The organism is Paraburkholderia sp. WS6 (assembly GCF_030464835.1).
In the GTDB taxonomy this organism is placed as follows: Bacteria; Pseudomonadota; Gammaproteobacteria; order Burkholderiales; family Burkholderiaceae; genus Paraburkholderia; species Paraburkholderia madseniana.
The window spans coordinates 1-86815 of sequence record NZ_JALQCK010000042.1; the positions used below are offsets into that span (position 1 = coordinate 1).

Here is an 86815-nt window from a genome sequence, read left to right on the forward strand (position 1 = left end):
CCCCAGCAGCATCAGAAACCCCACCCCACAAAGGTGGGGTTTCTGCGTTTACGGCTCTGAATTCAGCGCCAAGACTCTGGCGTCGTAGCGAGCACACGCGCGGACTCTTAACTCTCGTTCCCAACCCGCGGGACAACGCACCTCCATTCCGAGAGGTGCGTCACGAAAACACTGCCGCTATCTGGCAGGCCATAGATGCCGTCACAAATGTCCCGCCACTTCGTTACCTACGTTGCCACCTTCCACAGGCGCGGACAGCTCGTCAGCTAAAAAACTGCGTCAGTGCGCGGCGACATCTCCGCCCCCAATGCCAGCCGTTCTCACAGGCACAGTGCCATCAACTGCATCCATCTGGCCAACTTCCGCAAGTAACGCCTCGTCGCGTGCAATCACCTTCGGTAGATGCGTGCGTAAGAACTCAACCCACGTCCGCGTCTTCGCATCGACGAACTTGCGTGACGGATACAGCGCGTAAACGTTCATCTTCTGCAGCGTATATTCAGGCAGCACGCGGACTAACGTCCCGTCACGCAGCCCGGCAATCGCCGCATAGAGCGGCACCATACCAATGCCCATTCCCTCGCGAATCGCGACGATCAGCGATTCCGCAATATTCACTTGCACGGGTCCATTCACTTCCATCATCTCGCTGCCGTTCGGGCCGTCGAGCACCCATTCGTAGGCCGGAAATGCTGGCGTGTGCAAGATCAGACACTCGTGATGCGCCAGGTCGCTGGGCTGTTGCGGCGCGCCATGAGCACGCACGTAAGCAGGCGATGCGCACAGGATGCTGAACGTTGTACCAAGCGGGAGCGACACGAGGTCGGAATTCGGCAGAGTCGAGGCGCCGATAACAGCGACGTCAGCGCTGCCTTCGAACAGGTCGGGCATGCGCTGCGACAACGTCAACTCGACGGTCACTTCGGGATAAAGCGCGCGATACCGGGAGATGGCCGGCAGCACGTAATGCTGGCCGATACTGGCAAAGCTGTGCATCCGCAAAGCGCCGGCAGGGCGTTCGTGGGCGCAGCTTGCTTCTTCTTCCGCTGTGTCGACATCTGCAAGGATCTGCTGAGAGCGTTTCAAATAACGCTCGCCCGCCGTGGTGAGCGCGAGCCGCCGCGTCGACCGGTTCAGCAAGCGCGTACGCAGATGAGCCTCGAGTTCCGAGACAGCGCGCGACATCGCGCCAGTCGTCGAATTGAGTGACTGCGCGGCGGCGGTAAAACTACCGGCTTCAACCACGCGCACGAACACTCGCATATTTTGTAGCGTATCCATCGATCCTTCTATTTCACGGCAGAAGCCGTATTGTCCGCCTGTCCCGCAAGCCCATTGTTGTTCATTCTGGAAGGGAGGTTCCGCGCCCGTCCTATTAATACGCGCAGCGCATGCTCTTACAATCGGCGCCTTGCCTGCTGGTGTGCGCAGCGTTCACCGGGGCTTCTTTTAGCGACAAACCGAGACGCGTTGCTTTCTGATGATGAGACGCCAACATGCGATCAAGCCCACCGTGGATTCTCGCCGGCAGTGGCGCGTCATGTTGCCGGCGCTGAGTCCCGCCGTTCGCGACTGGGCGAACAGCGACGGTCTGATCTGGCTGCATCTGCTGAAAACGGTCACTGCGGGTTTGCTGGCGCTGGGCATCGCCATGTTGCTGGATCTCCAGCAGCCGCGAATCGCGATGACCACGGTGTTCGTGCTGATGCAGCCGTTCAGCGGCATGGTGCTCGCCAAGAGTTTCTACCGGATTCTTGGCACTGCGGTGGGGACGGTCGCTGCCCTGGTGCTCGGCGCGCTGTTCGCCCAGCAGCCCGAGTTGTACATGCTCGGCATGATCGGTTGGGTGAGCGTCTGTATCGCGGCAGCGGTCCGGTATCGGCATTTCAGATGGTACGGCTTTGTGCTGGCCGGCTATACCGCCGCTTTGATCGGCATCCCGAATGTCACGGCGCCTCACGACCTGTTTCTGGCGGCGCTTACGCGCGCAGCGGAAGTGGCGGTCGGTATCGTGTGTTCGAGCGCAGTCAGCGCGCTCATCGTGCCGCAGCGTTCCAGTCTTGCGCTGCGGCGCGCACTTCATCTTCGATATACAAATTTTACTGCGTTCGCTGCCGAGGTGCTGGGTCGCGGAATCGACCGTTGCCAATTTGAACGGCGCTTTGCGGACCTCGTCGACGAGATCGTCGGCTTTGAAGCGACGCGAACATTTGCTGCCTTCGAGGATCCGGCCATGCGTTCACGCAGCCAGCATCTCGGCCGTCTGAACGGCGAATTTATGGACGCATGTGCGCGGCTGCATGCGCTGCACCAGTTGCTCAAACGTCTGCGTGTCAGCGACCCGATCTGGAGGGTCGACGCCATCACGCCGTACTTCAGCGAGCTGTCAGTACTGCTGGAATCGACCCGGGCTGCGGATGCCGATGCAGCGCACGTAGCCGCTGGTTTGCGGCTCTTTCAGGCGAGCTTGCCAAGGCGCGTGCGCGAAACGAGACGGCCACTGGAAGCCGCGCCCGCTGAATCGCTCGCGGACTTCGATACCGCCTCGGAACTGCTATATCGATTTGTCGATGAATGGATCCGCTACTCCGAGACTTACGCGTCTTTGGCGTGGCGCAAACCGGGAGCTGGGCCGTACACCGCCGGCCGCTACGTGAGCAGGACGAACGGCTTTGTGGTCGCGTTTACCTTTGCCAGGTCGGCGGTGGTGATGGCGATCGCCGGCTGGTTCTGGATCGCCACCGACTGGCCCAGCGGCGGTCTGGCAGTGATCGGCGCGGCGCTGGTTTGTGCGTTGACGTCGACCGCGTCGAACGCATCGAAAATGGCCGTGCAGATGGCAGTCGGTGCGGTGCTGGCGACCATGACCGGCTACCTTTTTACGTGCTACGTATATCCGAACATCGACGGCTTTCCGCTGCTTTGCGCGATGCTCGCTCCGGTGCTCGCACTCGGCGCCTTCATCGCATCGCGCAAGCTCTCGGCAGGGTATGGCATCGGCTTTTCCGTATTCTTCTGCCTGCTCGCCGCGCCGGACAACGTCGTCACGTATGCGCCCGATCTGCTGATCAACAATGGGATAGCGATCACGGCGTCGTTATTGCTTGCAGCAATCGTGTTCTCGGTGGTGTTTCCCGCGGACATGCCGTGGCTCACCGAGAGAATCAAGGGTGATTTGCGCGCGCAAGTCGTGTCTGCGTGCAAGGACGAACTGCCCGGACTCAATCAACGCTTTCAGTCGAGCACTCACGATCTGGCCTCACAGTTGCGCATGCTACTGACGCGGCGCTCCCGACGCCGCCGTGATGCGTTGCGCTGGATGCTCGTCACCCTCGAAGTAGGGCACGCGGTGATCGATCTGCGCAACGAAGCAGCACGTGCGGGCTACGCGCAAACTCTTCATTCGCACTGGAACAGCGGCCTCAAGCGGACTTGCGACGACCTCGCGCGGCTCTTTGCGCGACCGGACGCACATGCTCTCGAGCGCGCGCTCGTATCTGTGCGCTCGGCCACGTGGATCGCGCAGGACCTGCTGGAAACCGTCCATGCCGACCGGGACCAGCGACACGACCTGCAGCGCATCCTGAGTTGCCTGCACTTCATCCGCACGGCGTTGCTCGACAAAGACGCGCCTTTCAATACGCATTGACCCGCGCGTTGGATCGGGCGTGTACCCCGATCCTTCTGCCAGATGGAAAGGTCCCTTCCGTCCAGCCCTGTTTATCCGCGTAGGTGGCGGTCATATAGTTTCTTCACCGCCGCGCAGTCCCCAAAGAGAACTTCCTGCGCGACGGAATCGTAAGAACTGGAGAACGAAATGAATGTGTTGAAGATTGCCCTGATTGCCTGCACTTTGTCCGCTGCTGTCGCTCATGCACAGACGGCGCCTGCCGCCTCGGAACAACAGGTCGCACAGGCGAATGCACCGCGCGCGAAGAGCGTCGATGAGCAACGCCGTGTCGCAGTACCGAAGGCCAAAGCTGAAGAGTGCGTAGGGCCTGTGAGTTTCTGTAATATTTTCTTCGGCAGCTAAGCAGCGCCACGCGCAACACCAGCAGTACCTGTAAGACCTGTCGCGGGAATGTTGCACGCGACGAAACGCCTGGCCGCGACGCCGTCCCGTCGAGACGCCGCGGCTGGTGCGACAAACTGGCTACTGAGCGAAGCACACCGCAGACGTGCGCACCGGTAGACTGGACGGGTGATTATGGAGAGACTCGATTTCATGTACCAGGACCGGATTCGTTGCTCCGCGCTGCGCGGAAAAATCACTTCAGCCGCCGAGGCGGCGCTTCTGATTCAGGACGGCATGCGCGTCGGCGCCAGCGGTTTTACGCGCGCGGGCGACGCCAAGGCTGTCCCGGTCGCACTCGCCGAGCGCGTCCGGCAGGAAGGCAAGCCGCTGCAAATTACGTTGATGACCGGCGCATCGCTAGGTCATGACGTGGATCGCATGCTCACCGAGGCGCATGTGTTGGCGCGTCGCTTGCCGTTTCAGGTCGACAAGACCCTGCGCGATGCGATCAACCGCGGCGAAGTGATGTTCGTCGATCAGCATCTGTCTGAAACTGTCGAGATGCTGCGCGCGAATCAGCTCGGCAAGCTCGATGTCGCCATTATCGAGGCCACCGCGATCACCGAAACTGGCGGCATCGTGCCGACCACTTCAGTCGGCAACTCGGCCAGCTTTGCGATCCTGGCCGACAAGGTCATCGTCGAAATCAATCTTGCCCAGCCGCTCGCACTCGAAGGGCTGCACGACATCTGGATTCCGGGCCGCAGGCCGAATCGCGAGCCGCTGCCGATCATGCATCCGCAAGACCGCGTTGGTACGCATGCCATCGAAATTCCGCCAGAAAAAATCGCGGCGATCGTGATCACCGACAAGGCGGACAGCCCGTCCACGGTGCTGCCCGCGGATGCGGAAACCGAGCTGATTGCACGCCATTTGATTGAGTTTTTCCAGCACGAAGTGTCATGCGGACGCATGCCCCCGCAATTGCCGCCGTTGCAGGCGGGCATCGGCACGATTGCCAACGCGGTGCTGGCCGGTTTTGTCGATTCGCCTTTCGGCGCCTTCGAAATTTACTCAGAAGTACTGCAGGATTCGACCTTCGATCTGATGGACGCCGGCAAGGTGACGTTCGCCTCGGGTGCGTCGATCACGTTGTCGGCAGCGCGTCAGGCGCAAGTGTTCGGCGAACTCGAGCGCTATCGCGATCGCCTGGTGCTGCGTCCGCAGGAGGTCAGCAACCATCCTGAAGTGATTCGCCGGCTCGGTCTGATCGCGTTGAATACCGCATTGGAATTCGACATATACGGCAATGTGAATTCCACGCACGTCGGCGGCACGCACATGATGAACGGCATTGGCGGCTCGGGCGATTTCGCGCGCAATGCGTCATGCGCGATCTTTGCGACGAAGTCGATGGCGAAGGGCGGCCGCATTTCGAGTGTCGTGCCGATGGTGCCGCACTGCGATCACAACGAGCACGATGTGGACGTAGTCGTGACGGAGCAGGGCCTCGCCGATCTGCGCGGATTGGCGCCGCGGGAACGCGCTACGCTGATCATCGAAAACTGCGTGCATCCGCTCTATCGCGATCTGCTTCGCGACTACTATCGGGATGCCTTGCAATGGGGTGGGCAAACGCCGCATCGGTTGGACCAGGCTTTCACCTGGCATACGCGGCTGCGTGACACCGGCTCGATGTTGCCGGCAGTAGCGGCGCGTCTCTAAACGCGAAGTAAAACCGGCGTCAGGTGGCATTCGCTCCCGACGCCGTAAGACATCAGGTGCTACGCTCAGGTGCCGCGCCGCACAAGCCGGATAAGGAACAGCAGAATGACGGCGCCGATCACAGCGGTAATGATCGACCCGATCCAGCCGCCGCCGAGCGAAATGTGCAACACACCGGCAAGCCAGCCGCCGATGAATGCGCCGACAATCCCGACGATGATGTCGACGATCAGACCGAAGCCGCCGCCCTTGACGAGCACGCCAGCCAGCCAGCCGGCGATTGCGCCGATGATGAGCCATGCAATGATGCCGTGTTCCATATTCGAGACTCCATGGTTGAGTGTGAAAAAATCACGGTGACAGAGCTTAGTCGAAGGTTATGGGACAGTCCATATTCAGGACGCGGAATTAACATTGTCTGAATCTATTGCAAGCTAAGTGTAGACGATGCGCACGAATATGGGGAGCTTACGCGAGGTGGCTCACTCAGGCGTCGGCTCCGCATCTTTAGCCGTCCAGCTCACGCTCGATACGCTCTTTTCCATGCTGATGCGGCTGGCCATCTGTTCGAGCTTCGGCTGATCTTTCGGATGCAGCTTCAATGTTGCCGTAACGCGAATGCGTCCCGTATCGTCTTCGACGTCTTCGCTCGTCAGGCTCTGGAACGACAGCGGTGTCGAATACATTGAGTTGGATACCGCGGTCCGAATGTGAATTTCATCGGCCTCCCGGCAAACGATCGTCAGCACATACTCGCGCACGAGGTCGGCGTCCGAAACGGGCGCGGCGTTAATGGCCCGGCTCACTTCACGCAGCACAGTATTGGTCAGCAGCACGACCGCGGTGCCGGCGAGGGCCGGGCCGTAATGCCCCGCACCGCACAATACGCCGACGGCCGCCGAGCACCACAAGGTCGCGGCGGTGTTGATCCCCTGAATGGAGCCCTTGTCGCGCATGATCACGCCGCCGCCGAGAAAGCCGACGCCGGAGACGACATACGCGGCAATCTGGGTGATACCGGCGGTGCCGTTGCCGGTCAGCACGCCGAGCGTGACGAACAGGCACGCGCCGCTGGCGACCAGCGTGATGGTCCGCAGGCCGGCGTTGCGCTGGCGCATCTGCCGTTCGAGGCCGATCGCGACCCCGCAGCTAAAGGCGGCAAAGAGCCGCAAGACGAATTCAATTGTCATCGGTAAGAAAGGTTGAAGCGCGTGTTCGCACAGTGTGAACCTTACGCATGACAGCATCACGTATCCGCAGGTGGAGCGCGAGCGTGGTCAGGCGTGACAAGGCATGCGAGCGGGGGCTCGCGACGCAAAAGGCGTGGAGCATGCGCAGGCCATCGGGCCATGCGGCGCTTCACTTGCAGCAAGAGGGTAAAAGCGACGTGCACCGTCGGGCCCGAGGGCAAGACGGCGACAGGCAAAGGCTGACGCGGAAATCTTGCCGATCAGGCGATCGGGCGAATCGAAGCTCGACTGGTACTACTGCTACTGTCCAAGATCGTGATTCCGGTTAAATGAACTGGGCGAATTCTAGGCAGCTCTGCAAAGTTAAGTCAAGCCGGGATGAGGCAGGGTGGCGGAATGTGTTGTGGGTCGCTTGCAGAATTTTCCCCGGCAAGATCGGAATTTTCCTCGCATAAATACGGACTCCGAATATTGACGAGGTCCATCCCGGAAAACACACTGTTCGCACACTTCGAAACACGTCGTGTGGTTCGGGTGCTCAATCCACGTTTCATTTCCCAGGGTTTCGCCCAGAAATTTTTCGGTTGTCCTTGCGCTGTACCTTGCACATCCGATCCGCACCATGTCGTCTCTTTTCCGCTGTTCACCCAATTGAGGAATATATGAAAGAAAAAGCTCTCGGCGTTATTGCCGGCGCATTGATTGCTGCGGCTCCGCTCGTGTCGTTCGCCGCCGGTTTGCCCGCGCCGTTTGAAGGCAGCAGCACGCTGCAGGCGGATGGTGTCGTGAAGTCGATCGACCAGGCAAAACATTCCGTGACTGTGCTCGACGCACAGGGCGGCGAAGCTTCATTCAACATCACCGATACGAGCAACCTGGCGCAGATCAAGCAGGGTGGCAAGGTCCATATCCGCATGATGCGCAACGCCATGGTCAGCGTGACGCGCGGTGCCGACGGCCACGGCGCGGCTGTTCAACCGGTACAGCAGAACACTGTACAGAACGTGAGCGCCGAAGTTCAGGCGATCGATCATGCCTCCGGCATCATGGCCCTGAAGGGCCCGAATGGCGCGGTGTTTCATATTCAGGGCCGCGAGCCGGCAAAGGTCGCCGGCGTGACGCCGGGTATGCAAGTGTCGGTGGCATACGCACCGCAGGTCAGCGTGGCCGTCGCGCCAGCTCAGTAACGCAAATTGGCTGACGTGGCGCGTCAGCGCCAAAGCGCGGATGTCCTTTGCGGACATCCGCGTTTCTTTTTTGCAGTGCAATCCAGTATGACTTCGATGCGGCGATATGCGGCACTCTAGCCCTGGGCCTTAGTCGGGCTCGCCGGGCACGAGGCGCAATCGCGTGATCTCCGAGGGAGCTCCCAGGCGCTTCGGCGGTCCCCAATAGCCGGTGCCGCGACTCGTGTAGACCCACAGGCCGTTCAGCCGTGCGAGACCAGCCGTGAACGGCTGCTGGAGACGCACAAAGAAATTCCATGGGAAGAACTGCCCGCCGTGTGTGTGGCCGGATAGCTGCAGTGTGAAACCTGCTGCCGCGGCTGCTTCGGCAGAGCGCGGCTGGTGTGCCAGCAGTACTTTGATCAGCACGTCGCCAGGCGCTCCTGCGAGGGCCGCAACCGGGTCGCTGCGATGCAACGGATCATGATGGCCCGCTGAGTAATCGGTCACCCCGGCAATCACGGCGCGCGCGCCGTCGTGTTCCACGATCACATGCTCGTTAAGCAGAACGTTTAACCCCAGGCGCCGGAATTCATCGATCCAGGCGTTCGCACCGGCGTAATACTCGTGGTTGCCGGTCACGAGGAACGCCCCGTGACGCGCGCTGAGCCGTGATAGGGGCTGCGTGTGTCTGGTCAATTGCGGCACGCTGCCGTCCACCACATCGCCCGTGACGGCAATCAGATCCGGCTTCAGACGATTCACCGCGTCGACGATCGCATCCACGTAACGGCCTTTGATGGTCGGGCCGACGTGGATATCGCTGATCTGGACGATCGTGAAGCCGTCGAGCGCCGGCGGCAAATCGTCGATCGGCACCTCGATCGTCACGACCTTGGCGCGGCGCCGTGCGTTGAACAGGCCAACGAGCGTCGAAAGCAGCGCAAGCAGCGGTACCGCGGCCGCCGAGCCGATGCGCCAATGCGCGATTGCTATCGTGTTCGGCCAGATTGCATCGACGGTGAGCAGCGAGGCGAGCGCCAAGTCACGCGCGAACGTCAGAACCAGCAGCGACGAGAAGAAACCCATCGCCAGCAGCCCGACCCACGCGAGGCGGTCGCTGAGCGGCTGCTGTTTGATGGTGCGCGCCAGCATGCCGAGCGGTATCAGAAAGATCGACAGCACCAGCCACAACGCGCACAGCCACCGGCCGGTGATGCTGACGGGCATGTCGGGAATCAGACGAAAACCGACGTAGATATGCAGCAGGATGCCAATCAGGATGAAGCGAACAAGAAACGATGAGCGGCGCATAGAGAGGATAGAGGCGGGAAGGGGCCGGCACGAGCGGAGCAACGGCGGCGGCTCGCCAACTGCAATCATGAAATAACGGGCGAGCCGGATCATTCTACCGAGATGTGCAAACCCTTGCCGAGGGCGCCAGATCTGCTTCCAGGACTGGCCGGACACGTCTGTTTTTGACGAGGCAAGTGGATACCGCAACGCAGCAATTCTCGTTGCCGCATGCCGCCGTCTGAACTGCAGCGACGCTCTAATTAAATGGGCTTTGAATTGTGTTTCGCGTGCACTATTCTCAAATAGAACCGGCTCGTCTCAGGGCCATCGCGGCCCAGCGGCGGTTCGTTTTGTCCTCGGTTGAGGGCGAGGCAGGAGGCGCATCATGAAACTGCTTGGGTCGGGCAATCACGTACGCCACGTACTTCATGGGCATCACGTCGGACGAGAGGGCAGCCACGTCATGCTGCCGCTGGTGGGCATATCGCTGATGGCGCTCGCCTTGTACTTCGGCGTGCGCGACATCGACTTCTCCGAGCTGGGCAAAAACGCGTTATTCGACGTGGTGATGGTATGCGTTGCACTCGGCATCGCAGGGCTGTTCGGCGTCGTCGGCGCGTGGTTGCGTTCCAATGGCGACGACGCTGACGAAGGCTTTTGCTTTATCGGTGCGGTGATCGGCACAGTGGTGTTCTACGTGGCGCTCTTCAGATAAACGCACCGGCGGTCAAAGGCCTGTCAGACGATCTGGGCGGCTTCGTCGAAGGAGAAGCGCGGGCTGCGCGGGAAAAGCTTCGACGGGTCGCCGTAGCCGAGATTGATCAGGAAGTTCGACTTCACGGTCGTGCCGGCGAAGAAGGCCTCGTCGACCTTGGCGGCGTCGAAGCCCGACATCGCACCCGTGTCCAGGCCGAGTGCGCGAGCAGCGAGAATCAGATAGCCGCCTTGCAGCGTCGAATTGCGAAAGGCCGTATCCGCGATCGCCCTGTCGTTGCCGGCGAACCAGCTACGCGCGTCGGCATGCGGAAACAGTTTCGGCAGATGCTCGTAAAACGCTATATCCATCCCGACGATCACCGTGACCGGTGCCGCCATCGTCTTCTCGAGATTGCCCGGCGACAAGGCCGGACGCAGCTTTTCTTTGCCTTCGGGCGTTTTCACGTAGACGAAGCGGCCGGGGCTTGAATTGGCCGAGGTCGGGCCGAGCAGCACGAGTTCGGTGAGCTGCTTGAGCACGGCGTTGTCGACCGGTTTGGCCTGCCAGCCGTTATGGGTGCGCGCTTTGCGAAAGAGCTGGTCGAGAGCCTGATCGGAAAGAATCATGATGGAAACCCGTTGAAGTTGCAGAGTGAAAAAAACGGATGACTGCGCAAGCCACAGGCGTGAGCGTCGTCGTCGTTGCCGCCATAATAGCTAGGTTCTCACTCGCGCACGTGTCGCGCACGCAATCGCATTCGGGCAATCTTATGGCGGACCTTTTCGACGACCTTCCGGCGCCCGACGTGGACTGGTATCCCGAGTGGCTCGCGCCCGAGGCCGCGGCGCGCGCTTTGGCGCAACTCATCGGCGAAGTGGAATGGCGTCAAGACATGATGGGCACGCCCGCCGGCCGTGTGCCGCTGCCGCGGCTGACCGCCTGGCAGGGCGAACCGGACGCGGTCTACGTCTACTCCGGCATTCGCAACGTACCGCAACCGTGGACCGCGACCGTCGCGGAACTGCGAGCCGCCGCGGAGGCAAGCTGCCACGCGCGCTTTAACAGCGTGCTGATCAACCGCTACCGCAGCGGCACCGACAGCATGGGATGGCATGCGGACCGCGAGCCTGAACTCGGCACCCAGCCGGTGATTGCGTCGATCAGCCTGGGCGTCGCGCGCACTTTCGACTTGCGGCACAACAAGACTGGCGTCGTGGAGTCGTTTTCGCTGAAAGGCGGCAGCTTGCTGGTGATGAAGGGCAACACGCAGGCCGACTGGCGGCATCGCGTGCCGAAGGAGCCGCGTGTGGCCGGCGAGCGGATCAATCTGACGTTTCGCTGGGTGACGCCGCGCGGGGCAACTCGCTAGCTTGCGGGCTGACCGTTAGCCGCGCCGCTCCTGGTCCGAAGGCCCAAAAGCCCGGCACCCACTCGCTACCTGGCCCGAAGCCACATCGAGCACTTAAGCGCATAAAAAAGCATCTCCAACGCCACGCTCAATCGCCGCCGATGCTTGAGCGAACTCCGCCGCATTGCCCACGTCCACGGCTACTGCCGATACCGCCCGCTATACCAGAATTGGTATCGCCGACGCGAATCATATGATTGGACGGTTAACGCCCCAGACACTACGCTACATCACGATCCACGCACCGTGAGGGCCGCAAACGCCGGGCGGGTTCGATGGATCGCCGACACAACAACGATCAGGAGACAGTCATGGCGAATACACGACGCGCCGCATGTCGTGCGTTGGGCGCGCTCGCGCTTTGCTCGAGCATCGGCGCACTGGTGCTGACAGCGCCGGGCGCATACGCGCAGGACAAACAGATCACCCTCGGCTTCGCACAGGTCGGCGCGGAAAGCGCATGGCGAACCGCCAACACCGAGTCGGTGAAGTCCGCGGCGGCGGACGCCAAGATCAAGCTCAAATTCTCCGACGCCCAGCAAAAGCAGGAAAACCAGATCAAGGCGATCCGCTCCTACATAGCGCAGAAAGTCGATGTGATCGCGTTCTCTCCGGTCGTCGAATCCGGCTGGGAGCCGGTGCTGCGCGAAGCTAAAGCCGCAAAAATTCCGGTGATCCTGACTGACCGCAACATCGACGTGAAAGACACGTCGCTGTACGTAACGATGATTGGCTCGGACTTCATGGAAGAGGGCCGGCGCGGTGGTCATTGGCTGGCCGATCACTATAAGAATGATCCGGGCCCGATCAACATCGCGGAACTGCAGGGAACGGTCGGCTCGGCGCCGGCCAACGACCGGCATTCAGGCCTGATCGAAGTGATCAAGAGCGATCCCAAATTCAAGATCATTGCGTCGCAAAGCGGCGACTTCACACTTGCCGGTGGCAAGCAGGTGATGGAAGCATTTATAAAAACTTATGGAAATAAAATAAATGTAGTTTATGCGCATAACGACGATATGGCGCTCGGCGCCATCCAGGCGATGGAAGAGGCCGGCATGCATCCGGGCAAGGACATCACCGTCGTCTCGTTCGATGCGACCAAGGGTGGCTTCCAGGCGATGGCCGCGGGCAAGATGAACGTCGATGTGGAATGCAGTCCGCTGCTGGGGCCGCAACTGATGTCGGCGGTCAAGGACGTGGTGGCCGGCAAGCCGCTGCCCAAGCTCATCCTGACGGAAGAGACCGTCTTCCCGATGAGCGTCGCGGCGCAGACTTTGCCGACGCGCAAGTACTGAGGCGGAGTGTGATGGCTGACTGATTAGCTATCCATACGATAGACGCAGAACGCAAGCGAAGTACGGACGGATCACAGGGGTTTCTCCAGTGGTGCCTGACCGCCTGGCTGCTTCGGCAGCGGGCGGTCTCTTTTCCGCAGAATCAGATTGCGCACAACGGGGCCAGCCTGAGCCCACCCGACCAACGCACCGCCGATCGAGCGAGGTCTATGACGCATCCCGCATCGGAACCCAATCCGCCGGCCATGAAGGCCGTCACAGGCGACGCTCGCGACGGCGCCGCCTCGAATGCACTCGAACCCATTCTGGCCACTACCGGCGTCAGCAAGACGTTTCCGGGCGTGAAAGCGCTGCAGCGGGTCGACTTTCGTCTGTTCCCCGGCGAGATTCACACCCTGATGGGACAGAACGGCGCCGGCAAATCCACCCTGATCAACGTGCTGACCGGCGTAGTCGCGCCTGACGCCGGTACGATCCGTCTCGGTAGCGAGACCGTCGCGTTTGCGTCGCCGCAGGAGGCGGAAGCGGCCGGCGTGCGCACGCTGTATCAGGAAGTGAACCTGTGCCCGAACCTGTCGGTGGCGGAGAACATCTTTGCGGGCCGGCAGCCAAAGCGTTTCGGCGCGATCGACTGGCCCGACATCAAGAGGCGCGCACAGGCAGCGCTTGCCCGCCTCGACGTGACGCTCGACGTCACCAGATCGCTCGACGCCTATCCGATCGCCGTGCAGCAGATGGTGGCGATCGCAAGGGCACTGTCAGTCGACGCACGCGTGCTGATCCTTGACGAGCCGACCTCCAGTCTCGACGACGGCGAAGTCGCGCAGCTTTTCAAAATACTTCGGCATCTTAAGCAGTCGGGAATCGCCATTCTGTTTGTCACGCATTTTATCGAGCAAACCTATGCCATTTCCGATCGCATCACGGTGATGCGCAACGGCGAGCGTGAAGGGGAATATCTCGCGCGGGATCTGCCGGCCGATCGACTGGTCGCGAAGATGGTCGGTCATGAGCGCATGAGCGCGCGCTTGCGCGAAGCGGCACATGACGGCCACGCTGTTCATGAAGGGCCAGAGAGCAAGGACGCTGTTCAGCCGTTCGTCGAACTGCGCGGCGTCGGAAGGCGCGGCACGCTGCAGCCGATCGACCTTGACGTGCAGCCGGGCCAGATCCTGGGCCTGGCCGGCCTGCTGGGCTCGGGCCGCACGGAGACCGCCCGGCTGTTGTTCGGGGCCGATCGCGCCGACAGCGGCACTATCCTGATCGAAGGCCGGCCTGTGCGGCTGCGTTCGCCCCGGGACGCGGTGCGCCACGGCATCGGCTATTGCGCGGAGGACCGCAAGAAAGAGGGCATCGTCGCCGAACTGTCGATCCGCGAGAACATTCTGCTGGCGCTGCAGGCGCGGCGCGGCTGGTTGCGCAAGATCAAACGGCATCGCGCGCAAGAAATCGCGGACATGTGGATCGAGCGCCTCGGCATCAAGGCAGCGGACGCCGAACAGCCGATCGGGCTGCTCTCCGGCGGCAACCAGCAGAAAGCGCTGCTCGCGCGCTGGCTCGCTACGAATCCCAAACTCCTGATTCTCGACGAGCCTACCCGCGGCATCGACGTCGCCGCCAAGTTCGACATCATGGACCGCTTGCTGGCGCTGTGCGCGAACGGTCTGAGCATCCTGTTCATTTCGTCGGAGATCAGCGAGGTGCTGCGTGTGAGTCATCGCGTGGCGGTGCTGCGCGACCGCCGCAAGATTGCTGAAGTGGCCGGCAAGGCTTCGAACGAAGACAACATTTATCGACTCATCGCGGGGAGCGGCGAATGAAGCTATCGAACTGGTTCGTGCGCGATGGCGCGGAGCGCCCGTTGATCTGGCCGTGCGTCACGCTGGTGCTCTTGTGCGCCCTGAACCTATTGGTGAATCCGAATTTTCTTTCTTTGAGCATGCTCGACGGCCACCTGTTCGGCGCGCCGATCGACGTGTTGAATCGCGCTGCGCCGTTGGTGCTGGTTGCGACCGGCATGACGCTGGTGATCGCCACACGTGGCATCGATATTTCGGTTGGCGCGGTGGTCGCGATCGCTGGCGCCGCAGCGGCCACGATACTCGCGACGCAAGCCGCGCCGAGCGCCGGATTGATCGCGCAGGCCCTGGTCGCGGCGCTGATCGTCGGTGTGTTGAGCGGCATGTGGAACGGGTTGCTGGTGTCGTTCGTCGGCATGCAGCCGATCATCGCAACGTTGATCCTGATGGTCGCCGGCCGTGGCATTGCGCAATTGTTGACTGCGGGGCAGATCATCCCGATCGGCGCACCGGGTTACCTGTTCGTCGGCGGTGGGTATTGGCTTGGCGTGCCGTGTTCGGTGTGGATCGCAAGCGTTGCCGTGCTGGCCACCGTGGGGCTCGTTGAAGGCACCGCGCTCGGGCTCTTCATTCGCGCGATCGGCGTCAATCCAGTGGCGACGCGTCTCGTCGGCCTGCGCTCGAAAGCGCTGGTATTCGCGGTGTACGGCTTCTCGGGGTTGACCGCCGCGATGGCGGGCATCCTCATCAGCTCGAACGTGCGCAGCGCCGATGGCAATAACGCGGGCCTGCTGCTCGAACTCGATGCGATTCTGGCGGTGACGCTCGGCGGTACATCGCTGCTCGGCGGCCGCTTCAGTCTCGCCGGTACCGTACTGGGTGCGTTGATCATCCAGACGCTCACCTTCACGACTTATTCGATCGGCGTGCCGCCGGAAGCGACGCTCGTCGTCAAGGCGGCCGTGGTGCTGGCGGTGAGTGTGATCCAGTCGCCCTCGGCGCGCTCGCTCGCCATGTCGCTCTTTACGCATCGCGGGGTGGCGCGATGAGACGACTCCTCGAGGCCTGGGCTCATATCGTCGATCCGCGCACGTTACCAATCGCCGTCACTGTCCTGTTGTTTTGCGCCCTGTTCGGTTTCGGCTCGGTGATGTACACCGGCTTTTTCTCGTGGCAAGTGCTGCTCGATCTGCTGGTCGATAACGCCTTCCTGCTGATTGTCGCGATCGGTATGACGTTTGTGATCGTGTCCGGGGGGATCGATCTGTCGGTGGGCTCGGTGGTGGCGCTGACCACCATCGTCGAAGCGGTGTTGTCCGAACACATGCATTGGCCGGTCTGGTTGATCGTGCCGATCGTGTTGCTGATGGGCACGGTGTTCGGCGCGGTACAGGGGGCGCTGATTCACTTTTTCCGCTTGCAGGCGTTCATTGTCACGCTGGCCGGCATGTTCTTCGCGCGTGGCCTGTGCTTTCTGATCACGACGCAGTCGATCACCATCAACGATCCGACGTTCCAGAAAATTTCCGCGTTTCGGCTCAATATCGGTGTCGGTTCGGTGACGGCCAATGTGTTGATCGCCCTCGTCACACTTGCCGCGGCGATCTATGTCGCGCATTTCACGCGTTTTGGCCGCAATGTGTATGCGATTGGTGGCAATCCGCGCTCGGCGTTGCTGATGGGCTTGCCGGTCGCGCACACGCGGATCGGCGTGTATGCGCTGAGCGGCTTCTGTTCAGCACTCGGCGGTGCGGTGTTCACGTTCTATGTGCTGTCGGGTTATGGGCTGCAAGGGCAGGGTATGGAGCTCGACGCGATCGCGGCGACGGTGATTGGCGGAACGTTGCTGACGGGCGGTGTCGGCTATGTGATCGGTTCGCTGTTCGGCGTCGGCATTCTAGGCACGATCCAGGCGCTGATTACCTTCGACGGCACGCTCAGTTCGTGGTGGACCCGCATTGTGATCGGCGCGTTGCTGTGCGCGTTCTGCCTGCTGCAACGGCTGATCGAGCGGCATGCGAAATCGGTGGGGCGGCCGGGTGGCACCGGTGCTGTTGTGACGCCAGGCCGTGAGCATGGTCGCGGCGATGCACCTGCGGCGTCCGATTCCCATGTGATCGGACGCGCGCCGGAGCAGGCGTTATAGCGCGAGTGCGCGGCAGCGCGGCTTAGGTGCTGAGTTCCCGCCCTCGGGTTTCCGGCAACGTCAGCGCGGCGAGGATCACGAGTCCGTATGCCGCGGCGGCAAATACGCCGATCGCGTGACCGAGCGTCATGGTCTGCGAGACGTAGCCGATCAGGAACGGAAATGTCGCGCCGACTGCCCGCCCGAAGTTGTAGCAGAAGCCCTGGCCGGAGCGCCGAATGCGCGTCGGAAACAGCTCGGTGAGAAACGCGCCCATCCCCGAGAAAATGCCGGACGCACAGAAGCCGAGCGGGAAGCCGAGCACGAGCATCGTGAGGTTGTCGAGCGGCAGTTGCGTGTAGATCAGCGCGATCGCACACGAGGCCAGCGCGAACGTGATGAACGCGCGCTTGCGGCCGATCTTGTCGCTGACGTAAGCGCCCGTCAGATAGCCGCAATACGAACCGACAATCACCACGCCCAGATAGCTGCCGGTGCCGATCACGCTCAGATGCCGCTCGGTCTTCAGATACGTCGGCAGCCAGGTGGTCACGGCGTAGTAGCCGCCTTGCACGCCGGTCGCGAGAATGGACGCGCGCAGCGTGGTCCAGACGATATCGCCGCGGAAGATGTCGAGCAACGAGGGACGCGTTTGTGCCGCGGCTTGCGCTTCTTTCTGCTGCCGATGCACTTCCGGCTCTTCAACGAAACGGCGAATCCAGATCACGAACGGCGCCGGTGCAATACCGATCGCGAACAGCACGCGCCACGGATAATCGGCCGGTACCCATGAAAACACGGCCATGAACAGCAGCGTCGACACGCCCCAGCCAATCGCCCAGCCTGCCTGCACGAGCCCCACCGCCTTGCCACGGTCACGCGGACGGATGACTTCGCCGATCAGCACCGCGCCCGCCGTCCATTCGCCGCCAAAGCCGAGCCCCATCAGTCCGCGCGCCCATAGCCGTTGCGAAAAATTCTGCGCCAGCGCGCAAGCCAGCGTGAAAACCGCGAACCAGAGAATCGTGATCTGCAAGGTCTTCACCCGGCCGATGCGATCCGACAGCACACCGGCCGCCCAGCCGCCGAGCGCCGAACTCAGCAGCGTGACCGTGCCGATGAGACCGGCGTCGCCGCGCGTGATGCCCCATGTCCCGATCAGCGTCGGAATCACGAAGCTCAGGAATTGCGTGTCCATTGCGTCGAGGACGTAGCCGATCTTGCAGCTCCAGAACGCACGCTTCTCGCTCGTGGAAATCTGCTGATACCACGCAAACGGGTTTTTGCCTGTGCCGGGCGCACTGTAGCGCTCGGTGTCTGTGGTCAACTGCGCTTCGGTTTTCATACATGGGCTCCGGTCGTAGTCAGTGGCCGCGTCTTGGTGCGCGGCTTGTGGTGAGACAACTCAAATAACGCCGCGGCTAGAGCATCGCCAGCGTGGTGTTGGGAATGTCGGTAACGAGCATGTGTCCCGGTTTGTGCGCGATCGCAAACGGCAAACGTGCGCTTTCTATTGCGGCTTGCGGCGTGACGCCACAGGCCCAGAACACCGGTAGCTCGTCGCTGCGCACCTCGACTGCGTCGCCGAAATCGGGCCGCGTGATGTCGCGAATGCCGATCAGCGAGGGATCGCCGATATGGACCGGCGCGCCATGTACCGCGGGAAAACGGCTGGTGATCTGGATGGCGCGGATCGCGTCCGCGGCTTTCATCGGCCGCATCGAGACCACGCGATTGCCGCCGAACACCCCTGCGGCCACGTTGCGTTCCCGCGTGCGATACATCGGCACGTTGACCTGCTGTTCGATATGGCGCAGCGGGATGCCCTCGCGCCGCAACATTTCTTCGAACGAAAACGAGCAGCCGATCGCGAACACCACCAGATCGTCGCGCCACAGTTCGTCGAGACTACGCACCTCCTCGGCACGTTCGCCGTGGCGGTACACGTAAAACGCGGGGACGTCGTTGCGTATGTCGAGATCAGCGCCGAGCGACGGGACGCGCCATTCGCCGGGTTCGCCGATGCCGAGCAATGGGCAGGCCTTCGGATTGAGCGTGCAGAAGCGCAGGAAGTCGTCGGCGTATTGCCTGGGCAGGATCGCGAGATTGGCCTGCGCATAGTCGCCGCAGTAGCCCGCAGTCGGCCCGGAAAGACGGCGGCTGCGAATCTGCTGACGAAACTCGGATGGCGTGTAGGACATGAACGGCTTGACTCCAGCTAGGTCCGGGTGACTGATGGAAGCCAGATTAGTAACGCCAAAAATATCCTTCCAGCGAGTTATTCTTGCGTTTCGTTAAATTAAACTTAACAGCACCGCCGGTGATTTTGCGGCGATGATCGAGTCTTTCGGGTCGCTGTTGGGAGAGCTAATGCAATGAATACCCGCTTTGTCGAAACGTTTCTGACGCTCGCCCGTCTAGGCAGTTTTCGCGCGACCGCCGCGGCAATGCACGCCACGCCCGCCGCGATTTCGCTACGCATCAAAACGCTTGAGGCCGAGTTGGGCGTCGAGTTGATCGAGCGCGATGCCGCCGAATTCCAGCTCACGGCGCATGGCGAACGGCTGCTCGCGCATGCGCGCTCGGTGGTGCAGGCCACGCGCTCGCTGCAACTGGCCGCACAGGACGAAACCCAGGTGACGAAGCGGTTGCGGCTCGGCGTCATCGAAACGGTGGTGCATAGCTGGCTGCCGGACTACATCCGGATGCTGAACGTCGAGTACAACCGTATCGTCGTAGACCTGACCGTCGACTCGAGCGCCGTGCTTGGGCCTCGTTTGCGCGCTGGCGAACTGGATCTCGTCATTCAGGTGGAGGAAACCGGCGAACAGGAAGCGTCGATCGTTTCGACCTTGCTGGCGAGCTATCCGGTGCGCTGGATCGCGCGCAACGATCTGATTCCGGCGAACCGTGCCAAGCATGTGCAGACGGTCTTGCAGAAACCCGTGCTGACGTTCGGCCGTGGCACCGCGCCGCAAGTCGCCGTGCAGGCGATCGTGGAGATGCTCGCGAAGCGCGCCGGTGTGCCGCTTGCGGATACTCAGGTGACCTGTATGCCGTCGGTGGCGGTGATCGTGAAACTGTTGCGCGATGGCTATGGAATCGCGGCAGTACCGGCGCTGTTCGTCGAACCTTTTCTGAGCAGCGGCGAACTGGGGCAATTGCAGGTGCGTCCGCTGCCGCCGCCGATCGACGTTGCGATGATCTACCGCGACGACGCCGACGTCGGCGTGCTGGCGGCATCGCGCGTTGCACGCAGCGCGTGTGATCAGTATGCGAAGGCGATGGGGCGGCAGTTGATCGAGAGGCGGTGAGGCGGGGCTCGAGTCTGGCGAATGGCCGCGTCTTAGAGTCCATCCATACCGAGTCGCCGACGCGCAGTAGCGACCAGCTTGTCGAACGAGAACGCACTTGCGGCAAGCGCGGTGGTGTCGGGAAAGTTCTCGCGCGCAATGTCCGTCAACACCTGGTCCGGCGGCGCTTCGATCAGCACGCGGGCGCCCATTTCCTGCATAACGGTGAGCGCGTCGAACCAGCGTACGGTGTGACGCATATTGGTCGCGAGATCGTCGCGAATGGCGTCTGCTGTGTACAAGGGGCGGCCGCCGCGATTGCCGATATAGGTAGTCTGTGGCGTGTGGAAAGGGACGTCTTTTGCGTACGCAACGAGTTCGTCCGTGGCATGCGCGAGCAGTTCGCAATGTGACGGCACGCTAACCGCAAGACGCATGGCTTTGCGAGCACCTGCCGCCAGAGCGCGTTCGATGAACGTGTCCAGCGTGACATTCGCCCCGGCCATGACGATCTGACGCGGCGCATTTACGTTGCCAATATAGACGCGTTGATTGCCCGCTTCAGCGTGCTGCGCGGCGAGTGTTTCCAGTTGGTGTTCGGTCAAACCCGACACGGCCGCGAGACCGTAGCCGGATGGGTACGCCGTCTCCATCAACTCGGCGCGTTTGCGGACCATCTTTAACGCGTCGCCAAAGTGAATCGCGCCGCAACTGACCGCCGCCGCGTACGCGCCCACCGACAAACCCGCGCTGATCTCCGGCAAGAGTTGTTCCTCTGCCAGTGCGCGTGTGATCGCCACGCCCGCGGCGGTCAAACCGATCTGAACAGCTACGGTTGAGCGCAGGGCATCTGGCGTGTCAAGGGTGAGCACGTCGATGTCGAGCACCTGAGACGCTTCTTCGAGTGTGCCGGTCACGGCGTGATGCTGCGGCAGACGGTGCAGAAATCCTTCCGACTGCGCGCCCTGGCCGGGAAACAGAAGAGCAAGCATCAGGCATTGCCGTGAGCGGGCGCCCACGGATCGGTAACCAATTGCGGCCCGCGAGCATGGCGCGCCATCACGCGTGCTTTGTCCGCTGCCCACTCGGCCAGCGCAACGCCGCCTGCGGGCGTTTCCAGTTGCGCATCCACACGAATGCCGGCGCGTTGCGCGGTCGCTTGAAGATAGTCCAGCAACTGAATGGCGGCGTGGTGCGAGAGTTTTTCCGGTGCGCGAATCAGCAGATCGAGATCGCTCGAGAACGTGACCGTGAGAGTCTGCGTTGCCAGTTCGAAGCCTGCGCTGCCGGTCGGTCCCCAAACGAATCCAGCCAATGCGCTGGCCGTGTCGCGTCGTAGTGCAGCAAGGGCCGCGAAAGTCGGCAACGCATTGCGCGACGCAAGCGGGCTGCGTCGCGCCAACGCTTCGGGCGGCACGGCGATTTCAATATCGTCCCGGTGCACCCACGTGCCGTAACGCTGCGACCGCTCCGTACCGCGCAAGCCGATTGCCAAGAAGCCGTCAGCGGCGAGTGCGCGTCGCACAACTGCATACGGCGCACGCTCGAAAGACCCACGAACCCACGGCGGTTCGCCGTCAAACTGTGGCAAGCGGTGCAAGCGCAGCAGATCATGCGGCTGCCAGCGCGCGTCGCACGACAACGCGTGATCGGCTGCAAACGGCGGCGCGGCGCAGACCTGCATTACACGGCATCCCATTGTTCGGCGAGACGCCGCCGCACTTCGATCGACGCCGCGCGATTCTTTTGAGCGGCAGCCGATTCCAGACGATGCGACAGATCGCGACCGCCAGCGCGCGCGCTGCGAATCTGTTCGGTCAATACCTGACGCACGCGCTCGATTTGCGCGGCATCGGGTGCGTCGGCGTCGATGCCTTCGATCAACTGATCGAGCAGGCCAAGCTTGGCGAACGACGTCATCGAGTACGACATCGGCACAATGGTTTCGCCGAGCGCGTCGAGTGCTTCGACGGTGCGCCGCGTAACGCGCGCGGCCGCTTCCTTGCCCATTGCGTGAACCATCGTGCCCGGCGCTTCGAGTGCAACGATCCTGTTGGCCTGATAGCCGTGCGCGAGGAATGCGCCCGACATGGCGGGCCCGACGATCAGCGCGATCACCGGATGCCCGGCGTCGCGCGCCGATGCATAGGCATCGACCGCGGCGGCGCAGGCGAGGTGAATGCCGAGCATCTCTTCGCGGTAACCGTACGCCTGGCTTTTCACATCGACGATCGCGACGATTGGGCGGCGCGTACCGCTCGCTTCGTCCTGCGCAATGACCTCGCGTACAGCGCGTGCGAGCAGCCAGCCTTGTTCGAGACCGACGACGTTATCGGTCGCGCGCGGAAAGCGGTTGTCGGGATCGGGGACGACCGCAATGAAGTGCGCGGTCTCGCCGCCGAGCGACGCGTCGCCGCTCCATACGGGCGCGTTACCGGACGATTCGCCGGCAAGTGCATGGAACCAGCGTGCGCCGCGGCTGAGGGTGGCATCGCTCATGCCTGCTCCTTGCGCGCGTTGTTTTGCGCATGTGGGTTGTACGCGTCATGCATCGTTTCCGGCGTCACGCTGGCCGGGTCGATTCGCGCGAGACGGTTGAGAAAAACGTCAACCTGTTCGCTGCGATGCGCAGCCGGCAGCCCTTGGGTAAATGCGGACCGCACGGCGGCGCGTACCGCGTCCGCATCGTCGTCGACCAGTTGATCGGCGAGCGCGGTCGCGGCCCGTTGTTCGCCGCCGATCAATTGCCAAACGCGGCGCCGATCGCTCGCATCGAGTTCTTCAATACCGGCTTCCTGTTCGATCACTTCGGGGCCGTTCATGCCGAGCCGTCCCTGTTTCGTTACGACCAGATACGAGCACAAGGCCGCTGCCAGCGACATGCCACCGAAGCAACCGACCATCCCCGCGATCACGCCGACCACGGGCACATGCCGGCGCAACGCGACAATCGAGGCCTGAATCTCGGCGATTACCGCGAGACCGAGGTTAGCTTCCTGCAACCGCACGCCGCCGGTTTCGAACAGCACGACTGGGCGGACGATCTTGCCGCGTTCGCAGTCGCGCAAGGCCATCTCGAGCGCGGCGGCGATCTTGCTGCCCGACACTTCGCCGATACTGCCGCCCTGGAACGCGGACTCGATGGCAGCGACCACAGCCGGCTCGCCGTCTATAGTGCCGCGTGCGATCACGCAGCCGTCATCCGCCTGGCAGACGACACCTTGCAACGGCAGCCACGGCGATTCGATCTTGTCGAACGGTCCGAGCAGTTCGCGGAACGAGCCGGCGTCGAGCAGCGAGCGGGCGCGTTCGCGGGCGGGCAGTTCGATAAAGCTTTCGCGCAGCATCGCCGCGGGGTGTGCGGTGGCGACAGTAGTCATGCGGCGTCTCCCTGTTCCGCCGCTTCAATGGCCTCCGCGAGCCGCAGCGCGACGACGCCCGGTGTCGCACCGAAGTCGTTGATTTCGATTTGCGCTGCGCCGTCGTAGCGCGTGAAGAAGCGGTCGAGCACGCTCTTCCAGATGTGGCTGTAGCCGTCGACGCTGGTCCGCACCACCACATGCGCGCTCAGGGCCGCGCTGTTTTCAGCCGGCGACAGCAGGACTTCCAGATCGCCCGAGCCGACCACACCGACATGCGCGCGAGTCGTGACGGCGCGTTGCGCCGGATAGTCGAAGGTCAGATGTTCCATGAGGCTGAGCTCCCGCCGGCGTCGTGATGCGCCAGCATGTCGAGAAAGAGGGTGGCGGCGAGCAGATCGGCTGCACCGCCAGGGGATGCGTTGAGCGACAGCAATGCGTGTTCGAGTGCGACGAGGGCGGTGTGCCCATCCGGCGTCGAGCTTCCACCGGCTTGCAGCACGCGGCGCGCGCCGTGTTGCGCGGCGTGCAAACCGGGCAAACCCGCGCGATGCAGCAGACAGGTGTCGTCGAGCGACACCATGATCGAGAGCAGGGCGTCGACGCGCGCGGCGGTTTCGTCGATTCCTCGGGCCCGCGCTGCGAGTAAAGCGGGCAAGCCGATATTGACGACATGCGGGAAACCGTCTTGCGCTTCGCGGCGTGCTCCACCGACCTGATAGCGCTGCCGCGCGCGTTCACCGTGACTATCGGAGGGGGCGGCGAAGCGATCCGGGAAGCAGGCAGTTTGTGCCGCGAGCGTGCAGACGCGCGAAGCGCTCAGGTGCGCAGTGTCGCCCGTCATCGAAGCCCCCGCCACCAGCAAGCCGACGATCCAGATCGCGCCGCGATGCGCGTTGCTGCCGCCGGTGGCATGCAGCATGTCCTGTTCGCCGGCGCGGCCGATCTGCGCGAGTTCAGCACGCAAAAGCGCGGATGGTTCGCCGTGGCGGCGAGCCGCGCGGGCGAGCGCCGCGAAGGTTGGTTCCAACGCATATGCCGAGCGCAGCATGGTGGCGAGATCGAGGTCGCGATGCGCACCGCTGCCGCGCCGGTCGACCAGTGCGGGTTTCGGCGTGAGTTGAGCCTCTTCGATTAGCGCGGACACCGCGAAGCGCGCGAGCTGCGCATCGGACGGTGCTGCCCGTACCCTAACCGCCTGCCTTTCTACCGTGTCTGCCGCGTGCAAAACCGTGGCGCGCTGGCGTGCCGGCGCGATGCGCCAGAGCACGTCGACCTCAGCCACTGGTTCGGCATACGCCGTGAACCTGGCCGTGCCCGTCTCTCTCCCAGTCAGCGCGGCAGCACGGGACGCGAGTTCCGCCTTCGCGTCCGGCATGGCGTCGGCCTCGCACTCGAGCAAAACAGCGGGCGCCATCGTTACCAGCTCCTGAAGCGGGCCGGCGGCTCGTACAGTCCACCCGACCACGTCACCAGATCGTCGATGCTGCGTGCGGCCAGCAACGAGCGCTTCGCTTCACCGCGTCGAATGCCGAGATCTTCCGGATACGCGACGATGCCACGCCGGCGCAATTCCGCGGTTTTTTCCGGCTTCGCGCGCAGCCCGATCGGCGTGACACCGGCTACTGCAGCCAACGCCGCACGCCGCTCGTCGATCCCTTCGGCCTTGTGCAAATACGCGATGCCTTCCTCGGTGACGACGTGGCTCACGTCGTCGCCGTAGATCATCACCGGCGCGATCGGCATGCCGCTCTTCGCGCCGACGGCCACCGCATCGAGTTCATCGACGAAGGTCGGCTCGCCGCCTTTCTTGTACGTTTCAGCCATTTGCACGACCAGCTTCTGTCCGCGCGACACCGGACCCTGATCCTTCAGCAGCTTGAGCCATGCCTCGCTCGAATGACGCCGGCCGCGTGGATCGTGGCCCATATTCGGCGCACCGCCGAAACCGGCGAGGCGGCCGCGCGTGACCGTCGACGAATTGGCGTCCGCGTCGATCTGCAAGGTCGAGCCGATGAATAGATCGACGCCGTATTGACCGGCCAGTTGGCACAGCACACGGTTCGAGCGCAGGCTGCCGTCGTTGCCGGTGAAAAAGACGTCGGGGCGCGCTTCGATGTACGCCTCCATGCCGACCTCACTACCGAAACAATGGATGCTGTCGACCCAGCCCGATTCGATCGCGGGGATCATGGTGGGGTGCGGATTGAGCGTCCAGTTGCGGCAGATCTTGCCTTTCAGGCCGAGCGATTCGCCGTAGGTGGGCAGCAGCAATTCGATCGCCGCCGTATCGAAGCCGATGCCGTGATTCAGCGATGTCACGCCGTACGGTTCGTAGATGCCGCGAATCACCATCATCGCGGTGAGCACCTGCAGGTCGCCGATATGGCGCGGGTCGCGCGTGAAGAGCGGCTCGACGGCGAAGGGCCTATCCGCCTCTACGACTACGTCGACCCACGAACCCGGAATGTCGACGCGCGGCAGTTCATCGACGATTTCGTTGACCTGCACGATCACGATGCCGTGCCGGAACGCGGCGGCTTCGGCGATGGTCGGCGTGTCCTCGGTGTTCGGACCGGTGTACAGATTGCCGTGACGGTCGGCCTTTTCCGCGCACAGCAGCGCGACGTGCGGCGTGAGATCGACGAACATCCGCGCGTACAACTCGACGTACGTGTAGATCGAGCCGATTTCGAGTTGCCCGTCTTCGAGCAGTTGCGCGACGCGCAAACTCTGCGGCCCCGCAAACGAGAAGTCGACCTTGTGCGCGATGCCGCGCTCGAACAGCGTCAGATGTTCAGGACGGCCGATGCTCGATATCAGCAGATGCACGTCGTGGATCTTTTGCGGGTCCACCTTGGCAAGCGCGCGCGACAGGAAGTCGGCCTGTTTCTGGTTGTCGCCCTCGAGTGCGACGCGGTCGCCCGGCTGAATCAGTGTTTCAAGCGCATCGACGATACGGTTGGTCGGCAGGACGCCGTCTTCCAGCCATGGTGCGATGGCCGCGAGTCGACGGTTCTTTTCGTCGCGGCGCGTGGTCCAGGAACGTGCGGTGGTGGACGCTTCGGTGGCTTCGGCGGATCGATTCATCGGCGGATTCAGCTCCCGGTGGTGGTGCGCGTGCGTCTGGCGCGCGGCTTGGGTTGATTCGCAAGCGAGGCTTCCGCCTGCGCGCGTTCGGTCAGGAAACGATGCAGCAGGTCGCCGGTGCCGAGCAGATGCGCGACAACCAGGGACTGTGCAGCGGGAATATCACGACGTTGTACGGCGTCGAGCAAGGCAGTGTGTTCGTTGTCCGACTCGCCTTTGTACGACGGCAGACCGAACTTCAGGCGCAAATACCGTTCGCCGCGCCGATGCAGCGTGCCGATCATATCCTCGAGTTGCGGACGGGCGGCGGGCGCATACAGGCTCATATGAAACGCGACATTGCGTGCGACGTACAACGACGGGTCCGGCTCGCGTTCGGCGGCAAGGCAAAGGGTGGCGGATTCGCGCAGCGTGGCGGCGGTGTGATTCGGAATGGCGAGTCCGATGGCGAGGCTCTCCAGCGCGGAGCGAATCTCATAGATTTCGCGCGCTTCATCCGCCGACAACGGCGCGACGGTCGCGCCTTTATGCACGGCGGCTCTCGCCCAGCCTTCGCTTTCGAGCTGGCGCAAGGCCTCGCGCACAGGAATGGCGCTGACCGAAAAATGCCGCGCGATCGCGTCCTGCCGCAGCGGCGCACCAGGCGCCAGGGTGCCGTCGACAATCGCCGCGCGCAACGCCTCCGCGATGATGTGGGACGTGCTCTCACGCGGCGCCGCCGCGGGTAAAAGCGGGCTGCGCGCCGGGGCATCCAGGGGAAAACCATCTATTGCGTCGTTCATGATATTGAATATTATATATGAAATTGCGCACTTAACAGGCGGGCAAACCCGGAAAGTTTTCCACCACCCGGTGGCCTGCGATGTCCTCTCGTCGTTATACGAGGCACAGCGATCCACTGGCAAGCGCGCCATCTCGTCGTTCCCTTTATGTAAGTCACGTAAGCCAACCGCAGGGCCGGAGGAGCATGATGAATTCACTAACCGACCGCACGCCGGTCGTTCGGCGCCGCACGCCGCTCAATCGTTCGCAGATCGCAGGATTTTGGGGGGCGTGGGCCGGCTGGACGCTCGACGGCATGGACTCGTTCATCTACGCGCTCGTGCTGACGCCGGCGTTGACCGAGTTGCTGCCGCGCTCGGGGTATGCCGCGACGCCCGCGAATGTCGGCCTCGCCGGTTCGATTCTGTTCGCGCTGTTTCTGGTGGGCTGGGGGCTGTCGTTCATCTGGGGGCCGCTGGCGGACCGCTTCGGCCGTACCAAGGTGCTGGCGGGCACCATTTTCACGTTCGCTATTTTCACGGGACTTGCGGCGACCTCGCACAACGTGTGGGAGCTCGCCATCTATCGCTTCATTGCCGGGGTCGGCATTGGCGGTGAGTGGGCGTTGGCGGGAACTTATGTCGCCGAGTCATGGCCGGAAGATCGCCGCAAGATGGGCGCCGGGTATCTGCAAACGGGCTATTACGCCGGGTTCTTTCTGGCGGCCGCGCTCAACTATACGATCGGCGTGCACTACGGCTGGCGCGCGATGTTCCTGACCGGCGCGGTGCCGGTCGTGGTCGCGATTCTGGTGCTGCTGCGAGTGAAGGAAACGGAGAAGTGGGAAAAGGCGGACGCGAGCACCGTGCGCGCCAAACCGCTGCGCGAAATTTTCGGGCCGACGTATCGGCGCCGCACGTGGGTTGCGTGCATTCTACTGACGATCGCGATTATCGGTTTGTGGGCAGGCGCGGTATACGAGCCCTCGGCTGTTATCCAACTGGCGACGAAGGCCGGCATGGCGAAGAACGATGCGATCCGGACCGCGTCGCTGGCAACCGGCTTGCTGTCGATTTCGACGATTCTCGGCTGTCTCGCGTTGCCGCCGCTGGCCGAGCGGATCGGCCGCAAGAAGACACTGGCGGTTTACTTCCTCGGCATGGCGGTGGCGATTGTCGGCAGTTTTGGCTGGGCGTTCTATCTGCCGAATGGGCTCGCGCCATTTATTGCGTGGCTCTGCGTGCTGGGTTTCTTCGGCGGCAATTTCGCGCTGTTCAGCTTGTGGCTGCCGGAGCAGTTCGAGACCCGGGTGCGAGCCACGGCGTTTGCGTTCTGCACGTCGTTCGGGCGGTTTGTCGGAGCCGGTGTGAATTTTCTGCTCGGCGCGGCGGTGTTGCATATGCATACGCTGGGCGTGCCGGTGGCGCTCACGGCGCTGGCGTTTATCGTCGGCCTGTTCGTGATTCCGTTTGCGCCGGAGACGAAGGGAGAGGTGTTGCCGCAGTGAGCCGTTTTCACTATGACGACTGAAACGAACAACCGGGCGCAGTGCCCGGTTGTTCGTTTAACGCATCAACGCGTGCAGCGCATGTCACGCGTTACACCCCTCACATATGCCACCTTGCCGACACCGTCAGCGTGCGCGGCGCGCCCGGCATGTTGTACATATCCGCGTTGCCGTGCGCCGCGATGAAGTACTTGCGGTCGAACAGATTATCCAGCGTCAATGCCACGTCCACGTTCTTGCCGTGATACCCCGCGCCGAGATCGAACGTCACGAAAGAAGGCAAGGTGACCGCATCGCTCGCCGAGGTATAGCGCGCCGACTGGAACTGCGCACCGCCAGCCGCGTAGAACCCGTACTTCAGATCGCGCTTGATCCACACGCTCGCGCTATGACGCGGCATCAGTCCCGGCGTGTTGTTGTGCAGCACCAGCCCGGCTGAACTCGCTTGCGGCGAGCCGTCGACGTTTCCGTTCAGGTACGCATACCCCGCATACACGGACCACTTCGGCGCGATTTCTCCCGTGGTGGATAGTTCCAGCCCGCGCACGTGCTGCGTACCGATCGGCAGCGCGTAAGTCGGGTTGGACGGATCGGCGATCTGCTGATTGGTCTGCTTCATGTCGAACAGCGCGACGCTCGCGCTCGCGCGGCCCAGGTCGAACTTCGAGCCGATTTCGAAGCTGGTGGTCTTTTGCGGCGCCAGCGCCGAACCGTTGGCGAATGCGCCGCTGCTGATCAGCGTATCGGCGAGCGGCGAGAACGACTGGCTATACGACGCGTACAGCGACACCCAGTCGAGCGGTTCGTAAATCAGACCGACACGCGGACTCCACGCGCGATCCGTGCGGTCCAGATTCACGTGCGCCGAAGTGTAGTCGTTGCGGGTCTGCGTCAGATAGTCGAAGCGCAGGCCGGCAAGAATCTTCCAGTGTTCGGTCAGCGAGATCAGGTCCTGCGCGTAGACGCCGGCGAGTCCCAGCACGGTCGATGCATTCGTCTTCGCCGCCGTGCCCGGCTTCACACCCGGCAAATCGATGAGTTGCGGATCGTACAGGTTGTACGTTGCGACCTTGGTGGTCGAGTAGAGGGTGTCGAATTTCTGCTGTTGCGACAGCTCGACGCCGTACAGCAGCTCGTGCTTCATCCCGAACAGCGTCGTTTTCTGCGTCAATTCGAACAGGCCGTCCACGCCGTGATCCTGGCGAAAGCGGGTGCTTTGATCGAGCGTGACGACCGGATTCGGCGCCGTCTTGATCGGCTCATACGTGACGTAGTTTTTGCGTTCGAGCGAGAAGTCGTACGCGCGCACGGCAGTGTGCAACGACAGCGAATCGTTGAAGCGGTGATCGAGCGATACAGTCGCGCTCTTCGCATCGACATCGTTATAGGACGTGTTCGCGGCGTCGGCCGAACCGTAGTACGTGTTGATCGGCACGTTGACCGGGCGGCCGAGATAGGCGGGCAGACCCTGATCCGAGGTGCGGCGGTCGTGCAGATAATCGGCTTCGATATTGAGGATGGTGTCCTTGTCGATGCGGAATTGCGCGGACGGCGCCACGGCCTGGCGATTCAACTGGAACTGGTCGCGAAAGCTGTTCGAGTTTTCGGCGGCGCCGGTGATGCGAAAACGCGCGGCGTCGTTCGCATTCCAGCCGAGATCGAATTCGCCGCGCCGTTCGCCTTCGGTGCCTAACGTCACACCCACAGCTTGCTGTGGATTGGCCGTCGGCTTCTTCAGTACGCGGTTGATCAGGCCGCCGGCCGAGCCGCGTCCATAGAGCACGGCCGCCGGCCCCTTCAGCACGTCGACACGTTCGACGTTCGACAGATCGCGATAGTAGAGCGCATCGTCGCGAATGCCGTCGACGTATTGATCGGTGATGTTGTTGAAGCCGCGCAGGCTGATCTGGTCGCGCTGACCATCGCCGACCGAGAAACCGATGCCTGGCACGTTGCGCAACGCGTCCTGCAGCGAGGTCGCGTTCTGTTCGTCGAGCAGTGCGCGCGGCACGACGTTGACCGTCTGCGGCACGTCCATCAGCGACATGTTCATCTTGGTCGCGGTGTTCGAGGTGCTCGAGTCGTACGAGCGGTCGGCCGCGGCCTTGACGGCGATGGCGGGCAGCGTGCTGTCGGCCGCGCCGGCAGCGGGCGTAGCTTCCTGCGCCAGCAAAGGTTTGGCGCTGGCAAGAGAAGTGGCGAGCAGTAGCGCGCGGTAAGTATTCTTTTTGACGTTCATGGCGACGTTCTTCGAGTATGGATGGGTGGTGTTTTTGGTTTTGACGTGCAGCGTTCAGCGGAAGCGCCAATACAAAAGCGCCAGACGTGCGCAAAGAAGGCGCAAGCAGGCGCGCACGGCCAGGCAAAGGGCGTGTGGTCAGTCAGGCGAGACGAAGTGGTGATTTCCCCTGTTGCTGTTGAATGAATTCGAAAGTCGAAACGGCCGGGGCGCCGTGCGTCAACGCAAGATGCGCTGGCGTGACATCGGCTGCCTCGGAATGGCATGTCGATGTGGGGATGGGAAGTGCAGCAGAAGCCGGATCGGTGCCCGGCTTGTAATATCTGGAAAGTATAAACGAGAACGATTCTCGATTGTGCGAAATGAATGGAAAATGCGGGGGTTTTGCACGGATTTTTTTCGGCGAAATGAAAGCCGATGCCCCGAACGCGAACTGTCACCCGGTGACGGTAAGCGGCGCGCGACCGGCGTGCAACCCGTCCGGCGCCGCCGGCCTACTGCTCAAAGCTCAATCGGCGTGACGCCGTGCGCGGGCGCCGGGGCGCAACATCGAAAGTAGCGGCCAGCCGAGATTCACGCCCAGACTTGCGATGACGATCAATGCCATACCCGCGAGTTGCGGCAGCGACAGCGCTCGCCCGTACACAACCGCATCGACCACGATCGCCGTCAGCGGATAGACGAATAGCAGCACGGCGATGATCGGCGTGGTCAGTTTCGGTAGCGCGCCGTAGATCAGCACGTATGACAACCCCGTATGCAGCACGCCCATGCCGACCAGCCAGAACCACTGCATCGGCCCGATATGCACGGCGGTAAGCGGCGCAATGAAGGGCAGGCACACCACGCCGACCGCGCATTGCGCGAGCGTCAGCAGATGCGGCCTCAAATTGCCGAGTCCTTTGGCGATCAGCGTGACGCTCGCATACAGCACCGAACCCGCCAATGCTTCGCCGATACCGATCAGATAGCTTGTATGTCCCTGCAGATTCGCGGTGGCCGCGACGCCCGAGGCCAAAACTAGCCCAACGAACGCGGTTGCGATCCAGCCGAGCCGGTCGGCGCCGAGGCGCTCGTTGAACAGCGCCGCGCCCATCAGCACGACCCAGAACGGCTGCACATGAAACACCACGGTCGCCACCGCAATGCTGGTGCGATGGATCGCGTCGAAGAAACCGACCCACTGCGTGACCATCAACACGCCGGAGATCAGCGCGAGCGCGACGGTGCGCCGCGTGAAATGCGCGCGGGTGAAGAAACCTTTCCACGCGCAATACGCCGCGAGCGAGAGGAAGCCGAACAGGCAGCGAAAGAACACCAGCGTCAGCGCGCCGAGCCGCGCTTCCTCGACGAAGATGCCGAGCGTGCCCATCAGAAGCCCGCCGCTGGCCAGCGTAATGGCGCCTTGTTGACGTTGGGTGAGGGACATGCGAAGCGGCTCCGGAAGTGGGTCACATAAAGGTGGAGTCACAAGTATTGCGCGGCTTGCACAGCATCGACAAACGAATTAAATTGAGTAATTCCATAAGCTGGATTGATAAATCATGCACCCCGAATTCGACGTCGATTTGCTGCGCACCTTCGTCGCGGTGGTGGAAACGGGCAGCTTCACGAAGGCTTCGACGACCGTGCATCGCTCGCAGGCGGCAGTCAGCATGCAGATCAAGCGGCTCGAAACCATGCTCGGCACCACGCTGTTCGCCCGCAATACGCGCAATCTCTCGCTCACGCGGCCCGGCAATACGCTGCTCGAATACGCGCGGCGCGTGCTGGCGTTGCATGAGGAGGCGTGGTCGGCGATCGTGCGGCCCGAGGTGACGGGGCGCGTGGTGCTGGGCGCACCGGACGATTACGTGTCGTCGCTGCTGTCGCCGGTATTGCGGCGTTTTTCGAATCTGTATCCGCACGTGGAGATCGAGATCGTCTGCGCGCAGAGCACGTCGCTCGCGCCGATGCTGGCGGACAACAAGATCGATCTCGCCTTCGTTACGCGTGACCGTAAATTGCGCGGCGAATTCGTGCGCAGCGAGCCGATGGTGTGGGTAGGGGCTTCGGTGGATACGCCGGTGCTGGCGGCGTCGCCTTTGCCAGTTGGGCTTTACGAGCCGGGTTGTGTCGCGCGCCAGCACACGCTGGCTGCGCTGGACGGCGCGCATATCCGCTATCGGGCGGCGTTTAGCAGCGCCAGTCTGATGGGTTTAGTGGCGACGGTGGACGCGGGGCTGTCGGTGATCGCACTCACGCGATGCAGCGTGCCGCCGCGGCTGGCGATTCTCGGCGAAGCGCAAGGCTTGCCGAAGATCGCGCCGCTGGAAATCGTGGTGGCGCGTAGCGCCAAATCGGACCGGCCCACGTGCGATTATCTGGCCGCGCAGATGGTGCAGGATTTGTCGCTGCGCCCGCAAACGCGCGGGGCTTAACCGCTCCGCTCAACTACGCGGATAAGCCGTCACTTCGCCATCCACCGCAAGCCGCACGTGTTCGCCTGGCCGCGGCGACAGATAACCCGGCACGCGAGCGCGCACCACGGTCCGCGCGCCGGACTGCAATTGCAGCGCGACGCCCGCGTCCTGCCCCTGAAAGATCACTTCCTGCACGACGGCGTCATAGGACGCCACGCCATTCGGCATCGTTTCTTCAGCACGCAGCAGACGGATCTGTTCAGGCCGCACCATCACATCGACTGCGCCATTGCCCATCGGCTCGCACAGCGCCAAGTCGCCGAGCTCGCAGTCGACGCGATCGTGCTTCACGACGCCCGGCAACAACACCGCTTCACCGACGAACGACGCGAGTTCACGCGTCACCGGCCGGCGGTACAGCGTCTCCGGCGTGGCGGTCTGGATCAGCCGGCCGTTCCACAGCACCGCAACCTCGTGACCGAGCGACAGCGCTTCCGATTGATCGTGCGTGACAAGGACCGCCGTTGCACCCGTCGCGGCCAGGGCGCTTGCCACCGCTTGCCGCGTTTCGAGCCGCAAGGCGGCGTCGAGCGAGGAGAAAGGTTCGTCGAGCATCACGAGCGTCGGCGACGGCGCGAGCGCGCGAGCCAACGCCACACGCTGCTGCTGACCGCCCGATAACTGCTGCGGCGCGCGAGCGCCGAAGTTCGCGGGCAAGCCGACCAGCTCCAGCAATTCAGCCACCCGATGACGTGCGCGCCGCTGCGTACGCGGCAAGCCGAACACGATGTTGTCCGCCACGGACAGATGCGGAAACAGCGCACCTTCCTGCGGCACATAGCCGATGTGGCGCTGCTCGGAAGGCACATGCAGGTTGTCGCCAGCAACGAGGCGGCCGTCGATTTCGACGCTGCCACGATCCGCGCGTTCGAAGCCGCACAACAGCCGCAGCAAGGTGGTCTTGCCGCTGCCGGACGGTCCGAGCAGCGCGAGCAGCGTGCCGCGCTCGACGGAGAGATCGATGCCGTGCAGCACCGGATGGCCGTCGAACGATTTTTGCAGGCCGCGGATACGAAGTTCGCTCATGAAAATCCGATGGAAAAAGCGGGCGAGGGCGTGCGGCGTTCAGCTGCGCTCGCCGAGTAATGCCGATTTGCCGAGCAATGCGAACAGGAGGCCGGAGGCGAACAGCGAAATGCCGGTGAGCAACGCCGCATAGGGCGCGGCGGCGGCGAACGCCATTGTCGACGTGTCGGCCCAGACCTGGGTCGCGAGTGTTTGCGTGTCGATGGGAGAGAGCAGCAGCGTCGCATTCAGCTCGGTGACGACCGAAATGAACACCATCGCCGCGGCCGCGCCGAGTCCAGGGCCCGCGAGCGGCAACACCACGCGGAACAGGGTCTGCGACCAGGTCAGGCCGAGTGCGCGCGCAGTCTCTTCAAGGCGTGGCTGCGCCTGCATGAAGGCGGCGCGCACGCTCACCAGTGCCACCGGCATGAACAGCATCGCGTAAGCGATCACCAGCAGCGTCGCGCTTTGATAAAGCGGTTGCAGTGCATGCACCGCGAGCGACACGATGGCCAGCGCGATCACCAGCCCGGGTATGCCTTGTGCCAGAAACACGGTGCGTTCGAACAGCGTCGCGAAACGCGTCGGATAGCGCACCAGCAGGAACGCGAGCGGCACCACCAGCAGCGTGGTCAGCAATGCGGCGGCGAGCCCGAAACCGAGCGACGAGATCGTCGCGTTGAACAGCAGTTCGGGCGACACGTCAGCCGGGGTGACGGCGGCCGCGCCCGGTTGCGTAAGCCAGAAGCCGATCATGCCGAGCGGTACACCGAGCGTTGCGATCGCAAGCGCGGCAAAACCGGCGGCGACGACCCAACGCCACGCGCCGAGGTCGTAGCGCAACACCGCGCGACGTGTGCCGCGATCGACGCGTTCATAACGCGCCGCGCCGCGTACCCGAAACTCGAAGGCCAGCACGACGAGGCAGATCACGATCAGCAGGCACGCGAGGAGCGAAGCACCACCGCCGTCGAAACTGGTGCGGTATTCCGCGTAGATTTGCGTGGTGAAGGTGCGAAAGCGCAGCAGCGTAAACGCACCGAATTCAGACAGCACACCGAGCGACACCAGCAGCATGCCGCCGAGCAGCGCAGGGCGCAGTTGCGGCAGCACGACGCGAATGAACGTGGTCCAGCGGTTGCAGCCGAGCGCGCGCGCGCTTTCTTCGAGCGCCGGGTCCATGCTGCGCAACGCCGCGGCCACCGGAAGATAAACGAGCGGGAAATACGCGGAGCTCAGCACCAGCAATGCGCCGTTGAAGTCTTGCAAATCCAGGCTCAGCGACACCCAGGCATAGCTCGAGATGAAGGCCGGCATCGCGAGCGGTGCGGCGGCGAGTACGGCCCAGATGCGACGTCCCGGCAAATGCGTGCGTTCGACAAACCATGCGGCCGCCGTGCCGATGGCAGCGCAGACGAGCGTGGTCGATACGGTGATCAGCAGCGTGTTGACCAGCAGTTCGCCGACGAGTGGCCGGAAGATCAGATCGACCGCCTCGCCGATGCCGAAGCTCGCCGCGCGCCAGAAGGTAAACGCAATCGGCAGCAACACCAGCAAAGCGCTGAGTGCTGCTGCCGCGAACAAACCGCGCGGCGCGCGCGAATGGGCGCGCGCCGGGGCGGGGGTTACAACCGGAGGCCCGGCTGACACGGCATCGCTCATTTACAGTAAGCCTGCCTGGCGCAGCAACTTGCCTGCCTGGCTGTCGTCGCCGAGTTGCTGGATCGTCAGCGCCGGTGGATTCAGTTCAGCGAAGGGCTTGAGGATCGGGTCCGGCGCGACACCTGCGTGCAGCGGATATTCGAACATGACGTGGCTGTTCGCCATCAACTTTTGCGCGCGTTCGCTGACCAGATAGGCGAGAAACTTCTGCGCGCCGTCCGTGTTGTGCGCGGACTTCAGCACTGCCGCGCCCGACACGTTCACCAGCGCGCCGACATCGCCGTTGCCGAAGTGATGAACCGCGCTGCGGGTTTTCGCGTCTCCGAGTTCGGCGTGCAGACGGTCCCAGTAGTAGTTGTTGATCACACCGGTAGCCACGCCGCCACGATTGACCGCGGCGACCACGCCTTCTTCGTCGTCGAAAATCTGCGCGTTGGCTTTCAGGCCCTTCAGCCATTGCACGGTTTGCGCTTCGCCCTTCAGCGCGAGTACGGCGCTCACGAGCGGCAGGAAGTCGGCGTCGCTCGGTGCAATGCCGACCTTACCTTTCCATTCCGGCTTGGCCAGGTCGATCAGCGATTGCGGCAGTTGCGATGCTTGCAGCTTGGTCGTGTTGTAGGCCAGCACGCTTTCACGCGCGGTCACGCCGACCCATGCGCCGGTCGGCGAGTTGAAACGCGCCGGCACGGTAGCGAGGGTCGAACCGTCGACCTTGTTCAAGAGGCCTTTCTCTTCGAGCAGCGTCAGCTCGGGCGAATTTTCCGTGAAATACACGTCGGCGGGCGTCGCTGCGCCTTCCGCGACGATTTGCGCGGCCATCGCCGGGCCTTCGCCGTTGCGGATCTTCACCGAAATGCCCGACTGCTTTTCGAAGTCCTTGGCGAGCAGATTGACGACCTGCTCATGCTGCGCATTGTAGAGCGTGATCGACGCAGCGTGGGCCGTCGACGGTACGGTCGCGAAGGCGGCCAGCGTGAGGGCGGCAGCGCTGCTGACGAGGCGCAGGCGAGTGCCAAACCAGGAATGAGCCATGATCCTAAAATCCGTTAGTGATGTTGTTGGTCTTTGATGCGCCGCCTGCCTCGCGGCCGGCGGCTTGCTTTGCGACTTACTTCGTGGCTTGCATTACGTCTCGAACAACCCCGCGCCGATATACGAACCCGGCTTCGCGCCCGGCGGCACCGCGAACACCGCGCTGCCTACGTGCGTCGTGAACTGGTTCATCATGTCGAACTTCGCGAGCTTGTCGTTGATCGGAATGAAGCCGGTACGCGGGTCGCTCTGGTGAGCCACGAAAATCAGCCCCGCGTCGTATTCGGTTTCCTGACGCCATGGCGGCCAGCGCTCGATGTAGAAGTTCGTGCCGTCGTTGTACGAATAGGAGCGGCGCAGAATCTGCGCGCCGTTGTTGCTCGCATGATTCGACAGACGCACATGCGAGTTCTCCGGAATCACCGGATTGCCGTCCTTGTCCTCTTCCTTCAGGTCCACGGCGTCGAACTCGTTTTTCTTGCCGATCGGCGCGCCGCTGTATTTGTGACGGCCGAACACCTGCTCCTGGAAGTCGACTTCCGTGTTGTCCCAGTGTTCGAGCGTGATGCGGATGCGCCGTACCACGGTGTAGGTGCCGCCTTCCATCCAGGGCGCGTCGGCGGTGGCGCCGGCCCAGACGAATTCGTTCATCAACTGCGGTTTCGCGGTCGACGGATTGTTGGTGCCGTCCTTGAAGCCCATCAGATTGCGCGGCGTCTGACCGCGCGGACCGGACAGGAAACCAGCCTGGCCCCAACGCATCGCTGCGGTGCCGTACGCGAGACGCGCCAATTGCCGGACCGCGTGAAACGCGACCTGCTGATCGTTCGCGCAGGCCTGGATGTACAGGTCGCCGCCGGTTTTTTCGGCGATGAGCTGGTCGCCGTTGAAGCGCGGCAGATCGACGAGCGCGGCGGGGCGGCGCGAGGCGAGGCCGTAGCGGTCCTTGCCGTCCTTCGTGAACAGACCCGGGCCGAAACCGAACGTGATCGTCAGGCCGCATGGGCCGAGGCCGAGCACGTCGCCGGAATCGGGCGCGGCTTTGGTGTTGGTCGGGCTGTAGGCTGTGTCGTTGGCCTTGGCATCGGACTTCGTGCCGACCTGCGTATCAATCTTTGTGTCTGCCAGTGCTGTTTTGGCCGCGGCGCCGGTCGGCAGCGGTGCGGCTGTGGCGCCTTGCGTCAGGCGCGCGGCAGCGTCGGTCCAGGCACGCAGCAGCGCGATCACGTCTTCGCGTTTCTCGGTCGTCAGATCGAGCGCGGCAACGTACGTGTGACTCTGCTGCGGCGTGACGATGCCGCCTTGATGCAAGCCGTAAAACGGCTCGACCGCCGTCTGCGGATCGGCACCGTGCGCCGGTGTCTTGCCGAGCGCGGCCTGGGCGACGCCGGTCGCACCGAGGCTTGCGCCCGCTGCGACCGCCGCACTGCCGGCCTTCAGAAAACCGCGCCGGGAGGGCCGCGGGGGTTGATCGTTTGCCATGGTTCCTTCACCTTCATTTGGCCGTGGGGAATGCCTGGGTTGCGTTCCGGCTCGTTGGCCGGATCTGCGTCCGTCTTTGCTGCGTCTACTTCGCGAGCACCAGGGTGTTCACGTCGTCCTGCACGTAGTAGAAACCGTCGCCTTCAGGCGTCATCGCGAGACCGAACAGGTCGCCGTTGCCCGGGGGCGATTGCGCCTTGTCGGTGTCGATCCAGCGTGCGTAGATCTGCTTGCCGCTGGCCGGATCGATTTCGACGATCTGGCCGTTCAGCGCGTTCGTGACGAGCAGGTGGCCGTTCGGCGCGGTGACCATTGCAAGCGGGCGATGCAGCAGACCGTCGGCGGTCAGTTGGCGACCTACGCCCGCGCTGGTGTCGCGCGTCATCGGTTCGTCGATTTCGGTGATGCGGTTGCCGATTGCATCGGACACGTACAGCAGTTTCTGATCGTTCGAGAGCGCGAGTCCGGTCGGGCCGACGAGGAACACGCCCTTATCGGCCTGTGCGCCGAAGCCGCTGCCCACCACGGTTTCCTTCTTGACGACGGGAGCCTTGCCGGCCGGCACGTCGAGGTCCAGACGCAGCACGGTGGCCTGCTTGAACACCGGCGGATTGCCGTTCGCACCGCCCACGCCGAAGCCGGCGTTGCTGACGAACAGCGTCGCGCTGGTGCCGTTATCGACGACCGCCATGTTGCCCCACGGATCGTTGATATTCGGGCTGCTGATGGTCGATGCAACCTTGCCGTTCGGATCGATCACGATCAGGCAGCCGGCGCCCTTGGTGCCGGTGGTGCCGTCATTGCTCGGCGTGCTGCCGACGATCACGTAGCCCGACTTGAGCATCGTCATCGCGGTCGACAGGCCGATGCCGCCCGGGCATTCCTTCAGATCGCGCGGCACCGTGGCGAACACCGTCATCTCCTTGGTGTCCGGGTGATAGTTGATGATCGTGCTGCCGGTACCCTGCAGATTGGTCGAGTTATTGAAGTTGCCGACCAGGACGTCACCTTGCTTGACGGTGCCTGCCGTCACCGGAGCGACCACCACCGCGTACGGATTCTGGTCGCCGTTCCCCGGCACGGTGTTGATCAGCGTGGTGTGATGCTTGACGGTTTCGAGGAAACCTTGCGGTTCGGCGTGCGCGACGCCGGCCGTCGCGAATGCGGCCGTGCTGACTGCGGCGGCGATCAGGGCGCGCGCGGCGCGCGGCGAAAACTTGCGCGTGGGATTGTTCATGAGTGAGCCTCGGTGCCTGCGCACAAAGCGGTAGTTGCGGTCATGATCGAAAGCATGGGATTCGATGGGTCTTGAGCGTGTGTGGTGATGGCGAACGGCATCAGAACGTAATGTTGGTCCGCACGCCGATGACGAACGTGTTGCGCAGCGGCTGCGTCGGATCGCTCGGGTTCTGGCCGGCGCCGGCATTGAACGTGTATTGCGCGTCGGCCTGCAGTTGCCACCACGGGTTGACCTGATACTGGTAGGTCGCTTCGAGCGTGGTTTCGCTGGTGCGCACGCCGTAGGGGCCGCCGCTGAATGCCAGGTTATCCTGATCAAGACCATTCGCGTGGTTGCCGATCTTGATGTAGGTGAGCGCGATGCCGGCGCTGTCGTTGTCGCGGCCGGCGAACGGCGCCTTCAGCACGACGCCGAGGTTGGCCGCGACGCTCACCAGATTGCGGTCGCCGGGCGCGCCCATCACGCGCGCGAAGACGTTGAGGCTGCGCGGCGAGTCCGGATCCGGGCGCCAGATCATCTGGTCGGCAACCGCATAGAAGCTATAGTCGCCGTGATGATTCTGCGCGACGCCGGTCGTCGCCGGGTTCGCGAGCGAGAGGCCGGTGTTGTCGAAGCGCTGATCGGCGAAGCTGCCGTTGTTGTACCAGACGCCGAGCTTGTAGGTGCCGGGCAAACCGCCGCCGCCCGCACTGACCATTTCGCCGTCGGCCGGCTGGTTGATCGCGTACTGCAACTCGCCGATGAACAGCGTGCCGTTATGCAGGTTGAAGTTGGTGCCGCTCTTGTTGTTCGGGTTGTTGCCGAGCGGATCGCCGTCGAATACGCCGGCGAGCGCCGTCAACGAAGGCGTGATCTGTCCGCGCACGCGCACGCCGAGGTCGGCCAGCGGATAAGCGGGACCGCCGGACGGCATATCGTAGGACGGCAGGGCAGGCCAGCCGAACATCGTGTTCACGAACAGCGCCGAATTCGTACTGGTGATGAATTCCTGGTCGATACTTTGCTGACCGACCTTCACGTCGATGCGCTTGTTCAGGAACGACTGCTGGTACCACAGTTCCCACAGGCGGGTCGTGTCCTGGGCTTCAATGCCGCTCGCCGTATTCAGCGTGCCGAGCTTGTTGGCGCTGAGGTTGGCCCCGTGGATCTGCAAGGCGCTGACGTTGAACAGGCCGCCCGGCAAACCGAACGCCTTTTGCGTGTCCATCTGCACGGTCGCCGTGGTCAGGCCATCGTAGTCCGCGCCGCGCGCGAGACCGCCGCGGACATTGGCGAGCACTTCGCTGGTTTCCGTGAGCGTGAACGTCACGCCGTATTTGCCCAGCCAGGGGCGCAGACCGCCGATGTCGCCGAGCATCGTCGGGCGATTCCAGAACCCGGTCCACTGATTCGTCTGCGTCGCCTTGATGTTCAGGTCGGCTTCGGGCGCTTCCGGCGCGGCATCGGGATTGGCTTCCGCCATGGCCGCGCCGGCGGTCAACGAGGCCCACGCGAAAGCCGTGCAAAGCGCGGCGCGGCGCAAGGAAGGCAAACGCGAACGACGCGTGGCGCCGCCGCGCATGGCGGAGTCGTGAAGCGAACGCGCCTGAATGGCGGGCTCGACGGACTGAGCGAACTTCATCGAAATCCTTATTTGTGTTGTATCGACTGATCTGACTATCGCGGCGCTACGTCACCAGGTGCCTGCGATGTGCCGCATCGGTTCGCGACGCCTGATGCGGCAGATGGCGAGATCGTACGCATGCGGAATAGGTGCGTCAACACAAATGAGAACGATTCGCATCAATATTACTAGCGTGTAATTTTTAGTTTTACGTACTGCTGCTAAAGGTTCTTTGTATGTAAATTAAATGGAATGTAAACGTAATGATTTAGTATGGTTATGGCCATGTCGAACCGGTGCCGGAGCCCGGATTCGGGGCAGGGAGCAAAAGAAGCTATGATCATCTTCCGAAGCCGCGCCGCAGTGCGAAAGCCTTAAGTGCTGCCTGGCGCCCAAAACCATACCGGGACGACACCGATGTCACACACAGTGAATCTGGAAAACTATTTCACCCGCATCGGCTACAAAGGACCTCGCGCGGCGACGCTGGAAGTGCTCCAGGAACTCCACAAGCTGCATCCCAGAGCGATCCCCTTCGAGAACCTGAATCCGCTCACGCACCGTGCGGTAAAACTGGATCTCGAATCAGTCGAACAAAAGCTGATCGCGCAAAAACGTGGCGGCTATTGCTTCGAGCAGAACGCACTCTTCGCGAACGTCCTGACGCAGTTAGGCTTCAACATAACGCCCCTGCTGGGCCGAGTCCTTTGGGGCCGCGAATCCGGAGCGATCCCCCCTCGCACGCACATGGTGTTGCGCGTCGACATCAAAGACGAAGCCTGGATCGCCGATGTCGGTTTCGGCAGCATGACGTTGACGGCACCGCTGCGCCTGATCGCCGGCTCCGCGCAGCCGACGCAACTCGGCACGTTCCGCCTCGCCGATGCATCGAACGACGCGCTCTACCTCGACGTCCAATCCCGCGATGACACGTGGGCCCGTGTCTACCGTTTCGACCTGCACCCGGTCGAGTGGATCGATTACGAGACCTCGAACTGGTACACCTCGACCGCACCGGATTCGATCTTCCTGAATCATCTGATCGTTTGCCGGGTCCTGGCAGAGTCGCGGCTGACCTTGCGCAACGACCAACTGAACGAACGCGCCGCGGACGGCCAGATCATCAGCGAGCGGCAGCTAAAAAGCGCGGACGAACTCGCAACCTGCCTTCGCGATCAATTCGGTCTGAACACGGGCGACATCGACATGGCAGACGTTTTCGGGCGCGTGCGCTCACCCGCGACGGCCTCCGTCTGAGACAGCCGCGTATAGCGAACTTCGACAACCACCAGCGGGCACGACCCAGCCATGATCACGCGCCTTGTCCTGCAAACGGCAGCCTGGCTGGTATGCATGGGCGCGCTGCTGTTCGGCGCCGCGGGTACGTTCGCGTGGCCCGCCGGCTGGTGGTATCTGATCGAGACCGGCGGGCTGAGTTTGTGGGTCGGCTTCTGGCTGGCGCGCCACGATCCCGGTCTGCTTGCCGAACGTCTCGCGCCGATCGTTCAGGCGCAACAAAGTCGCTGGGACAGTTTCTTTATGGTGGCCGTGGCGGTGATGTGGAGCGCCTGGCTTGTCCTGATGGCGCTCGATGCAATGCGCTACCGCTGGTCGGCACCGCTGCCGGTATGGCTGGTGAGTTTCGGCTCGCTCAGTATCTTCGTCTGCATTTTCATGTGCCTGATCGTGTTCCGGGCGAATAGCTATGCCGCGCCCGTCGTGAAGATCCAGGCAAGCCGCGGTCACAAAGTCATCGACACCGGCCCCTACGCTTTTGTCCGTCATCCGATGTACTCGGCCGCGCTGCTGTTGTTCATCGGCACGCCCTTGCTGCTCGGCTCGTGGTGGGGGCTTGCCTGCGTGCCGTTACTGGTGATCGGCATTGGCTGGCGCGCGGTGCGCGAGGAGCGCGTGCTGGCAGCGCAACTCGAGGGCTACACCGCCTACACCACGCGCGTGCGTTATCGCTTCGTGCCGTTCGTCTGGTAGGGCGCGCTGCGCGCCAACTCGAAGCGCGTTCGCTCTTCTCACACCAACCTGTCTAGACAAAACGCACCACGCTGGCGCAGCCGGCGGTGACCGGCGCACCGTCTTTGCCCTTTCAAAACTCCCTTAAAAGCCTTATTGCACGGTCGCGCATAGGGGCTTACCCGATGATTTCGGCGATTTCGAAAAAATCCTCTTGCGATGGCTTTTTGACTCATGCAAGCTTGTCTATACAAATTAGACGGTAGTTAAAAACCCAGCTCGACGGTTTCCTCAATCAAAGGAGTTTCGACGTGAAAGTGAAGCGCACGACGTTAGCAAAAGCATTGATGGGCGCCGTACTCGGCGCCGCGACAATTTTCGCTGCACCGGTGCAGGCCAAAGACTGGAAGACGGTGACGATCGCACTGGAAGGCGGTTATGCCCCATGGAACCTGACCTTGCCGGGCGGCAAGCTGGGCGGCTTCGAACCTGAGCTGGTCGCCAATCTGTGCGAGCGCATCAAGCTCCAGTGCAACCTCGTGGCGCAAGACTGGGACGGCATGATCCCCGGTCTGCAGGCCGGCAAGTTCGACGTCCTGATGGACGCGATCTCGATCACGCCGGAACGCGAAAAAATCATCGCCTTCTCGAAGCCGTACGCCGCCACGCCGGCCACGTTCGCCGTGACTGACGCGAAAGTGCTGCCCAAGGCCGCACCGACCGCAGCCGTCGTCAAGCTGTCGGGCGATCCGAAAACCGATCAACCCACCGTTGACGCCTTGCGCAAGCAACTGAAGGGCAAGACCATCGGCATTCAGTCGGGCACGGTCTACACCAAGTTCATCAACGACGGCTTCAAGGACGTCGCCACGATCCGCGTCTACAAAACCTCGCCTGAGCGCGACCTCGATCTGGCCAACGGCCGCATCGACGCCTCGTTCGACGACGTGACCTACTACGCCGCCAACGTCGACAAGAAAGAGACTGCGTCGATCATCATGGCCGGCCCGAAGATCGGCGGCCCGATCTGGGGTCCGGGTGAAGGCCTCGCGTTCCGTAAGCAGGACGCCGATCTGAAAGCGAAGTTCGATACCGCGATCAGCGCCGCGCTTGCCGATGGCACCGTCAAGAAACTCTCCGCCAAGTGGTTCAAGACCGACGTCACGCCTTGATTCGCCTGAGCGTTCAGAGGTAACGGTAGGCGCGGCGTGAAAAACCGCGCCTGTCGGCTGGTTCGATCCGCCGTAATGGATGAGGGGTAGGGAATGGCTCTGATAGAGATGCTCGGCTTCGGGCAGGAAGGCTGGGGCGGCGTGTTGCTGCTCGCAGCGTTGATGACGGTCGCGCTTACGCTGGCGGCGCTCGCTGTCGGCGCCGTGTTCGGCGCGCTGGTAGCGGCGGCCAAGCTGTCGCGCTTTCGCACGCTGCGCGTGATCGGCGACCTGTACACCACTGTGTTTCGCGGCGTACCTGAGCTGCTCGTCATCTATCTGTTCTATTTCGGCGGCTCGACGCTCGTGACCACGATTGGTCAATGGTTCGGCGCGGACGGCTTTGTCGGCGTGCCGCCGTTCGTGGTCGGCGCGCTCGCGGTCGGCATGATTTCCGGCGCGTATCAGGCCGAGGTGTATCGCTCGGCGGTGCTCGCGGTGTCGCGCGGCGAACTCGAAGCGGCGCGTTCGATCGGCATGCCCACCATGACCATGGCGCGCCGCATTCTGATTCCGCAAGTGCTGCGTTTCGCCTTGCCCGGCATCGGCAATGTCTGGCAATTGAGCCTGAAAGACTCGGCGTTGATTTCGGTCACGGGGCTGGCCGAACTGCTGCGCGCCAGCCAGGTGGCGGCGGGTTCGACGCATCAGTACTTCACGTTCTTCGTGGTGGGCGGCGCGCTGTATCTGCTGATGACCAGCATCTCGAACCGGGTCTTCAACCACGCCGAAGCGCGCGTGGGCCGATCCTTCAAGCGCAACTTCGCGCGCAACTGACGAGGACCGGACATCATGCATTTCGACTTCGATTTTCTGCTCGACACGCTGCGGCAACTGATCGCGGCCGTGCCGACCACGCTCGGGCTGTTCTTCTGCTCGTTGATTCTCGGCGGCTTGCTTTCGCTCGTGATCGTCACGATGCGCGTGTCGCCGCACTGGCTGCCGAACCGTTTCGCGCGTGCCTATATCCTCGTGTTCCGCGGCTCGCCGCTGTTGATCCAGATGTTCCTCGTCTACTACGGCATGGGCCAGTTCGGCGTGATTCGCGAGAGCTTCCTGTGGCCGGTGTTGCGCGAGCCGTACATGTGCGCGGTTTTATCCCTGGCGCTGTGCACCGCCGGATATACCGCTGAGATTATCCGCGGGGGTTTGATGGCCGTGCCGGTCGGTCAGATCGAAGCGGGTTATTCGATCGGCTTATCGGGTTTCGCGCTGCTGCGCCGCGTGATCGGTCCGATTGCGCTGCGCCAGTGTCTGCCCGCGTATTCGACCGAGGCCGTGCTGCTCGTCAAATCGACCGCGCTCGCGAGTCTCGTCACCGTGTGGGAAGTGACCGGCGTCGCGCAGCAGATCATTCAGCAAACGTATCGCACTACGGAAGTATTCATCTGCGCTGCGCTGATCTATCTGTTCCTGAATTTCGTCATCGTGCGTTTGCTCGGCTTCCTCGAGACGCGCCTGTCGCGCCATCTGCGTGCGGCGCCCGCACAAAGCTCGCCGAGCCGGCCGGTTTCGTCCACGACCGAAGCACGCCGCGCCGCGCCCTGAACGATCGCATATCTTGCAGAATCTGGAGAATCCCATGAACGCTACGGCACCTGTTGCACTGTCGGTCAAGAACATCCATAAATCGTTCGGCGACCACCACGTGCTCAAAGGCATTTCGCTCGACGCCCATCAAGGCGACGTGATTTCGATTCTCGGCGCGAGCGGCTCCGGCAAGAGCACCTTTCTGCGCTGCCTGAATCTGCTTGAAACGCCGGATGACGGTTCGGTGGCACTCGGCGGCGAAGAGCTGAAAATGAAGCGGCGCGGGGACGGCAAGCTGCAACCGAGCGACCGCCGCCAGGTGGACCGGGTGCGCTCGCAACTCGGCATGGTGTTTCAGAACTTCAATCTCTGGTCGCATATGACCGTGCTGGAGAATCTGATCGAAGGGCCGATGCGCGTGCAAAAGCGCAGCCGCGCCGAATCGGTTGAAGAAGCGGAAGCGCTGCTGGCAAAAGTCGGTCTTGCGGAAAAGCGCGGCCACTATCCGGCACATCTGTCCGGCGGTCAGCAGCAGCGCGTGGCGATCGCGCGCGCTTTGGCGATGCATCCCAAAGTGATGCTGTTCGATGAGCCGACTTCGGCGCTCGATCCCGAACTGGTCGGCGAAGTGTTGCGCGTGATGCGCTCGCTCGCCGAAGAAGGCCGCACGATGCTGGTCGTCACGCACGAGATGGGTTTCGCGCGCCATGTGTCGAATCGCGTGATGTTCCTGCATCAAGGTCAGGTGGAAGCCGACGGCACGCCGGACGAAGTGTTCGTCGAATGCAAGTCGGACCGTTTCCGCCAATTCGTGTCGAGCCACCAGGATCGCACGACTAACTAATCGATCAGCGTTGGCTGGTTGCCACTTCGTTACTTCACCGCACAGAGCACTATCATGGCCGTGATCCGTTCCGATCGTCCTCTCGACTGGGTTCAGGTGGCGGCTATCGCCGCCGGCGAACCGCTCGAGCTTTCCGCCGATGCCCGCTCGCGTATCCGGGCGGCACGCGTGCTTGTTGAACAGATTGTCGAGCGCGGGATTCGCGCGTATGGCGTGAATACCGGCGTCGGCGCGTTGTGCGACGTAATCGTGTCGCCGTCCGAACAGCGCACGCTGTCGCGCAATATTCTGATGAGTCACGCGGTCGGCGTGGGCGCGCCGCTCGGTGTTGCCGAGACGCGCGCGATCATGGCGGCGGCCGTCAACAATTTTGCACACGGGCATTCGGGGATTCGCCTCGAAGTCGCGGATCAACTGGTCGCGTTGCTCAATGCCGATTGCCTGCCGGAAGTGCCGGCGTTCGGCTCGGTAGGTTATCTGAGCCATATGGCGCATATCGCGCTCGTCTGTATCGGCGAGGGGCATGTGCGCTATCGCGGCGAGCGTCTCAAAGGGCGCGATGCGTTGCAACTGCTCGGCCTCGAACCGCTGGTGCTCGACGCGAAGGAGGGTTTAAGCCTCGTCAACGGCACGCCGTGCGTGACGGGTCTCGCCGCGTTGGCGCTGTCGCGCGCCGCGCGTTTGCTCGACTGGACCGACGTGGTCGCCGCGATGAGCTTCGAGAATCTGCGTGGTCAACTCGCGGCCTTCGACGAAGACTCGCTGGCGCTGCGCATTTCGCCGGGCCTGAACCTGGTCGGCGAACGCATGCGTACCGCGCTCGCCGATAGCGGCATTCTTGCCGCGGTGGTCGGCCAGCGCACGCAGGATCCGCTGAGCATGCGGACCATTCCGCACGTACATGGTGCCGCGCGTGACGTGCTCACTGGGACCGCCGACGTGGTCAATCGCGAACTCGCGTCGATTACCGACAACCCGATCGTCGCCGGCACGCCGGAAGAGCCACGTGTCTATTCGCAGGCGCACGCGGTGGGGGCATCGATCGCACTGGCGATGGACAGCCTTGCCACTGCGATCGCGCAAGTCGCGGCGATGGCCGAGCGGCGTCTCGACCGTCTCGTCAACCCGCTCGTGAGCGGCTTGCCGGCGTTTCTCGCGGAGCCGGGCGGCACCTGTTCGGGCTTCATGATCGCGCAGTACACGGCGGCCTCGCTGGTCGCGCAGAACCGGCGCCTCGCGATGCCCGCGAGTCTCGACGGCGGCATCACATCTGGTCTGCAGGAAGACCACCTGTGCCATGCCACGCCCGCTGCGCTGAAAGCGTTGGAGATCGTCGACAACGCCGGGCGCATCATCGCCATCGAGTTGCTGGCGGCGGCACAAGCCTACGATCTACAAAGCATCGACGCACCGCGCGCGCCGCACACGGATGCGCTCTGGCAACGCATACGCCGCGCTGTGCCGACTTACCGCGACGATCGGCCGCTCGCGGACGACATGACGATCGCGTTTCGCATAATCGCCGATGAAACACCGCCGCCGCTGCCAAACCCGGGTAATATTCGGCCCGGGCTGGACGCTTCGGTTAGCGACGCAGCTTGTGCCGCATTGGCGAGCGTTGGCGCGACGGGCAAGCTTGGCGCCGACGCGGCGGCCAACGACGGCCGGGCAACTGCCCACGCAGGTTGACGACGCTCGTTACTGCAATTGCGTGGCTGGCTCGAACTGATGGATTCGAATTGATGGATTCAAATAGATGGAGACAAAGCCGGTGAGCGGGCTTACCCGCCGGTGAACCGGCCTAACGTGTACCACCCGCGTACCACCCACGAGGTCGACGTGAACACTATTACAAACGCGCAAACCGCAGACACGCAGGACCGCCCGGGTCGCACCCCTGAGACACCCGCCAAGGCGATGCCCGCCTATGAGCAGATCAAGCGCTATGTAATCAGGCGCATCAGCGAGGGGGACTGGAAGCCGGGCGGCCTGATCCCATCCGAAACGGAGCTGGTTAAAGAATTCGGCGTCGCGCGCATGACGGTATCGCGCGCGCTGCGTGAGCTCACCACCGAACGCGTGCTGACGCGCGTGCAAGGTTCCGGCACGTTCGTCGCGCCACAGCGCTACGAATCCACGGTGCTGGAAATCCGCAATATCGCCGACGAAATCGCCGCACGCGGCCATCGCCATTCCGCGCGTGTGCTGACGCTCGAACCCAGCGACGATCCGCACGCGCTCGAAGCGCTCGGTCTCGCCAGCGGCCCGGCGTTTCACTCGTGCATCGTGCACAGCGAAGAGGGCGAGCCGATCCAGTACGAAGATCGCTACGTCAATCCGAAGGTGTTCCCCGAGTACCTGGAGCAGGACTTCACTGTCGAGACGCCGAATCACTACATGGTGCGGCTCGCGCCGATCCAGCGCGCGGAGTTTCGTATCTATGCGCAGAAGCCCGACGCGTATGTGCGGCGGCATCTGATGATGGATATCGGCGAGCCTTGCCTGCAGCTATGGCGTCGCACATGGGTCGGTGATGATGTGGCGACGTCGGTGCAACTGTGGCATCCGGCGTCGCGTTTCCATCTGGCGGGCAACGTGTGAGTGGCAGGAAGCGGGCGAGGGCACGGCGCTCGCGCCGCTAGCCCTGGCGCTGCGACAGATCCGGCGTGAATCGGCAACCCAGCCGATACCGCGAGCCCGGATGCACGAAACGCGCGAACGTGACCGCAACGCCGCTCGTCCATGTGCGGCGCATCAGCGTCAGGCACGGCTCATCGGCGCGAATTTCCAGCCACTCGGCTTCGGCGCGCGTCGGCAGACCCGCGTCGACGACATGCTCGACGTCATGCGCCGGCACGGTCTCGAACAGATACTCGGACGGCCTCGTCGTAGAGAAATCCTGCTTCAGGAAGTCCGGCGCCGTGACCGGATTGACGTAGCGGTCTTCGAGCTGCACCGGCAGACCGTTCTCGCGATGCACGCAAATCACATGAAACACGGAAGCGCCGGGCGCAAGCCCTAATGCGTTCGACACCGTCACCGGCGCAGTTTCGCGTTGCGAGAGGACGGTATCGTAGCTGTATTCGTGACCGCGCGAGCGGATCTCGTCGCCGATATGGGCGATCATCAGCAGCGTCGATTGCGGCTTGGTTTGCGCGACAAACGTACCGACGCCGGACACGCGGGTGACGAGGCCTTCATCGGCGAGTTCGCGCAGCGCGCGGTTCACCGTCATGCGCGACACGCCTAACGTCGCGACCAGGTCCAGCTCGGACGGCAGACGGTCGCCCGCTTGCCGCGCGCCCGATTCGATGATCTGGCGGATGTGGGTCTTGACCTGTTCGTAGCGGGCGGCCGGTGCGTCAGTCACCACGCGCGCGGTTTTCATCGCCGCGGCTGGCGGATTGTCGTGAGCTTTGCTGCGAACGGTGGAGGACATCGGCGGCCCTTGCGCTACAGTCCGCGTGAACTGCACGAGCCAGCCGAATCGGGAGGGCATCGGCGCAAGTTCATACCGGCTCCGCATCATCCGGACCGCGCGCCCAGAAGGCATTGCGGTCGAAGTAGTTTTGCAGGAACTGCCGCAAACGCGGCTGCCCGGCATCGTGAAAGACCTCGCGCGGCTTGCCTTGCACGGCGATGCGCCCCTGATCGATGAACATCACCTTGTCGGCGACCTGCGCGGCAAAGCCCATTTCGTGCGTGACGACAGCCATCGTCATGCCGTCGCGCGCGAGCTGCTTCATCACTTGCAATACTTCGCCGACCAGTTCGGGATCGAGCGCCGAGGTCGGCTCGTCGAACAGCATGATGTGCGGCTCCATCGCCAGCGCGCGAGCAATTGCAACGCGCTGCTGCTGGCCGCCCGAGAGTTTCGACGGGTAGGCATCTCCCTTATGCGCGAGGCCAACGGTTTCCAGCATCGCATTGGCGCGGCGGCGCGCTTCATCGCGTGACAGACTGCGCACGCGCAGCAACGCTTCCATCACATTGCCGAGCGCCGTCATATGCGGCCACAGATTGAATTGCTGAAACACCATGCCGACGTTGCGCCGCACGCGATTGATCTCGCCTTGCGACGCTCGCACGCGTTTTCCATTGCGCTCGCTGTAACCGAGCAGTTCGCCTTCGATGCGCACGTCGCCCTGATCGTAGGTTTCGAGCGCGGCGAGGCAGCGCAGCAGCGTGCTCTTACCCGAGCCCGATGGGCCGATGATGCAGACCACTTCGGAGCGGGCGATCTCGAGATCGACGCCGCGCAGTACTTCGACCTCGCCAAAGCGTTTCTTCAGGTCGCGCACTTCGATCAGCGGCGCGCCGGGCGGTGTATCGAAGGCAGCGGTGGAAGTGGAGGACGGCATGTCGGCGATAGCGTTCATAAGATGGTCCGGATTTCCGTTCATGCCATGAAGCGCGCGATGCGGGTTTCGGCCCACATGCCCGCGCGCGAGGTCAATTCGACCAGCGCGAGATAGCACACGCACAGCACCAGCAGCGTTTCGACAAAAGCGAAGGTGGCCGAACCGATGCCGGTCAGCACGAACGTGAGCTCGGGGACGGTGACGATCGACAGCACCGCGGTTTCCTTGCTCAGCACGATAATCAGATTGGTCAACGCCGGCACGATCAGCACCAGCATTTGCGGCACCTGAATGCGCAGGACGGCTTGCCAGCGGGTGAGTCCGAGACAGGCTGCCGCTTCGAGATGACCCGGCGGCACCGATTGAAAGCCGGAGCGAAAGGCTTCGGCGAAATACGCGCTGCCGTAGAGGCCTAATCCGAGCACACCGGCTGTCATCGGTTCGAGCGTGAGGCCGAAGGACGGGCCGCCGTAGTACAGCAAAAACAGTTGCACCAGAAATGGCGTGCCGCGAAACAGTTCGATGTAGAAGCGCAATACGCCGCGCACCCAGCGTCCGCAAAAGAGCTGCAGCACGGCGATGAGAAAGCCGATCAGAATGCCGATCGCGACGCCCGCGGCCCAGGTGCCGAGCGTGGTCGCGAGACCGGCGGCAATCGGCTGCAGGTTGTGTGTAATGACGGAGGGGTCGAGCTTTTGCATGGCCTATTTCAATCTCAAGCTCTAGGTGGGTCAGGCGTGCTGCAAACGGTATTCGGCGGCGTGCGCGACGAGCGCCAGCGTGCCGCAGATCACGAAGTAAATCAGCCCGGCAGCGACGTAGGCTTCGAGCGGCCGATAGGTGCTGGCCGCGATGTTCTGCGCAGTGCGCGTCAGTTCGGCCACACCCACCACCGAAATCAGCGACGAAGCCTTGATCAGCAGCACCATTTCGTTGACGAGCGAAGGCAGCGTCAAGCGAAACGCCTGCGGCACCAGAATGCGCCGCAGCATATCGAACGGTGAGAGCCCGAGCATGCGCGCGGCTTCGAGATGGCCCGGCGGAATGCTGAGAAAGCCGCCGCGCAGAATCTCGGCGATATAGGAAGCGGAGCACAGCGACACGGCGCTGATTGCCGCGACGATGGGCGATACGTTGATCCCGGCGAACGGCAGCAGGTAATACACCAGCAGCAGTTGCACCAGCATCGGCACGCCGCGAAAAAAGAACACGTAGGCGCCGCCGAACATGCGCGCCCAGCGCTTCGGGGAGAGGCGTGCGGCACACACGCCGATCGCGACGAAGAAACCGATCAGGAGGCCCGTCAGTGAAATGCCGATGGTAGCGAGTGCCGCATGCAGCAGCAGCGGCAGGCCCTGGAGGAAGACGGTCGTGCTGAACATACGCGTCGCACTCGCTAGATCAGTGCATCAATAGTTCGGCGTCGGCATCGTTGTCGGCGCATCCATCGCGACACCGAACCACTTTTTCTGCAAGGTCGCGAGGCGCCCGTCGTTGTGCATTTTCACGAGCGCGGCGTTGAAGGCATCGGCGAGCGTCTTGCTGTCCGCGTCTTTACGCAGGCAGTAAGCAAAGTACACTTTCGCGCCGAACGGCGGCTGCACTACGGCGAAGGTTTCAGGGCGTTGTTTGGCGACGTACGCGATGTTGGTCATCGAGTTCGCGACCGCCGCGATGCGGCCGGCGGCGAGATCGGCGTAGGCCTGATTGTTGTCGACGTATTCGCGGATTTCAGGCGGCTTCGGCAAGGTGGCGACGTACGTTTTCAACTGGTCGAGCTGGGCCGAGCCTTTACCCGCGCCGACCGTCTTGCCGGCGATATCCGACGATTGCTTGACGGCGGAATCGTTGGCGCGCTTGAGCAGCGCGTCGGTGGCGTCCGCGATCGGCAGGGTGTACGTGTAGCGTTCCATGCGCGCCTTCGTGACTGTCAGTGGGCCGCCCACCATATCGAACTTGCCGGCTTCGAGACCCGGCAGCACGCTCGGCCACGGCAGGTCGATGAAGCGCACCTTGACGCCCATTTCCTTGCCGACCTCGGCGAACAGGTCCTTATTGAAGCCCGCTTGCTGGCCGTTTTCAAGGAAGTCGAACGGCGCGAACTGCATCTCGGTGCCCACCACCAGTTCGCCTGCTTTCTTCACTTTGGCGAGCTGGTCTTCCGCGTGGGCGGTGACGCTTGCCGCGCACAACGCCAGCATGACCAAACGACACTTCCAGCCTGCAAGGATGCTCATGGGATTCTCCGGTTGGCAAAGCGGTGTCGCGCGAAAGCGGTTCGTCAGCATGGACCGGCGCGAGTCATGCGATGCAGTATATACCGCAGTTTTCGCGCGAAATAAATAAACGCACGAGTAGAGAAAAGCCCTTACGTGAAGCCCCGCAAAGCAACTTGCGGGTACGCTTTTGGCGGTATATACAACTGGAATGCACGAGGCACGCGAGCTTGTCGCGACTGATTCATCAGCCTCTTTCGTCGGTTGAATTGACTAGCCCTCCAGGGAGCAACGCAATGCCCGTGACCCGCATTCCGATCATCGATCTTGCCGGCGTGCGTGCCGGCGACCCGCAGGCTTTGACGCGCGTGGCGTACGAAATCCGCGAAGCGTGCACGACGATCGGCTTCTTCTACATCGTCAATCACGGCGTGCCGCAAGCGGCAATCGATGCGGCCGAACAGGTGGCGCGCACGTTCTTTGCGTTTCCGGTGGAGACGAAGCGGCGTGCGGCGGTCAATCAACGGCATCGCGGTTTCAACGCGCTCGGCGACGCCACCATGTATCAGGCCAAGCGTCCCGACTACAAGGAGTTCTTCAGCATCGGCCTGGAGCTGCCTGAGGACGATCCCGATGTGCGTGCGGGCCAGGCGCTGCGAGGGCCGAACAACTGGCCGGATTTCATGCCTGAGTTGCGGCCTGCGCTCTACGGCTATTACGAAGCGGTCGCCGCATGCGGCGCCGATCTGCTGCGTGCCGTGGCCGTGAGTCTCGGCGTCGACGAACATTTCTTCGCACCGCGCTATACGAAGCGGATGCAGCGCACGCAGATGGTCTACTATCCGCCGCAGCCGCCCCAATCGGACGCGGATCAGTTCGGCGTCGCGCCGCATACCGACTACGGCTGCATTACCTTGCTGTGGCAGGATCAGGTGGGGGGGTTGCAGGTGCGTGAGATCGCCAACGATACGTGGGTCGATGCGCCGCCGATCGAGGGCAGCTTCGTGGTGAACGTCGGCGACCTGTTGGCGCGCTGGACCAATGACCGCTTCCGCTCCACCTTGCATCGCGTGATCAATGCGTCGGGGCGCGAGCGCTATTCGATCGCGACGTTCTATGATCCCACTTACGGTGCGATGGTCGATCCGCGTGAGCTCGGCACGAGTGAGGCCGAACTGAAGTATCAGCCAGTCGCTGCGGGTGACTACATCCTCGGGCGAATCAATGATTCGATGGGCTATCGGAAGAAAGCGGCAGCTGAAGGAACGGAAGGAACCCCTGCATGATAGATAACAGTTTGGCAAACGGCGTGGGCAGCAACGCGACCCACGGCACGGCGCCGCTCTCCGCGACACTTGATGCGCTGCGTGCCGCGCTCGGTGCCGACGCGGTGCGCGTTGGCGAGCAGATCGGCGAGCGCGCGATGACCGACTGGACACGCCACGATCCAACGCGTCCCGCCGCGCTGCTTTTGCCGCGCAGCACGGAAGAAGTCTCGCGCGCGCTGGCCATTTGCCACGCAGCGCATCAACCGGTGGTACCGCAGGGCGGCATGACCGGTCTCGCAGGTGGCGCGATTGCGAGCGCGACGGATATCGCGTTGTCGCTCGAACGGCTCACCGGCGTCGAAGAAATCGACACCGCGTCGGCCACGCTAACCGTGCGCGCCGGCACGACTTTGCAAATCGCGCAGGAAGCCGCCGCCGAAGCGGGTTTCGAACTCGCCCTCGATCTGGGCGCGCGCGGCTCGTGCCAGATCGGCGGCAATCTGGCGACTAACGCGGGCGGCAATCGCGTGATCCAGTCGGGCACCGCGCGCGATCAGGTGCTCGGCCTCGAAGTCGTGCTCGCCAACGGCGACGTGCTGACTTCGCTCGGCAAGATGGTCAAGAACAACACTGGCTACGACCTCAAACACTGGTTCATCGGTTCGGAAGGCACGCTCGGCGTGATCACGCGCGCGGTGCTGCGGCTCCATCCGCCACGCGCGGCGCGCCACACGGCGCTCGTCGCGCTCGACGGTTACGCCGCCGCCGTGAACCTGCTGCGCCGCCTGTCGACGCGCTTTGGCAACGACATCGGCGCGTTCGAGATCATGTGGCCGGATTTCTACGATTTCGGCGTGAAGCTGACGGGCACGCGCTCGCCATTCGCCGACTCGCACCCGCTCTATGCACTGATCGAACACGCGAGCTTCGACGCAAGCGACGACGGCGAACGCTTCTCCGCCGTGCTGACCGAAGCGCTCGATTCAGAAGCGATCCGCGACGCGGTGATCGCGCAATCGGTGGCCGACGTGCGGGCGTTATGGGCGATTCGCGAATGCACTGCCGAGTTTCCGGTACGGATGGATCCGATCAACTTCGACCTGAGCCTGCCCATCGGCGAGATCGGCGCTTTCGTCGATCGTTGCCGCGCAGCGCTCGATCAGCGCTGGCCGGGCAACGTGTCGTATTTCTTCGGCCATATCGGCGATTCGAATCTGCATGTCACCGTCGACGGTCATTCGATCCCCGGTGTCGATCATCACGCGGTGTATGCGTTCGTCTATGGGATGCTGGGACCGTTGCACGGTTCGGTATCGGCGGAACACGGGATCGGCTTGCTCAAGCGCGAGTTCTTGCCGATCTCGCGCTCGCCGGCTGAATTGGCTGCAATGGCCGCCATCAAACATGCGCTGGACCCGCACGGCATTCTGAATCCGGGCAAGTTGTTTTGAACAGGGTGCGCCGGGCGCCAGCGGTTCGCGGGCGTAACGCGCGGCTACGCCCTGGCCGTTCCGTCAATGCGCATTCAGATACCGCGCAATCACCGGATAGACATCCACCGCCGCGTTCTTGCCGAAGATACAGTCGATGTGCCCGTAGCCGGGAATCAGATGCCGTTCATACGGCTGCTCGGGGAAGTGCTCGACGAGCATGTCGTAGGTGAGCAGGGTGCTCTTCGGCAGATAGGTTTCGTTTTCCTCGCCGTGAATAAAGCCGATCGGCAGGCGCAGGCCTTCCAGGCCCTTCATGCCGTCCGCGCCGCCCAGGTAGACGTCTCTGCCTTCGGCATCGACGACCTTGCCCGCTCGCACCATCGCGGCGAGATGCTTGAAGACGGAGACGTCGTGCACGCCGAGCAGTTCCTGCAGATTCGAATGAAGCGTCTCATTCAGTTGCTCGTGTTCGTAGAGCAGGCCGTAAAGGAAGGTCGCCCGGTGGCAGATCGGGCTGCCGCAGCCCTGCTTATGACTGAGCGGGTAGAGCCGCAACGCTTCATCGAGCAGATTCTGGGGCCACGACCTGTGCTCCGTAAAAGCGGTCAGATCTAGCACGCCTAAATGCTCCATGATGTCCGGGACGTGCAACCCGCACTTGATCTTTTCCAGCGTGCCCGGCACCGGATGCGCCGAGACCTGCGAGATGACCGCCGAGCGCACGCCCTTGAGGCCGTACAGCAGCGACATGGTCAACGCCAACCCACCCATGCAGTGGCCCAGTACCTGAATGTCCGGCACGTTGGTCAACTCCCGCACTTTGGCGACCGCGGCCGGAATGTCCTCACGGGCAACCTTGTCGACATTGGTCGGTACCAGCACGCTCGGCATCTCGATGCTGACGCGCAGATCGACGAGCCACACGTCGTAGCCGGCTGCACAGAGATATTCCACCAGGTTGGTGCCGATCAGGTCGGTGGAGTAGATCCGGCTCGACACGCCCGAACCGTGGATCAGCAGCACGGGGCGCAACGGTTTGTCGGGCGGCCCGGCGTAGCGCGTGAGTCGAAGCGTGGTCCCGTCGGCTGTGTCGAAGAAGACGACTTGCGGCGCGGGCGCGCGTAGCGCGCGCTTGAGGCGCGGCTCCGCCTTCGGATCATAAAACTGCAAGGGCGCGGCCACGCCGCCATACTCGGTGAACAGCACGCCCGCGAAAAACTTGCCGAACTTCAGGGTCCATTCAAGGCGCGACGTCAGGTCGGGTGTGTTGGTGACCTCGAGCGTGCGTTGCTGCTTGAGGAAATTCTCGGGCGTAATGATCAGCGTTGCTTTGCCGATCGCCGGCGCATCCGCTTGCGCCGACTCGCGGAGTTCGGCGTACAGCGTGTTGGTCTGGTCCCATAGATTGATCGGCGACGTACGCGTGATGATTTTCTGTCCCGTCAGGTAGTACTTCTTGCCTTCCGTGGAATTGAGCGTCATGCGGTAATTCATGTTGCGCTCGTCCACATCCGATTCGTCGACCACGAACAGGTTGAAGGTGCCGTCCGTGATCGTCATCGGTTGCGCGGAGAGCGCGGGGCAGGTCAGCGTGCCCGTCGTGTGGGCCAGATGTTGCGGATTGCTCAGCATATCGGCCAGATCGTCCGATTCCACCGTCAGCGTGAATTGAATCGGACTGGTGGCGGCTTCGCCCGCCACGGCCGGCGTATAAGTGCCGATCATCGTTTCGGTGAAGCGCAGGCCGATCTTCTGGGGCGTCGGTGTAGCGGCCGTGCCCTTGGCCTCGTAATCGATGTTCCAGCCTCGCGCGTTGGCAAGCAGCGCGCAATTGCGTTCCGCCAGCGCGGAAATCGTCAGCAGCGGATTGACGCCGAGCGACATCGGCATGACCGCGCCGTCCATCACGTATAGGCCTTCGTGCACCGCATTTCCGCTCGTGCCGCCAAAGACTCGACCTTCATGATCGACGACGCCACGCGCCGCGTCCTCGCCCATCCCGCAGCCACCGAGCGGATGCACGGTGACAATCTGGTCGCCGAGTATTTTGGTCGAAATCGGGTTGCGCATGTATTTGCCGCCGAGCGGTGCCTGCGCCTTCTCGAGCGTATCTTCGACGGTCTGGAAGATCGGCTGCTTGCCGGCGTTCGGCCAGGCGATGCGCGGCCTGCCTTTGTCATTCACGCTGATCTGGCCGCTTTCGTCGTCATGCGCCATCACCAGGTAGGTTTGCGTGTGATTGAGGGCGCCGTGATAGGGGCCCCGCAGGAAGCTCTCGATCACGCGCGCGTCGTAGCCGAGCGGTTCCCCGGCGTCGCGCGGCGTGGGAATGTCGACGCCTTCGAACGGCGCGGCGCCACCGAGCAGGGCGACCAACGCGGCGCCGACCGGCCCGGCGAGCGAGCCTTCTTCGATTACGAAGCCGTCGGTCACGTTAGCGGTGTTGCGGTGGTCGATGATGCCGGTAATGGTCGGTCCGACCGGCGGGATGTCGCCCTTCTCGTGCGCACCCCAGCCGACGCCGTTGATCACGTCTTCGGTGTTGTAGGCGAAGGCCAGCACGTCGCCATTGCCGGTGAAGTGCTGGCCGAGCATGTCCGACACGCTCAGCCCCTCCTTGCGCGAGCGCAACAGCAGGGCAGTCGAACCGATCGTGCCGGCCGACATGATGACGACATCGGCGCTCACGAACAGATCGGGTGCGTCATAACTCTCGCGGCCCAGCTCCACTTCCTGAAAGTGCACGATCCACTTTTGTGTGGCGGCGTCGCGCAACACCGAATGCACCGCTGCGCCGGTAAAAATATGGGCGCCGTGCGCGACCGCATCGGGCAGGTAGTTCATGTGCGTCGAATTTTTCGCGTCGTAGTTGCAACCCGAGTTGCAATCGCCGCATCCGACACAGGCTTTCTGCTCGACGCCCGCAGCGTTGATGCGGTCCTCGAAAGTGACCGTGACCGGCGGGGGGTAAAAGCGGTCTTCCATGCCGAGCGCCTGCGCGGATTTTTTGAGCGCCAGCAGTTTCGGCAACTGCAAAAAATCGCCGGACACCGCCGACGGCTGCAGCATGGCACGAGCCAGTTCGTAGCCCTTGTCGCGTCCCGCCTTGTCGGCGCGGAGCGCCTCGGGCCAGCGGTCGTCGTCCCATAGGCGCGGTTCGGCTTCGAGCGCGACATTTGCGTTGATCAGCGAGGTGCCGCCCAGTCCGCAGCCCACCACCGCATTCACGTCTTCATTCACGTGGACTTCGAGCAGCGCGAGCGGCGAGCCGATTTGTGCGAGCGCGGTGTTGTATTGCACCTCGGTGGCGCCTTCGATCGGCGTGCGCGGATAGTCGCCGGCCATGAATTCGCGCCCGCGTTCCAGCACACACACGTTTTTGCCGGCACGCGCCATACGGCTCGCGGCAATCGCCCCGCCATATCCCGATCCCACCACCACCACGTCGTAATGCGACTGAATTGCTGTCAGGGCGCTCGATAAGCGGTTCATTCGGACCACCTCGTCAGGAAGGGGATGCCGGGTAGGGGAACCCGGACTTCGGAAGGAAGACGGCGTGCGGCTGCGGCTTTTTTATCGTAGGCGGTGCGCGATGACAAAAAAAGGCGCATCGTACGTGGCGCGCGGCGTTTGCATGGGGCGTGTTCGATTTTTGGAAAAGGGAGAGAACCGCCGTCGGCCCACGCTGGCCTGTCAACGCGCTATTAGGCGGCTACTTCATTCATTTCGCTGTCGCTCGATTCGGCGGCGAGCAGGTTCAAGGCGATCAGAATCGCCGTGCGGTTGTCGAGATCGATCGCGATGCCGAGCACGTCGATCAACCAGCGGCCGATCTTGGTATTGGAAAATTCGTCGGCCCCGGCCGTCTTTTTCATGGTGACGCCAAGTTTGACGGCGCGATAGTGATACGAGGGCACACGATGCTGAGCAGCGACGGCCGACAGACCGCCTTTTCCTTCCGAGCACCAGCCGAGGCTGCCGGCCAGCACGATGCGCTCCGGCTCGTCGAGGCTGTCGATAAAGGCGCGCGCCGCGAGCCGCACGCGTTGTTCGTCGAGGCCGTATTGCAGCAACACGCTTTCGACCGGATCTTCCAGTGCTTGCGCGTGCAGATCGATTTCCTGCGCCATGCCTTCGTTTTCCATCGACACGTTGCGTTGATGGCCGGCGCTACGCAGACAGTCGATCAGGTAACGGCGAAAATACGCGCACAGTGCATAGCCGTTGGACGGCGCGCTGTCGGCGCAGGCATTCGTTTCCGTGTGGCCGGGCGCGAGGCGCAGTACTTTCGCGTAGATGAACTGCGCGACCAGTTCTTCCTTGTCTTCGCCGAGCGCTTGCAATTCAAGCGGGTGGTAGGTGCGTAGCGCCCGCTTGACCAGATCGACCATCGACACCATTTCGTCGGCGGACAACTGGGTACGGCGACGCCACAGGTCGGGCAGGATCGCATCGTCGAGATTGCGGACGAACGCGTGGCTCGGAACTGCGCCCATGAAAACCTCCATAAAGGGTTAGGCAATGAGCGCGGGGAGCCTCGACTGCAGGCGAAGAAGGGGTGTTGGAACTTTTGAGCCGCGCTGGAATGTGAAGCCAGTATGGTTTCCGGCGGGCGCTTCGCCTATATGGATTAAGTGGTAGCTGATGGGTAAACTGCCGGGTAAACCATCCGGTCAGAACAATCTGCGGTGCCGGACAAAGGAGACCGCATGATGCGGGCCGACCCAATCCAGCGTGCAATCGACGAAGACCTCGTGCGCGTGCTGTACGCGCAAGATCCGATCGCCTTCTTTTCGCACTGGTTCTCGATTGCGGTGCTGGTGGCGATCTACTGGCCGAACGTGCCGTCGCCGCCGCTTTTCATCGCGTGTTTCGGGTTTTATGCGGCCGCCAATTGCGGTGGCCTGGCACTGTGGATCTGCAATCGCCGCTACCCGCACCTCGCGACGCCGCGCGGCTGGATCAACCTGCATGCGCTGCGCGGCGTGCTGCTGTACAGCGCGCCGGGGTTTGCGGTGTGGTTCGCGTTCCAGAGCACGCAGGCCGATTTGCCGCTGTTGCACACCGTGATGATCGTCACGCTGGCAGCCGGCGTGTTCATGTCGAACGGCTTCGATCTGCTGAATTTTTCGACCGCGATTCCGTTTCTGCTGTTTCCGGCGATCGTGCTGCATTTCGGCACGCATACGTTCGATCGCACCATTCTCGCGATCGTCCTCGCGTTCTTCTTCTGCGCGATCAACGTCTATGCGCTGAGTTATCGCAAGCTGTTTCAGCAGGTCGTGCAGGCACGCGTCGATCAACAGTATCTGGCGGAGTCGCTGGCGGCGCAAAAGCGTGTCGCCGAAGAGGCCAGTCTCGCCAAAACGCGGTTTTTTGCGGCCGCGAGCCACGATTTGCGCCAGCCACTGCATGCGATCGGTTTGTTGGCGGCTTCGCTCAACGACTCGGCGGCGACGCCCGTGCAGCATGCCAGGACGGCTCAACACATCGTTTATAACGTCGAGGCGTTGAATCAGTTGTTCAACCAGGTGCTCGATCTCGCCAGGCTCGAAAGCGGCGTGACCCAGGTGATCCGCTTGCATTTCCGGCTGTCGGAACTGTTCGAGCGGGTCGGCAGCCAGTACCGCCCACAGGCCGCGGCGAAGGGGCTGGCGCTGCGGATCGCACCGTCCTCGGTGGTCCTGCATGACGATCCGGTGTTGCTCGAACGTGTGCTGAGCAATCTGCTCTCGAATGCGGTGCGCTATACGGAGGAAGGCGCGATCTGGGTCGGCTATCGCCGCGCAGGGCGTCGTTCGGGCGGCTATATCGAGGTGCGCGATTCCGGCATCGGCATTCCGGCCGAGGAACACGAGCGCATCTTCGAAGAGTTCTATCAGGTTGCCAATCCGCAGCGCGACGCGCGTCAAGGGCACGGTTTGGGCTTGCCGACGGTGAGGCGCCTGGTCGAAATGCTCGGCGGCGAGTTGCAACTTCGCTCGGCGCCGGGCCGTGGCTCGGTGTTCCGCTTTCCGGTGCAGGCGGGCGACGCTGGCGGAATTGTCGCGAGCCTGAACGAGGCGGTGGCGGGTGGACCGTCGGCGCAGGGGCGGCGGGTGTTGTGCATCGACGACGAACCGTCGATTCTCGAAGGCCTCACCAGTCTGCTGGGACGCTGGGGTTGCATCGTGCGTGGCGCACGCGACGAGGTCGATGCGCTCGTCGCGCTGGAAGACGGCTTCGTGCCGGATGCCGTGTTATGCGACTACCAGTTGGCCAATCACCGGACCGGCGCGCAAGCGCTGTCGGCCGTGCGCAACGTGCTCGGGCGGGCGGGCCACGACAGTGTGGTGACCTTGCTGATCACGGGCGATATGGCCTCGGCCGAACTGGCGGCGCTGGCCCTGCAAGGCATTCCGGTGCTGCACAAACCGGTTACGCCGGCGCGTTTGCGGCGCACCCTGGAAATGCTGTGGCAGCAGGCGGAACTGGATAAGGGGCGGGCGGCGTGAAGGGTGACATGAAGGGCGACATGAAGATCGACATGAAGATCGACATGAAGGGCGGCATGAGCGCCGCCCGTTGATCTGTTGTTAGAGGGTTTTCCCGGCCTCGAGCCAGCCGTTGATCACGGCGATTGCCGTGGACCGGTTGTGCACGCCGAGCGCCCGGAAGATCACCGACAGATGCACCTTGACCGTTCCTTCCGCGACGCCCAGCTCACGCGCGATCATCTTGTTGGTCCAGCCGCGATGCACCAGCCGCATGATGTCCTGCTGTCGCGGCGACAGGTTCTCCAGCAGATGTTGCTGGTGCGGCTGCAGCGCCTGGATTTGCGTGATCGGTTCAGTGAGCGCGGCGCCGCCCTGAGTCGGGGCGTGCGCGGCGTCATGGGCGGCAAGCTCCGCGGGCGCTTCGGCACGCGCGGGTGCGGCTTGCGTCTCGCGTGAGCCCAGCAGGCTGAGTGCCTCCATCGGCACATAGGCGCCGCCCGACAACACCAGCTCGATCGCCTTGAGCATGACGCTGGCGGGTTGCCGCTTGGGCACGAAGCCGAGCGCGCCGGCAGCCAGCACCGCGCGCATTTCGTCGGGCGACTCTTCAGCGGAGAGCACGACGACCGGCAACGCCGGGTTTGCCTTCAACAGCACTTCAAGCGACGACGCGCCGGTCATACCTGGCATATGCAGGTCGACGATGGCGAGGTCGTGGTCGGCGTCGGGCCGCGCGGCGGCAGCGAGGGATTCCCAGCTATCGGCTTCGTCGAATTGCGCGTCGGGATCTAGCCCGCGCAATAGCCCTTTGACGCCTTGCCGGATCAGTTCATGGTCGTCGGCCACAAGAAACTTCATGATGTCTCCGCGAGTCGGGACTGCGCGTTGTGGACTGTCACCGCCGTGCTTCTGGCTCTACTTCCCGTTTTACTTCTATTCTCGATTCGCGTCATTGCCGGCTACCCCGCGATCATATGCCGATCGGTGGTGCGGCGCGCCTTGCAGTTTGCCGCACGAATGAACATCTATTTATGTAATCGCCGGCTGGTTCGATGCACCAGCATTATGTGTAAGGTAGGTCTCCCGCGCATAGGTTCCGGCTTGTTACGAAGACGAGCCGCACGGCGCAATTTTTGAAGCCGTCCACGCGGGAATCCGCAGGTTATGCGCACCAGATGAAATCACGCAAGCACATGATTCATTTGATTGCAAATAACGTCGCATTCATCAGAAGCTTGAACGCGAAGCCGAGCGACATCGCCGAGGCTACGCCAAAGCACCATAGTGCGACGAACCACAGCCAGCCGGGCAGCCGGCGCCGCGGCGTTTGAGACGTGCTGCGTGCGGCGCTGTCGCCCGCGTCCTTAGTGATAGTGATGTTGGTCGCCATGACGCACCTTGCCACGAAATACCCAATAACCCATCGTCGTATAGGCGATGATGACCGGCAGAATCACTGCTGCGCCGACTAGCGTGAACATCTGGCTCGAGCGCGGCGCAGCGGCTTCCCAGAGCGTCATGCTCGACGGAATCGCATACGGCCACAAACTCACCAGCAGCCCGGCGTAACCGAGCAGCACCAGCACGAGCGCCAGCACGAACGGCGTGTTGTGATGCCGCGCACGCACCGCACGGTGCATGAGGAACGCGCAGATCGCCACGAGGAACGGCACAGGCAGCAGACGGTAGAACAGGTTGTCGTGAAACCAGCGTTGCGCGATATTCGGATCTTGCAGCGGCGTCCACAGGCTGACCATCGCGATGAAACCGAGTAGCACGAGCGTCAGCGGCCACACCACACGATGCAGGCGGCGTTGCAGATCGCCTTCGGTTTTCGCGACCAGCCAGCAGCAGCCGAGCAACGCGTAGGTGATCACCAGACCGAGACCGGTCAGCAGACTGAACGGCGTGAGCCAGCCGAAAGCGTCGCCCGCATAGCCGCCGTCGATCACCGGGATGCCTTGCAGGAACGCGCCCAGCACGATGCCCTGAAAGAACGTCGCGCCCGCCGAACCGCCGATGAATGCCAGATCCCAAAGATGTTTGGTGCGCTTGGCCTTGGCGCGAATCTCGAACGACACGCCGCGGAAAATCAGGCAGACGAGCATGAAGATCAGCGGCAGGTACAGCGCGGACAGCACGGTCGAGTAGACCACCGGAAACACCGCGAACAGCGCGGCGCCGCCGAGTACCAGCCAGGTTTCGTTGCCGTCCCACACGGGCGCGACGGTGTTCATCATCAGGTCGCGCTCTTTCTCATCGGGGAAGAACGGGAAGACGATGCCGATGCCCAGATCGAAGCCGTCCAGCACTACGTACATGAATAGGCCCAGTGCAATGATTGCGGCCCACGCAACGGTTACGTCCATTTTCTTTCTCGCAAGCAGGAAGTGAAGCAGTGAGGTTAGGCTGCGTCGATCATGTGATCGGCGGCGGACAGCGGGCGGCGCGCGGTCTGGTTCGGCACGTGCTCAGGCACACCGTGCGGTGTTTGTCCCGGCAATGCCGGACCCGAGCGCATCAGCTTGAGCATGTAGTAGATGCCGGTGCCGAACACGAGGAAGTAGACGACCACGAAGGCCATCAGCGAGATGCCGACCTGCTGCGTGGTGAGCGGCGACACCGCCTGCGAGGTGCGCATCACGCCGTACACCACCCACGGCTGCCGGCCTGCTTCCGTGGTGACCCAACCCGCCAGCAACGTGATGAAGCCGGTCGGGCCCATGGCCACGGCGACGCGCTGGAACCACTTCGCTTCGAATAGACGTTCGCGACGGCGCAGCGCCCATGCGGCCAGCGACATCAGGATCATCAGCACGCCGAGTCCGGCCATGATGCGGAAGCTCCAGAACACCACCGTCGAGTTCGGCCGGTCTTGCGGCGGGAATTCCTTCAGGCCGCGAATTTCGCCGTCCCAGCTATGCGTGAGGATCAGACTGCCGAGGTGCGGAATCGACACGGCATAACGTGTGGTCTCCGCCTGCATATCCGGAATGCCGAACAGGTTCAGCGCGGTGCCGCCTTTCTCGGTTTCCCACAGACCTTCGATCGCGGCGATCTTGGCCGGCTGATACTTGCGCGTGTTCAGACCATGCTGATCGCCGACGAATGCCTGGATCGGTGTGAGGATCAGGAGCAGCCAGAGCGCCATCGAGAACATCTTCTTGACCGCGGGATCGCGCCGGCCGCGCAGCAGATGCCATGCGCCCACCGCCGACACCACCAGCCCCGCGACGATGAATGCCGCGAGCGCCATATGCGCAAGCCGGTAAGGGAACGACGGATTGAAAATGATCTTGAACCAGTCGAGCGGTACGACGTGGCCGTCGACGACTTCAAAACCTTGCGGCGTTTGCATCCAGCTATTGGACGCGAGAATCCAGAAGGTCGAGATCAGTGTGCCGATCGCCACCATCAGCGTGGCGCCGAAGTGAGCGCGCGGACTTACGCGCTGCCAGCCGAACAGCATGATGCCGAGGAAGCCCGCTTCGAGGAAGAACGCGGTCATGACCTCATACATCAACAACGGTCCGGTGATGGGCCCGGCGAAACTGGAGAAGCCCGACCAGTTGGTGCCGAACTGATAGCTCATCACGACGCCGGACACGACGCCCATACCGAAGGCGACTGCGAAGATCTTCGACCAGAACAGGCAAAGATCTTTGTAGTACGCCTTGCCGGTTTTCAGCCAGCGCCATTCGAGGACAGCGATGAAACTGGCGAGGCCGATGCTGAGCGCCGGAAAGACAATGTGAAACGAAACGGTGAACGCAAACTGAATGCGGGCGAGATCGAAGGCCGAAATTGCGGAGTTCATGAGCGTGAAGGTCGTGATGCCCGTGAGGGCGGACTACGCGCGTCGACCGTTGTCGGTGCGCACTGCGCTGGGCAGATGGCGCAAGAGTAGGGGATGAGCGAAACCTTTGCTGCAATGCGACGTGCGTCAAAAAACCACGTTGTTTTGCGCGTATTTTCGTTTTTGAGACGGCAAAGCCTTGATAGGTATCAAGTTTTCCTTAGTGCGTCCTTGCGTGCGTCTCTCGTGGTCTGCGCAGAACTGCGGCAATAGACCGCGCTGCAACAACGCGGCTCCGGCGTCTTCGTGACTAGGTCCCTCGCTGCGGACGCCGCATTCCAGTCATGTCAGTCAGCGAGAGATCGCCGCAACAGGCGGCGCGAGCGCTCAACACCGCGCGGACGAAGCCTAAGCGATCGAAATAAACAGTTGCTTGCCACACGCGGCCGCGTACCTGCGCAACGTGTCGATAGAAGGCGAGTGCTGCCCCGACGCAAGAGCCCGTTCCAGCCGGGTGATGGCCGGTGCTTTCGTGCCCATGCGCTCGGCGACTTGCGCCTGCGTCAGGCCGGCTTCGCGGCGCGCGGCGAGCATCTGATCGAGCAGCGCGAATTCTTCACGGTTCAGCCGTTCGTATTCGGCGCGTACTTCGGGGTCGGCGAGCGCCCGCTCGCGCATTGCCTTATAGGTTGCCATTTCTGATCTCCAGCAGTCTTTTGCGCGCCACGTCCAGTTCGTTGCGCGGCGTTTGTTGCGACTTCTTCACGAAGCTGTGAAGCATGACGATTTTCCGTTCCACGATCGAGCAGTAGAACACTCTGGCGATGCCCTCCGCACCTTTGAGGCGCATTTCGAACAAGCCACCACCCATTGATGCAGTGTGCGGCTCGCCGAGATTCGGCCCGTATTCCTCCATGCGATCGGCCAGCGCAATGAAGCGTGCAAGCAGCGTTTTCGGCAAGGAGGCAACGTTCACTTTGACCTTTTCGTTGTAGAAGTCGATCGTAAATGCCATTGGAGTCAATGATAACAAATATGTTATTTGTGCACAAGCAACCCACTTTGCAGTTTGTTGCTGTAAGTCAGCAAAAACCGGGAGCATTGCCTGGCAGGAAATCGAACGACAGGAAGAGGGCGAAAGCAGGACCGCGATGAGCGGTTACAACGGCGTTGGCGCAACCAGGTGTTCGGTAGGGTTGATTCGTGCGGGACGCGATATCGGGCGCGGCACGGCGGAGGTCTCCTTTCTCACGGGTTGACTGAATCGGAGTAGCGCATCAAGGGCCACTCGTCACCATCCGACAATAACGCCGTTCGCGCCGACTTTCTATTGGCCTGTTAGCTAGCCAATCGGCTAGTTTGCTTCTACCATGCAAGCAGCTAGCCGGCGGCTCCTTCAGCGTCATCGCATGCTCGAAATGGATGAGCGCCGCATCGCCATCCGCTGTTTCATTCCTGATAGTCATTTCGAATACCACGTGAACCGATCCGGTTCTTCGTGTGTCCGTCATCAAAATGCGTTGCAGGCCGTGTCATGCTTGAGCGAGCGTCTCCTCGAGCATCGGCTGGTTGTTTCCCTCCCATGTCCCACTCACGCGCGTCAAGTTCGTCCTGCATTCGCTGTTAACGATTTTCGTTGGGCGGCACGGCTTGTGCTGCCCGACCGGTTTGAGCGTCACGCTTCATCCACCTGCCGGTGACGGCAGACTTCATCCAAAGGAGTCGACAGATGAGCACGATCACCACGAAAGACGGTACGGAAATTTTCTACAAGGATTGGGGCAAAGGGCGCCCGGTTGTTTTCTCGCACGGCTGGCCGTTGTCCGCGGACGCCTGGGACGCGCAGATGCTGTTCCTCGGCAGCAAAGGGTTTCGCGTGATCGCGCACGACCGGCGCGGCCATGGCCGTTCGGCGCAGACGTGGGACGGCAACGACATGGACACCTATGCCGACGATCTTGCCGCGCTGATCGAACACCTCGACCTGCAGGACGCCACGATGGTCGGCCATTCGACCGGAGGCGGGGAGGTCGCGCACTACATCGGCCGTCACGGTACGAAACGTGTGGCGAAGGCTGTGCTGATCGGCGCGGTGCCGCCGCTGATGCTCAAGACTGAGGGCAATCCCGAGGGCACGCCGATCGACGTGTTCGACGGCATCCGCAAGGGTGTCGAGGCGGATCGTTCGCAGTTTTTCAAGGATCTGGCGTTGCCGTTTTACGGCTATAACCGTCCGAACGCGAAGGTGTCGCAAGGTGTGATCGATTCGTTCTGGGCACAAGGCATGGTCGGGTCGATCAAGGGCTTGTACGACTGCATCAAACAGTTCTCCGAAGTCGACTACACGGAAGACCTGAAGAAGATCGACGTGCCGACACTGGTATTGCATGGCGACGACGACCAGATCGTGCCGATCGATGCCGCAGGCCGCAAGACGGCGAAGATCGTGAAGAACGCCACGCTCAAGGTCTACCCGGGCGGGCAGCACGGCATGTGCACTGTGGAGGCGGACAAAGTGAATGCCGATCTACTGGAGTTCATCGGCTCGTAATGCGCTGACGTAGCAAGTGCGGCTGGCGAAGGGAGATTATCCCGCGCTGGCCGCACCCGTACCCGCGTACGATGGCCGCCGCTCAGGCAGTTGGCCAGCCGATGCGCGCCGCTCGGCGCAACGTCGAGCGAACCACCAACCGGTGGAACGGAGCGATGGCGAGGATATAAAAACGCCCAAGCCCGTTGTGACAGTGCACGACCGTGGACAGAATCAGATAGCGCGCGCTGCCCTCGTGCGTATCGCGCGTTTGCTGCAATATCGAAAGCCGGAAGTCTAGATGGCTGTCGTTCTCGCCGAGAATGATCTCGCGTGCGCTGCGCGTGTAGATTCGGAAGATGTCGACCCGATCCCTTGAGCCGGGTGGATTCGCCATGCGCAACTGCTTCGACGTCTTGAGCCCGAAGCGGGCGACTAACGCATCACGCAGCCCCAGCAGTTTCGCTATCCATCCCGCCTGATGGGCGAACATAAAGCGCGCGAGCAATTCCGGGTCGTCGATTGCGTTGTCCGGCAAGCGGACGGCGTACGCGTCCGCGAGGTCCGGGGCATCGTATATGCGGGCCACGCCGGATTCGGCCGGCACGGCAACGGAAAGCACGGAACGGTGGGCATCTGGCATGGGATGGTGCTGCGCCGAAAGGAGAACGGGGTGGAAAGGGCGACTTCGCCGCGGGGCGCCGCAGTTCGATCGCGCGCATGCGCGTCAAGTCTACGCGTGCTCGACGGCGCGCGCTCAAGCATCGGTGCCCATCGAACCAACCGACCGTATGCGCTGGATGACGTATGACCAGGCATTAATTTGCGCATCAAGTTATACGACGTCACATAAATTGATGTGTGACATAGATACTTGTTTGCAAAAGATAAATCGCCAAGCGGCTGGCGTTTGTACGGGTAAATGCCCGGTTGAAATCCACCTTGGAATCGAAGATAGTACGTTATCGTACAACTAAGGGCTGGTTCCAGCCCGTTGCCGCCACGGCTCGACTGCTTGCCGTCCTCCGGCTCTAATCGCGCGCGGCGCTGTAAAGGATCCTTATGAAGAAGATTGCCCTGAGTGGAGCCGGCGGCCAGCTCGGCTCGGTAGTGCGGACGGCGTTGGTCGGCCGCGGCATCCCCTTGCGTTCGGCCGCGGGTTCGAAGCCCCTCGTGCCGCTAGTGGAAGGCGAGGACGTGATGCACGGCGACCTGCGCGACCCCGCCGTCGTGGATCGCCTGCTGGAGGGCGTCGACGTGCTGATTCACTTCGCCGGCACGAGCGTGGAACGTCCGCTGCCCGAAATCATCGACAACAACCTGCGCGCGCTGGTCGAGGTGTACGAGGGTGCGCGCCGGCAAGGCGTTCGGCGCGTGGTGTTTGCCAGCTCGAACCATGCGATCGGCATGTATCCGGTCACCGACCATCTCAGTCTCGATTGCGCACTGCGCCCCGACGGTTTCTACGGCTTGAGCAAGGTGTGGGGCGAAGCACTGGCCAGAATGTATTGGGACAAGCACGGTATCGAGAGTATTTGCGTGCGCATCGGCAGTTGCCTCGAGCGGCCGACCGAGCAGCGACACCTGAGCACCTGGTTTGGTCATCGAGACCTGCTGCATTTCCTCGATCGCTGTGTCGAGGCAGAGGACATCGGGTTCATCACCGTGTGGGGCGTGTCAGCCAACACGCGTAGCTGGTGGGACAACAGCGGCGCCGAGCGCCTCGGTTATCAGCCGACTCAGGACGCCGAAGCCTACGCCGAGGAAATCCTGGCGCGGCCGAATCCGCTCGATGCCTTGGGTCAGCGTTACCAGGGCGGCAGCTTCGTCGGCATCGATTACTCGCGCGACGACACCACGGGCAACGACACCGTGGGCCGGCCGTTCTGATTGGTTAAGGAATACGAGGAGACGCAGTCATGAAAATCAAGGGCATCCGCTGGTGGATGGTCAGCCTGGTCGCGGCCGGGCTCATCATCAATTACCTCGCGCGCAATACGTTGTCGGTCGCGGCGCCGACGCTGATGAAGGACCTCAACATCACCACCGCGCAGTATTCGCATGTCGTGGTGGCGTGGCAACTTTGCTATGCATTCATGCAGCCGGTCGCGGGCTATGTGCTCGACACCGTCGGCACCAAGATCGGCTTCGCGGCGTTCGCGCTGGCCTGGTCGCTGGCCTGTGCCGCGGCGGCATGGTCGACGGGCTGGCGCAGCCTGGCGTTCTTCCGTGGCGTGCTCGGTATCGCTGAGGCGGCGGGCATCCCGGCCGGCGTCAAGGCGACGAGCGAGTGGTTTCCAGCCAAGGAGCGTTCCGTTGCGATCGGCTGGTTCAATATCGGCTCGTCCGTCGGCGCGCTGCTTGCGCCACCGCTGGTCGTTTGGGCGTTGTTGCACGGGCAATGGCAATGGGCTTTCCTGATCGTCGGCGTGGCGGGGATTGTCTGGAGCACGCTCTGGATGTTGCTTTACAAGCACCCGCAGAAACAGAAGCTGTTGAGCGACACGGAGCGCGATTACATCCTCAGCGGGCAGGAGGCAAAGCACAGCGATGCCGGCGCGGTCAAACGCAGTTGGGCATCCATGCTCGGCAGTCGCGACTTCTGGGCGATCGGCATTCCCCGGATTCTTTCCGAGCCGGCCTGGCAGACGTTCAACGCGTGGATTCCGCTGTACATGATGACCGAGCGGCACATGAACCTGAAGGAAGTCGCGCTGTACGCGTGGATGCCTTTTCTGGCGGCGGATATTGGCTGCGTGCTCGGCGGTTACCTCAGCCCGCTGTTTCATAAGTACGCGAAGGTTTCGCTGTTCACGTCGCGCAAGATGGTGTTCGTCGTTGGCGCGCTCTGCATGATCGGGCCGGCTTGCGTCGGGCTGGTGGCAAGTCCTTATGCGGCCGTCGCGCTGCTGTGCATTGGCGGCTTTGCTCACCAAACGCTGTCGGGTGCGTTGTACGCGATTACCTCCGACATGTTCGGCAAGAACGAAGTTGCCACTGCCACAGGCATGGGCGGCATGGCGGGTTACCTGGGCGCAGCGGCGTTCACGGCGCTGTTCGGCGTGCTGGTCACGCAGATCGGCTACAGCCCGTTGTTTGTGGTGCTGGCGGTATTCGACATCGTCGCGGCGGCTGTGGTGTGCCTGCTGGCCCGAAGCGGTGACAAGACGCCCGATCCGCGCTGGATGGCGGCGGGTGCTGCGGCCAGGTGAGTAGCGATTAGGGCCGGCGCTCGAAGCGCGCCGGGTAATGGAAATGGCGGCGTCCTTGGACGCCGCCATTTGTTTTAGTTCCCGCTTAACGTTGATCGACGATCGTAGTGTTGCAAGTCGTCGAACCGATGATCACGTTATTCAACTTGCGGGTTTAGGCGGTCTTCTGGCCGATCTCGTGATTGGCGAGTATTTCGAGCGCGCGCACCATGGCGGAGTGGTCCCATGCCTTGCCGCCATGCGCCACACAGGCGTTGAAGAGCTGCTGGCAGGTGGCCGTGTTCGGCAAGGAGACGCCGAGCGCCTGGGCCGTCGAGAGCGCGAGATTCAGATCCTTCTGGTGGAGCTCGATCCGGAAGCCCGGGTCGAAGGTGCGCTTCGTCATCCGTTCACCGTGTACTTCGAGAATGCGCGAAGACGCAAAGCCGCCCATCAGTGCTTCGCGCACGCGTGCCGGATCGACGCCCGCTTTGGAGGCGAGCAGCAGTGCTTCGCCGACGGCCTCGATCGTCGCGGCGACGATTACCTGATTGGCCACCTTGCACACCTGGCCCGCGCCGACAGCGCCGATCAGCGTGACGTTCTTGCCCATCATGTCGAAGAGTGGCTTGACGCTATCGAAGGTTGCCGGCTCGCCACCCACCATGATGGTCAGCGAACCGGCCTTGGCGCCGACCTCGCCACCTGAAACCGGTGCATCCATATAGTCCGCGCGGCGCTCGCGCACGCGGGCTGCGAAGTCGCGAGTGGCCATCGGCGAAATCGAGCTCATGTCGACCACTGTCTGTCCGGGGCGCAAGGCCTCAGCGAGGCCGTGTTCGCCAAACAGCACGCGTTCGACGTCCGGCGTATCCGGCACCATGACGAAGATCACGTCGGCATGCGCGGCCACGGCAGCCGGGCTGTCACACGCAACGGCACCGGCCTGGGTGAGTTCGTCGGGAACGCCGCTGCGCGTAAACGCCGCGAGGGCCACGCCGTTCTTGAGAAGGTTGGCGGCCATGGGCTTGCCCATGATGCCGAGTCCGATAAAGCCTGCTTTTTGCATGGAAATCTCCGGAGATGTCATGGCGGCCGTCCTTACTTCTGGTCCGCCTGTTTCTGCATGAAGTGTTTTTGAACTGTCTGCGCGGCGGCTTTCAGTAGACCCATATCGGCACAGACCGCGATGACGCGGCAACCCATCGAGATATAGCGCTCCGCGTCGGCCTGCACGGGCGCGAGGATGCCGCTCGGCTTGCCGGCCGCCTGGGCGCGCTCGAAGACGCGCGCTACGGCCTGTTGCACGTCGGGATGGTTCGGGTTGCCGATGTGGCCATAAGCAGCCGCGAGATCGGACGGGCCGACGAAAACGGCATCGACGCCATCCACGGCGAGAATCTCGTCGATATTATCGACCGCCTTGCGGCTTTCGATCTGAACGATGACGCAGACGTTGTCGTTAGCGATGTCGAAGTAATTGGCGACGGTCGCATAGCGATTGCCTCGCTGGCTCACCGAGACGCCGCGGATGCCCTGAGGCGGGTAACGCGTTGCGGCGACAGCGCGCACTGCGTCTTCGGCGCTGTCGACGAACGGCACCAGAAAATTCGAGAAGCCGCTGTCGAGGAGACGTTTGATGAATACGCTGTCGTTGGCCGGCGGGCGCACCACAGGCGCGCTCGGGCTGTCCTTGAGCGCCATCAACTGGGGGATCAGCGTCAGAACGTCGTTCGGTGCGTGCTCGGCATCCAGCAGCATCCAGTCGAAGCCGACAATGCCAAGCAGCTCCGTAGCAATCGGGCTGGCAAGCGAAGCCCAGCAGCCGATCAGGGTTTCGCCGCCGCAGACGGCGCGGCGAAAGCTATTGGGCAAAGGCTGGTACGGCGTGGCGGCTGTCATGGGTGTCTCCTCGAGCTGCGATTGAGCGGGCAGGTAAGCTGGCAAGTTCCGACGTTTGCTGAATGAAATGTTATAGGTCGTCGTACATCTTAATGAAGATTAGCATCGGCCTGATAGGTTGTAACGGCCACGTAAACCCGAATTCCTCGCGGAGCAAGGGTTTCAGGTTGCTGCAGGTCATTCAATGTTATAGGATGACCTATATCTTAGATGTCCATCCAAGGAAAGCGAAATGTCTATTACCGGCGAAATGCTGATTGGCCGCAAAGCAGTGCGCGGCGAGGAAAAACCTATGCGTGCGTTCAATCCCGCCACGGGATCCGATATCGCCGAGCCGGTGTTCGGCAGCGGCTCGGTCGCGAATGTCGAACTCGCCTGTGAACTCGCACAGAAAGCGTTCGACCCGTACCGGCATCTGCCGCTCACGGTGCGCGCCGAGTTTCTCGAGCGTATCGCGGACGGCATCACGGCGCTCGGCGACGCGTTGATCCAGCGTGCGCACGAAGAGTCCGGCCTGCCGAAGGCGCGCCTCGAAGGCGAGCGCGGCCGGACGACTGGCCAGCTCAAACTGTTCGCGCAAGTCGTACGCGCCGGCCAATGGCTCGCCGCCACGCTCGATTCACCGTTGCCTGAGCGCAAGCCGCTGCCGCGTTCCGACCTTCGGATGCAAAAGATTCCGCTGGGCCCGGTCGCCGTATTCGGCGCCAGCAACTTCCCGCTCGCGTTTTCGGTGGCGGGCGGCGACACTGCAGCGGCGCTTGCGGCGGGCTGCCCGGTGGTGGTGAAGGCGCATCGTGCTCACCTGGGTACCTCCGAGATGGTCGGCCGTGTGATTCAGCAAGTCGCGCAGGACATGGACTTGCCTGAAGGAGTGTTCTCGATGATCGTCGGCGCCGGCAATTCCGTCGGTGAAGCACTGGTCGCGCATCCGGCGATCAAGGCGGTGGGCTTCACGGGTTCGCGCGCAGGCGGCACGTCGCTGATGCGCGTCGCGGCTGCACGGGCCGAGCCGATTCCGGTCTACGCGGAAATGAGCAGCATCAACCCGGTGTTCCTGCTGTCGAATGCGCTGTCGCAACGCGGTGAGACCATCGCGCGTGGCTTCGTCGATTCGCTGGTGCTCGGCGCGGGGCAGTTCTGTACCAACCCGGGGCTTGCGATCGCCGTCGACAGTGACGCACTCAAAGGTTTCGTTGCAACGGCGTCCGAGGCGCTGAGCGGCAAGCCGGCGCAGACCATGCTGACAGCCGGCATTCATGCGGCCTATGAAGAGGGCGAGGACAAGCTGGCGGCAACGCGAGGCGTCGAGGCGGTTGCCCGAGGCATTGACGCGACAGGACCGACGCAGGCTTGCGCGGCCTTGTTCGTGACAGACGCGCTGACCTTCCTGTCCACGCCGGCGCTGGAGGACGAGGTTTTCGGGCCTGCGTCGACCATCGTGCGCTGCAAGGACGAGCAGGAGTTGCTCGCGGTTGCCGAGCACTTTGACGGTCAGTTGACCGCCACGGTGCAAATGGATAGCGCGGATCTTGCGGCGGCGAGGAAGCTGGTGCCGATTCTCGAGCGCAAGGCCGGCCGGATTCTGGTCAACGGTTTCCCGACCGGCGTCGAGGTTTCGCACGCGATGGTGCACGGCGGTCCGTACCCGGCCACGTCCGACAGCCGGGCGACGTCAGTGGGGACGACGTCGATCGAGCGCTTCCTGCGTCCGGTGTGCTATCAGGATTTCCCGGCCGATCTGCTGCCGGAAGCGCTGGCCGACGCCAACCCGCTGGATCTGTGGCGTCGTCGCGATGGCGAGATCACGCGCAGCTAAGCGATGCTGTAAGCGGCGCCCAGGTGGGCGCCGCGTGAGACAAAAAAATGGCCGGGATATCCCGGCCATTTTTTTGCATCCAGCGCGATGAATCAGTGCGTGTTCAGCGCAAGGAATCAGCTATTTGCTTCAGCCGTTTCGTTGGCACGCCGCAGCCGCTCGCGGCTATTCGACAGATGCATACGCATCGCCGCGCGCGCGCCTTCGGCGTCGTGCCGCGTGATCGCCTCGAGAATGCTTTCGTGCTCCAGATTGACGAGCGACAGATACGCGTCGGGTTCAGCACGCGCGATCCCCGCCGAATCGAGCCGGTTGCGCGGAATCAGCGCACTTCCCATTTGCGTGAGGATGTCGACGAAGTACCGGTTGCCAGTTGCACGCGCTACGGAGATATGGAACTGCAGGTCGGCATCGACACTATCCAGCCCGTTGTGGCGGGTGGCTTCGATCGCGTCGAGCGCGGTGCGCATGCGCGCGAGATCGTCCGGCTTGGCCCGTTGAGCGGCGAGACCCGCGCATTCCGTTTCAAGGCTGATGCGCAGTTCCAGGATCGACAGCACGTCGCGCAAGGTGGTGGCGGGCACCATGTCGATGCCCAGTTTTTCGCGTTGCGGTTCCAGCACGAAACTGCCGATGCCATGGCGCGTCTCAATGATCTTGCCCGCTTGCAAGCGTGAAATCGCTTCACGGATGACGGTGCGGCTGACGCTCAGCGTGACCATCAATTGCGATTCGGTCGGCAGTTTGTCGCCGGGCTTCAAGGCGTTGGACGCGATTTGCTCGGTGACGTAGCTGACGACAAACTCGGCAAGATTACGCGCGCGCCGTGGCGGTGCTGCGGATGCCAGTGGTGTAGCCATCGAAAACGCCCCTTGAATCAGATAGTTGCAGGTACTTCCTGCGATTCATTATACCGTCGTCTGACGACTGATTATATAAACGCCGGATCATTTTCGGCATCGGTGTCGGACCTGGCGTCGATGCCCGGTTTCAGGCGCCTGGCGGACAAGCCGCGTTATTTTGCAGGCGCCCCGGGAAGTACGATAACAGCCTGACTGCTAGCCCCGGCGCAGTTCGACCCGTTTGATGTCTTTCACGATCACGAGGTAGCTGAACACCGTCAGCAGGGCATTCAGGCCGACGAAAACCAGCGCGCCGTTGAACGACCCGGTCTTCGCGACGAGATAGCCGATCACGATGGGCGTCACGATGCCGGCGACATTGCCGAACATATTGAAGATGGCGCCCGACAGACCGAGCGCCTCTTTCGGCGACGTATCCGCCACCACGGCCCAGCCGAGTGCGCCGATGCCCTTGCCGAAGAACGCGAGCGACATGAGCGCGACGACGATCCAGTCGGTCGAAACATAGTTGCAACCGATGATGCACACCGACAGCAGCATGCCGCCGACAATCGGCACCTTGCGCGCGATGGTGAGCGAATGTCCGCGCCGGATCAGCCCATCGGACAGAATGCCGCCCAGCACGCCACCGGAGAATCCGCAAATCGCGGGCAGCGATGCCACCAGACCCGCCTGCAGAATCGTCATGCCGCGCGCCTGCACGAGGTAGATCGGAAACCAGGTCAGGAAAAAGTAGGTCAGCACGTTGATGCAGTACTGGGCGAGATAGACGCCGAGCAGCATGCGATTGGTCAGCAACTGACGCACCAGCGACCAGCCACCGATGCTGGCGATGTCCTCAGCCCGGGCGGCTTTCGTGTGCCCGTTCACCACGCCGCCGCCCTGTTCGATGTAGTCGAGTTCGGCGCGCGAGACACGCGGATGATCGGCGGGGTTCTTCATCACCTTCAGCCAGGTGAGGGCGAGTAACAGTCCGGCCGCGCCCATCACGAGGTAGACCGCGTGCCAGCCGAACGCATGGGTCAGCCATGCCATCAGCGGCGTGAAAATGACTGCCGCGAAGTATTGCGCTGAATTGAAAATGGCGGAGGCCGTGCCGCGTTCGTTGGTGGGAAACCAGCTGGCCACGACCTTGGCATTGGCCGGAAACGCCGGCGATTCAGCGGCGCCCATTGCAAAGCGCAGCACGAACAGCGCGGTGACGGCTGCGGCTGCACTGCCCAGCAGACCGATCGAGCTTTGCAGCAGCGTAAACAACGACCACAGGAAAATGCTCGCCGCGTAGACGCGCCGCGCGCCGAAGCGGTCGAGTAGCCAGCCTGCCGGCAATTGCGACAGAACATAGGCCCAACTAAACGCGGAGAAGATGTAACCCATCTTGATCGCGTCGAAGCCGAACTCGGCACGCATCGCGGATCCGGTTACCGAGAGCGTGGCGCGGTCCGCGTAATTGAATGTCGTGATCACAAAGATCAGCAACAGAATCGCGTAGCGGACCTTGGTGCGCTTTGCGACGTGGGCGGGGCTCGCGGTGCGGCTCATTTCCATCGTCATCTCCTGAATTTTTATCAGTGAAAAAGCGCCCGGCGACGTTGCCGTCCCGGGCGCTCTTTACGGTGCCGCGTGCTCGAGCCAGGTTCGGCCAGGTTCGCGCGGCTTGGCGCCTTGCTGCATTACTGCGCGCCGAGCTTCTTGATCAGCACGTCGAGTTGCGCCATTTCTTCTTCGGTCAGATCGGTCAGCGGTGCGCGCACCGGACCTGCGCTGTGGCCGACCAGCTTCGCGCCGGCCTTCACGATGCTGACCGCGTAGCCCTGGCGGCGGTTGCGGATCGCCAGATACGGCAGGAAGAATTCGTCGATCAGCTTGCCGACGGTCGCGTGGTCGTCCGCGGTAATCGCGCGGTAGAAGTCCATCGCGGTCTTCGGGATGAAGTTGAATACGGCCGACGAGTACACCGGCACACCCAGCGCCTTGTAGGCCGCGGCGTAGACTTCAGCGGTCGGCAGGCCGCCGAGGTAGGAGAAGCGGTCGCCGAGACGGCGGCGGATCGACACCATGTTCTCGATCTCGCCCACGCCGTCCTTGAAGCCGATCAGGTTGGGGCAGCGCTCGGCCAGCCCTTCGAGCATGTCGGCGTTAAGCTTGGAGTTCGCGCGGTTGTAGATGATCACGCCCAAGTTCGGCACGGACTTGCAGACTTCTTCCGCGTGCGCCGCGATGCCTTCCTGGCAGGCTTCGGTCAGGTAGTGGGGCATCAGCAGAATGCCGTTCGCGCCGTGACGTTCGGCTTCCTGGGCATAAGCAATTGCGACACGGGTCGGACCGCCGGCACCGGCGAGAATCGGTACCTTGCCTTTGCAGACTTCGGTTGCCGTACGCACGACGTTCGAGTAGTCGTTATGCGTGAGCGAGAAGAATTCGCCCGTGCCGCCGGCGACGAACAGCGCCGACGCGCCGTAAGGCGCGAGCCATTCGAGGCGCTCGGCATAGGTGTCGGCGCGGAAATCGCCTAGTTCGTCGAAGTCGGTAACGGGGAAGGACAGAAGGCCTTCGGAAACGATCTGCTTCAGTTCCTGCGGTGTCGTCATGATGAGTATCCAGGGCGTCGAATGGGGTCGGTATTTAGAAATGATGATTTCTTATACGTCATCGTACAACAACAATTCGGCTAACTCAACGGTGTTTTCACGGCATAATGCGCGCCATAGGGTAAATACGGAACGTCTGGGCAATCTTTCATGTTGTAGGATGACGTATGAATGATTGGCGCAACAGTTGGCGCAACGATTGGCGCAGCAGGCGTGAAATCGCCACAAGGATCGATGTCATGGAACAAACCCCGCTCTACATTCGCGTTCACCCCAATGACAATGTCGCGATCGTCGTCAATGACGGCGGTCTGGGTGAGGGCGCCGTATTTCCCGATGGCCTCGCGCTGCGCGAGCGTGTTCCGCAGGGGCACAAAGTCGCGCTGGCCGATTTCGCGGAAGGCGACGAGGTCATCCGCTACAACGTGGTGATCGGCTACGCGCTCAAGGATTTGCCGAAGGGTAGCTGGATCAACGAGCACGTGATTCGCATGCCGAGTCCGCCGGGGCTGGAAGATCTGCCGATTGCCACCATCAAGGCGCCGGAGATGCCGCCGCTGGAAGGCTTCACGTTCGAAGGCTATCGCAACGCCGACGGCTCGGTCGGCTCGCGCAACATTCTGGCGATCACGACCACGGTGCAATGCGTGGCCGATGTGGTTCAGCACGCGGTCACGCGCATCAAGACCGAACTGCTGCCGCACTATCCGAACGTCGACGATGTCGTGAGTCTCGGCCACACCTATGGTTGCGGCGTCGCGATCGACGCCCCGGACGCAATGGTGCCGATTCGTACCGTGCGCAACATCAGCCTGAATCCGAATTTCGGCGGCGAAGTGATGATGGTCAGCCTCGGCTGCGAGAAGCTGCAGCCTGAACGCCTGATGCCGCCGGGCACGATTCCGATTGCCGCTGCTGCGAATGTCGCCGAAGTGGCTGACATCGGCGACGTCGAAGCCGATTTGAATGGCGACGTGGTGGTGCTTCAGGACGAGGCGCACGTCGGCTTCCAGTCGATGATCGAGTCGATCATGAGAATGGCCGAAGGCCATCTGAAGCGGCTGAACAATCGCCGCCGCGAGACCTGCCCGGCCTCCGATCTGGTGATCGGCGTGCAGTGCGGCGGCAGCGACGCTTTTTCCGGACTGACCGCTAATCCCGCCGTGGGCTTCGCTACTGATTTGCTGGTGCGCGCCGGGGCGACGGTGATGTTCTCCGAAGTCACCGAAGTACGCGACGGTGTCGATCAATTGACGGCGCGCGCGGCCAATGCGGATGTGGCGGCTGCGATCATCCGCGAAATGCAGTGGTACGACGATTATCTGAAGCGCGGCGGCGCGGACCGCAGCGCCAACACCACGCCCGGCAACAAGAAGGGCGGCTTGTCGAACATCGTTGAAAAGGCGATGGGCTCGATCATCAAGTCGGGCAACTCGGCCATCTCCGGCGTGCTGTCGCCCGGTGAAAAGGTCAAGCAGAAGGGCCTGATTTACGCGGCCACGCCGGCGAGCGATTTTATCTGCGGCACGCTGCAGGTCGCGGCGGGCATCAACCTGCATGTATTCACGACCGGCCGCGGCACGCCGTACAGCCTCGCGGAAGTGCCCGTCATCAAGGTCGCGACGCGCTCCGATCTCGCGCGCCGTTGGCACGATCTGATGGACATCAACGCCGGTACCATTGCGACCGGCGCCGCGACGATCGAAGACGTGGGTTGGGAGCTGTTCCGCCTGATGCTCGACGTCGCAAGCGGACGTAAAGAGACCTGCGCGGAGAAACTCAAACTCCACAATGCGTTGGTGCTGTTCAATCCGGCGCCGGTGACCTGATAGTACCGATCGTAATCACGACAAAGACTGAGACATGACTGACTCGAACCTTGACCGCCCGGCGGCGCAGAAACCTTTCCGCCGTCTTCTGCTCACCGGCGCTGCCGGCAACCTCGGCCAGCAGTTGCGCGGTGCGCTCGCTGCGTGGGCCGACGTAGTGCGCGTCACCGATATCGCGCCGCTGGGCGAAGTGGCAGCGCATGAAGAAGCATCGATCGTGGACCTCGCGGATGAAGCCGCCGTTCACGCGCTGCTGGAAGGCGTGGATGCGGTCGTTCATCTGGGCGGCATCTCCGTCGAGGCGCCGTTCGAAGATCTGCTCGAAGCGAATATCCTCGGTCTGTACAACCTCTATTCGGCCGCGCAGAAGCAGGGCGTGAAGCGCATCGTGTACGCGAGCTCGAATCATGCCGTGGGTTTTCATCCCACGACGTCGGTGGTTGATATCGACGCGCCGCTGCGTCCCGACAGCCTGTATGGCGTGACGAAGTGCTTCGGCGAATCGCTGTCGCGCTATTACTTCGACCGCTTCGGTCTCGAGACGGTGTGTCTGCGGATCGGCTCGTCGTTCGAGCAGCCGAAGAATCCGCGCATGCTCGTCACCTATCTGAGCTTCCGCGACTTTATCGAACTGGTGCGTTGCTCGCTGTTTACCACCCGGGTCGGGCACGCAATCGTTTATGGCGTCTCGGATAACCGGACCAAGTGGGTCGACAACACCAAGGCGGCGTTCCTCGGTTTTCGTCCGCAGGACAGTTCGGTCGAGTTCGAGCACCTCTTTCCGGTCACAGCGCCTACCGCCGAGCTCGACGATCCGACGCAGCATTTCCAGGGCGGTCCGTTCGTGCTGGCCGGTCCGATGGAGCCGAAGCGGTGAGCGGCTTGACGAAGCCGCGGGTGGAGCGTGTCGAAGCGGCAGGGCAGGCGCCCGCGTCAGTCGGCGAGAGCCCGGTATGGCGTGCCGCTGAACAGGCGCTCTACTGGGTGGATATTCCTGCGCAAAAGATCGTGCGGCTGCGGCTCGAAGCGGCTGAGCGCACCGAGTGGCAATTGCCGGAGAAGGTGGCGTGCATCGCTTTCGATCATCGCGGCACGGTGCTGGCGGGCTGTGAGACGGGGCTCTTTGCGGTCACGCTGACTGAAGGCGCGCCCCGCGGCGAAGCGATGAAGGTGACGGGCAGAAAGCTCGCCGCGCCGCGCTTCGCCTTCGACGATATGCGCTTCAACGACGGTCGTTGCGATAGGCAAGGGCGCTTCTGGTCCGGCACGATGGTGCAGGACATGGCTGCGGCAAATCCTGCGGGCGCGCTCTATCGTTTCGACGAGCGCGGCGTGCTCTCGGAGCCGGTTGTCGACGCGTTGATCACGCAAAACGGTCTGGCGTGGTCGCCCGATGGGACCACGATGTATCTGTCGGACTCGCATCCTCTGCGCCGGCAAATCTGGGCCTTCGATTACGACGTCGAAGCGGGCGAGCCGCGCAATCGGCGCGTATTCGCCGATCTGCATGATTACGTCGGTCGCCCCGACGGCGCGGCGGTGGATGCAGACGGCTGCTACTGGATTTGCGCAAACGACGCAGGCCTGTTGCTGCGCTTTACGCCGCAAGGCAAGCTCGATCGGCAGATTGCCGTGCCGGCCGTGAAGCCGGCAATGTGCGCGTTTGGCGGCCGGAATCTGGACACGCTGTTCGTGACGTCGATTCGTCCCGCGACGGGCGCGAGCGAACACGACGGCCACCTGTTTGCCGTTCGCCCCGGCGTGACCGGGTTGCCCGAGCCCGAATACGCGGGCGAACTCTGAATAAGCGACGTGAATGAGGTGGGGCGCCGGGGAATTAGCACGTCGGCGCCCAACAGTCGCAGCCTTTTATTCATCACTTGTCGTACAACATAGTGGCAAAAATGCCACTTTCGGGTCATCTTCCTCTCTACGAAAAATATAAATCCGTGAGGTGGGACTTTTGCTCGGTTCCCCTTCTGGCATGACTTTGATGTCGGATTTTGACCCGGAAACTCTTACGTCCAACCCGCTGTCGTGCGGGTAAATACCGGCTGTACAACTCAAACCACGTTTTATAGACTTCATATGTCGTCGTACAACATATGAGCCCAAACAAATTCCTTTCGAGATAGCTTTGGGCTGCCGGACAAAGAGGCCAGTGTTCTCTACGCGCATGACCAACGCGCGCGGGATTCATGCCGAAGCAGTCGAAGTAAAGAAGTCGAGTTGTCTGACAGGAGTGCTGAGCATCTGTGCCGGGGAAGTAGAACAGGCCAGCACGGCAAACCGCTCGCTACCCAGAGGGGGTGCGTGCGTGGAGCCGGGAGACGCATCAAAACCATGTCGCATCCATAAGGGGCCCTCCGTAAGCGACCCCGCGAAAGCGGTCCTTCGCAAGCGGTCCTCCGCATTCGGATGATCTAATTTCAAGGAATGTCACGATGAAAAACAAGTTTGCCTCTTCCCGTGTTTCGATGATTGTCGCGGCCTCCGTGCTGGCATTCAGCACCGTGTCGGCACACGCGCGCGTGTTCCGGGTGTCGGACGTGCATGGCGACACCTATCCGACCAATATGGCCGTGAAATACATGGGTGAAGAAATCAGCAAGGCAACCGGTGGCAAGGATTCCGTCAAGGTCTTCGGCAACAGCGCGCTGGGTTCCGAAAACGACACGATCGATCAGGTGCGCATCGGCGCATTGGACATGGCGCGCGCCAACGGTGCCGCGTTCAACGAGATCGTTCCTGAATCGATGATTCCGTCGCTGCCGTTCCTGTTCCGCGACATCGACCATTTCCGCAAAGTGATGTACGGCCCGGAAGGCCAGAAGATTCTCGACGCCTTCAAGGCGAAGGGCATGATCGCGCTGACGTTCTATGAGAGCGGCGCGCGCTCGATGTACGCGAAGAAGGCCATCCATTCGCCCGCCGATATGAAGGGCCTCAAGGTGCGCGTGCAGCCGTCGGATCTGATGGTCGACGAAATCAAGGCGATGGGCGGCACGCCGACGCCGATGCCGTTCGCCGAAGTCTATACGGGCCTGAAGACGGGTCTGGTGGATGGCGCGGAAAACAACCTGCCGTCGTACGAAGAGACCAAGCACTTCGAAGTCGCGCAGGTCTATTCCGAAACCCAGCATTCGATGACGCCGGAAGTGCTGGTGTTCTCCAAGAAGGTGTGGGACACGCTGACGCCGCAGGAACAGGACATCATCAAGAAGGCGGCGGCTGACTCCGTGCCTTACTACACGAAGCTGTGGACCGCGCGTGAAAGCGACGCGGCAAAGACGGTCACCAAGGGTGGCGCGACGATCGTTACCGCGTCGCAGATCGACCGTCCTGCTTTCGTGAAGGCGATGCAGCCGGTTTGGGCGAAGTATGAAAAGACGCCGCAAATGAAGCAGCTCGTCGACGAAATCCAGGCAGTCAAATAAGTTTGGACGTAACGCGGTGGGGAAGGGCCGTGCAGCACGGGCTGCCGGTTTTTCCCACGGTGCGGTTTCCTGAGCCGGTGAGGCTTGGCAGGATTCCTGAAGATCAAATATAAGTCCGCCGTATGCAAGGATGGGGTCAATGAGATTCATGAAACGCCCAAACGATTTTCTCTTCCGCGTGCTGGTGGTCGTGGCGTCGGCGAGTCTCGCCACGCTGTGCCTGTTGGTAATTTATAGCGTCGTGATGCGCTATGTCTTCAGCGATGCACCGGATTTTGTCGAACCCATTGCCCTCCTGCTGGTGATTGTGATCGCCATGTTCGGCGCCGCGCTCAAAGTTCGCGAGGGCGGCCACATTGGGCTCGACTCGCTAGTCAAGAAGCTGCCGCCGAAAGGCCAGACGATCGCCCATGCGTTCCAGCATATTTGCCTGATCGTGCTAGCCGTGGCGATTTTCTTTGGTTGCTGGCAGATGGCGGAGACGACGATGGACGACAAGATCCCGATCCTGGGCCTTCCGGAAGCGCTTCGATATCTGATTCCGGTCATTGCCAGCGCCTGCATCGCTCTGTTCTCGTTCGAGAACCTGCTGGGGCTTTTCGCACAGAAACAAAAATAGAAGAATCATGGAACTTGCCATCCTCTCAGTTAGTTTCCTCGTTTTCCTCGTATTCGGGGTTCCTGTTTCGTTCGCATTGGGACTCTCGTGCGTCCTGACGTATCTGTATGAAGGCTTGCCGGCGGCCACCGCCATGCAGTCGATGATTTCGGGAATGAACGCGTTTTCGTTTCTCGCCGTCCCGTTCTTCATTTTCTCCGGCGAGTTGATGCTGCACGGCGGTATCGCCGACCGCATCCTGCGCTTTGCGCAGGCCACGGTGGGTCATTTCCGCGGTGGGCTCGGCATGGCTAACGTGGTCGCGTGCACGCTGTTTGGCGGCGTGTCCGGTTCGCCGACGGCAGACACCTCCGCCATGGGCGGCGTCGTCATTCCGCTGATGAAGCGCGAAGGCTACAGCGCGGCCTATGCGGTCAACGTGACAACCCATTCGTCGCTGGCGGGCGCGCTGATGCCCACCTCGACGAACATGATCATCTATGCGTTCGCGGCCCAAGGCATCACCGGGACGTTGAACGGTCACCAGATGAGCGGCGTGTCGATCGGCGATCTGTTGTTTTCTGGTTTGTTGCCGGTGCTGTGGGTGATGGGTTTCGTGCTCATCGCCGCGTACTGGCAGGCGGTCAAGTTCGGCTATCCGCGTCGCCCTGACGGCTCGACCGAATTACAGCGCTTTCCTGGCTGGTTCGCGGTGGCCCGCACGTTTCTGGGTGCATTGCCCGGTTTGATGGTGATCGCGATCATTCTGGTCTGCGTGGCCAAGGGTATTGCTACAGCGACGGAAGCCGCCGCTATCGCAGTGGCTTATTCGCTAGTGCTGACGATCGTCATTTATCGCACGATGACGATGAAGAAGCTCTTTCATGCGCTGTCCAAGGCCGCTAAAACCACTGGCGTGGTGTTGCTGCTGATCGGCGTGTCGAACATGCTGCGCTACCAGATGGCCTATCTGGAGATTCCCGACGCCATCGAGCACATGCTCGATGGGGCAACGAGCTTGCCATGGTTGATGCTGCTTTACATCAACATCATCCAGATCTTTCTCGGCACGTTCGTCGACATGGCCGCGCACATCCTGATCACCACGCCCCTGTTCCTGCCGATGGCGATGCATGCCGGCGTCGGCCCCGTTCAGTTCGGGATCATGATTTTGCTGAATTGTGCATTGGGTCTCGTGCATCCGCCGATCGGGTCGGTGCAGTTCATCGGCTGCGCGATCGGCAATGTGTCGATAGGTGAAACCACCAAGGTGGCGTGGCCTTATTACCTGGCTATCTTCAGCGCGATCAACATCGTGACGTACGTACCGATGTTCTCGACGTGGTTGCCTAGCCTGATCAATGGTCACCCGGTGTTTTGAACGCTTGATTAAAAGTCGGCGCCGGTGTGGCACTGCCAGATATGACAAATAAGTTTTTTACAGAGGAGCAGAAATGAAAAAGGTAATAGCAACCTCGGCCCTTGGGTTGGTCGCCC

The 86815-nt window shown here is 62.5% G+C and carries 76 protein-coding genes; 34 read left to right on the forward strand and 42 right to left on the reverse strand.

All coding sequences use genetic code 11. The annotated features are described in order from the left end of the window. Positions 1 to 279: 279 nt before the first annotated feature. The gene (locus M0D64_RS35130; RefSeq protein WP_154565798.1) at positions 280 to 1281 is read right to left on the reverse strand and encodes a LysR family transcriptional regulator; all 1002 of its coding nucleotides are present in this window, start codon (positions 1279 to 1281) and stop codon (positions 280 to 282) included. Between the two features lie 202 nt (positions 1282 to 1483). Between M0D64_RS35130 and M0D64_RS35135 the strand changes: the two genes are divergently transcribed. The 3 genes from M0D64_RS35135 (at position 1484) to M0D64_RS35145 (ending at position 5740) form a co-directional block, all read left to right on the forward strand. After that, positions 1484 to 3649: an FUSC family protein gene (locus tag M0D64_RS35135; protein ID WP_266261212.1), complete on the forward strand. Its 2166-nt coding sequence runs from the start codon at positions 1484 to 1486 to the stop codon at positions 3647 to 3649. A gap of 168 nt (positions 3650 to 3817) precedes the next feature. Continuing rightward, entirely contained in the window at positions 3818 to 4033 is a 216-nt protein-coding gene (locus M0D64_RS35140; RefSeq protein WP_154565797.1) for a hypothetical protein, read from the forward strand. 192 nt (positions 4034 to 4225) lie between these two features. Further along, positions 4226 to 5740, forward strand: coding sequence for an acetyl-CoA hydrolase/transferase family protein (locus M0D64_RS35145; protein ID WP_266261213.1), 1515 nt, complete (start codon positions 4226 to 4228; stop codon positions 5738 to 5740). Positions 5741 to 5805: 65 nt separating this feature from the next. Here M0D64_RS35145 and M0D64_RS35150 read toward each other — a convergent pair whose 3' ends face one another. Both M0D64_RS35150 and M0D64_RS35155 read right to left on the reverse strand, forming a co-directional pair. Then, positions 5806 to 6060 (reverse strand): GlsB/YeaQ/YmgE family stress response membrane protein, encoded by a 255-nt coding sequence (locus M0D64_RS35150; protein WP_028197420.1) that lies wholly within the window; start codon positions 6058 to 6060, stop codon positions 5806 to 5808. 162 nt (positions 6061 to 6222) lie between these two features. Continuing rightward, complete coding sequence (locus M0D64_RS35155; protein ID WP_154565796.1) at positions 6223 to 6930, reverse strand: MgtC/SapB family protein; 708 nt, start codon at positions 6928 to 6930, stop codon at positions 6223 to 6225. Between the two features lie 662 nt (positions 6931 to 7592). Here M0D64_RS35155 and M0D64_RS35160 point away from each other — a divergent pair. Beyond that, complete coding sequence (locus M0D64_RS35160) at positions 7593 to 8117, forward strand: hypothetical protein (protein WP_266261172.1); 525 nt, start codon at positions 7593 to 7595, stop codon at positions 8115 to 8117. A 129-nt stretch (positions 8118 to 8246) separates the two neighbouring features. On the opposite strand, the gene M0D64_RS35165 is transcribed toward M0D64_RS35160, so the two are convergent. Next, positions 8247 to 9410 carry a metallophosphoesterase gene (locus M0D64_RS35165; protein WP_154565794.1) on the reverse strand — a complete coding sequence of 388 codons (1164 nt, stop codon included), beginning with the start codon at positions 9408 to 9410 and terminating at the stop codon, positions 8247 to 8249. Between the two features lie 367 nt (positions 9411 to 9777). On the opposite strand from M0D64_RS35165, the gene M0D64_RS35170 reads away from it, so the two are divergent. After that, positions 9778 to 10107, forward strand: a complete 330-nt coding sequence (locus M0D64_RS35170) for a hypothetical protein (protein ID WP_154565793.1) — start codon at positions 9778 to 9780, stop codon at positions 10105 to 10107. 23 nt (positions 10108 to 10130) lie between these two features. On the opposite strand, the gene M0D64_RS35175 is transcribed toward M0D64_RS35170, so the two are convergent. Then, on the reverse strand, positions 10131 to 10715 hold the full coding sequence (locus tag M0D64_RS35175; RefSeq protein WP_266261173.1) for a malonic semialdehyde reductase: 585 nt from the start codon (positions 10713 to 10715) through the stop codon (positions 10131 to 10133). Positions 10716 to 10858: 143 nt separating this feature from the next. Between M0D64_RS35175 and M0D64_RS35180 the strand changes: the two genes are divergently transcribed. The 5 genes from M0D64_RS35180 (at position 10859) to yjfF (ending at position 16740) form a co-directional block, all read left to right on the forward strand. Continuing rightward, positions 10859 to 11458, forward strand: a complete 600-nt coding sequence (locus M0D64_RS35180; protein WP_266261214.1) for an alpha-ketoglutarate-dependent dioxygenase AlkB — start codon at positions 10859 to 10861, stop codon at positions 11456 to 11458. A 350-nt stretch (positions 11459 to 11808) separates the two neighbouring features. Then, the gene (locus M0D64_RS35185) at positions 11809 to 12795 is read left to right on the forward strand and encodes an ABC transporter substrate-binding protein (protein WP_266261174.1); all 987 of its coding nucleotides are present in this window, start codon (positions 11809 to 11811) and stop codon (positions 12793 to 12795) included. A 209-nt stretch (positions 12796 to 13004) separates the two neighbouring features. Further along, the gene (locus M0D64_RS35190; RefSeq protein ID WP_266261175.1) at positions 13005 to 14615 is read left to right on the forward strand and encodes a sugar ABC transporter ATP-binding protein; all 1611 of its coding nucleotides are present in this window, start codon (positions 13005 to 13007) and stop codon (positions 14613 to 14615) included. Further along, the gene (locus M0D64_RS35195; RefSeq protein WP_266261176.1) at positions 14612 to 15643 is read left to right on the forward strand and encodes an ABC transporter permease; all 1032 of its coding nucleotides are present in this window, start codon (positions 14612 to 14614) and stop codon (positions 15641 to 15643) included. Before M0D64_RS35190 ends, M0D64_RS35195 begins: the two co-directional genes overlap by 4 nt. Next, entirely contained in the window at positions 15640 to 16740 is a 1101-nt protein-coding gene (gene yjfF, locus M0D64_RS35200) for a galactofuranose ABC transporter, permease protein YjfF (protein WP_266241029.1), read from the forward strand. The genes M0D64_RS35195 and yjfF overlap by 4 nt, the downstream gene beginning before the upstream one ends. Positions 16741 to 16762: 22 nt before the next feature. Here the strand turns inward: yjfF and M0D64_RS35205 are convergent, their stop codons facing one another. Both M0D64_RS35205 and M0D64_RS35210 read right to left on the reverse strand, forming a co-directional pair. Continuing rightward, a complete protein-coding gene (locus tag M0D64_RS35205; protein WP_266261177.1) occupies positions 16763 to 18064 on the reverse strand; it encodes an MFS transporter in 1302 nt (433 codons plus the stop codon). A 76-nt stretch (positions 18065 to 18140) separates the two neighbouring features. Beyond that, positions 18141 to 18920 carry a putative hydro-lyase gene (locus M0D64_RS35210; protein ID WP_093647509.1) on the reverse strand — a complete coding sequence of 260 codons (780 nt, stop codon included), beginning with the start codon at positions 18918 to 18920 and terminating at the stop codon, positions 18141 to 18143. A 174-nt stretch (positions 18921 to 19094) separates the two neighbouring features. On the opposite strand from M0D64_RS35210, the gene M0D64_RS35215 reads away from it, so the two are divergent. After that, positions 19095 to 20033 (forward strand): LysR family transcriptional regulator, encoded by a 939-nt coding sequence (locus M0D64_RS35215; protein ID WP_266261178.1) that lies wholly within the window; start codon positions 19095 to 19097, stop codon positions 20031 to 20033. A gap of 32 nt (positions 20034 to 20065) precedes the next feature. Here the strand turns inward: M0D64_RS35215 and mdcH are convergent, their stop codons facing one another. Genes mdcH through M0D64_RS35255 form a run of 8 tightly spaced genes read right to left on the reverse strand, consistent with a single transcriptional unit; the run spans position 20066 to position 27243 of the window. After that, on the reverse strand, positions 20066 to 21004 hold the full coding sequence (mdcH, locus tag M0D64_RS35220; protein WP_266261179.1) for a malonate decarboxylase subunit epsilon: 939 nt from the start codon (positions 21002 to 21004) through the stop codon (positions 20066 to 20068). Next, positions 21004 to 21696: a malonate decarboxylase holo-ACP synthase gene (locus M0D64_RS35225; protein WP_266261180.1), complete on the reverse strand. Its 693-nt coding sequence runs from the start codon at positions 21694 to 21696 to the stop codon at positions 21004 to 21006. The genes mdcH and M0D64_RS35225 overlap by 1 nt, the downstream gene beginning before the upstream one ends. Then, positions 21696 to 22511, reverse strand: a complete 816-nt coding sequence (mdcE, locus tag M0D64_RS35230) for a biotin-independent malonate decarboxylase subunit gamma (protein ID WP_266261181.1) — start codon at positions 22509 to 22511, stop codon at positions 21696 to 21698. The genes M0D64_RS35225 and mdcE overlap by 1 nt, the downstream gene beginning before the upstream one ends. After that, the gene (locus M0D64_RS35235; protein WP_266261182.1) at positions 22508 to 23392 is read right to left on the reverse strand and encodes a biotin-independent malonate decarboxylase subunit beta; all 885 of its coding nucleotides are present in this window, start codon (positions 23390 to 23392) and stop codon (positions 22508 to 22510) included. Before M0D64_RS35235 ends, mdcE begins: the two co-directional genes overlap by 4 nt. Continuing rightward, positions 23389 to 23703, reverse strand: a complete 315-nt coding sequence (locus M0D64_RS35240) for a malonate decarboxylase subunit delta (protein WP_171927925.1) — start codon at positions 23701 to 23703, stop codon at positions 23389 to 23391. Before M0D64_RS35240 ends, M0D64_RS35235 begins: the two co-directional genes overlap by 4 nt. Next, positions 23691 to 24788 carry a triphosphoribosyl-dephospho-CoA synthase gene (locus M0D64_RS35245; RefSeq protein WP_266261183.1) on the reverse strand — a complete coding sequence of 366 codons (1098 nt, stop codon included), beginning with the start codon at positions 24786 to 24788 and terminating at the stop codon, positions 23691 to 23693. The genes M0D64_RS35240 and M0D64_RS35245 overlap by 13 nt, the downstream gene beginning before the upstream one ends. 2 nt (positions 24789 to 24790) lie before the next feature. After that, positions 24791 to 26461 (reverse strand): malonate decarboxylase subunit alpha, encoded by a 1671-nt coding sequence (gene mdcA, locus M0D64_RS35250; RefSeq protein ID WP_154565780.1) that lies wholly within the window; start codon positions 26459 to 26461, stop codon positions 24791 to 24793. A gap of 8 nt (positions 26462 to 26469) precedes the next feature. After that, complete coding sequence (locus M0D64_RS35255) at positions 26470 to 27243, reverse strand: GntR family transcriptional regulator (protein ID WP_266261184.1); 774 nt, start codon at positions 27241 to 27243, stop codon at positions 26470 to 26472. 188 nt (positions 27244 to 27431) lie between these two features. Between M0D64_RS35255 and M0D64_RS35260 the strand changes: the two genes are divergently transcribed. After that, positions 27432 to 28730, forward strand: a complete 1299-nt coding sequence (locus M0D64_RS35260) for an MFS transporter (RefSeq protein ID WP_171927927.1) — start codon at positions 27432 to 27434, stop codon at positions 28728 to 28730. 100 nt (positions 28731 to 28830) lie between these two features. Here the strand turns inward: M0D64_RS35260 and M0D64_RS35265 are convergent, their stop codons facing one another. Both M0D64_RS35265 and M0D64_RS35270 read right to left on the reverse strand, forming a co-directional pair. Further along, a complete protein-coding gene (locus M0D64_RS35265; protein ID WP_266261185.1) occupies positions 28831 to 30969 on the reverse strand; it encodes a TonB-dependent siderophore receptor in 2139 nt (712 codons plus the stop codon). Between the two features lie 508 nt (positions 30970 to 31477). Next, entirely contained in the window at positions 31478 to 32398 is a 921-nt protein-coding gene (locus M0D64_RS35270) for a DMT family transporter (RefSeq protein WP_266261186.1), read from the reverse strand. Between the two features lie 115 nt (positions 32399 to 32513). On the opposite strand from M0D64_RS35270, the gene M0D64_RS35275 reads away from it, so the two are divergent. Continuing rightward, the gene (locus M0D64_RS35275) at positions 32514 to 33389 is read left to right on the forward strand and encodes a LysR family transcriptional regulator (protein ID WP_154565775.1); all 876 of its coding nucleotides are present in this window, start codon (positions 32514 to 32516) and stop codon (positions 33387 to 33389) included. Between the two features lie 9 nt (positions 33390 to 33398). On the opposite strand, the gene M0D64_RS35280 is transcribed toward M0D64_RS35275, so the two are convergent. The 6 genes from M0D64_RS35280 to M0D64_RS35305 all read right to left on the reverse strand — a co-directional run bounded on the left by M0D64_RS35280 (position 33399) and on the right by M0D64_RS35305 (position 41476). Next, positions 33399 to 34457, reverse strand: coding sequence for an ABC transporter ATP-binding protein (locus M0D64_RS35280; protein ID WP_154565774.1), 1059 nt, complete (start codon positions 34455 to 34457; stop codon positions 33399 to 33401). A 39-nt stretch (positions 34458 to 34496) separates the two neighbouring features. Continuing rightward, positions 34497 to 36101 carry an iron ABC transporter permease gene (locus M0D64_RS35285; protein ID WP_266261187.1) on the reverse strand — a complete coding sequence of 535 codons (1605 nt, stop codon included), beginning with the start codon at positions 36099 to 36101 and terminating at the stop codon, positions 34497 to 34499. Next, positions 36102 to 37133, reverse strand: a complete 1032-nt coding sequence (locus tag M0D64_RS35290; protein ID WP_266261188.1) for an iron ABC transporter substrate-binding protein — start codon at positions 37131 to 37133, stop codon at positions 36102 to 36104. A gap of 93 nt (positions 37134 to 37226) precedes the next feature. Then, positions 37227 to 38615: a Dyp-type peroxidase gene (locus M0D64_RS35295; RefSeq protein ID WP_266261189.1), complete on the reverse strand. Its 1389-nt coding sequence runs from the start codon at positions 38613 to 38615 to the stop codon at positions 37227 to 37229. A gap of 85 nt (positions 38616 to 38700) precedes the next feature. Next, positions 38701 to 39852 (reverse strand): hypothetical protein, encoded by a 1152-nt coding sequence (locus tag M0D64_RS35300; RefSeq protein WP_266261190.1) that lies wholly within the window; start codon positions 39850 to 39852, stop codon positions 38701 to 38703. Between the two features lie 100 nt (positions 39853 to 39952). Then, positions 39953 to 41476, reverse strand: a complete 1524-nt coding sequence (locus M0D64_RS35305) for a carbohydrate porin (protein WP_266261191.1) — start codon at positions 41474 to 41476, stop codon at positions 39953 to 39955. A gap of 399 nt (positions 41477 to 41875) precedes the next feature. Between M0D64_RS35305 and M0D64_RS35310 the strand changes: the two genes are divergently transcribed. From M0D64_RS35310 to hutC (M0D64_RS35345), 8 genes are all read left to right on the forward strand, one after another. Then, positions 41876 to 42715, forward strand: coding sequence for an arylamine N-acetyltransferase (locus M0D64_RS35310; RefSeq protein ID WP_266261192.1), 840 nt, complete (start codon positions 41876 to 41878; stop codon positions 42713 to 42715). A gap of 51 nt (positions 42716 to 42766) precedes the next feature. Further along, positions 42767 to 43447, forward strand: a complete 681-nt coding sequence (locus M0D64_RS35315; protein WP_266261193.1) for an isoprenylcysteine carboxylmethyltransferase family protein — start codon at positions 42767 to 42769, stop codon at positions 43445 to 43447. A 290-nt stretch (positions 43448 to 43737) separates the two neighbouring features. Continuing rightward, positions 43738 to 44598 (forward strand): transporter substrate-binding domain-containing protein, encoded by an 861-nt coding sequence (locus M0D64_RS35320; RefSeq protein WP_168436033.1) that lies wholly within the window; start codon positions 43738 to 43740, stop codon positions 44596 to 44598. Between the two features lie 93 nt (positions 44599 to 44691). Next, complete coding sequence (locus tag M0D64_RS35325) at positions 44692 to 45414, forward strand: ABC transporter permease (protein WP_154567712.1); 723 nt, start codon at positions 44692 to 44694, stop codon at positions 45412 to 45414. Positions 45415 to 45429: 15 nt separating this feature from the next. Continuing rightward, on the forward strand, positions 45430 to 46185 hold the full coding sequence (locus M0D64_RS35330) for an ABC transporter permease (protein ID WP_154567711.1): 756 nt from the start codon (positions 45430 to 45432) through the stop codon (positions 46183 to 46185). 34 nt (positions 46186 to 46219) lie between these two features. Beyond that, positions 46220 to 47011, forward strand: coding sequence for an ABC transporter ATP-binding protein (locus M0D64_RS35335; RefSeq protein WP_028197383.1), 792 nt, complete (start codon positions 46220 to 46222; stop codon positions 47009 to 47011). 54 nt (positions 47012 to 47065) lie between these two features. Beyond that, a complete protein-coding gene (gene hutH / locus M0D64_RS35340; protein WP_266261194.1) occupies positions 47066 to 48700 on the forward strand; it encodes a histidine ammonia-lyase in 1635 nt (544 codons plus the stop codon). 228 nt (positions 48701 to 48928) lie between these two features. Then, positions 48929 to 49612, forward strand: coding sequence for a histidine utilization repressor (gene hutC / locus M0D64_RS35345; protein WP_093646454.1), 684 nt, complete (start codon positions 48929 to 48931; stop codon positions 49610 to 49612). A gap of 37 nt (positions 49613 to 49649) precedes the next feature. On the opposite strand, the gene hutC (M0D64_RS35350) is transcribed toward hutC (M0D64_RS35345), so the two are convergent. The 5 genes from hutC (M0D64_RS35350) to M0D64_RS35370 form a co-directional block, all read right to left on the reverse strand. After that, positions 49650 to 50450 (reverse strand): histidine utilization repressor, encoded by an 801-nt coding sequence (gene hutC / locus M0D64_RS35350; protein ID WP_154566040.1) that lies wholly within the window; start codon positions 50448 to 50450, stop codon positions 49650 to 49652. A 70-nt stretch (positions 50451 to 50520) separates the two neighbouring features. Continuing rightward, positions 50521 to 51390 (reverse strand): amino acid ABC transporter ATP-binding protein, encoded by an 870-nt coding sequence (locus tag M0D64_RS35355; RefSeq protein ID WP_154566041.1) that lies wholly within the window; start codon positions 51388 to 51390, stop codon positions 50521 to 50523. 20 nt (positions 51391 to 51410) lie between these two features. Then, on the reverse strand, positions 51411 to 52073 hold the full coding sequence (locus tag M0D64_RS35360; protein WP_266261195.1) for an amino acid ABC transporter permease: 663 nt from the start codon (positions 52071 to 52073) through the stop codon (positions 51411 to 51413). A gap of 30 nt (positions 52074 to 52103) precedes the next feature. Beyond that, a complete protein-coding gene (locus M0D64_RS35365; protein ID WP_054040252.1) occupies positions 52104 to 52754 on the reverse strand; it encodes an amino acid ABC transporter permease in 651 nt (216 codons plus the stop codon). A gap of 27 nt (positions 52755 to 52781) precedes the next feature. Next, positions 52782 to 53609, reverse strand: a complete 828-nt coding sequence (locus M0D64_RS35370; RefSeq protein ID WP_154566043.1) for a transporter substrate-binding domain-containing protein — start codon at positions 53607 to 53609, stop codon at positions 52782 to 52784. Positions 53610 to 53884: 275 nt separating this feature from the next. On the opposite strand from M0D64_RS35370, the gene M0D64_RS35375 reads away from it, so the two are divergent. Both M0D64_RS35375 and M0D64_RS35380 read left to right on the forward strand, forming a co-directional pair. Continuing rightward, positions 53885 to 54874, forward strand: coding sequence for an isopenicillin N synthase family oxygenase (locus M0D64_RS35375; RefSeq protein ID WP_266261196.1), 990 nt, complete (start codon positions 53885 to 53887; stop codon positions 54872 to 54874). Beyond that, positions 54871 to 56307, forward strand: a complete 1437-nt coding sequence (locus tag M0D64_RS35380) for an FAD-binding oxidoreductase (RefSeq protein WP_266261197.1) — start codon at positions 54871 to 54873, stop codon at positions 56305 to 56307. Before M0D64_RS35375 ends, M0D64_RS35380 begins: the two co-directional genes overlap by 4 nt. 63 nt (positions 56308 to 56370) lie before the next feature. On the opposite strand, the gene M0D64_RS35385 is transcribed toward M0D64_RS35380, so the two are convergent. Both M0D64_RS35385 and M0D64_RS35390 read right to left on the reverse strand, forming a co-directional pair. Further along, positions 56371 to 59781 (reverse strand): alpha/beta fold hydrolase, encoded by a 3411-nt coding sequence (locus M0D64_RS35385; protein ID WP_266261198.1) that lies wholly within the window; start codon positions 59779 to 59781, stop codon positions 56371 to 56373. Between the two features lie 212 nt (positions 59782 to 59993). Next, positions 59994 to 60785 (reverse strand): hypothetical protein, encoded by a 792-nt coding sequence (locus M0D64_RS35390; protein ID WP_266261199.1) that lies wholly within the window; start codon positions 60783 to 60785, stop codon positions 59994 to 59996. A gap of 216 nt (positions 60786 to 61001) precedes the next feature. Here M0D64_RS35390 and M0D64_RS35395 point away from each other — a divergent pair, with 216 nt between their 5' ends. Then, complete coding sequence (locus tag M0D64_RS35395; RefSeq protein ID WP_154566067.1) at positions 61002 to 62783, forward strand: hybrid sensor histidine kinase/response regulator; 1782 nt, start codon at positions 61002 to 61004, stop codon at positions 62781 to 62783. Between the two features lie 81 nt (positions 62784 to 62864). Here the strand turns inward: M0D64_RS35395 and M0D64_RS35400 are convergent, their stop codons facing one another. The 6 genes from M0D64_RS35400 to M0D64_RS35425 all read right to left on the reverse strand — a co-directional run bounded on the left by M0D64_RS35400 (position 62865) and on the right by M0D64_RS35425 (position 67663). Next, on the reverse strand, positions 62865 to 63623 hold the full coding sequence (locus tag M0D64_RS35400; RefSeq protein ID WP_154566047.1) for a response regulator transcription factor: 759 nt from the start codon (positions 63621 to 63623) through the stop codon (positions 62865 to 62867). Positions 63624 to 63963: 340 nt separating this feature from the next. Continuing rightward, positions 63964 to 64155 (reverse strand): hypothetical protein, encoded by a 192-nt coding sequence (locus M0D64_RS35405; RefSeq protein ID WP_266261200.1) that lies wholly within the window; start codon positions 64153 to 64155, stop codon positions 63964 to 63966. Further along, entirely contained in the window at positions 64130 to 65134 is a 1005-nt protein-coding gene (gene cydB, locus M0D64_RS35410; RefSeq protein WP_266261201.1) for a cytochrome d ubiquinol oxidase subunit II, read from the reverse strand. The genes M0D64_RS35405 and cydB overlap by 26 nt, the downstream gene beginning before the upstream one ends. A gap of 35 nt (positions 65135 to 65169) precedes the next feature. Next, positions 65170 to 66582: a cytochrome ubiquinol oxidase subunit I gene (locus M0D64_RS35415; RefSeq protein ID WP_171927937.1), complete on the reverse strand. Its 1413-nt coding sequence runs from the start codon at positions 66580 to 66582 to the stop codon at positions 65170 to 65172. Between the two features lie 387 nt (positions 66583 to 66969). Next, a complete protein-coding gene (locus tag M0D64_RS35420; RefSeq protein WP_063498788.1) occupies positions 66970 to 67257 on the reverse strand; it encodes a helix-turn-helix domain-containing protein in 288 nt (95 codons plus the stop codon). Continuing rightward, complete coding sequence (locus M0D64_RS35425) at positions 67244 to 67663, reverse strand: type II toxin-antitoxin system RelE/ParE family toxin (RefSeq protein ID WP_308102537.1); 420 nt, start codon at positions 67661 to 67663, stop codon at positions 67244 to 67246. Before M0D64_RS35425 ends, M0D64_RS35420 begins: the two co-directional genes overlap by 14 nt. 627 nt (positions 67664 to 68290) lie before the next feature. Between M0D64_RS35425 and M0D64_RS35430 the strand changes: the two genes are divergently transcribed. Next, positions 68291 to 69112 carry an alpha/beta fold hydrolase gene (locus M0D64_RS35430; protein ID WP_200567330.1) on the forward strand — a complete coding sequence of 274 codons (822 nt, stop codon included), beginning with the start codon at positions 68291 to 68293 and terminating at the stop codon, positions 69110 to 69112. Between the two features lie 82 nt (positions 69113 to 69194). On the opposite strand, the gene M0D64_RS35435 is transcribed toward M0D64_RS35430, so the two are convergent. Continuing rightward, positions 69195 to 69734: a DUF2867 domain-containing protein gene (locus M0D64_RS35435; protein WP_154566051.1), complete on the reverse strand. Its 540-nt coding sequence runs from the start codon at positions 69732 to 69734 to the stop codon at positions 69195 to 69197. 419 nt (positions 69735 to 70153) lie between these two features. Between M0D64_RS35435 and M0D64_RS35440 the strand changes: the two genes are divergently transcribed. Together M0D64_RS35440 and M0D64_RS35445 are read left to right on the forward strand one after the other, a co-directional pair. Further along, entirely contained in the window at positions 70154 to 70981 is an 828-nt protein-coding gene (locus M0D64_RS35440; RefSeq protein WP_266261202.1) for an NAD(P)-dependent oxidoreductase, read from the forward strand. Positions 70982 to 71010: 29 nt separating this feature from the next. Then, positions 71011 to 72303: an MFS transporter gene (locus tag M0D64_RS35445; protein WP_266261203.1), complete on the forward strand. Its 1293-nt coding sequence runs from the start codon at positions 71011 to 71013 to the stop codon at positions 72301 to 72303. Between the two features lie 154 nt (positions 72304 to 72457). On the opposite strand, the gene M0D64_RS35450 is transcribed toward M0D64_RS35445, so the two are convergent. Both M0D64_RS35450 and garL read right to left on the reverse strand, forming a co-directional pair. Continuing rightward, positions 72458 to 73372, reverse strand: coding sequence for a 2-hydroxy-3-oxopropionate reductase (locus tag M0D64_RS35450; protein WP_266261204.1), 915 nt, complete (start codon positions 73370 to 73372; stop codon positions 72458 to 72460). Between the two features lie 11 nt (positions 73373 to 73383). After that, complete coding sequence (garL, locus tag M0D64_RS35455) at positions 73384 to 74184, reverse strand: 2-dehydro-3-deoxyglucarate aldolase (RefSeq protein WP_266261205.1); 801 nt, start codon at positions 74182 to 74184, stop codon at positions 73384 to 73386. Between the two features lie 232 nt (positions 74185 to 74416). Here garL and M0D64_RS35460 point away from each other — a divergent pair, with 232 nt between their 5' ends. Continuing rightward, complete coding sequence (locus tag M0D64_RS35460) at positions 74417 to 76000, forward strand: aldehyde dehydrogenase (NADP(+)) (RefSeq protein ID WP_266261206.1); 1584 nt, start codon at positions 74417 to 74419, stop codon at positions 75998 to 76000. Positions 76001 to 76116: 116 nt separating this feature from the next. On the opposite strand, the gene M0D64_RS35465 is transcribed toward M0D64_RS35460, so the two are convergent. From M0D64_RS35465 to kdgD, 3 genes are all read right to left on the reverse strand, one after another. After that, positions 76117 to 76860, reverse strand: a complete 744-nt coding sequence (locus M0D64_RS35465; RefSeq protein WP_266261207.1) for a FadR/GntR family transcriptional regulator — start codon at positions 76858 to 76860, stop codon at positions 76117 to 76119. Positions 76861 to 77058: 198 nt separating this feature from the next. Continuing rightward, a complete protein-coding gene (locus tag M0D64_RS35470; protein WP_266261208.1) occupies positions 77059 to 78411 on the reverse strand; it encodes an MFS transporter in 1353 nt (450 codons plus the stop codon). A gap of 125 nt (positions 78412 to 78536) precedes the next feature. Then, on the reverse strand, positions 78537 to 79454 hold the full coding sequence (gene kdgD / locus M0D64_RS35475) for a 5-dehydro-4-deoxyglucarate dehydratase (RefSeq protein ID WP_266261209.1): 918 nt from the start codon (positions 79452 to 79454) through the stop codon (positions 78537 to 78539). A 239-nt stretch (positions 79455 to 79693) separates the two neighbouring features. Here kdgD and garD point away from each other — a divergent pair, with 239 nt between their 5' ends. The 6 genes from garD (at position 79694) to M0D64_RS35505 (ending at position 86699) form a co-directional block, all read left to right on the forward strand. Beyond that, positions 79694 to 81283 carry a galactarate dehydratase gene (garD, locus tag M0D64_RS35480; protein ID WP_154566060.1) on the forward strand — a complete coding sequence of 530 codons (1590 nt, stop codon included), beginning with the start codon at positions 79694 to 79696 and terminating at the stop codon, positions 81281 to 81283. Positions 81284 to 81317: 34 nt separating this feature from the next. Further along, positions 81318 to 82160 carry an NAD(P)-dependent oxidoreductase gene (locus tag M0D64_RS35485; RefSeq protein ID WP_266261210.1) on the forward strand — a complete coding sequence of 281 codons (843 nt, stop codon included), beginning with the start codon at positions 81318 to 81320 and terminating at the stop codon, positions 82158 to 82160. Next, a complete protein-coding gene (locus M0D64_RS35490; protein WP_266261211.1) occupies positions 82157 to 83086 on the forward strand; it encodes an SMP-30/gluconolactonase/LRE family protein in 930 nt (309 codons plus the stop codon). Before M0D64_RS35485 ends, M0D64_RS35490 begins: the two co-directional genes overlap by 4 nt. A 641-nt stretch (positions 83087 to 83727) precedes the next feature. Further along, positions 83728 to 84720, forward strand: a complete 993-nt coding sequence (locus tag M0D64_RS35495) for a TRAP transporter substrate-binding protein (protein WP_054040221.1) — start codon at positions 83728 to 83730, stop codon at positions 84718 to 84720. Positions 84721 to 84859: 139 nt separating this feature from the next. Beyond that, positions 84860 to 85339, forward strand: coding sequence for a TRAP transporter small permease (locus M0D64_RS35500; RefSeq protein WP_054040219.1), 480 nt, complete (start codon positions 84860 to 84862; stop codon positions 85337 to 85339). Between the two features lie 7 nt (positions 85340 to 85346). Then, positions 85347 to 86699 carry a TRAP transporter large permease gene (locus M0D64_RS35505; protein ID WP_097396902.1) on the forward strand — a complete coding sequence of 451 codons (1353 nt, stop codon included), beginning with the start codon at positions 85347 to 85349 and terminating at the stop codon, positions 86697 to 86699. Positions 86700 to 86815 lie beyond the last annotated feature (116 nt).

Bases quoted from the DNA above. Each gene is read 5' to 3' on its own strand.
- M0D64_RS35130 (WP_154565798.1), bottom strand. From the start codon at position 1,281: ATGGATACGCTACAAAATATGCGAGTGTTCGTGCGCGTGGTTGAAGCC.
- M0D64_RS35135 (WP_266261212.1), top strand. From the start codon at position 1,484: ATGAGACGCCAACATGCGATCAAGCCCACCGTGGATTCTCGCCGGCAG.
- M0D64_RS35140 (WP_154565797.1), top strand. From the start codon at position 3,818: ATGAATGTGTTGAAGATTGCCCTGATTGCCTGCACTTTGTCCGCTGCT.
- M0D64_RS35145 (WP_266261213.1), top strand. From the start codon at position 4,226: ATGTACCAGGACCGGATTCGTTGCTCCGCGCTGCGCGGAAAAATCACT.
- M0D64_RS35150 (WP_028197420.1), bottom strand. From the start codon at position 6,060: ATGGAACACGGCATCATTGCATGGCTCATCATCGGCGCAATCGCCGGC.
- M0D64_RS35155 (WP_154565796.1), bottom strand. From the start codon at position 6,930: ATGACAATTGAATTCGTCTTGCGGCTCTTTGCCGCCTTTAGCTGCGGG.
- M0D64_RS35160 (WP_266261172.1), top strand. From the start codon at position 7,593: ATGAAAGAAAAAGCTCTCGGCGTTATTGCCGGCGCATTGATTGCTGCG.
- M0D64_RS35165 (WP_154565794.1), bottom strand. From the start codon at position 9,410: ATGCGCCGCTCATCGTTTCTTGTTCGCTTCATCCTGATTGGCATCCTG.
- M0D64_RS35170 (WP_154565793.1), top strand. From the start codon at position 9,778: ATGAAACTGCTTGGGTCGGGCAATCACGTACGCCACGTACTTCATGGG.
- M0D64_RS35175 (WP_266261173.1), bottom strand. From the start codon at position 10,715: ATGATTCTTTCCGATCAGGCTCTCGACCAGCTCTTTCGCAAAGCGCGC.
- M0D64_RS35180 (WP_266261214.1), top strand. From the start codon at position 10,859: ATGGCGGACCTTTTCGACGACCTTCCGGCGCCCGACGTGGACTGGTAT.
- M0D64_RS35185 (WP_266261174.1), top strand. From the start codon at position 11,809: ATGGCGAATACACGACGCGCCGCATGTCGTGCGTTGGGCGCGCTCGCG.
- M0D64_RS35190 (WP_266261175.1), top strand. From the start codon at position 13,005: ATGACGCATCCCGCATCGGAACCCAATCCGCCGGCCATGAAGGCCGTC.
- M0D64_RS35195 (WP_266261176.1), top strand. From the start codon at position 14,612: ATGAAGCTATCGAACTGGTTCGTGCGCGATGGCGCGGAGCGCCCGTTG.
- yjfF (WP_266241029.1), top strand. From the start codon at position 15,640: ATGAGACGACTCCTCGAGGCCTGGGCTCATATCGTCGATCCGCGCACG.
- M0D64_RS35205 (WP_266261177.1), bottom strand. From the start codon at position 18,064: ATGAAAACCGAAGCGCAGTTGACCACAGACACCGAGCGCTACAGTGCG.
- M0D64_RS35210 (WP_093647509.1), bottom strand. From the start codon at position 18,920: ATGTCCTACACGCCATCCGAGTTTCGTCAGCAGATTCGCAGCCGCCGT.
- M0D64_RS35215 (WP_266261178.1), top strand. From the start codon at position 19,095: ATGAATACCCGCTTTGTCGAAACGTTTCTGACGCTCGCCCGTCTAGGC.
- mdcH (WP_266261179.1), bottom strand. From the start codon at position 21,004: ATGCTTGCTCTTCTGTTTCCCGGCCAGGGCGCGCAGTCGGAAGGATTT.
- M0D64_RS35225 (WP_266261180.1), bottom strand. From the start codon at position 21,696: ATGCAGGTCTGCGCCGCGCCGCCGTTTGCAGCCGATCACGCGTTGTCG.
- mdcE (WP_266261181.1), bottom strand. From the start codon at position 22,511: ATGAGCGATGCCACCCTCAGCCGCGGCGCACGCTGGTTCCATGCACTT.
- M0D64_RS35235 (WP_266261182.1), bottom strand. From the start codon at position 23,392: ATGACTACTGTCGCCACCGCACACCCCGCGGCGATGCTGCGCGAAAGC.
- M0D64_RS35240 (WP_171927925.1), bottom strand. From the start codon at position 23,703: ATGGAACATCTGACCTTCGACTATCCGGCGCAACGCGCCGTCACGACT.
- M0D64_RS35245 (WP_266261183.1), bottom strand. From the start codon at position 24,788: ATGGCGCCCGCTGTTTTGCTCGAGTGCGAGGCCGACGCCATGCCGGAC.
- mdcA (WP_154565780.1), bottom strand. From the start codon at position 26,461: ATGAATCGATCCGCCGAAGCCACCGAAGCGTCCACCACCGCACGTTCC.
- M0D64_RS35255 (WP_266261184.1), bottom strand. From the start codon at position 27,243: ATGAACGACGCAATAGATGGTTTTCCCCTGGATGCCCCGGCGCGCAGC.
- M0D64_RS35260 (WP_171927927.1), top strand. From the start codon at position 27,432: ATGAATTCACTAACCGACCGCACGCCGGTCGTTCGGCGCCGCACGCCG.
- M0D64_RS35265 (WP_266261185.1), bottom strand. From the start codon at position 30,969: ATGAACGTCAAAAAGAATACTTACCGCGCGCTACTGCTCGCCACTTCT.
- M0D64_RS35270 (WP_266261186.1), bottom strand. From the start codon at position 32,398: ATGTCCCTCACCCAACGTCAACAAGGCGCCATTACGCTGGCCAGCGGC.
- M0D64_RS35275 (WP_154565775.1), top strand. From the start codon at position 32,514: ATGCACCCCGAATTCGACGTCGATTTGCTGCGCACCTTCGTCGCGGTG.
- M0D64_RS35280 (WP_154565774.1), bottom strand. From the start codon at position 34,457: ATGAGCGAACTTCGTATCCGCGGCCTGCAAAAATCGTTCGACGGCCAT.
- M0D64_RS35285 (WP_266261187.1), bottom strand. From the start codon at position 36,101: ATGAGCGATGCCGTGTCAGCCGGGCCTCCGGTTGTAACCCCCGCCCCG.
- M0D64_RS35290 (WP_266261188.1), bottom strand. From the start codon at position 37,133: ATGGCTCATTCCTGGTTTGGCACTCGCCTGCGCCTCGTCAGCAGCGCT.
- M0D64_RS35295 (WP_266261189.1), bottom strand. From the start codon at position 38,615: ATGGCAAACGATCAACCCCCGCGGCCCTCCCGGCGCGGTTTTCTGAAG.
- M0D64_RS35300 (WP_266261190.1), bottom strand. From the start codon at position 39,852: ATGAACAATCCCACGCGCAAGTTTTCGCCGCGCGCCGCGCGCGCCCTG.
- M0D64_RS35305 (WP_266261191.1), bottom strand. From the start codon at position 41,476: ATGAAGTTCGCTCAGTCCGTCGAGCCCGCCATTCAGGCGCGTTCGCTT.
- M0D64_RS35310 (WP_266261192.1), top strand. From the start codon at position 41,876: ATGTCACACACAGTGAATCTGGAAAACTATTTCACCCGCATCGGCTAC.
- M0D64_RS35315 (WP_266261193.1), top strand. From the start codon at position 42,767: ATGATCACGCGCCTTGTCCTGCAAACGGCAGCCTGGCTGGTATGCATG.
- M0D64_RS35325 (WP_154567712.1), top strand. From the start codon at position 44,692: ATGGCTCTGATAGAGATGCTCGGCTTCGGGCAGGAAGGCTGGGGCGGC.
- M0D64_RS35330 (WP_154567711.1), top strand. From the start codon at position 45,430: ATGCATTTCGACTTCGATTTTCTGCTCGACACGCTGCGGCAACTGATC.
- M0D64_RS35335 (WP_028197383.1), top strand. From the start codon at position 46,220: ATGAACGCTACGGCACCTGTTGCACTGTCGGTCAAGAACATCCATAAA.
- hutH (WP_266261194.1), top strand. From the start codon at position 47,066: ATGGCCGTGATCCGTTCCGATCGTCCTCTCGACTGGGTTCAGGTGGCG.
- hutC (WP_093646454.1), top strand. From the start codon at position 48,929: ATGCCCGCCTATGAGCAGATCAAGCGCTATGTAATCAGGCGCATCAGC.
- hutC (WP_154566040.1), bottom strand. From the start codon at position 50,450: ATGTCCTCCACCGTTCGCAGCAAAGCTCACGACAATCCGCCAGCCGCG.
- M0D64_RS35355 (WP_154566041.1), bottom strand. From the start codon at position 51,390: ATGAACGCTATCGCCGACATGCCGTCCTCCACTTCCACCGCTGCCTTC.
- M0D64_RS35360 (WP_266261195.1), bottom strand. From the start codon at position 52,073: ATGCAAAAGCTCGACCCCTCCGTCATTACACACAACCTGCAGCCGATT.
- M0D64_RS35365 (WP_054040252.1), bottom strand. From the start codon at position 52,754: ATGTTCAGCACGACCGTCTTCCTCCAGGGCCTGCCGCTGCTGCTGCAT.
- M0D64_RS35370 (WP_154566043.1), bottom strand. From the start codon at position 53,609: ATGAGCATCCTTGCAGGCTGGAAGTGTCGTTTGGTCATGCTGGCGTTG.
- M0D64_RS35375 (WP_266261196.1), top strand. From the start codon at position 53,885: ATGCCCGTGACCCGCATTCCGATCATCGATCTTGCCGGCGTGCGTGCC.
- M0D64_RS35380 (WP_266261197.1), top strand. From the start codon at position 54,871: ATGATAGATAACAGTTTGGCAAACGGCGTGGGCAGCAACGCGACCCAC.
- M0D64_RS35385 (WP_266261198.1), bottom strand. From the start codon at position 59,781: ATGAACCGCTTATCGAGCGCCCTGACAGCAATTCAGTCGCATTACGAC.
- M0D64_RS35390 (WP_266261199.1), bottom strand. From the start codon at position 60,785: ATGGGCGCAGTTCCGAGCCACGCGTTCGTCCGCAATCTCGACGATGCG.
- M0D64_RS35395 (WP_154566067.1), top strand. From the start codon at position 61,002: ATGCGGGCCGACCCAATCCAGCGTGCAATCGACGAAGACCTCGTGCGC.
- M0D64_RS35400 (WP_154566047.1), bottom strand. From the start codon at position 63,623: ATGAAGTTTCTTGTGGCCGACGACCATGAACTGATCCGGCAAGGCGTC.
- M0D64_RS35405 (WP_266261200.1), bottom strand. From the start codon at position 64,155: ATGGCGACCAACATCACTATCACTAAGGACGCGGGCGACAGCGCCGCA.
- cydB (WP_266261201.1), bottom strand. From the start codon at position 65,134: ATGGACGTAACCGTTGCGTGGGCCGCAATCATTGCACTGGGCCTATTC.
- M0D64_RS35415 (WP_171927937.1), bottom strand. From the start codon at position 66,582: ATGAACTCCGCAATTTCGGCCTTCGATCTCGCCCGCATTCAGTTTGCG.
- M0D64_RS35420 (WP_063498788.1), bottom strand. From the start codon at position 67,257: ATGGCAACCTATAAGGCAATGCGCGAGCGGGCGCTCGCCGACCCCGAA.
- M0D64_RS35425 (WP_308102537.1), bottom strand. From the start codon at position 67,663: ATGCTCCCGGTTTTTGCTGACTTACAGCAACAAACTGCAAAGTGGGTT.
- M0D64_RS35430 (WP_200567330.1), top strand. From the start codon at position 68,291: ATGAGCACGATCACCACGAAAGACGGTACGGAAATTTTCTACAAGGAT.
- M0D64_RS35435 (WP_154566051.1), bottom strand. From the start codon at position 69,734: ATGCCAGATGCCCACCGTTCCGTGCTTTCCGTTGCCGTGCCGGCCGAA.
- M0D64_RS35440 (WP_266261202.1), top strand. From the start codon at position 70,154: ATGAAGAAGATTGCCCTGAGTGGAGCCGGCGGCCAGCTCGGCTCGGTA.
- M0D64_RS35445 (WP_266261203.1), top strand. From the start codon at position 71,011: ATGAAAATCAAGGGCATCCGCTGGTGGATGGTCAGCCTGGTCGCGGCC.
- M0D64_RS35450 (WP_266261204.1), bottom strand. From the start codon at position 73,372: ATGACATCTCCGGAGATTTCCATGCAAAAAGCAGGCTTTATCGGACTC.
- garL (WP_266261205.1), bottom strand. From the start codon at position 74,184: ATGACAGCCGCCACGCCGTACCAGCCTTTGCCCAATAGCTTTCGCCGC.
- M0D64_RS35460 (WP_266261206.1), top strand. From the start codon at position 74,417: ATGTCTATTACCGGCGAAATGCTGATTGGCCGCAAAGCAGTGCGCGGC.
- M0D64_RS35465 (WP_266261207.1), bottom strand. From the start codon at position 76,860: ATGGCTACACCACTGGCATCCGCAGCACCGCCACGGCGCGCGCGTAAT.
- M0D64_RS35470 (WP_266261208.1), bottom strand. From the start codon at position 78,411: ATGGAAATGAGCCGCACCGCGAGCCCCGCCCACGTCGCAAAGCGCACC.
- kdgD (WP_266261209.1), bottom strand. From the start codon at position 79,454: ATGACGACACCGCAGGAACTGAAGCAGATCGTTTCCGAAGGCCTTCTG.
- garD (WP_154566060.1), top strand. From the start codon at position 79,694: ATGGAACAAACCCCGCTCTACATTCGCGTTCACCCCAATGACAATGTC.
- M0D64_RS35485 (WP_266261210.1), top strand. From the start codon at position 81,318: ATGACTGACTCGAACCTTGACCGCCCGGCGGCGCAGAAACCTTTCCGC.
- M0D64_RS35495 (WP_054040221.1), top strand. From the start codon at position 83,728: ATGAAAAACAAGTTTGCCTCTTCCCGTGTTTCGATGATTGTCGCGGCC.
- M0D64_RS35500 (WP_054040219.1), top strand. From the start codon at position 84,860: ATGAGATTCATGAAACGCCCAAACGATTTTCTCTTCCGCGTGCTGGTG.
- M0D64_RS35505 (WP_097396902.1), top strand. From the start codon at position 85,347: ATGGAACTTGCCATCCTCTCAGTTAGTTTCCTCGTTTTCCTCGTATTC.